The organism is Paenibacillus sp. IHBB 10380, from assembly GCF_000949425.1.
Classification (GTDB): Bacteria; Bacillota; Bacilli; order Paenibacillales; family Paenibacillaceae; genus Paenibacillus_AQ.
In genome coordinates, this window is the sequence record NZ_CP010976.1 from 2,537,541 (window position 1) to 2,652,883 (window position 115,343).

Here is a 115,343-nt window from a genome sequence, read left to right on the forward strand (position 1 = left end):
TCATTAGGGACAAGCATCCAATTGAAAGAAGTACCTATCCGTTGGAAAGGACATTTATATGTTACACCCGAGTCCCTCTCGCAATTGCTTCATACGGATGTTAAATGGAACCAAAGATATCACCAGATAGAAATTTCACCTCTTCATGATGTGGCCTCACCGAGTAAAATCCAACAGAAATCCTTAACGATTGCTAGCACATCAGGGGATATGAGTGAACTTATTGCATATGCCAAAACATTCTTGGGAGTCCCCTATGAATTTGGAGCGGAACCGTATGAACAATCCAAGACCTTTGATTGCTCCTCATTCACTCGACATGTATTCAAAAAATTCAATAAAGACTTGCCTAGACTGGCTAGAGACCAAGGAAAAGAAGGAACTTCAATCACACGGGACAACCTAAGCCCTGGGGATTTAATATTTTTCACCGTTCCTAACCGCTTCAAAAATAACAACATTCCAGGTCATGTGGGAATTTATATGGGAGAAGGGAAGTTTATTCATACATGGGGAGAACCAGGGGTACAGATCAGTGAATTGGATTCCGGCCACTGGAAAGAAGTGATTCTTTTTATGCGGCGTGTCACATAATGGTCCTAATATTTATGGCTGATGACCATTCAAGACTCATGAATTAGGCCATTGATGGAGATAGTATGAATAGTAAATATGAGGAGGCTAGAACCCATGGATAGTACACATGAATTCGTAAAGAAGTTACATGATACGCAGGCTAAAGAGGAACGTAATAAGGAACATCAAGGCAAAGGAACCCCAAGTGACAAATTATCCAACAAGAAGCACAGTACCAATAAATAGATAAACCATGACGGTATCGTTTCTTAATTATGGAGACGATGCCGTTGTTTAGTTTATGGTTCATAACATCCCTATAAGCTCTTTAGTTCGACTTGAATTTGTCATTTTATCGTTTTGATTGTTTATATATTCAATCTTTTCCTTTTGGAATTTCTTCATGTATACGTTTATTATTCGATCAAGTTGTACCGACTTTACCAAGATTCGCTGATCTCTAACACCATATATACTTGCTAGAGTATTTAATTCACTTCGCTTACTCTCTATCAATTTGTATATTGTGATTGGATTCAATAGTTTCCCCTCCTTTTTTCAACTAAATATTAATATAAGTTACCAAATTGTTACTTTTTCGTTTATAGATTTTTTTAATTATTGTACCACCCATACTATGCTGTTCTCCCTTCTATAACCGCATAAAAAGAGCCGTCGAAAGAATTCCGAACGGCTTTTTGGATATTTAATTATGTAACAGTAAGAAGTATTATAATCCGTGTCCAGCACCATGATCTAATACTTCAAACGTATGAGAGCCACTAGGTTGTACAGTATGAGTTCCTCCAAATTGTCCAATCGAAATAACGCCACTTAAACTAATTACTAGAATTAACGAAGCCACCAAAGTTTTCATAATTACATCCTCCTTTTATAATTCTGTTATACTCTTCTAGCTCTTCTTTAGAGGCTAACCTCCTGTAATTGTCAAACAATGACATAGAAGCTATTATTCCTCCTTTTTTATTTATATTAGCATAAATTGTAAAACTTTGTAAAGAACTTCTTATCCCTTCTCTGTATCTTTTATTACCAAATTGATATAGTGCAATTTGATAACAAAGATTTGCACATCGTATCCTATTAGATACATCAGTATAACCATTGCTTAAGTCTGAGAAAGGATCCTTCTCATACTCTTGAATAGCGTCGTTAAACTGCTCCAGAATATCGTCTACAGAGAAGCCATGTTGGTTCGCCGATTCCATAATGGTTAGAAGACCAGGCAGAACCTCTTGCGAATGATCCTGCAACAGTTGTGTATATTCCGGAAGAATACTAACATTACCCATAAGAATCTTTAACGTGTACGTGTTGGCTATCGCCCACACACGGAATTTCTCCACTAATAGTTGTCCTTGTTGATCTGATACTTCTACCCAACTTAAGTCCGCATATGCAGCCACATACTTCATGGCTTCCTCGTAGCGTCCTAGATGTTCTAACGCTGATCCCTTCATCAAATAACCGTAACCGTAATAACCCACCAACGGCTTTTCTGTATTTAACCTCTCATAGGGCCTCTTTCCTAAACGTCTACTTTTCTCACTCTGTAAAACGATGTTAGAGAGAACGATTAGTTCATCCGCATAATACTCGATTTTCTCCCATTTATTCATAGAGTAATAAATATTCAATATTTTATACAAAGCATCTAACTGGTAATTCTCGGGTAGTCTCTTACGATAAGCAATAAACTGAAGTGTGACCTCCATATTAAGCTCTGCATCAAGCCCAAGAGAAGCTCTAAATATGCGATATTGGCTAATCGCTAGCCTCTCAGAATGTTGATACTTCTCATGCTCCGAGACACATTTATAGAATATAATAGATTCTTGGGTCTTCCCACTAGTGTACAACTGCTCAGCGATAGAGAAAATTAACGTTACATAGGTAAGGTTCTCCATTAACCTAGATAATACATTAGCAATCGTGTCCTCTTTGCCAAGCTCCGCACAGCGAATTAGAAAAGAGCTAATCCTTCTACCATTCGGTTTCTCATTGACGAAACATTCTCCAACATACAAGTCATACAGAGCTCCCTCGGCATAACCAAGAGCCTTCGTAATTAGATCTATCTGCCGCACGGAGATGGGCTTCGGTGGATTATTGTTAAGAATTGCACTGATCACACCCTTATTAATCCCTGAAGCTAGTCCAAAACTACTGAATGTATGTCCAAAACTTGCTATATGATTTATAATTTCTGCTCGAATCGTGGTTGCAGGACTCATTCCATCACCCCTATAACAGAAAATTGATCTCAATAAATTGAGCCTAATTTAGTATTTTATTCTATATAATTACAATTATACGAATAAATTGATATACGGTCAATTAATACTCTACAAACAAAATATTATCGTATCAGTGTAGTCTATCATCTAAGATAGCCCTCTTTTTAAGTGTACAAAAAAACCACCAGAGGATCTTTCCTTGATGGTTGATGCTATCTTCTCAAGACTCTTTCATGACGATTTCTTCAGTCTTCACTTCGTCCACTATAACGTCAGGATCAGATTCATACAATTCCGACGATTCTTTGAACCATTGGAAGATGTTCATGACAAGTACTTTAAGTATCGCATAGCCGGGAACCGCTAATATGATTCCAACCAATCCAAAAATTTTACCAGAAACTAAGATCACAAAAATAATGGTAATCGGATGAATTTTCAATGTCTTCCCCATAATCTGCGGAGAGATAAACTTTCCTTCAATAAGCTGAACGATAGTCCACACAATAATCATCTTAACTAGCATAAATGGTGAAGTTACTAGTGCAACAATAATCGCAGGTGCAATAGCAATCGTAGGTCCCAAGTAAGGAACCATGCTAGTACAAGCTGCAATGATTGCAAGAACGACAGAATAATCAAGCCCAATTATAAGGTATCCAATATAGAGAAGTATTCCGATACAGAAGCTTACAATAATCTGTCCACGGATATATGAACTGATCTGATGGCTCATTTCGGTCATCACTTTATGGGTGCGCGAACGATATTTCACGGGAAGAAAGTGTAATATGAAATCAGGTAATTTCTTACCATCTTTCAGTAAATATACTAGAATAAACGGTGCAATAATAAAAGCAAGTACAAATTCTGTTACTGCTCCTACTACGTTACCAATTCCCTTAAATGTACTATTAAAGAATGTGGCTACTTTAGCTGAAATATCTTTAGTAAAATCTAGGATGTTAAAGCCGACATTTTGCTGTATTTGTGAGAATAAATCACTCCCAAACCAACTCTCGAATAAATCTTGTGCCTCTTTACTATACGAGGGAAAGTTCTCGATCAAGCCCATAATTTGCTCACGCACGATCGGAACAATCTCAACAACTAGAATCGTGACCAGACCCATGATAAGGACATAGACACATAGTATGGAATAACCTCTCTTCACCTTATAACGTTCCAATAAATCTACAATAGGATTCAGTAAATAATAGGCTACCGTAGCTATAATAATAGGCACGGATACCGTAGCTAATATAATTTTGAGTGGTTTAAATACAAATGAAACTTTGGTAAATACCAGAATAATTAAACCTATCATCAATAGCACAAATAAGAACGTAATGTGTTTCTGTTGAAGTAGCAACCTTGATCGCTTCTTCATCCCGTTAGGTGATTGATTCATCGACATTATCATATCCTTCTCAAGTTTATAGAATCAATTATAACTTATATGTTCCAATAGATTCCACTCCTTGGGTGTCACCAACGCTTTGGATAATTACCACTATACATTCGAAAGACAACGCTATGCGTATGACATCGTACAGAATATTAACGATTTCACCTACACCGGAGATCCGCTGAATAATGAAGTTATCACAACACCATTTACACAAGGAGAAATCTGACCAGCTAAGCGATTGTTTCTTATCTTCTTTCTTTGTAGATTACATATAAATTGAATTTTGAGGTAATCCTATAGATCACAGAAAGATAATGCTATAAGAATGAAGGTGATCCATGGATGGGCATTTCAATAGGAAAAATCAGTATTGTACAGACCATTATGATTCTGATGTTAAGTAACGGACTGATGACACACGTCATCATCAATCCTATGCTCCTCGATGCTTCAGGTAGAGATTCTTGGATTTCCATCGTGGTGTCCTTTATTATTTTCATACCTTGGTTCGTCTTACTAGTAGTGTTTATGAGAAAGTCAGGACAACAGAAACTGTTCCCATGGCTTATTTCGCGAACCAATCCAATCATCGCCTGGATACTCATCATTCCGATCTGTATACAACTTTATTTAATTGGTGGAACAACCGTATTTCATACAACAACATGGACTTTTACCAACTATCTACCCTCTACGCCAAAGCTGGTATTAGTAGTGGTCTTAGTTATTGTGTGCTTGTACTGTGCTAAGTTAGGCATTACCTCCATTGCAATAGTTTCTGGGATACTCCTTCCTTTTGTCGTTCTACTTGGTATTTTTGTGAGTATAGCGAATACGCCTCAGAAAGATTACGCACGATTGACACCCATGTTAGAACATGGATGGGGACCTGTATTTAACGGCTTAGTGTATATTGGGGGAGGTGTTACGGAGTTACTGCTTATTGTAGTCCTACAACACCATTTAAAATCCAAGATTCGCATGTGGCAACTCCTTTTAATTGGAACTATCTTAACTTTTATTTCATTAGGACCGATTATTGGAGCCATCACTGAATTCGGTCCAATAGAGGCATCTAAACAGTATCAATCCCCCTATGAACAATGGCGTCTTGTGAGACTCGGAGAATATATTGAACATATCGACTTTTTATCTGTGTTTCAATGGTTAGCCGGGGCAACGATTCGAATAAGTCTTGTACAGTATCTACTTGCGGATTTACTACCCTTTAAGAATCAAGTTATGAGGACTCGATTTCTTCTGCTCATTGCGACAAGTTACATTCTTTTGTCTTTGTTACCTATTAGTCAAAATGATTTCTATCTATGGGCGTACGAACTATATGTTCCTGCGACCTTATGTATAAGCGTGTTACTCACTTTATTTTTTCTGTATATTTCTATATTCACTAAACCGACAAAGGAGGGTTCCACTTGAACAATCATTCGGTCGAAGAAACGGAAGTACACTGGACTCCTCAAACACTAAAAGACATGTTCAAGCAATCAGACGATATACACATTTTCGTTCATCAATACGATGAGTCTCCATCTTCAACAGTGGTCCTAATATATAGTGATGGAACGATAGACTCTAGCCTAATAAGCCGTACCGTATTGCCTGAACTTCACGCATTGTATCGAGAGAATGAAGAATTCGTTCTTCATAATGGGTTAATGTTTGGATCTTTACAACTTGAACCTCTTCAGAATAAGGCTTCTGAAGAGACCCTCTATGAGGTCATATTTGAGGGTTCTCTTGTGCTTTTTTTTCCACAACTCAATACATTCTTAACCGTGAACATCAGTCAGATTCCCGGTAGAACGCCCGAAGAATCAAGCACGGAAATTTCTATTAAAGGTCCTAAGGATGGTTTTGTAGAGAGTATTGTTGTTAATGTTGCGCTCATTCGCAAACGAATTCGCAGTAAATCACTTTGTTATGATAAATTAATTCTAGGCAAAAGAACCAAAACGAAGGTAGGTTTACTCTATTTTCAAGATATCATTTCTCCTAAGATTCTGGCGGAAATTAAGCGAAGATTAGATAAGATTGATGTGGATGGCATCGCGGGTGTCGGTCATCTAGAGGAGATCCTAACCGATTCAAAGTACTCTCTTTTTCCATTACTTGATTTCACGGGTCGTCCGGACTTCGCGGTTAATTGTTTACTGAATGGAAGATTTGTCATCATTATTGATGGGAGTCCGATGGTACTGATTGGACCGGGAACATTCACTTTACTCTTGAAATCACCCGAGGATCTACATTTTAGTTATTATTATGTTTCATTTGTTCGACTCATTCGTGCGTTAAGTTTCTTATTATCTATTATACTTCCAGGACTATGGGTAGCATTAACTGCATATCACCCGGATCAGATTCCCTACTCTTTAATGGCGACTATTTCTAGTTCAAGGTTTGGACTTCCATTCTCATCACCAGTGGAAATGTTCTTACTTATCATTCTCCTTGAGATCTTTCGTGAAGCTGGGGTCCGATTACCGAGTTCAATTGGACAGACCTTAACGGTCATTGGTGGGCTAATCATAGGAGATGCTTCTATTCGTGCAGGTCTAGTATCTCCCTCTGTCGTCGTTGTTGGAGCGGTTACCGCTGTATGTGGGGTGACATTGGTTAATCAGACCCTAAGTTCAGTTGTTAGTATTGTGAGACTTGGATTATTTATGATGTCTTCTTTTCTGGGGATGTATGGTCTGGTCATGGGAGTGATCCTTCTCGTTATTTATATGTCAAGGTTGCAAACATTCGGAATCCCTTACCTATCCCCCCTTTCACCTCCTATTTTTAAAGATATAGCCAAGACTCTAATACGTTTGCCTTGGATCAAAATAATCCACAGACCACAAGATTTAAAAACCATAGACTCTGATCATCAAGGGGAAGATCCAACATGATATCACTAAGAAGGCTCTTCGGCATTGTTATTTCCCTGGCACTATTATCAGGTTGCTGGGATTCTAAAGAAATTCAGAACATAGCTTATGTCACTGCTCTGGGTTTTGACTATGTTGACGGAAAGTATAAAGCTTATGCACAGGTTCTCAATTTCTCCAATATTGCGAAGAACGATGCGCTGGAAATAGGGAAAGTTGTGCCTGCGTGGATTGGACAAGGGGAAGGTAAGACGGTTACTGAATCCATGAGTTCGCTCTATGCCACCTCGCAAGAAAGAGTGTTATGGGGCCACGTCAGAACCATTATCTATAGCGAAAATTTGTTGAAGCAAACTAAAATTCAAAATATCTATTCTGCAGTCAATCGCTATCGAGAAATAAGATATAACATTCTAATGTATGGTACGAAAGAGCCTATAACCAAAATATTTGCACAGAAATCCTTGCTAAATTACTCTCCGATCGAGTCCATTTTGAGCACACCGGAACAAGTTTACTCTCAGTTATCTTTTATTAAACCCGTCTATGGGTATGAAGTTATTGCGGATTCAAACGAAGGTGGTGGGTCTTGTATGCTGCCATCCCTTGCAATTGACAATGAAACGTGGCTAGAAGATGAGAAGAAGAAATCGATGCTCAAAATAAATGGGGCATATATGTTAAATAATCACAAATTAGCAGGATGGCTATCAGTTGAAGATCTGAAGGGTTCTCGCTGGCTGGACCGAGATCTAGAACGAACACTCACAAATGTTCCAGATACAGGTGATCCCGTGGCAACTGTGGTATTAATCAATCCCCACAATGCCATAACTCCGATAATCGAAGACGGAAAAGTACACTATGACGTTAAAATTACTGTACGAGCATATCTGGATGAATTGATTGAATCTATATCTGAGCCCAATTTAGAAAAGGAAACAGCTAAAGTTCTCGTCTCACAAATCAGAAATACCTTTACTAAGGGTCTGACTATTAAAAGTGACGTGTTAAATTTGGAGGACTCCCTTTATCGATCCAATCCTCATAGATGGCATGAACTACATCAAGGGAAGAAAGATGCATTCCTGTTAACAAAAGATTCTTTGCATGATGTCGAAGTTAAAGTCCATTTCATCCACAGTGGCAAATATAAATCAAAGATTTAACATTCACTCTTTCTTAATGCAGCCAGAAAAGGTGCTTATAGCTGAAGAATTCCTACTAGTGAATTCCCTAAATGTGGCACCTATCGCGAATAGTGATGTCACTTCCCCACCATGGAATCCTGCTCTAACGTAACTGATGTGAAGAGCAGCTTCCCAAGGAAAGCGAAAGGATGAACGCTGTCCTCGAAGGACTGCGTTATTTGTGTTACATTAAGTAATGTTTGCTCGATTTTTCTGATCATTTAAATTGAAAAATGAGGGGATATTTTTCTCGTTAATTCCGTAGGTAAGCCTATTCACTTATGAAAACCCCGGTTCACGGTACGTTTATCGTCTCTTTTCTTGCATAAGTAATTCGATGATTTTCGTCAAAATCCTTATGATAACAGGAAGTTATATCAAATAGCTTACGCTGATTTGATAAGTGCTAAGATACACTAATAATTAATCAGTATTGTTTTGATTATATAACATTAATAATAAAATGGCTCGCGCCTACAATATAAACAAAATGACAACAGTTCTTAATTAACGCATCCGTGACAGGCAAGGGGATAGTTAGATTATTTATCTAAGCATCGAGTGATTGAAGAGACTTACATCGGTCTTGTCCATAACCTCAAGATGATAAATGCTACTGTCCTTTATAGTATAAATAAACGCCAAGCCATGAATCATTACCGGCTTGGCGTTTATTTTCGTTGAAATGTTGCCGTCCTGATCGGTTGTTACACCATTAATCAGTTAGTTCATTTCCGGTATAGATTCTCGGAGGCTCTTAGGAAGATTTTTGACAACCATATCGTAAGAGTGGTCAATCAATACAAAGACATCCGACTCTGGCAAGGAACCATCCATTGTAATCGTATTCCAGTGTTTTTTGTTCATGTGGTACCCTGGTCGAATGTTCTCATGTTGCTCTCTCAAATTTTCCGCAATCACCGGGTCACATTTTAGGTTTAAGTAAGAATAATCCCCTTTGTTCTCAAAAATAAGCGCGAACATTTTACCTGCAATTTTGATCACCAATGGATCGGGTCCGAAGGGATAATTCTTAGTCGCTCCTTTCTTCTTTAAACAGTATTCAATTATACTATTCTTCAATTCAATACCTCGCCTTCTCCGATAACAACAAATTCCTTATGGCTTGTATATCATTATTATAACTGAATGTAGTCCAACCATTCCTGCCGCCGATGATGCTGGCAGCCTGTTCTCATTGCACTATCGTGTCCCGTCGTATTATGAGGTTAGCCAGTTTTTACTGGTTAACCTCATAATATTAAGTGGGTCTAATAACGGTAGCCGGGGTTGATCGATCGTATCCCTGGGATAACATCCCGTCGCTAAAACTGTTCGCCCCTTACTTGTAGAAACCATGTTTTGGCTGGTTGAGACCTAGATCTCGCATCACGTGCGATGCTGTGGAACTGCAATAGATGTCATAGGGGTTACCGGCAACCATACAATCAGAGAGGATGAGAATCATATGAATCCAGTTATTGGTCTGGATATCTCAAAAGGTAAAAGCGAAGAAATCTAGTCTACGTAAGGTGAAAACAGACGCAGTGGATGCCTACCAGCTCTGTGAACTGTATTACAAAGAAGAGTTCGAGGTTCACAAACAGAGCGGCATTCAACTCTTGAATCTTCGTCTTCTAACAAGGCAATTTGAGTCCATCACGGATATGTATGTTCAAGCAAAGTTGCAATTCCAAGCCGTCTTAGATCAAGTCTTTCCGGATTATAGAGGTATCTTTGGAGACCTCTATTCTAAAATTCCACTGCTTTCGCTAAAGAAATTTTCTACATCCGAGATTACTATAAAGGCCGGAGAAGCCAAACTTTTATGAACCCTCCTTAATAGGAAATATTTAACTAAGTAGTTCTTTAGACTTATTCCACAATCCAACATAAAATCCCTTTATCCTACAATACTTCTACATCATTATACACCTCACCACCTACACAAAGCTGTCAGCAAGCGTATGGTCTCGTGAAAAAATCTCCCGATTGGAGGTGAAGGAGTTATTTATTTTCATAACGTACTAAGCCGTAGTTCATAAAAATACTGCACAATTGGATGCTTTAACTTCATCTTCTCGGTCATGTTTAAAATTCGCTTTTTACCAACTCGTCTGTCCACCAAAGCTAGAATATTCAATAAAATATCATTGCTCTCTAAGCTTTCTTCTATCGAAATAGATAAAAACTTAGTAGCTACAACGATAAAATTGGATTTACTTAATGATGTCTGTGCTGACACAAGCTCCTTAGCATATTCTGATATTTTTCTACTTCTTGCAATAACTTTTAGACGATCCTCCGGAACTGTCCCCTTGGTATCTATTCTGACCGCTTCAATTTCTTCATTTGTGATAGGAATTTGGATATCTGAATCATTCTTAATTTCCATCTCCGTTTGATACCATCTGATTAAGGTAGTTATATCACTCATATTGAGTACGTTCTTTTTATCTACCGCAATATAACAAATTCCTGCTTTATCAGGTAAATAACGGTAGCTAGTTGCACGGTATTCGACCCTTCCATATAACGCTGGACAGAGAAAACTCTCTAGTTGTTGCTTCAATTTGCTCCAGGACATGTTTCCTCCTATGTTCTATATTAATAATATTGATTGATGTAGTCTTTCTTTTATCCATAATACATTAACCAACACATCAATCATACTAAATACAAACAACCTTTCGTTTCTTAATTTTCTTCTGAATAGATTAATTCACGTAGTAGATCATGATCGTTTATAAAAGAAAGGCCCGCTTTCTCAGCAGACCTTGTTGAAACATTTACCTTTCAATGTCCCTCGCGATATATTACTACCACGCACTCCACATGATTTAAGTGGTTGACTCACGCTATATAGCACCATCGATACTTACCTGGATAAGCCCAATCCATTCCCCTCTTTCCGACGATCTCTGGCAAGATCTGCTTTAAAAAATTGATCAAAGATTCGTTCCTGTTCTTCCTTGGATATGGAGATTCCGTTATCATAGAACAGAACCTGCATGACCTCTCTAACTGCAAAATAGCTGTAGATTAGACCTATGACTATAGGAATGCCGAACATTTGCGCTATTGCGGCACACGGTGGGGTTTCGGGCGATATAGTGGTGCGTACCACTCACCACTTCGCTCCCTCTGAGCGGAACGCCCCAGTTGGGTTCGATCTCCGCTAAGTCCCCAATAAATGAAAAAGCGCAGTCTATACTCTCTATTGACCACACAAACAAAACAACACAACCAATATCAGGTCGCGTTGTTTTGTTTACAAGGGTTATGCACTTACAGACGAACTGGATCCGAACTGGACTCGTTTGGCTTTTACTAAAGCGAAGAGCATTATCATAGCAATAAAAGCAAAAATCGCACACCATAGATAGACGTTACGGTACCCGAACGCATCTGATAGTAAACCAAATAGCAGGAAACCGAGCAAGGAGCCAATTTTGCCTGTATTGGAATAGAGAGTCATTGCGGTACCGGGCATATCCGGTATGAAGTCCTGGAAGTAGGTAATAGCAATGCCACTTGTAATAGAAATGTATGCCGCGCTAAGTACCTGAATCGGAAATATATGCCATATATCTGTGGCGAAGAAGATGGTGCCGAAGTATGCAAAAGCGAGCAATGATCCTAGACGAATCAGGTGGTCGCTCTTGACCCGCAACGCCAAAATGCCAAACCCAAGCATAAAAGGAACTTCGAACACAGGCGGAATACTGAAAATGATACCAACATCCTTCTCTTCACCGTTCAATACTTTCGTTACGAATTGGGCCATGTTCAGCGAGCTGATCGTGTTCGCTGTTGAAATCAGTGTAAAGGCGATCAAATTAACAAATATAAACGGTTGGAAGATGACTTGCCGCAGAGGGATCGATGCTTGTGGTGGTTTTGGCTGTGCTATTTCTTCCTTAGATGTCTTTTTAAGAGAGAGCAGAACGATACCTACAACGATGATATAGCAGGCTGCTGCTACCAGGAACATCCCTTTGAAACCGAAATATAGCAGAACATAAGCCGCGATGGCAGGACCTACGGTCCAAGATAGGGCAAAAAGAACACGCAGTATGTTCATATAAAACGGAATCTCTTTGGCAGGTACCTTAGCCTTCACTAATATCTCCCGTCCGTAAGCAAAAATTTGTGAAAAGGTGGAGGTAGATATACCTAAAAATGTGGCAGAGATCGCGAGAAGCACATAATAGTTACGGGAATATGCATACCCGATATATCCGATCGCTCCAGCGAGAGCACAAATAACAAGAATCATCTTACGGTCAGATACACGGTCAGACAACTTTCCGATATAGGTGCTAAAGCCGACGCCGAAGAGCGTGGAGACCATCATAAACACACCAAACTCCGTATTGCTCATGCCGATTTCATCAATCCCGAACATGGAGCTGAACGGTAGTACAAATGAGAAAGCGATCCCAAGAAAAACATTTACCAGCAAAATGACCGAAAAACCATCAATGCCCATTACGGATTGTGTTCGTTTTCTAACTGCAGCTAAAAAGTTACTCATCCTATTCCCACTCTTTCCCTCTATGTATCTCGTATATTTCAATTAGTATATTTTATAGTATTAAATAGTTAATCGTAAAGAAGTTTTTTCCCAAGTTGAGTTATTATTTACAATTCGCGGGATATTTGAAAGATCTGACCTCTTCGCTACCAGTAGAGCGATAAGGTTTTGTAGGTTGAGGAGATAATGGAGAGGACAACTCTTTTGAAATCATCAATGTACGAATGCTTTCGAAGTTTTATGGTACTGCAATATCCGTCACTAGCTTTTGCGATCTGTGCAGGTTGCTCCGCTGTTTTACGTTTCTTTACTTTTACTCGGCATTGCAATTGCTCTCGTTGCATAATTCTCTGAACCCGTTTGTGATTAATTTGCTGCTCTAAACGGAGTAGTGCTGTAATTTTCCGATATCCATATCTGAATTTATATTGATTGCATAGCTCAAGTATTCTCTTCACGATATTGTACTCATTCATGTCTTTGTTTCTAGCTTTCCAACGGTAGTATGTTGAACGTGGAACTCCTAGCCATGCACAAGCCTGTGTAATGCTCATTCACCTCGAAAGGACTCTATACAAGCTACTACGAGTTCTGCTTCCACCTCCTTTCCAACTCCTTGTACTTTTTTATCACGTCCAACTGCTGCTTAAGATAACGATTTTCTAGTTTCGGCTTCACTTATTCCGAAGTAATTTCAGTACCTTTACCGTTTAGTGCTGTCGGCATTCTGATGGGTACACCTGTGAAGCCGTTTTGCTTGCCGTTGTTCATGAACCTGCAGGACGGCGTGAAGACCATTTTCAGCTGGAGTGAGCCTGCTGAACGGCAGAATTCCCATGTCGTGCAGATGATTGAGCAAGGCTTCGCGGCAGCTAAGGTATTTGGAAAAGCATTGCTCTTGCTGGATCGCTATTTTCTCGCAATTCCTACACTGGTGCGCCGCCTGAAAGCGTTAAATGCATCCGAAGATGTCCTCATGCATATCGTGACGAAAGCCAAGCTTAACGCTGTAGCCTATGAAAAGCCTTCTTCAACGACTCAAGGAAGAGGCAGACCATATAAAAAAGGAGAAAACATCAAGTTAAAATCCCTGTTCCAAGAACGGAAGGGAGAGTTTCAGACCGCCCAAGTCCTATTGTATGGCAAGGAGGAGACGGTTAAGTTCCTCTGCCTCGATTTGTTATGGGGACAAGGGCTGTATCAGGAATTGCGCTTTGTGCTGATCGTGATTAACGGTCGGTTCTCCATCTTGGTGAGCACGGATCTCACGTTGAAAGCGACAGATATCATCAGCCTATATGGACACCGTTCCAAGATTGAAGGTACCTTCCGAACGATGAAGCAGGTCATAGGTGGTTTCAGTTATCATTTCTGGAGCAAGTCCATGCCGAAGCTGAATCGCTACCTAAAGAAAGATGCCTCTCAGCCCATTGAGCAAGTAAATGATGAGTTGGACAAGGAAAACATCCGCTTAACGGTCAAAGCCATTGAAGGGTACGTTATGTGCAGTTGTATCGCAATGGGTCTGCTGCAATTGATCTTTCACTAAGATCACGTGGTCTGAACAACATATCGCCGCTTGCAAACTCATCCTCCTGCTCACTCGAAGGAAGAGGCCGAAGTAATAATCGAGTGGATGATGCAAGGTGGTTACAGAGGAAGTCAGTCGTTCACGTGTTGCTGTTGCCATCGGCATATAAATCCCCCTCTCAAAATGAGTGCAAAAAAGCCGCCAAAGCTTTAGCTGCGAGATCGGTTTACTATTCTGATTTAATATCAAGAAATCCAAGCGGACAAGGTGGCAAATAAATAGCTTCGTTAATTAGTCAAGTGTTGTAATCGTCGAGTGGGTATTCAGATATTGTTGAGAAGTAGCAAACTAATGTTTGCGAGAAATGATCTACATAAAAGGAAAAATATTCTGGAAATAGTTCAGATCAGCCGTTATTTCGTGCAGCCAATGGGCGGCAACGCGATTATCCTTGAAAAAGCTACGTTGCATCAATATTTTGATAGCCTGAATATCGGCCTCGCAATCGTGCGAAGCCAATAAGCAAATACAGTCGTTGTGGTCCATGAGCTGCGCTTATTCTGGATGTATTGATCGTTGATAATATAAGTCCGAGTGGAAGTAGGGCTCTTCAGACCGAACTTTTCCCACTTCGCCGGATCATTCGAACCTCCGAGCCTTACAAGCATATTCGCCGACTCACTATTTATTTTAGCCGGAATTTGCTCGTATGCTTGGGTGATTTGCGCATGAAATTCGTCGATCGGATTGCGGCTAGCAAGGCTCTCCAAGTGGATGCCTTCGCGAATGTAAGAAACGTATGCCAGATGGTCAGCCCAGAACTCGTCGATATAAAAAAGCCGTACCCGCTGCTCCGAAGGGCTCATCGGCTTCTCGCCTTTCAAAATTCCGAGCCGCTCCTCGTATAGAATACGCCTCTGATCCTCCACCATATCCGAATAACAGTTCAGTTCCTGGCGGATATCGAAGTTTTGGCCCATAATAACACGCTGAATTTGCGCGATTTTGCTGCGGAGCACCGAATCTTCGAGAGCCTCATCCTGCCTAAGATTGCGAATCGCTTTATTGATGCCGAACCGAAGCATCAACTCGTCCTCCAAGCTTACGAAAAATACAGAAGCTCCCGGGTCGCCTTGGCGACCAGAACGCCCGCGCAGTTGGTCGTCGATCCGCACGCTTTCGTTCACATGCGTACCAATCACGTACAACCCGCCCAGCTTGGCGACAACTTCTGCTTGCGTGGGGTTGCCACCGCCGAGCCGAATGTCGACGCCGCGTCCCGCCATATTCGTAGACACCGTCACGGCGCCGATTTCTCCCGCTTTGGCGATGATCTCGGCTTCTTTTGCGTCGTTTTTCGCATTTAGAACATGGCAAGGTACGTCAGCAACCGCTAGCGCCTCCGCCAGTATGTTAGACTCTCCGACGCTTGACGTACCAATGAGAATCGGACGTCCCGTCGCATGGACGGATGAGATCTCTTGTACAAGCGCCTTAAGTTTGGCTTCTTTATGGGTATAAATCCGGTGCGGATGGTCAATCCGTATGTTTGTCCGGTTCGGTGGAATTTGCACGACCTGCAGCACATAAATATCTTCGAAATCCATTGCGGAAGTCTGCGCGGTAGCCGTCATTCCGCAAATCTTCGGATACAGGCTAATGAAGTGTTGAAGGGTGATAGTCCCGAGAATTTTCCCACCGGCTTTCGACTGCAGCCCTTCTTTGGCCGCAAGCGCAGCCTGCAGCCCGTCCGGCAAATGCCTGTTCTCCGCCACACGGCCGGTATATTCGTCGACCAGCTCGATATTACCGTCCCGGACGATGTAATCGACGTCTTTTTTCAATAACAATTCCGCATGCAGCGCGCAATTTAAAGACATTAACAAATGACTATGATGGCTTTCGTACAAATTGCCGCATCCCAGGAGCGATTCCGCTTTCGCAGAGCCCACTTCATTCAAGTAAACGTTCCGCTGGAACTCGTCGAAGTCGTAATGCTCTACTTGCTGTAGCTGCCGAGCCACTTCTGCGAAACGAATCCCGTCGTTGCCATCGTTGCCGAAAGAGCCCGATTCACCGGCAATGACTAGCGGCACCCGCGCTTCGTCGAGAAGCAGTGAATCCGCTTCGTCGACGATGACGAAGTGGAAAGGACGATGCACGGTATCGGCTTCGTTTAGTGCGATCGTGTCGCGCAAATAATCAAATCCCGCCTCTTTAACCGTAACATAGGTTATATCCTTGGCGTACGCTTCCCGTTTCTCGAACAGGCTCATGCCCGCTTGAACCGAGTTTACCGTTAACCCGAGGAAACGATAGATCGGGCCCATCCACTCCGCATCTCGATTTGCCAAATAATCGTTAAAAGTCAGCACATGAACGCCTTCGCCGGTCAGCGCATTTAGATAAGCAGGCATAACAGCAGAGAGCGTTTTTCCTTCACCGGTATGCTGCTCGATCAAAAATCTCTCGTGCAGAGCGATGGCAGCCATGATCTGGACATCGTAAGGCTGTAATCCGAGCTTTCTCTTCGCTGCCTCGCAGACTAACGCATAGGCATCGACAAGCAGCTCATCCAAAGGCGTACCCGACTTTGCTTCCTTTTTCAGCCGGAGAGATTCCGCTTGCAGCCGCTGATCGTCCCAAGCTTCCAAATTCCGTTTCCTGATGAGCTCCGCTTTGTCTCGATAGCCTTTCAGCTTATGCCGGGTATCGCGGTCTTTGAATTCTCGCATCAACTTGACGACTAAATTCATCGGAATTTGATCCCTCCTCGGTAGAAATACGCGATTCTATAGTAGCTAAAGTATAATTAAACTTTATAACAATGGCAATATTTAGAATAAAAATAAACTCCCTTTGCTTCATTAACAGCACCAGTTGCCGTTAACACTTGCGCTCTTAGCCGCTGACAACCTTCACTGTAACGCCATACGACATGCCGAACATCGGATAATCCACGTAAGGAATGGCTTGAATCGTAAGATCGTATTCGCCAAGTTGACCTAACAACACCGTATCTGGCAGCTCATATGGCTTTTTCGGCGGCAACCATTCCGTATATCCATCCGTAACGAGAAAGTCAACAATTCAAATCAGCTAATCAACCGTTCAACACAAAATCAACACTTTTAGTGATTAACCTCGAGCAAAAAAGCAGTTAAATCTCCAAGGTCTCGGACACGGGCTTATTCAATTGTTGTTGGGTAAACTGTCTAATAATCTAAGGCACGGAGACTAGTTAAGTTGTGATGGCTTGCAAACAACATACGACAACCTGCAAACAACAGAGTTCCGCTCCCCTTTACCCTTTGGGTTGCATCACTTTACTTCACTTGGCCTTTCCGTGGCGGTCCGTTCGGGCTTGACTTAGCCACAGGTGGATGACTCCTCTCGGCTCTGTTGGACGTGTTGGCAGCCGAATCTGATGAAGAAAATATCATGCTAGATGCCTCCACCGTACGTGTTCATCAACACGGCGCGGGGGCAAAAGGGGGCAGCAATTCCAGGCCGTCGGACGATTCCGCGGAGGCTTAACCAGCAAGATCCAGGCCGTTGTGGACGATCTTGGCAATCCCTCGCGCCTTGAAGTCACTGTGGGCAACATTAAAGTTGGAAGAGAAACAAGCTCGATCCGTCATTCCAAGTAAGAAGAATCGGACGACTCAACGGACAACCGACTGGTGGTTGTTTAAAGAACAGCATCTAGTTGAATGCCTCTTTAATAAGTTCAAACACAATCATCGACTGGCAATTGTTTCGACACATTCAATTGGATGGGCGGCAACATCAACGAGCGACGTATACTTCTCATTCAGCAGATAATACTTCTTGCCGTCGCGCTGCATCCATGCTTCTTTTGTCTTTGTCGGAAGATCTTGGGGCTGGAGCTTCTCGGCGTCGTACACTGACATAGCCAACTGCCCAAGACCCGGAAACGAAGCGTATCGACGAATCCATAAGTAGGTACGGCCGTTCTCCTCCGTCACGAAGCTGATCATCGTATTCACATCCGCACTCCGGAACACGCCGTCCGCCGAATACTCGTAGATCTGGGCCGGATTATCGGGCGACTGCTCCGAAGTGATGGACATGACGACACCTTCGTTAATATAATTGTTTATTATACTGGTGGCGCCATAGATTACCGAATACTGCAGCACAGAATTTGGCATATAGCCAGATACTTTTTTGTAAATTTACTCATCCTTTAACCGCCGTTGATACAAAACAACAGATACGATACTTAATACAACCGTCCATGCCAAAATAATGAGGAGAGGTTTTAATAAATCCACCGTCGTAAAACCTATTTTTGGTATGGCTAGCAAATGCACAAGTTGACTGCTTGGTGCGTAATCCAGCACTTTGAGAATCGGATAATCATCCACTAGAAATGCCCCCCATGGCGCCCCCATGAATATTAAAGACACAGGAAGTATGAATAATGAAGCATCAAGCACCGTCTTGGAGAATAAAGCGCATATCGTCCCGACTGCTATATATAGAATAATCGTAAGAAAGATTGCTGTCACAAACGCCCATATACTAGCTGGCTCATAGCCAATTAAATACGTTGCAATAGCCAGAGAAACAGCAGACATTACAAAGACTAAAGTACTTTTACCGATCAAAACATCTAAGGCCGTGGCCGGAGTCAGCATTAATGATCGTAAAGTGTTACGCTCCTTTTCTTCCGCAATCAAGCATGCTTGTACTAAACACGTTAATAACACAAACGAAGAATTAAGAACAAGACCGAAAGCGAAAGCTCCATTTAAAGAAGGGCCTGCACTTCGAAAAAGAAGTGCCAGTATAATTGGAAAAATCAAACTAATGGAGATCCCATAATTGCGTGAAAACTCTTTGTAATCCTTCACAAATATCGCTCGAGCACGTTTTAATGAGATACTCATAATAACTCACTTCCTGTCATCTTAATAAAGATATCACCCAGACTTGGCTCTTTCGTTTCTAAGCGATCGATCAACCCTCGTTTCATCCAATCCGTTATTTGATCAGCCGTTCCCTCATCGATCGGCAGCTCGTGTGTTTCCCCATTTATTAAGTCAACAGAAATTATGTTTTCTCGATGCTGTTTTTTAAGTTCCTTTGGTGCGCCGATGGTTTGGATTTGTCCTTGATACAAAATCGCTACACGATTACATATCAATTCTGCCTCAGCCATATCATGCGTAGTTAAAAAAATCGTTGTCCCATTCTCATTTAAGTAGCGTAAGCCTTTATAAATATGTGCTGAGTTTACTGGATCTAAAGCCGAAGTAGGTTCATCTAAAAATAATAATTCCGGCTCATGGATAATCGCGCATGCCAACAAGACACGCTGACGCATCCCTTTCGATAAGAGTTTGACTTTCTTTTTGCGCTCTCCTCTTAAGTTTACAAACTGCAACACCTTATCGATCGAAGATCTAGGAAGATCATATAATTGGCGATACAGCTCTAGATTTTCCTCAATCGATAATCTCTCATATAGACCACTGTTATCCGTCAAAATGCCAAAGCGCATCTTCTGTGCAGACTGATGCATCATCTCCGCTGGCTGGTTAAATACACTTGCCTGTCCACTTGTCGGATTTAATTGCGCCGTTAAAATCTTGATTAATGTTGTTTTTCCTGAACCACTCGGACCCAAAAAACCAAAGATTTCCCCTTTCGGAATTGAAAAAGACACATCTGCTAATGCGTCCTTATTTCCAAATCTCTTTCGAATACGTTCTACTTGGATAACTTCCATATACACCACTTCCTTAGAGTTGATGACTTAAATATATACAGATTGCATGCCTCCAGCCTTCAAAACCCGCCGAAATGTAGCTGTTATCGCCTGAATGGTACCATTGAATGCTTGATTGGTTCGACATTACCCCGGAAATTAAATGTTAAGAAGTGCTTTTAATTCATGCAATTTTGAACGAGATAACGGAACCACGGCATCTTTACCTATATTTAATCGTAAGCTATAGCTATTCTTCGTCCATGTAATAATCTCTCTTACTTTTTGCAGGTTAACGATGTAGGATCGATGACACCTGAAAAACCCGAAATTTAACAATCTCTGCTCGAGCTCGGTTAGCGTCAAAGCACAGTCATAATTTTCCCCACCCACATGAACAAGGTTCGAACCCTCTATACTTTCTATAAAATCGATTTCAGGCGGATTAAATAAAATCACTTTGTCATTTCTTTTTGTAGAGATCTTCTGCAAGGTTATATTGGCCTCATCTTGTTTCTGTACTTCCTGCTTATCCTCTTCTGAGTCCCGAATATCCAATTGATGAAATCCGAATTCGTTCAATCGATAAATTGCATCACAGGAAATAATGGCATCCTCTAAATTCGAAGTTAAAATTAATACTTGCTTTTCTTTCGAAAGGTCATCTAGTATCCGTTTAAATTGACGACGATCTTGCTCTTCTAAGTAAAAATAGGGTTCCTCCAGTACAAGTGTAGGCTGATGCGCAAAAAAGACGCGTAGCAATGTCACATACGTCCTTTTTGAAGAGCTTAGGTCCTTGATCCTTACCTTCCGTTCTTCTTTTAAAGCAAAATAATCTAGTAACAGAGCGACACGCTCATTCCTCTCCGTTACTTTGATTAGAAAAATGATTAGCTCTTCCACCGTTAAACGTATATACTCGTTTTGCCCAGCTTGAAATAAATAATATTCGGAATGATTCACTAATTGATTCATTAAAAGCTGCTTTCGCTTCAAGTCCGTTATAATGCCAATCGATTGGTTCGATGTCATATTTAATTCGATCTTCGGTAGAAATAATTTCCCCTCATAATACATTGGTTGAAATTGCATACCGTCCTCCTGGTCAGTGCCGCTATAGGATATATATAACAATTATAATGTTGGGATACTTTTTTGTCAGTTTCTATCGAAAAATATAACGGCATGTCTTCTCTAAGCCATATCAGCATATAAGAAGTCGTTTTATCATATACTTTAACATCCGATCCATCTGTCAGGCTATAGCTAAGAATAGGAAAAGTGCTGGTCGTTACCGAGTGACAGTAGGTTGGTTTATTCTATCTGGTAGAATGGCATCATTCAAAGTCATCCGGACATCCTGTTCGGCTTTGGACATTTTGTAGTTCATGGGATAGTACAGATTCATCAGCAATCCGCCGTCATAAGACGTCGTCTCAAGATTAACGATACCGTTTGTTTTTCGAATAGCCTCCTCGAATGGCTTCGTGAGATCATGTTTAACCTGATCAGCTTGATAGGACGATGCTCTCAGCGACACCATTAGCAGCTGAACCGCCAAAAGAAACGGATTGATTAGAACCTGTCGATGATAAAACGTATATCTCTCAAGAATGTATCCACCTTTGTGCATTTTTTTATGACACAATTTTTACTACACTAAAATATAAAAGACCGGTAAATCAGGCTTTTCAGCTTTAGTAAATGTAGACAATTTTGTGTCATTAGACAGGATTTCGCAAAAATAAGCCCCTTCCTCTGTTCCTTAAACCAACAATTATTTTGAACGATCAATTTGTCGGAACTCATTAAGCATCTGGTTTAAGACTTTCCCTGTTTTCAAGCGGATCACGACTTGCTCATGTTGACGTTGGGTGTTGGCCTCAATCCAAGACCACTCGCCATCTAATGCTGCCAACCTGCCTAAAAAATCGTCTTTATGAAGATGGACATATACAAGAAAAGAGTCTTTCTCTAACGAATCTTCAAATAACATAACGACCTCGAAAAATCTCCGCCGCGCATACTCTTGTTCGAAGCTATTCTCATCATATAAGAACTCATTTAATTTATAACGCAGACTATCCTTCGTAAAATACTTCTTAGCATAGTCAGGATTAGATTTATTCTCTCCGAAAGTGAAAAACTCCCATTCAGGAATAAGAGTACTATACTGAGCGCTGTCAAGAACTGCAACCTGTCAACCGTAAAGCTGCGTTCCAAAATATTTTTATATTCAACATTTGATACATTGTTGATAAATTTGTAATCGCGTAAGCATAGTACTCTACTCGTGACTCTCGTTTGTCCTCGTCATACTCCAACGCGATAGTAAATTCCGGATTGTAGATATTGTAGTAGGTATCTTCATCATGTTTCCATTCACTTTTGTTCTCAAGTCGCTTCATGATCTGCTCGAAAGGGGAGCGCGTCAAATACCGTTGACTCTGATTCTTTTACCTATTCGCTATTATAGATTTTCGACAAGATAATTCATAATACCTCCTAATGATCAATCACAAAGATTGCTTAGTTAAAAAACCGCCGCATACTGGCGGCTTTAGAATTCCACAAGATGTCTAGGCTCAACCTCAAAATTAGTGCTTGAATATTTAGTTCAACCCTTTTCGGTTACATTCAACTAATATTCCAGCCTTATAACGGTCACGATTTCGCGTGAAATAATGCCGACGTTGGTAGGCTTTAATTCGATTATGTCGACCTTCAACCGTCGCATTCGTCCAACGACAATGATGGTAATTAATGATCTCTTCTTGCCAATTGCTCATTGTGATTAATGCACTTTTTACAGCTTCATGATCAATTGATTTGCCTTGTTCACACCAGCGCTTGAAACCACGCAAAGCAACCTTATAGTCGGGTGAATAGTCATACCACTTCGTGAAAGATTCTTTCCATTCCCGCACTTTTCGCTATGTGGAGAGCAGTTTAATAATCCGTTAAGCATGCTCCTGCTTTCTTTGGAAAGCCATTCTTCTCGCGGGTTTAATAGTCAGTGATTTGCTTTGAAGTTGGCTTTCACTCTCGGCGCTAACTTACGTTGTATTTTTTTACGAACTTCCTGTAACGCTTGCTTCAATAATGTAGCCATGTACATGAAAACGATCCGCGATTCGAATAGCTTGTGGAAAGCATTCTTTGATCCATGTATGGTAGGATTTTGCTAAATCCATCACCACAGCTTTAGGGTTCAAATGAAGAAAACTGGAATGTTGCTTCGAATACACTCATAGATCTTCTAGTCTACGTCCAAAAAGCAGGTCGAGCATCATTTCTCCTCGTAGATCATGAATGCCTGTATTGTATTTATGACCTTTCTTGATAGCGAAATCGTCAACACCTAAAACCAAATTACCGTTCGCTTTAGCCTGTTTCCAGGCGCGATCATTAAATCGCTCGTTTTCCGCTGGGATCGCATCTTTATGGAATCGTTGCACCGTACTTTCAGGGGTACTTTTCATAAGTGCGCTATGTGCCGCAGTTGACAAGATTCTATGATGAAATTGATGGGCCATCTGGTTTACGGATTCATTACCGGTTTTACTTATCTGAAAATGGAAAAACAATAAGTTGAAACGAAGCCTGCAGTCAATGACAGCAGGCTTCACTCGTTAATATGAATCTTTCTCCCTTATAGGCATTATGCATGGTCAAAAGAATCCTCGCTGTGACAAGCCATAACCACCGGCATTATTATGACTAGTTAAGTCCACCTTAATTTAAATATTGAATTGAAACTGAGATTAGCGATAGACATCGCTTGTAAAAATAATCATAGTGTCTATTATCCTCAATATTTATTTTTGTTGTTTCATGGTGTCGAATTCTAAAGCTATTCCCAATTTGCGTAAGTTCAAGAAATTCCTTTTCAAAGAGTTCTTTATAATGTTTTTTTGACCGCTCATATCATCAATGATCCTACCTATAGATTTCTTCTTATCCAAAGTAGGAGAGTAATATATTTTGAGCTTTTCAACAGCATTTTTAAGATTACCTTCATCGTAATAGTTAGCTGCTTCTTGAAGCAAATCTTTGAGACCAGCCTCCTGAATCGGCACTAATAGTAGTAGCTTTTATTTGGCTATTGAATGTATTTTCAATTTTACCATTATTCAACTTCAAGGCAATATCATTCAGTTTTAATATTGCATTAACTTGTGCCTCGAAATCAGTATTCTGGTTATATTTCTCAAAAAACTCTGTTGCATCGATTACACAATAGGGCGAACTAGAACACACAAAATCTTGCAGGTTATCAGTTTCCATATTCTGTCTCTGTTTATTATAACATTTTGGTGTGTAAAATTGCCGAATATCATTAAAAACCTCATCACATGTCGTAACATTATAATTCCAACCAGTTTCATTGTTTTTTTGAAAAACATCATTGTGTTTTTCTAGAAGTTGATAAATTTGAATTACATTCTTTTCTGTTTCATGATCAAATAATTGAGTAACAGCGTGTATAATCCATCGCAACGTAAACCCGTAGTAGTCTTTTGAAATTTCATCCGCATCTTGTTCAATCGTCATTATTGAAGCGAGAGCATCTCCTCTTAACCAAGGACGACGCATATTATCCAGAGCCGTTTGCTTCGGTGCAGAATACATTAAGTTACGAGCTTTTTGATTACTCCAAATTGCTAGTTCACGAATAATATTATCTATCAATTCGATATAATCATGCTCATCAGCAGCACAGAACGTTAAGGAGGAATTCAGATGAAAATTAGTTGTTGATTGGAGTGATGACAAACGGCAAGAGTTCTGCACTCAAAAATGGCCCAGCTCTATAAAAGCTGGGCTTGGTATACGGATAAACTTTGCTTGATGACAGATTTGAATTTACTTGGATATTCATTCACCTTGAACGGATAAATTATGGCACAAGATGCAAGGCCATCTCCCCGGAAGAGACTAAGCACACCATGCAGGGAAGCCTCGCCCATATCATCATATCGCTGATCCCCGGTCTGCTTGGCATACTCCCGGTAGACTTTTCCTGATAAGCCACTCCAATAATGTGGGAACGTATCGCCCAGCATTCTTCTTTTGCCGAACCAGTAACCATCCCAATGACGGATTGCCACTTCATTAAGATGGTAGTCCGGCTGTCTGCCGTTGAACAATTCCAATATTCCCAAATGCTCACGGAAGGCGGTCAGATACTTTTCTTCCAGAGTAAGGCGATACATCTGAATCATTAGATTGGCAGCAGGAGCTACAATACTTTGCTCATAGTTCACTTCGCTGGGCGGGTGGGAGGTTCCATACTCAAAGATAGCCGCTGCATGCTGACTGAAATGAGTGAACAGAGAATCTGCTTCATCTGTCATCCCGTTCTCTCTCAAGAGACCTACCATGTCAGCCATAAGGAACTCAATCGGATAGAACCTGTAACCGCCGTCTCTGTAAAAGCCGTGCATGATTTTCGACATATTAAGCAGGTATTTAGAATGCTTATACAGATGGAATAGTTCCATATACAATATAGCCAGCCACGAATAGTTATATAGCCGCTGGATATCATTGTTACGAGCCACATCGTTATATACTGTCCCGGTTTCCTCGTCAAACAGCTCACGCTCAATATATGCGACATATTTCAGCAGGCTTGTCTCCAGCTCATCCGAAGCCTGGATTTGCAGATACCTGGCAATGAGCACCCCCATACCGAACCGTTCTCTTCCCCCGTTGTGATCATGGTAGTGGGAATAATATAAGCTCTCTTCTTCATTGTTATAGATGAGCTAAGCCCGTCCAGCCTACTGTCTTCACGGCTGCATTGCTGGCGCTCTGCAATAAAGTGGCATCTGGCCTTAACCAGCTACATTAACGGAGGAAGTACCAGAATGCTACAAAAGGTGCTGATTCCATTGATCTTATTGCATAGTTATACTCACCGGGCGTCTCGTAGACCGCTTCTACGATAATTAAGTCTCCTATGCTGGTATAATGTACATTCTGCTCATGACAGGGAATTTGAACTTCCGCCAGATCTGAGAAGCCCATTGTGTCCGTTGAAGTTAATATGATTGCATTGGTGAACCCCAATAGGTTGCATTCCTTATTTGTGAAGCAAAAGCGGTTGCATTGGAATACTAATATTTACATTAACCCAACGGGTTGTTCTCCTCTGCACATGCTGCCTTGAGAAAAGCCATCCTTACTTCCCCAACGTCAATCTTGTAGCTACAGCGAAGGGAGAAAATGAACCCGTCGGCGTACGTTGTTGCGATACAGTTAAACAGCGAATAGATCGGCAGCGGATTCGGCTGTTTCACGACGGTATCGTCGTAGCTTTCCCGCAAATTCCCCTTGGCGCTATTGCCCAAATAATTAAACATGAACAAATCGAGATGCTCATACTGTTCCCCAAACTGTACGAACCTCTTGGTTCTGGACCAGTCGTAACGACAAGCAGGATCGGTGAGCAGATGCATAAAATTAAGGTTTTTATCCTTCAAAAGATCCAGCCGGGCTCTGACGGAACGCATTGTTTTATCCGGATTCCACCCCGCATCGATGAAGAGAGGCACGAAATCAATAAATTCGCCGACCGTATTGTAGTATGACGCTTCTTCATATCTTCGTCCGTCGTATAAGAACAGCAAGGGAAAATGATCCGTCTCCAAATAAGCCTGCAGGCCCTTGGTATAAACGGAAAGCGCAAGCCCCAAGGAAGGTTCTTTGGCCGGAATAGAAACGTTGAACAAGAAGGCTTCATCACTCGTTCGATGCTCAAGCCGGCGTAAAATATCCTGCTTGCTCCGGTGAAATGCCTCCAGTTCAAAGGCCGAAATCAATTCTTGCTCGGCGATGCCTTGCGGGCCGCTTTGAATTTGCTTGACATACTCAAGAAAAGGCTTCACTTCGTCAGAAGGCGGAACTTGATTTAGCAGAAGACTTCTGTAGCAAGAGACCATCTGCCGCTCGATGACTTCGGTTGTCACCCGGTCGCAAAGAGCATGATGCAAAAGTCCGATCACATAATGCTCACGCAGATTTCGTTTTAACAGAATCATTTGATACAACATGCCCTCCCCGTCGTACCGGGTGTTGTGAATGAAATCCTGCAGCATGTCCATAAACGGACCGCAAGAATTGTAGCCTGATACGTCGATCAGATAAAGCTTCGGCGGACTGGAGGCAGGAAAGGCGTATTCTTTCCAGCGAAAGCATGGCTCTCCTTGGACGGAAACGCTTCTCAACAAACCTTGGCGCTGCACGAGTTGAGCGTAGGACTGGTCCAATAGCGTATAATCCACGTACTCGTCCAGCTTGAAGAAAACGACGCTAGGAGGCGTTTGGAACTTGATTTGCATCTGTTGTATCGCCCCAAACGGATATTCCTGCGTCACTTCCCCCGTTTTGATCCACCGATCCATTTGACAGTAATCATCTTTAATCCACACGCGAATGGCTGTTGCCTCATCCAGTTCTATTTCGTTTAATCCGAGACGCCGGCAGAAAACATCTTCATCAATCGTTTCGTTCGGATCCACTTCAATTCTTCGATGCAGAGGCACGATATAGTGTGGCAATAGATTTTTAGCGACCTTCCTGTTCATCGTTTGTACGAGGCTTTCGACGCGATTTTTTTCCACATCGTCGCTGTATAGAACGTTAATATTTTTCGTTTCTCCGAACACATCTCTAACTTGATACGAGACCAGTTCATACTCGCCCTCCGTTCCGCGGTGCAGCCAGGAAACGAGAACTTCTTTCGCTTCAATGAGGCCTTCCTGCTCCTTCGCCGATTGAAGGTAAGCGGCGAGCGCTCGGATCGATTTATAGTGATAAATATCCGTTAAGGTAACACGGCATCCTGCCTGTTCCATTTCCGACATCAACACCAGCGCTTTGAGAGAATGCCCGCCGAGGTCAAAGAAGCTGTCCAGGACCCCGATGCGCTCTAAACCGAGCACCTCTGACCAGATGTCCGCCAGCTTCGCCTCCATGTCGTTTCGCGGCGCGACGTATTCCACGCCCGTGTGTACCGCCCCTTCCGGTGCTGGCAGCGCCTTGCGGTCCACCTTCCCGTTTGGCGTTAGCGGCAATTGCTCCACACGTACGAAGTAAGACGGAATCATATACTCCGGCAAGCTTTCTCCCATGTGCTTGCGCCATGCCGACACCGACAGTTCCTCTTCCGTCACCACGTACGCGCACAAGTACGCTTGGCCTTCTTCCTTCCGGGCTATGACGACCGCGTCTTTCACTGCTTCATGCTTCATGAGCTGCTGGCGCACCTCGTCTGGTTCAATTCGGAAGCCACGGACCTTCACCTGCTCGTCAATCCGGCCCAAGTACTCCAGATTCCCGTCCGGCAGCCATCTGACCAAGTCCCCCGTTCGGTACATCCGCTCTCCTGCCACAAACGGGTTCTCCACAAACTTCTCCTCCGTCAGATCCGGTCGGTTCAAGTACCCTCGTGCCAACCCATCTCCGGCTATGCACAGCTCTCCCGCGATTCCAATAGGCTGCAACCGGTTCGCTCCACTCAGCACATACACTTGTGTATTCGGCAGCGCCTTTCCGATAGGGACGTGGACTCCCTCCTTCCTTCCCAGGGCATATTGCGTTGCATAGATGGTCGCTTCCGTCGGGCCGTACATATTTTCCACGCTGACGTCCGGCCATAATTCGTTCAGCTTGTTCGCCAAATCGCTAGGGAGCGCTTCTCCTGCTACAAATACGTACTCCAGCTTCCTAACCTTCTCTTGTTCTACACCGTCGTTCATCACCAATTGCAACATCGCTGGAACGAAGTTGATGTGCGTGATTGGATGGCGATCGATCACCTCTTCCAGTTTGGCCCAGTCCTTTTCCGCGCCTTGCTTGGCTATTACCAGTTGGCCGTTCCCTAGTATCCACCCGAACAACTCCGTGATCGATACATCAAACGTATAGGCAGTCTTTAATAGATAAGCTCCGATTGCTTGTAATGGATACCGTTGCTGCATCGCTGACAACATGTTGGTTAGACTCGCATGCTCCACCAATACCCCTTTCGGTTTCCCGGTGGACCCCGACGTATAAATCACGTACGCCAAACTAGCGGCCGTATGCTCGCGCACGATATTCCCGCGCTCTTCCTCTGCATATACGCCCGCCTCATCCAACGCCACGATGCTTCCGTCAAACACCACTCGGTCCGTCAGCCGCTTCTGCGTCAGCAGCACCTTCGTCCCGCTATCCTCCAGCATGTACGCAATCCGCTCTGACGGATAGTCCGGGTCAATCGGCAAATACGCTCCCCCTGCCTTCAGAATGCCCAAGATCCCGGCCATCATCTCCAGCGAACGTTCCACCATGATACCCACGATCGTTTCGGTCCCTACCCCATTCTTGCGCAGCATTCGCGCCACTTGGTTCGACCTGGCATTCAGCTCTTCGTACGTCCACTCCTGTCCTTCGTACACCACTGCTACTTGCCCAGGAGTTTTCTCCACCTGTTCCTCGAACAGTTCACTAATTGTCTTCTCCCTCGGGTATGGTGCCTCCGTCTTGTTAAACGACACCAATACCTGCTCCCGTTCCTCTTCTGTTACGATATCAAGCTCTTGAATCCGCAGCTCCGGATGCTTCACTACCTGCTGGATAATTCTCTCCACATGCTGCCCAATTCTCCGGATAAACTCCTGATCGTGCGCCTTTGCATTGTAATTCATTTTAAACGTCAGCTGTTTCCCCGGAATGACCGTGATGTTAAAGTCATAGTTCGTCTGCTCGAACGCTTCGACTCCCTCTATCTCAAAGCCTAACCCTTCCCCGTCCCCGTCCGTTTGATTCTTCAGCTCTTCACCTATAGGGAAATTTTGAAACACCATGATGTGATCCAGCAATCCTTGCTTCACCTGGCTCTTCGCCTGCACATCCGCTAACGATACGTAATCGTATTTCTCCGAGGCTAACGCTCTGTGCTGCATCCCTTGCACCAGGTCTGCAAATCGCTCCTCCGGCTCTGCGTACACTCGAATGGGAATCGTGTTCACGAATAACCCCACCATCTTCTCCACGCCTTCAATTTCCGCAGGTCTTCCCGAGACTACCGAACCGAACACCACGTCGCTCGCTTGGTTGTACCTTTGCAGCAAAATCCCCCAGATCGCCTGAATCATCGTATTGATCGTCACTTGGTACGTTTGGGCGATCCTGTTCAATTGACCGCTCTCCTTCTCCCCTACGGTGACGATCACTTCCTCTTGCCGATACTCCCCGTTTCCTTCGCCTTTCCGCTGCGCCGGTACGCTTGCCTGTTGCTCGTACCCTCTCAAATAGTTCTCCCAGTACTCCAGCGCCTCTTCTTGATCCTGCTCCCCCAGCCATTGGATGTAATCGCTGTACGGATACGCTTTTTCCAGCTCCACGCGATGACCGCTTTTCAATTGAACGTAATACTTGAACAAATCTCCCAGAACGATCCCCGTGCACCAGCCATCCATGATGATGTGATGGTAACTCCAGATCACTCTGTACGTTTCCTTTCCCGTCTGAATCACCGACAGCCTCATCAGCAGATCCTTGCTAAGATCGAATCCCTTTTCCCTATCTTTTTTCTGGAACTCTTTAATATATTGCCTTCTCTCATCCTCTTCAAGATCGGCTATGTTTTCATAATGAATCTGGGCTATTTTTTCTTTTGCTGTAATTCGTAAGGGTTTGCTAACTTCCTCAAATACAAATACTGATCTTAGGATATTATATTTTTGGATTACCAAATTAAAAGCTTGCTCGAATAATTCGATTTGAAAAATAGTATTGTTAATGTTAAATCCTACTTGAACCAAATATCCCCTAAAATTATGATCTACTATCGAGTGAAATAAAATTCCCTCCTGCATAGCAGAAAGGAACCCTATGTCTTCGATATGCTTAAGACCCAACATATGCTTCACCTCCGTTTTTAATTTTTTCCAAAGAGTTGAACTGCAATTTCAAAGTCCTTCCATTTCAACTCTTTCGCACTAAAATCGCTAGGAGTTCTCTCAGCATCCTCTTTTTGTACGCAATGCTCGATAATCCGGCACAGGTGGTCTCGGTAGCTCTTCAGCAATCCCTTGATCGTCTCTTCCCGGATACTGGATGCTCATCTGCAGCTTGCCTCCCACAATGGCGCCGCTCACGTCCAGCTTGTATGTTCGTTCCGAATCTCGATGAAATGCGCTTCCCATCGGCATCCCGGAGCCTTCAAATACACCGCTTCCCATCTCTGCGTACGTTCATAAGTACCAATCCGGGATTATCGCGCAGCACAAGATTGATTTGCGGTACGGATAGGGTTTCGCCCCCGACAAGCAGGGTTTGCAAGTCGCCAAACAGCCTTCTGTCCCGTTGCGACAATTGATTAAAGAGAGGTGTGGTAAGAAACATCGTTGTAATTCCGTAATACCGGATCGCTTCCTTCAATTTTTCCGCGTTCAAAATGACCTCGTTGTTCACGAGATAAAGCCGCCCGCCATTAGCGCTCCCCAAATTTCAAACGTGGAGGCGTCAAAAACGACTGCCTGTTTGCAAGATTCGCGTCGTTTCATTTAACGCAACATAGTTGCAATTTTTCACCAACCGAACCACGTTTCGCTGCTCGACCATAACGCCTTTCGGCATGCCGGTCGATCCCGACGTCAGATGATATAGGCCAAATCATACGGACCCGATCCGGGCTCTAGATTCGATCCGTCCCGTCGTAAACATGGCGGTCGTCCAGGGTCACCGTTTTCCCGCCAAAGGTCAGAGGCCCCAGTAAATGGTTTTTGGTTAGCAACATTTTCGCGCCTGAATCCTCAAGCATATATCGGATGCGTGTCTCAGGGTACCCGGGATCGATCGGCATGTAAGCACCCCCCGCTTTCAAGATGCCAAGGATGCCCACGATCATGTCCGGGGAACGCTCCGCCATAATGCCGACCGGTTGATCCGGCTGCACGCCTTCCGCCCGAAGGGTCCGCGACAGCCGGTTGGCACGCTCATTCAGCTCGCCATACGTCAACTGCGTTCCTCGAAAACGACTGCAATTTGGTCCTACGTACGTTCCACCTGCTCCTCGAACAGTTGGTAGATTGACTTCTCCCGCAGGTCTATACCCATGTTGCCGAACCAATTCGGCAAATGCGTCTTCCCCTCCATCGTGATTACTTCCAGTATAAAAGATCCGCCGTTTGGATGTCTTGCAGAGCGGGCAAAAACGATTTTTCGTTATCCACGTACAGCTCGGTATCAAGATAGTACAGCTTTTTATCATCCAGACACTGCTTGATGTAATCTTCGTGCACGATACTTTTGTCCTTGACATTGGCTGCAAACGCTTGAAGCTTGGGCAGCGCGGTTTGGCGATAGTCCAGCCACGAATGATGAAACCCAGCCGGTTCTTCCAGACAGTAGATGTCTTGATAGAGCCCTTCGGCAATTCCCTTCTTCCTTAGATAATCCCCCGAGAATGGCATGCTTCTGAAAAATCGTCCGGTCATCGCAAAGACGCGAAAGCTCCAATGAGGAGCGCCGTGATTGGAACGGCAGAATAGATTCAGAAAAAAGACGGAATAGTGCATTTTGACGGTAATGACTTGACGTTTTTTCACCTCCGAGACAATCCGGTCCGCCATCCGGCTATCGATGATCTCGTCGAAATCGGCCAGAATGATCACATCGTCATCCTCGACCCGCTCCCGCAAGATGTCAGAACACCGGCTTCTCTGATACGCTTCGTTATGAAATGCGCTGTTGTAGCTCAGCAAGCGCCAATACCAGCGGTCAAAGTTCGCCGCTTGGCAAGTCTCCGGGTTAAAATACAATTGGTGCCGCTCCGGCTTGCGAAACACGTTGTCGGCATGAAGCGAATGGTAAATCACCTTCGGACCGAGATAAGCCGGATCGAAGTTCCGGGGCTTGTCCGCATAGCTGAATGTCTTGTTGGCCTCGATCACGTGAAGCTCGTCGATCCAGCGGGCATCTTCTTTCAGTTTGATCTCCGCCACCCGGTTTTCGTTGAAAAACGGGCAAAATTGATAAATTTTCATAACCGGAAGCTCCCTTCTCCTGTCGTTGTGAGCGAGTTAACCTCGATACATTGGCGCAAATGTCTTGCAAACCGGTGCACCAGCCCGGCCACCGTTTGTTCTTCGTAGTGCAGCGTGCTGTAATAGCAGGCTAAGCTCAGCTTGTCCCGCTTCAAGCAAGCCGTCATGTTTAACCAATAAGCGGAAGGGTTGTCCGGCGCATTGGTATTTCCGTACGGAAGGGTCAACGGCTCGTAGAAGTCGTCGGCTCGCCAAGCCGTTTCCTCCGATTGATAATGGAACAGCATTCGGCTTTCATCGATAAGCGGCTCCGCCTCCAGATGAAGCTCCGGTACGATATGCCGCAAAGCAAAATAGTCCATACCTTCATTAGGAATATCTTGCAGCGTCCGCTTGACATGCTCCAGTAGCGTCTCAGTATCGCCAGCAAGTTCCTGCTTCCCGATGCGGATTCGTACGGGATACGCCCCGGCAAAAAATCCGACCGTGCGGTCAATCGCGATGCCCGGCAAAAAGGACTCGCGCTGGTAGGACATCAGATGCAGCAGCAGGTCCGGCTGCTTTTTTAGGTCGAAACAAGCCTGGGACAATGCCGTTAACAGAACGCCGAGCGGGGTGGTTTGCCGCTGCGCCGCCAATGCTTTCAACAAGCCGACCTGCGCGGTGCCTTCCAACAAATCATAGGTGATCGTCGCCATATGACGGTGAACGGGCCATTCCTGCGTTTCCCAATCGACCTGCAAGGACTTGCCGCCTCCGACAACGCCTCTCCAATAGGCTGCCGACTCGGCCGGAATGCCTCCGGGTGCGTATTGTGTCAGCGCCAGGCACCAATCGCGGTAGCTGCTTCCCGCTTCCCTATCGAGCTCTCCATCAGCCCCCATGAAGAGAAGCTGTCGGAAATCTTCCAAAAAGATGTTCATCGACATCCCGTCAAAAATCAGATGATGGAACAAAAGCAGCAGCACCTGCCGGCTTCCGCCGCCATAATAGTCAAACAATACGGCTTTCCACAAAGGACCTTCCCCGATATCGAATTCATGCTGAAGCTTCGAGCAGTACTCCGAGATAAAGGTGTCATGGGACGCCGTGGCCTCCCGCAGATCCACATACGTTAAAGCCCGGTCCATATCGATGTCCCGTTCATACTGGTACCATTCTCCGTGATCGAGCCGGGCAAAGGTCAGCTTCAACGCCGCATGCCGATCGACCAGAAGCTGCAGCACGCGGTTCATCTCTTGCTTCGTGATCCGCTGCTTGAGCAAAGCCAGATAAGGCACGTTGAACATGTTGCGTTTCTTCAAGTCGCGGTTGAAAAAACGTCTCTGCACCGCCGACAGCGGAAATCCGTCCTTCGGGTACGTGTGCTGTCCCAAGGCCTTTTCCGTATCCGGGCGGGCCGCCAAACCCGAGGCCGAAGCCGAAGCCGAAAGCGCTCCGTTCAAGGAGCGGGCCAAACGTTCGATCGTTTGCTCCCGAAAGATTTGGTTGACCGTCACCGGATAACCGTTCTTTTGCAGCAGACTGACGATGCGCAGCGCATGCAGCGAATGGCCTCCCAACGCGTGAAAATCTTCATCCTTGCGGATGTGATCTAGCTTCAGCACGGCGCGCCAGATCTGCTCCATCAGCTGCTCCAGCCCGGTTGCGGCACCGGGTTCGGACGCTTGGCCGGTACGCCACGCTTCCGGCAGAGGCAATCTTGCCCGGTCAATTTTCCCATTAACCGTTAACGGAAACGACTCCAGCCGAACGTACCGGAAAGGAAGCATATACGAAGGCAGACCGTCGGTCATAAAGGCTTGAAGCCGTTCTTCCCGAATGTCCTGTTCATCCATCTCCGATGTATAATAAGCAATCAGCCGCAGCTCCCCATGGAGCTCGCGGGCGATGACGAGACTTTGCTTGACGGCGGGACAGCAGCCAAGACGGTGCTCGATCTCTCCCGGTTCGATCCGGAAGCCGCGAAGCTTCAGTTGGCCGTCGCTCCGTCCCATGTATTCGATGTTACCGTCCGGAAGCCATCTCCCGAAATCTCCTGTCCGGTACAGTAGCAAATTTCTTCTTTTTTCGCGATCTTCGGCAGAAGCGTACGGATTCGGAACAAACGCCTTCCGCGTCAGCTCCTCCTGCTTCCAATAGCCGCGCGCGACGCCGTCTCCTCCCACGTAGATTTCTCCGACGGCTCCGACAGGCTGGACACGTCCCCTTTTGTCCAGAATATAGCAGGTCGTATTGCTGATCGGCTTACCGATGGGGATGTTGCGTTCAAAGGTCCGCTCGATCGGATAGCTCGTCGAAAAGGTGGTGTTCTCCGTCGGACCGTAGGCGTTGAGGATTGTAATCGCCGAATACCTCAGCCGCAGACGATTGATCGGCTTCGGCGATAACGCTTCGCCGCCTACAAGCAGCCAACGAAGTCCGGCGAACATCGTTTCGTTCGCCTGAATCCATTGATTGCATAATGCGGCGCTGAGCCATAACGCGTTGATGCCCCATGCTTTTATCCTCTGCTCCAGCAGGCGGACGTTCATCAGATCGTCTTTGGAAACGACGTACAGGCGGCCCCCATTCAGCAGCGTGCCCCAAATTTCAAACGTGGAAGCGTCAAATACCGGCGAACCGGTATAAAGCAGCTTGATATCTGGGGAAAACGGGAAATAGTTCGTATGCTTCACCAGACTGACGATGCTGCGGTGTTCGACCATAACCCCCTTTGGTTTGCCCGTCGAACCGGACGTATACATCAGATAAGCAAGATCGCAAGCGGCCGCGGGACGAGTCCCTTTTTCTTCCTGACCCACAAAGGTAATGGTGTCGAAATCATCGGCGCAGATCAGCTTTAAGCTCACACCCCTCCACGCTTCCGCAAGGCTATCCGCTTCGCTGCGCGAGGTGATGATCGTGTCCAGTCCGGCGTCCCGGATCATGTCGTGTATGCGTTCCGCTGGGAAATCGGGATCGATCGGCACGTAGGCGCAGCCCGCCTTCAAGATGCCTAGAATGGAAACGATAAATTCGAGCGAGCGCGGCAGACAGACGCCGATGAGCTTCCCGCGAAACGGCGCATCCTCCGTGAGCAAGCTCGCCACATGACGTGACAATTGGTCAAGCCGTTCGTAAGTCACGACCCAGTCGTATGCGATCACCGCCAGTTGAGAAGGCCGGAGCCGGACCTGTTCCCGGAACAGCTCGGGAACCGAGCTCTCCCTTGGGTACTCCGTGAACGTACGGTTCCAATCGTAGACAATTCGGTCGTAATCGTCTGTAGTCATTAAAGTAATGTCTCCGACAGCGCTATCCGGATGCTCCACCGCATAATGCAAAGCATGACGCAGATGCTCTGTCAACCGGCGAACCGTTTCTTGCTCCAGCCGGTCGGCATCGTAAATCAGCTTGATGACGATCCGGTCTCCGTCGCTCGCGATGGTAGTCGTCAGCAGGTAATTCGTTTTCTCTCGTTCCTCTATTGCCGACATGTTCAGTCCGCTTGCCGGCTGGCGATAGTCGTTCAAATAATTTTCGAAAGCAACGATGCTGTGGAACAACGTATGGCCTTGCACGGAGCTCCAGTCCTTCAATTCGTTCAGGCTGACGTGGCAGTAATCGTTCAGCTTTTGAATCGTGTGATGAAGCTCCTTCACATAGCTGGCGACGGACTGCTCCGTATTCCAATGCATCACCAAAGGAAGCGTATTAATCAGCAAGCCGGTGATACGGTCCGCTTTGGCAAGATCGGACCCACGGCCGGACACGACCATGCCGAATACGGTTATATCCGCATCATGAAGCACTTGCAGTACTTTTCCCCAAGCGAACTGCACCAAGGTATTGAGCGATATTTTCGTTTGCTGCACAAACGCTGTCATTCGCCCGGTAAAGCTTGAGTCCAATTCCAACATCTCGGTCTGCTGCCTGCGGATCGGTTGGTGCGCATCGAAGCGCATGTCGCTTTTCTCCATCGGCAGCGGGGTCGGTTCGGTAATGTCAGCCAAATAAGCCTTCCAAAAGGTTTCGGCTTCCGTCCGGTCCTTCGCCATCAGCCACCGCATATAATGTTCCAAAGGGAGCGATGGATTGCGGTAAGGCGTTATGCCCCGCAAGCTGCATTCATAAAGATCATGAACCCGATTAAGCAGCAGCGGAAGACTCCATCCGTCCAGCAAAATATGGTGGTAGCTCCAAACTACCATCCATTCCTCCGGACCGCTGCGAATCAACGCAAGGCGGTACGCGGGCCGTCGCAGATCGAAGCGGCGCTCGCGGTCCAGCGTCATCCACTGCTCGAAGTACTCTTGCTGTCGATCCGCAGGTTGTGAGGCGATATTCTCTACCGTCCAATCCGGTTCCACTGTTTGGACGACACACTGTACCGGCTCGTCCAGCGCTTCCCAGATGAAGCCTGTCCGTAAACAATCGTTTTCGGCAATGACACGCTGCCACGCTTCCCGATAACGGGTAACATCGAGCCTGCCTTCGTATTTCCAGCTTGTCTGCACGAAATATTGGTCGGAGGACGGATGATCCAAATAATGAAAAAAAAGTCCTTTCTGCAGCGGACTAAGCGGCATGATTTTATCCAAACCGTATTGCGCATGGTACGTATTTACGATCTGGTCCAGTGAAAGCTGATCAAGCAAAACCAGTGGAAAATCGCTCGGCGTAAACTCTTCGCTCTCTTTCTCCTCACAGTGTTCAATAATGGAAAGCAGATAAGAGATGAAGGATTCGGTCAACCCGGTAATCGTCGCTTCCTCGTAATGACGTCTGCTGTATTTCATAAACAAATGCAGCTGGCCATAAACGATGGAGCAGTTAAGCTCCAACAGACTTGTTCCGTGGTTCCGCGGCGAACTATAATCCTGTGCGGCATCGCGCGTGAAGCTTAACCATTCGTTCGCTTCCCCGGCTTCGGCCTGATCGAACTGGCCCAAATAATTGAACAGCGCCTGCGGATCGGAAGCGGTCAAGGTCGTTCGAACCGCCTCGTCCGGATGGCAGTACCGCAGCGCCCCGTACGAGATGCCCCGGTCAGGGATGCGGCGCAGCTGCTCCTTGACGGATTTGATCGTTTCTCCCAAAGAAGCGTCAGCCGACAACCGGATGCATACGGGAAACATCGATGTGAACCAGCCGATCGTTCGGGTCAAGTTCATGTCGGATACGGAGTGCTCCCGTCCATGACCCTCCAGCCGGAAGGCGACCGTCCCCTGTCCGGTCCAGGCGGACAGCATCAGCGACCAGGCGGTAAGCAGCAGATCGTTGATCTGCGTATGGTAAGCGTGAGCGCACCGGTGCAGCAGCCGCTGCGTATCGCTTGGCGGCAGCGTTGCAATTAGTTCCGCGGATTCGGCGATGCTTCTGTTATCCGCGTAACGGTCTACGGGTAACTGGAATGCGGCGGAACCGGCCAGCACGTCGGTCCAATCGCTGATATCGTCACGTAGGTCCTCTTTTTGCGCATAGTCCGTGATCGCAGCCTGCCATTTTTTAGACGGGCTTGGAACCGGAGGCAGCTCAGCGCCGTGATACAACTGATACAGCTCTTGAAGCAAAATCCTCCAGGAAACCCCATCGATGACCAGATGATGAACGGTAAGGAACAGACGAATTTTATCGTCAGGGTGGCCTTTGATCAACCCGGCACGAAGCATCGTTCCCGTCTCGTAGTTCAGTTGACCATGCCACTTCACGCAGACGGCGGCAATTTCCGAATCGGGGCGCTCTGTCTCCCGAATGGTGTGGGAAGCGAGCCGCACGACAGCGTCCGTTCGGTAGCGCTGCACATACGTATGCCCCCGCTTTACGAATTGTGCCGCCAGCTCCAGATGCAACCGGACCAGCCAGTTGATGGCATCCTCCAGCCTCGCAGGGTCGCAATGGTTGAGCAGCAGCATATGCGACTGATTGAAATAGTTCGGCTCTTCGAACTGCTGCTCGAAAAACCAGTGTTGAATCGGCGTCAGCCCGAATTCGCCCGCCAAATCGAGAGCCTGCTCCTTTTGCTTCCCACCGACCACCCAAGCGGCCACGGCCGCCAAATCCTTCACGGTCGCATGCTCCGCCACTTGTCTGGGCGTCACGACAATTCCGTGATCCCTGGCCATGGATACCATCTGAATGGCGAGGATGGAATCCCCCCCAACGGCATAGAAATGATCGTTGACCCCGATATTTTTCCGTTTAAGCAGGTGCCGCCAAATGTGAAGCAGCCGCGTTTCCATTTCGTCTTCGCCCGTTTCCGACGCCTTTTCGGAAGAGTGTTCCCACACCGTATTCGGATGAGGAAGCGCCGACCGGTCCACTTTGCCATTTGTATTCAAAGGAAACGATTCCAGTCGGCAAAAGTAAGACGGAACCATGTAGGACGGTAACACCGAGGACAGGTACTGCGCCAATTCAGCCTCTTCCAGCTCTTGGGAAGAGGTATAGTAAGCCGCCAGCTTCTGATAATGCCCGTCGTGCCAAGCCCGGACCATGCATTGACGAATGCCCGGATACTGACGAAGCTGATGCTCGATTTCCCCAAGCTCGATGCGGTAGCCTCTAATCTTGACCTGATCGTCACTGCGGCCGATAAATAATAGTTCCCCGCCCGGCGTCCATTTGACGATATCCCCGGTTTTATATAACCGCTCGATTTGCGGAGTATGCCCGTCGCCCATCACAAGCTCTTTGTGAACGAACCGTTCCTTGGTTAGCTCTTCGCGGTTCAGGTAGCCTCTGGCCAGCCCGACGCCGCCCACCCACAGCTCGCCGGGAACGCCGAACGGAACCGGCTGGCCGAACGGATTCAGAACAAAGAGCCGTTTGTTATAAACAGGCCGCCCGATCGTCACTTTTTCACCCGGTCGGCAGATCCCCACGGAACAAATAATGGTCACTTCCGTCGGACCGTAGGCGTTCAGGAATACCCGCTCTTTTCCCCAATCCTCCACAATATCCGGCGTACAAGCCTCCCCAGCTGACACGATCGTCTGCAAATCGGGCAAGTCACGCTTTTTCATCGTTTTTAATACGGATGGAGGCAGCATAGCAATATGAATACTTTTTTGTTCGAGTACTTCCGAAATATCGGCATATGGAGGCAATTCCTCTTCCGACAAAACAACGAGCGTCCCACCGACCGTTAATGTTCCGACCCATTCGTAAACCGATGCGTCAAAGCTGATGGAAGCGAACTGTAGCACTCGCGTATCCGAAGTCAGCCCAAACCTGTCGATAAGATAAGGAATCAAAGCAACTAGTCCGGCGTGTTCGATAAGCGCGCCCTTCGGGTTTCCGGTGGAGCCGGACGTATAGATGACGTATGCCAGATCGTCGGGCTTGACCTCAACGTTCAAATTGTCAACGGAATCGCAGGGCTGCGCAAGCCAGTCGTCGATACAAATAACCGCCGCCTCCTTCATACCGGCTTGAGAAATCACCGACTTCAGCTTAACGACCAATTGGCTCGTTGTCATGATGATTTTTGCTTGAGCGTCTTGCAAAATAAACCGAATGCGTTCCTCCGGATATTGGGGATCGATCGGAAGGTAAGCCCCTCCCGTCTTTATCACTCCCAGCATGGCCGGGAGCACATCCGCGCTTCGCTCCATCATGATAGGAATCAGCGTCCCTCGCGGTAGATCGCCTTGCTCGTTCCTCAGATATGCATCCACAATGACGCGGGCGATTCGGTTAGCCCGGCGGTTTAAATCGGAGTAGGTCAGCTTCTGCTGACGAAACTCCAAGGCGACCGCCTCCGGCGTCTTGGCCGCCTGTTCCTCTACCAATTGATGAACGGTTTTATACACAGGATACGTCCTGTCCGTATCGTTCCATCGGATGAACTGATTCCCTTCCTTCCAGGTCAGGAAAGGGTGGAAAAGCACGGGCTTCTCCGGGTCATTCAATGTGTTGGTCAGTAGTACCCCGAAATGTCCTGCAAGCCTGGAGATCTGCGTTTTGCTGAAGCGACTGCTATCGTATTGAACCGCACATTCGAGTTTGTTGAGTCTGTATCGATATAAGAGTGCGATCGTCGGGTGATCCATTTCGTGCAAAGAAACAGACGCCTTCATGCTGTCAAGCGGGTTCATTTCCTGTGTCTCTACAATGCCGAAATCGAGAAATTTCCCGGGTTCCAGCGCCGCGGAACCTCCTTCGGCTTGCTTCGTCAACGTTTCGCTCCATACACCGCCGCTTCTTTTATCTAATTGCATCTCGACCTTATGAACCAAATCAACAAGGCGGTCTTCTTTTCGTATGTCTATGAGAAGTGGATAGCACTGGCTGCAGTCGTCTCCGGCTTCATCGCGCATGATGGAATATAAAACGGGCACCTCGTATTGATCAGCGTAATGGGATAGTAAAACGGACCATATTGCCGTTAAACAAGAAGACATACAAAGATGATGCCTGCGGACAAATTCCGCCAGTGTCCGTACTTGTCTATCCTCTAAACGGATCTTCTGAAAATCGTGATCACTCACAGGTCCGTCTTTCGCCTTATTATTTGAAAATACCTGCATTCTCTTTTCAGGTGTCATCGCTATATCAGCCCCTCTTGTTTGTTTTTATTCTACATGCCCCCTTATGAAAAGCGGCTACGAGTTTCCTTGGTCGAGAAACTGCATTTTTACACCTCAAGTCGCTATTGCTTCAGCATCTTGCCTTGATCTTATGCACTTTCGAAATTCAGGATGATATCTTCGTAAATAACGTCTCTCTCCAAAATGCCCCCCCCTAAATGGAAACCGCCAGTTTTTTCATTAAAACTTTGCGGACATATGTCGGAACTTCCCGCTGATTGTCATTCACGATGAAAAAATGGTCTCCTTCGAATCCCTTGAACTCCGTCCGGCCATGCGTGTATCGATTCCACGAATGGATTCTATCAGACATCGTGTTGTCATGGAATCCGTACAGAACAGACATATCGCATGCAAGTTTGCGGTCGGCAACGTTGCGTTTCGATTCCAAATAGGTCTCCACCACTTGAGTATCGGCACGCAGAATGGGCAAAAAGGTATTGCGTATGACTTCATGTTGCATCGCTTCTATCGGAGTTCCGCCCAATTCGCATATTTCGTGCATGAACTCGCGATCCGACATCCGATGATATACTTTTTTCCTCGGGAGATGAAGGGGATCGAATCCCGATAGAAAGGTATGGACAAGCGAATAGGGAGAGTCGGTCCCTATTCGCATTCCAATTCGATAAGCCAGCAAACTTCCCATGCTGTGACCGAACAAGGCCACACGGTCATTCTCTTGTATGTGATTTCGGACAATATCTTGAAACAGGTTTTCTTCCAGTTCCTCCAAAGAATATAAGAGCGGTTCCTCCATTCTGGATCCTCTGCCAGGCAGTTCTATGGGGATGAGTTGAATGGGGCTTAGCCACTTGGTCCATTGGCGATAAATCGAAAAGGACGAACCTCCCGCATAAGGAAAGCACAGCAATTTTAGAGTATTTTCCACCTGTTATAATCTCCTTTTATTCTTCGACTTCCTTAGCTTTTGCCGCTATCACTGCAGCATTCACGCTGCTCTCCATTTCGGTCAATACGTCGTCCACTGATTTCGTGCCCATGATGAGCTCGATTAAGGATGGGTTTGCCGATTGAATGGCTACCCATTCGTACTTGCTTGGTTTATCTAATACGGGAGCATCCATTTCATACAGCGCTTTTAATTTTTTTTCTTGGAGCTGTGCAATGCCCTTTCCGAAATAAGTGTTTTCGACAATATTCAACTATAAATTTCAGTTGACTCTAGTTGCCATGTTATGGGGAGAAATGCACAAGGGTACATTTTAGGTTAAATTATACATTATTTTGTAGTTTTTTGGAATAATCGTACAATGTTATTCATAGCGGTTAAACACCCTTATTATGGACACTGCACCTCTTATTCGATATCAATCGTAGAATTGCTTTAAATTGCTTCATTTTTCATTTGTGCCGACGCTTAAACCTTAATCTGCTTCGGCTTAACAGTGCCTTGCTTTACCGCTTCCATATAATCATACGGGGAAAAATCGTAGATACTGCCGTGGATACGCACGCGATTATAATCTTGGATAAACTGGCTTACGATTTCATAAGCTTGTGGATAAGACTCAAACTCATGACGCTGAAAGCATTCGGTTTCGATGATCGAATGATAGGATTCAATATGGAACTAGACCAGTTCGAAGACACCTGGGGAGCGAAATATCCGCTGCTGGTAAAGTCCTGGCGGCAGAACTGGGAGGAGATGTCCACTTTTTCATTGCGACTCTTTTGTACCAACCTTTTTTGGTCGCCAAGGAACATGAGTAAAATTGTTTATTAACCTGGATACCTCTCCTCACTACTCCTGCACATCTGCACTTAGAAAACACTTTATTATCTGTCTAGTGGTTCATTTTCTTTTTACAAATAGACCACTCTTACCGGTAGCACTGCTTTCTGCAAATGATATCTGGTAGTTGTATTTTGTATGCTACCAAGTATTCCTTCGAGCATTCTTTAGCTCAATAATGTCCATAATCTCTCCCTGGTCACGGGCAGACAACATTCTAAACTTAATGATTAAGTAATTCTCCGACTATCTCATCTATGCAGTCTTCATTTCCTTCATCTCCAAATAAGAGCCATGTTGATTTAACGTTTAACGTTAAACACTTTGATTATAGTGAGAACAGTCTCACCGAAGGATTGTACTTGTTCTGTTCAAGCTCACTCAAAGTTCCCTGAGACACACCAACATGGTTTGAAAATTCAATTTGGTTCATCTGATTGTTCTTTCTAATTTCTCTAATTCGCTCCCCTAATACTGGCTACACCCCCTTCTCAATAAAAAAGTCCCGATGACCTAACAAAGCATCATCGGGACAATTCTAGGAGTTCCATACTTTTTTTACTGGTTCCACACTTTTTTATCATCAGACAGAAAGGCAGTGTTTCGTGTTTCAACTGAATGTGTATCAAAGAGGTTAGAAAAGTTAAAACGAGGTGAAATCTAATGTACTACTCAGTCATTCAAAATAACAAATATATAGTCATCCTTGCAGATGGTGTCGCGGAAAAAGAGATTATTGAGCTGCCAACTGAAGAACTGGCCGATCAAGTAGCTTATCATTTACAACTTGCATGGAATGAAGGGGAACTATGGGGTCAGGAGTCGCTTAGAAGAGAACTTGATCCTGAGGGTAACAGGAAGAGGATATATGACTCGATCATGAAAATGAGATCGTTCAATAACAGGAGAGAACTAAGGAATTATTACGGATTAATAAACTAATGGAAGAGAAACAAAAGCAAATTATGGAGCAAGTCTTATCTTGGAAGTCACGGGGAATGGAATAGAATTTCTCAAACCATTCGTTCTACTCAGTCACCCCCTACGAAATTTAAATTGTATAACTCCATTACCTACTTAAAGTCATTTTTCAGCTTTCTTTTTCGATCAAAGATGACTAAACAAAATCCAATGGCAAATTACAAGAATCATTATTACAACAGGGAGATTAAAAACAGATGGCTGACCCCTAACGAATACAACCTATTGCTTCATTAATTGTCGTAATAATAAATTAGAAGAATACGCTATGTGTCTCCTCTTGATGACAACTGGTATACGAAATTCCGAATTACGCGCTTTGCGATATCGTCATATTGATTTCGAACATTCCACCATACATATCGAAGAAGGCCAGAAAACAAATATCGGCACGGTTTTTATGCCCGATGTTTTGAAGTTGACTCTAAAGAACTACACTTCTAAATCAGCCTTTCAACAACGATTACGAAGTTGCAATGACTATCTGTTTACTCTAAATTGCAAAAACCAACTTAACATTGATGCTCTAAAGAAACGAATAGTTGAACTGACACGAGAATCCGGAATTCAAAGAAAAGTAACACCTCATACGTTTAGGTACACTACGGCAAAATTAATGCAAATTAGCGGATCTTAGCAGCATTCAAAGACAACTTAGACATGAACATGCCTATACAACAATGCGATATTTGGGGTGTTCCGAAAGGGAAATTCAACTCATGGAGGAAAATACAGGATCATTCAATCCTGAAATGGACTAAAGAGAGGAATGAAGTCCATCGATACTTTATTTGGGGAAGTATCGTCATTAGACTCAATGTGAGTCATTCAGGCGTTCTGTAGGAAACAGTACGCAAAATTGAGATACAAACGCTTGATTTAGACCTAGAATTAACTCAATTCGTATTCAAACGAAAATAATAATAACCAGTCGCCGATACAATATCGACGACTGGCTGCTTAAACTTGAAAGGTGTTTTGATCCTTGTCTCACAAACGGGGGTCAGTCCCCATATCATAACCTCATTTTTATATTAGTTAATTATGCGTATTTACCATTTGGTAATAAGACATTGTACTTATCGAGCATTTTAGATTTATACAACGGAGAGATTGTCGCTTACAATATTTCAGATAAGCAAGATACATCATTTGTGTTAGATACACTAAATCAGCTTCCAGATCAGCAAGGTATGGTGTTACATAGCGATCAGGGCAGTGTGTACACGTCTCAAGCTTATCAAGAAGCTGTAAAAGGAAAAGGCATTACCATGAGCATGTCCTGCAAGGGAACGCCTGCTGATAATGCCCCTATCGAATCATTTCATTCCACGCTAAAGTCTGAAACGTTCTATCTCGAAGGGCTAGCAAATCTATAAAACGTACTGATTTTTTCTTCATGGTTACCATTCAACACATTGCCTATGCTGGTGTCGTAAATAAATTCAACTTCTTTCATTTTAACTATTAACTCTTTAGGATAGTTCATAAAAGAAAAGCCTGCTTTCTCAGCAGACCTTGTTGAAACATTTACCTTTCAATGTCCCTCGCGATATAGCACTACCACGCACTCCACATGTACCGTATGCGGGAATATAGGCTATTTGGTTCCCGTCTGCCCCGGCCCTCCAATGCCAGGTGGTTTCTCGAATGGCGCTCAGGTGAGCATCCAGACATCCCTGTTATTAAGCCCATTCTCTGTACCTTCTAGCCATCCGAAATACAGACTGGACAAGCCATACTGGCACTCTATGGTTCATTATTTGTCTCTTTGTTGTTCAAATTATGTATTTGTAATTCACAAAAAATTCCACAACAATCCTCTGCTTCTTATGACGGTGATTACTACATATGCCATCGCTGGGTTACTCTATAATCTACTATTCACTCCACTTTTATGGAATCTAGATGCCGCAATGATCGTATTACCCTTCTTCGGATTAGGTCATCTATTTAAACAGTATCAACATAAACTTACCGCATACTTAAATTATAAGTTTCTCGCCCTCTTTTTCAATCTAAATCTACTGACAGGCATGTTGAATGCAAAGATTGATATTTTCTCTGGGGCCTACGGAAACTAGGTAAGCCCATTAGAATGGGGCAGCGACATAAACCGATGCATGAAAATCCCTCCAAATCCTTAATGCTTAAACATGAAACAACACATCATCCCGGATTATTTATATAACCCGGGATTTGATGTGTTGTGTAGCGTGAATGTTCTGATCGATTCGATATCCTTTAACCACTCTTTTCTTTAATAGTGTATCTGTCCGCACATAAGAATACTGCTTGGGCTTAAGCTCTTGCAGAACTATTCGTACCCCCTCCAACATTTGCCTTGGCGCATCTTCATCAGCACCTGCCGTATCGCCACTATCATGTAGTAGTACGATAGAGCCGGGTTTGATCTTACGTAACAGTCGGTCTATTAACTTCTGGGAATTCTCTTGACGCTTCCAATCCCAACCCATCACGGACCAAAGCACAATGTAGTATGATTTGCGAAGCAAAAATAAATCACCCAGATTCAATACTCCCCACGGCGGACGATAACTAGAAGGCCGCTCCCCGATAATCCCCTCAATAATATCAGCCGTGCGATTGATATGCTGACGCTTTATTTTCCACGGAAATATAATTAAGTTACATTTATGAATGTAGTTGTGAATTCCTACTTGATGCCCCTCATCATGTATTCTTCGTATCAAATGCGGATACTGTTCAGCTTTACTACCAAGTACAAAGAACGTCGCCAACACATCATATTGCTTCAGCAAATCCAGTAGTTCAGGTGTATAGCGTGGATCAGGGCCGTCATCGAAAGTAAAGGCGACCTCAGCCTGTTGTGCTTGTCTTCCTCTCTTATATACACCTAGACCAAAGACTCGTGACATTATTACTGGAATCATCATGTACACAAAAGAACCGATTAAAAACAGGCCAGGTAGCCATTGATTCATGATTGCACTTCTTTCCGAAAACGATGTATCAACGATTGTCTAGACATCATCAACATCATTGGAACCAGCTTTGAAGAGCTCTGCTTCACCCGTTGTCTACCTACGGGATGTAGCACCCGTAGTAGAAATCTCAGGTAGAATGTCATCCATACTCTAATCCACTTTGATTGAATCGGATGTTGTTCAAAACCTAATCCGTGAATGATCCCTCTGTGAAGTAGCGTGATGCCTGTTAAAGCTTTTACATTCCTAAGTTCAGGATTATGTTCCATCGCATAACTGATCTGTTCAAGTGATTTGCGCAGCATCCGTGCCGTCATTAATGCTGTACGATCCGCGCCATTCGTGCGCGACAGCTCCAACATCTTCCGATTATCTAAATGCAGTTCTCCCACACAATCTCCTGCATGTATATAGTATCCATCATCACAAGCTATGCTCTTCCCCAGATGCTTTCTAACGACTAGCTTACATATGCCATACTGTGTCACAGATACGCTACGTATCTTTGTGATTTGATCAAATAAACCTTCCCATGCCATCCATGCCGACTGCATCCCTGTTCTTGAAGCTGTACTAACAATATTCAAAATAGTCATTCAGCACTCTCCCTGTGACAAACCATATTTGCTGTTCTCTCTCTGATTTATATTGTATAGAATAAGTCTCTCTTTTCTCTTACTCAGACCTTACGAATTTCTTAAGCCCATATTTAACTCCATCTCGACAAAATAAATGTACTTAAGTTAATTTAGTTACAAGTTAATAATAAGAGAGGACACCGCTCCATGAACTACACGCAATTCATTCCCTCTGCGTGAACTCAAAAAAGCCAAGACTAAAATAGCCTTGTACCAAGCCAGCATGTCATTGATTGGAGATCATATGTTCCGGGACGTGAAGCTCGATGATATTTGCCGGCAAGCGAAAGTGTCACGTGTGACATTCTTTAATTTTTTCCGTAAAAAGGAAGATTTGCCTGTGTATATGATGCGTTTCTTGTTAACCACTTGGAGCATCGAAATAGAAGAACGATCCCTACGCGGGTTTGAAGGCGTGCGCTATGTATTAAGTCAAGTTGCTGAAATACCATTCTTAACATTGGCATGCGAGTAAATCGTCTTTGGGCTGTTCACACATGGTTGCCTGTATTCATGGCGATGCCACGTATGATCAAGGAACTGTATATGAACCGTGAGTTGGGATTTTTGGACGGGAGTTTTCATTTATCCGGGGGGCTGTTAGTTCAATATTGGAGATCCTTTGAGGAGCTAGAGCGATATGCACGACAGGGAGAGCATCATCTTAAAGCTTGGCGTGATTTTAACCGAAGCATTGGAACGGATGGCACAGTGGGTATTTTCCATGAGACCTATCTGGTTCCGAAGGGTCAATATGAGGCGTTATACAACAACATGCATGTCCCAGCAATAGAAAAAGAAAGAGACGGCAGGCCACAGACTCGGTCTTGACCGAGAACCTGCTGTACCATCGCCGCCTAATCCTCAATAATGATAACGTATTTGTTTCATGACCTAAACGATATCTGTCCGATCTACATTTCGAAAGGAAATGTAATCAACCAGGAGACCGATAATTCCGAGGGAAATCGAAACACTTAGAAACGAGCTAAGTGAGAAATCCTTATTGGACGAGCTAATTAAAGACATAATTAGAATCGAAGACACAATCGTTGCAGATACTAATTTCTTACGCATTCCATTTTTTCAACTGTCGTGTAATCTGTTCGACAGGGACAAACAAACCTCATCAGAATTTAAACCGAGCGTGTCCCGTAGCAGAGTAATCGTGATACCCCTCCAATTGAAGAAGTGCTTCTTTCATCTCCAAGCCGCCGCTGTAACCGGTCAATGTGCCGTTCTTTCCAATAACGCGGTGGCAAGGAATGACAATCGGAATGGGATTAGCCCCGTTGGCAGTTCCCACTGCGCGGACAGCACGGGGATTATCTATCATTGTAGCAATATCTAAATAGCTGCGGATTTGCCCGTATGGGATCCTCATCAACGCTTGCCAGACGGAAACCTGAAAGATTGTACCCTGCAAATCAAGGGGAAGTTCAAATGACATGCTTCTTCGCTCACAATAAGCCTGCAACTGTTCCAGGTAAGGAGAAAGCCGTTCCTTATCTTCAATTAGAACCGCATTAGGAAATTTCTTACCTACCCATTGCTTCATGTTCATATGTGTATCATCCTGCAATGAAATTAAGCATAAGCCTCGATCGGACGCTGCGACATGAAGCAGCCGATCATTGAGTCCCGAGTGAACCAATGTTGTCCAGAAAATCTCGGTTACGGTTGATTTATACATAGGCTACCATTTGGTGTATAGCGGATTAGGTCCGGCATGCGATGGGAAGAGCGGCAGCACTTCCTCTGCCAACTCTTGAATCACTTCGGCAGGAGGTCTGCTGGCAAATTGAATGCCGAGCGCAGCATGATTGACGCCAACTGCTTGCCATTCTTCCAATAGCTGAATCAGTCCTTTACGACCCGTACGCAAAATGTATCCTCCGCGGAGCGGTGTTCTCGGATAATCGGCATCTTCCACAAGATCAATCCATTCGTTGGTCATGTGCGGCTTGAATATCCCGCCTGGTATTTTTTCACGCCAGGCACTTATTTTTTCCGAGAGCCTCCGGGGACCAGACGCATCTGCTGTCGCTTCTGGATAAGTGAGCCAACCGTCGCTATGTTCCGCGATCCAGTCGAGGGATTGTCGGCTTGATCCTGTCACAACGAGCGGAATATCGCCGGTTGCAGGCTTGGGAAGCATTTCCACCCCCTCAACTTGTCCAAGGGACGATAGAATCGATGGCTTCCGAAGTCGAATGAGGTTACGGAAAAACTCAACCGTCTCCCGAAACCGAACATCACGTTGGTCGGCATCGATTCCGTAAGCCGGAAATTCTATGGCTCGGTCGCCTGAGGCAATCCCAAGTACAAGACGACCGCCAGACAGCACATCAATGGATGACGCCAATTTGGCCAAATCGAGGGGATGGCGTAATGTGAAGATTGCACTGCCCGTTGCTAAAGATACATGCTTTGTCCTCGCAGCAAGATATGCCAAATAGGTAAAAGGATCGAAGACCTGTCCAGCATCCCCAAAGCTAGGATCAAACAGCGGCACATCCCGCACCCAAACCGCAGCGAAGTTCCGTTGATCGATCATTTCCACGATATCGGCTTGGCCCTTTAAGTTGTCCATGTGACCTGCATAGAACTTAAGCGGCAGGAAAATACCAATCGTGAGTTTATTGGGGGCGAACATACGGCTGAAGCCGGGATGCTCGGTGAACATTCCCTGTGTCGAAGATGTCTGCTGTCGCTTACGAAGTAATTCATTATCATTTGATTTTATTTCCAATTCATTCGCCTCCTAAACAATAGGTGATCCAATCATCTCTTGGAGCGCCATGAAACCAGTTCGTGACCGCTACAGATGCAGCCGCGCTGGATGCGCCGCCGAAGCCTACCGATAAAAGGATCCCAAAAAACAAAAAAATACCATATTAACGTAACAAGAAAAGTGATAAATGTGCTGATTCCAACGATTAAGGCACTATAGGACTAAAGGCTCCAAAAGAGGAACGCACGTCTTGAACAGTCATCAGTAATGTCAAAAAGGATAACTTTAAAATAATCCAGCCGTAATAAGGTCTCTTTCTCATTCCTACCTTTCCTTTACTATATGGGAGTAAATTATAGTCGCATATTCGACTGGAAGTGATATAATTGTAATCGTTAACTGACCCCAATGATAGTGACAACTCTAAACATTATTATAGGGTCAGATTAGATTATGGGGAGGGCTAGCATGATCGATATGACACTATTACTGGAGGAAAAGTCCGGAGAACCGTTATATTTTCAGCTATATCAACACATCAAAAAAGATATTATAAGAGGCAAGCTGGTTGCTAAGACACGATTGCCTTCCATCCGTGCGCTTTCATCCCATCTCCATATTAGCCGCAATACGGTAGAATTGGCCTATCACCAATTGATAGCCGAAGGCTATGTTCAAAGTAGGCCGAGAAGCGGCTTATATGTAATTGAATTGGAACTGGAGAAGTTGCCTGCGCCGTATTCAAGAAGAAGAAAGCCGTTTGAAGCAAGCAAGCAGGACAGTGCTGCGGTTCAATATGATTTTCGATATGGCGATGTGGATGTCGCACACTTTCCGTTAGCCACCTGGCGCAAACTATCCAATCAATGCTTGCAACCGGAACAAGTGGAGCTATTCTCTTATGGCGATCCTCAGGGGGAACCTGGACTCCGTGTAGAAATTGCTAAATATCTGTACGATTCGAGGGGAGTAAATTGCTCGCCTGATCAAATTATTATTGGGGCGGGCATTCAGTATTTGCTTAGCTTGTTATCCGGGTTGATGAGAACTGCTAACAACAGCATTGCGATGGAAGAACCAGGCTACGATGGGGTTCGGACGATTTTCCAACATAATGGATTCAACACCCATCCCATTCCGCTGGATAAGGATGGGCTTAACATTCACAAGTTATATGAGAGTAAATCCAGGATCGTCTATATTACCCCATCTCACCAGTTTCCATATGGGATGGTCATGCCGTTCTCCAAGAGAATGCAATTGCTGAAATGGGCGGCAGACCAAGATGGCATCATTATCGAGGATGATTACGATAGCGAGTTCAGATATGTCGGCAAACCAATCCCTTCCCTTCAGGGCTTGGATACGAATCACAGTACTGTCTATCTGGGAACCTTCTCCAAATGCCTTCTTCCCTCTCTGCGCATCGCTTATATGGTGCTGCCTCCTGCCTTACTGGAGCTTCATAATAAACAAGGCTACCAATTGTATGATCAAACAGTATCCTGGTTTCATCAGAAGACACTGGAGCTATTCATGAGCAACGGGCATTGGGAAGCCCACATTCGTAAAATGCGGAATGTATATCATAGAAAGCAATCCACGCTGATTGAGGCGATTCGGGAGTTGATGGGTGAACAGGCTACGGTGATCGGACAGGATGCTGGGCTACACATTTTATTACGTGTACATAACGGGATGGATGAGTCGGAGCTAATTAAAGCTGCAGAGCAGGAAGGAGTCAAGGTTTACGCAGTATCCCCCTTTTGGGCGCAACGCACCAAGGCTGAGGCGTCGATGGTTCAAATCGGTTTTGGCGGGTTGAGCAATGAAGATATCGTTATGGGGGTCCATTTACTGCACCGCGCTTGGTTATATCCCGTCAATACCAGCCCTTAATCTCGTTGAGTACTCTTTCGGATTTAAGTAATATTGCTGTCCTTGCTACTGAATACTTAATCTCGGCTGACAAAATCTTAAAATTGCTGTTGTGGTTGCACAAGACCGTAATGGCAATATGATTGCTCGTAAAGCAGGAACAGGGCGTGTAAAAGCCGAAGAAATCGACGCTGTGATAGGTGAGTATATTCACCCATCTGCTTTGTTACGCACAGATACAGCAACCAACTACAAGAAATTTTCCAAAATCAAGAGATTGCAACACGAAACTGTAAATGAACAAAAAAAAACGTATGAAGAAAGAGATTTACCACATCCAACACGTTAATAACTCTCATAACCGTTTGAAAGACTGGATGGAACGTTTTCAAGGCGTGGCAACTAAATATTTGGACAACTGTCCCTACTGGTTTCATTGGTTATAACTTGGTAAAAACGTAGCATTTGAAAATCGAGTTTAACAAATGCTTATTTCAGCGTGCCAAAAATCTAATCATATAACAGTTGAAATGCTTCGGATTGCATAAAAACAAGTCTTTAAGAAAGTCAATGCCTTGTTCTAAACTATCAATCCCATATCTTAGGGCGGTCAATTCCCATTGTTCTCATATAGTCTAACAACTGACCTGTGTGAACAGCCTCGTGATAAGGAATGCGTAATAACATATCCCCAAGCGTTCTAATGAAACCACCTGCTTCATAGAGGTCTATCTCTATAATTGCAAAGTCGGATAAACAAAATCTACTACACGTGATTCCAAAATTACACTTAGTTCAATACCCTTCACTCGTTATTTCAACATGCTACCCCTTACTGATAGTATCCAGCCTTTCTGTCGTTAAAAATTTAATAGTTGACGTCGAGGAATTGTCCAAAACCATTGTAGGAGAGGAATAATTCAAAAGCTCTCTCTTTTCAGTTAATTTAGGCATGTCTTGTTCTAATTTAACATGTGTAAAAATTTCCCCGATAATATTTTTATCTATTTCTTTCATGCTGTTAAACGACATCACATCTGCAATTTTTTGCAATTGTTTTTGTGATGAATTCATTTTAAATAGTATCATCGGAAGAAGTATTTTATGTATCATTTTCATCTTTGAGCCTAGCTGCAATCCAGACGGTGCCACCAAAACAGAGCACGCAATTTTCTCTGGCATAAAAGTTGCTATTCTCAGTATTATACCCCCGCCATAAGATGGACCAATAAAAGCACTTTTCTCAACTTTAAAGTGTTCCATTAAATCAGAAATCCTTAAAGCAAAACTTTCATCCTTAGCAGAAATTTTTGTGGTTTGCGCTGATTTCATATAACGTAATTGCATTCTTGAGCCCCCAATACCTTAAGGGAATGAAGTGTAGGGTGTCCAAAAAGCATCAATGTAACTGAAGCTTTTTCCACTTACGAATCTTAGAACGAAAATTCTTGAAAGGTGCAACTGAATTGATGTGAATCCATCTGACCATCGCCCATCCCGGATTATTACCTGTCCAATGTCGAACACCTTGCGTAAAAAGTTCTTCTTCGCTCAATGAATCAATCCAATTCTGCCATTGCTGTTCTGTTTCTTTAAATAAAGATCTCAATTCGCCTAAAGAGTAGGGAGCATATGTATGATAAAACGATTGATACAGTCCGCCAAGTTGATTCCATTTATAGTTCGGAGCAGGCATAGTAACGGTTTCACCTACTTTTTCATTCCTGTCCCATTCCATAACAAGATTCATCCAGCCAAGTTGATAGGCAATGATTTCTGCAGGCGTGCGATCCACCTCTTGAATACGGATGTCTTTTTGACAATCATCAATTCCATCAAATTCAATATCTAGAGACAGATAGCCAACATGGATGGCGCTTTTCAATGCATCTTTAGATTCATAGTCATAACTAGGCACAATAACTCCCCTTTTTATTTCTAGAATATCATAATAATATGACGAAAACTTACTTTTAGGGCATCCTTTTATCTACGAAAAAGTGCCTTTTATAAATAGCTTACACTTCGTTTTTAATTATTGAATGCATCTTTACGTCCTGGTGCTCACTTTTGGTATATAACTGTTTGCGTAATATCCCTTCAAAGGCCATATCGACACTTCCTTGAATTATTAACCAATGCTTTAATTAATACAATTCTTTAACTAAATAAATTAGAAGATCATCATCAACCATCACTGGTTGACCAGGTTGTACTTGGTTATTCTTATATGTCATTCCTCTTCCGTCCATCACATATCCACGCTTAGTATACATTCTTTGAGCGTTACCATAATCTTGGTATAACCCAACACCCAAACCTATATATCTAGATGTTTTTGAAGCAATCATCTCTAGCTCATCAAATACTCTACTAGCTATCTTCTTTCTTCTATATTCAGGGAATACATTCAAATCATTAATCTCTGGTATATTATCATTGCGGAAGTATGGATATTGTGAATTGTAAAGTATATGACAGCATCCTGCTAACGCATCCTCGTAAAACACCATTAAAGTTATTCGTTTACCTTCAAGGTTTTCTTCTAGGCATTTATGATAATAATCACTTTGACAATACCATCTATATCGTTGTGAGAATTCATGATCTAATATATCAGCTTCCGCTATATTTGATAGCTGCTTTAATGTTATTATGTTCTTCATCTTTTACCTCTTTCTGTCGATTTTATCTAACCTTGTGTATCCACGAAGCCGAGACCTTAAGGCAACTTGGTGCCAGCCGCGACGCGGTAGGTTTGCAGGCTTGTATGCCTTAAACCGTTTCATCGAAATACCTCTGACAGACCAAGGGAGCGTCAGCAACCGTAGCGTGAATACGGTGTTATCAGATGATAAACTAGAAGCATATTTGCTAATAATCTTATGTTTCTCAGATATTTGTTCTTCTTTATAGTGCATGGGTACATCACTAAATGTCATATGGTGTGCTCCTTGAACTTTAACGAAAGATTTATAGCCTGACAAAAGAGTATAGAGTCTTTCAAATTGATAGACAGGAGTTACTTCATCAATTTCGTTCTTAAACCTTGTATATATCTCATTTTTTTGCCTTTGTTCTAATTCAATATTATAAACCCAAGATTCAATTGTATCTATATTTTACCTTTTAATCAAAATACGTACAAGTGTTCTATATTATACTTATATTGTGTTTTTAAGGTTAGTTATGATCAGTTGCAATCAGTTGTAATAGATATGCATCCCTTTTATATAACGTTGTCGTATTCGTGACCATTCCTGTGTCGTGTCTTCATCATAGTTGACATAAAACAGACGTTTTGTTCTTCTTTGTCTTCGTTTCGGCCATCTGGAGAAAGAATAGCCCACCTAGTGCTCGGTTATCATTGATTTGACGCCGTTCATATTCCATCGTTAAATAACGACTGAATACAATCGTTCAATCGTTGTGTGGCTATCAGTTGGTCAAATGAACGGCCCTGGAATATTGCACAAACAGCGGTCAAGCTCTGATTAAAACAAAAAGATCCGTCTCCGAAGAGACCGACCTTTTGGCACTATATATATAGGATATAATTCATAAAGTAAGGAACAACACCATGCAAAATGAATTAAAAAAATGCTTAGTGAGTGGTTCTTACACACCTTACTTCTGCTACCCTTCCAGCTTCGGTTCTACCATCATTTTTTTGGACAGGTATATTGCAACAAAAATAGCCGTAATTCCGCCAACTAGTTTTCCGACAATCATTGGAAAAATCATGTCTTTGGCTACCCCAGCCGTAAAACCAAGGTGATCCCCGAACACAAATGCGGCAGATACGGCAAAGGCCACGTTGATGACTTTACCACGAGCATCCATGTCTTTCATCATACCGAACATCGGGATGACGTTGGCCAGCGTGGCCACTAAGCCTGCTGCCGCGATCTCATTCATGCCTAGCATTTTACCCAGCTTCATCAATGGCTTATTGAACACTTTCGTAATGACAAATACCATCGCGAAGGCGCCTGCCAACACAATCGAAATATCCCCGACGATCTTGATTCCTTCATCAATCGGAGCAAGGCCAGGAATGATCGTGATGTCTGTAAGCTGTTGCACAATGCTAGCCGCGAGTCCCAGCGTCGCCACGATGACAATGAACTTTCCGAAGATGGTGAAGCCCTTGATCATTCCTTGCGGGAACCTCCATAAGCCGAGCACGATCAGAGCCGCAAACAGAATGATCGGTACCAGATTGGACAAAATCATGGAGATAGAATAACCAGCAACCAATCCCCCCGTCAAGCAACCAATCGGAATCGTCACAATGCCGGCAAGCACACCGGTCGCCATATATTTATGATCTTCTTTTTTGATAATGCCGAGCGCAACCGGAATGATAAATACGATAGTCGGACCCAGCATTGCACCTAGAATAACTCCAGCAAACATGCCTGCATCCGGATTATTTGCCAATTCAAGTGCTAGTGAAAATCCACCCATGTCGTTGGCTAACAACGTCGTCGCAAACATAGCCGGGTCTGCTCCTAACGCGGTATACAAGGGTACTACAATAGGACTTAACAGCTTGGCCAATACGGGTGATAACGAAATAATCCCTACCATCGCCAGTGTTAACGACCCCATGGCCATAATCCCTTCATCAAATTGATGACCTAATCCAAATTTGTACCCAATGCATTTGTCGACGGCACCCAAAACCATGAAAATAACCATGATGTAGATGATAATCTCATTGATTTCCATATGCGATGCTCCTCCATTCTCATTTGAAATGGTTTTTTATTTCTTCAGCTGGGGATGGTATCACGGAATAATGAACAATCCGTTTTTCATCCATAGAGGATAGAATGACCTTCATCCCTTGCTCCACATCGCTGACACTTCCTGTAAACACGGCGAGGAACTTACCGCCAATCGCCATGCCGAGGTTCATTCTTTTGACATGGATATCGCTCTGCTTCAAGGCGTTGTTCAACGCAAAAATACCGGAAGATACCGTAGACGTTTCCATAATTCCGATCGCGTCTACAGGCTGGGGGGAATAGCGCTTTTTTAAGCCCTCTACGATCTCAGGATGAACCCCATGCAGCACAAAATCGCTGATTCTGAAATCGTTAGCTTCCACCTTTGCGAAGTCCATCGCTTCTTGGACATCTGCAGTATCGCCGCTGATGATAATCAGAAACTTACCCGGACAAATGGGCTTGAGATGATGTACATGCACAGAAGATGTTTTCAGCATGCGGTCGGCGGTCTCATAACCTTTGCTAATGCTGCGCAGTTCGACGACACCGATGGCGCTACTCATGAGGCAACTCGAGGGAGTCGACGATACCTACGATGACGGCGTCAACGGGCGCGTCTGCACTCGCTATGGATATTCTGGCAGCGCTTCCCTTCGTCACGAGAACGGTGTCACCAATGCCTGCTCCCGCATTGTCCGCGGCAACAAAGTATTCGTGCTGAACCTGTTTGTCATACGAGAACGGTTTCACTACCAGGAAGGTAAGACCGTTTAGCTTCTTATCTTTACGGGTAGCCCACAAGCTACCCACAACTTCTCCTACGATCATAGACTCACCTCCCTATCTTCTGTGTATGTTCATCTGCTGCATTCTTAAATAATCCTGCGCAAGCGGGGTAATAATGCTATTTCGATCGACCACAATCTCTCTGATGTTGCGGAGGTGGTATTTTTTCAGCTCGGCTTCGGTAATAACTTTCCTAGACAGAACTTCCAGCCCAGAGGGCGTAGCCTCAAGTTCCGTATGAACATCTGCCACCTCTGCATTTTCCAGACAAGCAGACAGCAGCTCCATGGTTGGGACAAACCGAATGCCGAAGCTGCAGAGTTTATCCGCCTGTCCTTCATACAGCTTGTATAGCAGGACAGGCGCTGTCGGCTTATATTTCCTGTAAGCTAGTCCTTCTTCCAAAGCGACAACCTTTTTCCCTTTTAAAAGCATGGTCAAAAGAAATCGTTCACGGTTGCCCGCGCTTATGCCGTTGGCGAGGTTGGACAGCAGCTGAATGCAAATCTTGGGAATGATAACCAGCTCGCAGTCTCTGATGCTCTCATCATAATACTGCACGTCATAATGCTCGTTCAGCATATTCTCCAGCTCAGATGCGGGCTCAGCAGACAGAAGAACCGCTTTCTGTTTGACGGTCGGCATCGTTTGTGCTGCCTGACGCTGCTGCACTCGCTTATAGACTTCCTCCGTTACCGTCTGAATGAGCGCTTCCCTATCCAGAGCTTCTATATTCATTATTTCACACTCCTAGATCTAGATGCTCTTTTTCAAAATTTTCCCTTTGGTGCCTTTCGCAAAGCCGCATGCATTGGCTTCGTCATAATCGATATGCATGTACGTTTCATAGTTAGAACTGACCCGTACCAGCACGTCGTCAAAGATGAGCGGACGCTGACCAAGTACCTTAACTTGTACGATTTCTGCGTTTTTCAAACCATATTTTTCAGCATCTTCCGTCTTTACGTGGATATGGCGCTGGGCCGCGATCAACCCTTTATCCAGTCGAATCATATTGGTGCCAGAAGCGATTACGATACCCGGAGTTCCTTCCAATTTGCCGCTTTCTCTCACCGGTACTGGCACTCCCAGTACGACGGCATCCGAGTGCGAAATTTCCACCTGCGATTCCTTGCGTTCCGGTCCGAGTATTACAACATTATGCAATGCTCCTTTGGGCCCGATCAGCGTGACGCGCTCCTTGCAGGCGTATTGTCCAGGCTGGGAAAGATCGCGCGCTTTCGTCAATTGATAACCTGTTCCAAACAGGGCGTCAATCGCTTCCCGGTTCAAGTGAACATGCTTGCCCGACGCTTCGATGTCAATATACGTCTCTTCCTGCACGCGTTTTAACACTTCATTCACGATGTTCTCTAGCAGTTGATTATTCAATATCCTCACCTCATGAGTTGTAGTGTCCTACACGAATTCGAAACATGATGATCCAGAATAACGAAGAGAGTCGGTTGAGCGTCCGGATGATATCTTCACGCTCTGCGCTCCCATGTTCCTTTTTAAAGGCCTGGTATGCAAATAGCTCCGTTTCTCTCGTCCATGTGCGTAACGCATTTATGACAACAACCGCTTCGCCCATATCATAGCTGGGTTGAAAATGTTCCAATCCAAAATACTTCTTGGGAAAATGGGATTGTTCACGCAATTCCTTAGGTGTCATCCCAAGCAATTGAAAATCGTCTATGCTTTCATTCAGCACTTCACACCGCACGATTTTTCTAATAAACAGCAGTATCTCTTCCAAATCATCGACCAGCTTGGTCATGTTCAGCTTAGAGCAGCTAATCTGCGCCTCCAAAATTTTCGTTTCCAGCGAATCCAGCTTGCCACGAAATATAATCCGGGGATGATCTTTAAACACGAGCATGTTGCCATATAAATGGGTCATGTGCTCTGGCTTGGTCTCCAAAAAACCGCCGTACATGGTGCGAAAACGTTTTTTTCCTTCTATTGGTTCCTGCTCACTGTCCACATTTTTGGTGATTTGAAGCTTAACTTCCTTTTGGGGTGTCGGAGCATCGGGTGCTCCCACATAACGAAGCTCAATCTTATTCTCGATCAAGAAGCTCTTGGCCGACGGAGTCAGAATTACTCCTTTAGGAACTTCGTATACCTCGATATCTTTCAGCTTCTGATTTCTGAACTGTTTGCGCAATTCATTTTCGGTTATAACAGCCATGTTTTCACATCCTTTTACTCTCGGGAATGATCCGAGCCGCTATCGCGACAGGCAGTGAGATGGATGCAGCACACGCTGCATCCATCTTGGTCGTTATACCTGCCTTGAATCTGTTATTATTCCGCTAGCTTCGTCTTAGGAAGAATTGCATCCACTTCCGAATGCGGTCTTGGGATGACATGCACAGATAGCAATTCACCTACACGCTCTGCCGCTGCCGCACCTGCGTCCGTTGCCGCTTTAACAGCGCCAACGTCGCCGCGAACCATAACCGTTACGAGACCGGCACCAATTTGCTCCTTACCGATCAACGTTACGTTTGCCGCTTTCACCATTGCGTCCGCCGCTTCGATTGCTCCTACCAAACCTTTTGTTTCAATCATTCCCAATGCGTTTGCGTTTGCCATTGTAAAATTCCTCCTAGATATATGTTAGTTTTTTTGGGGTAACCATTCCTTACATTCCTTACAATTCTGACAAAATTCTTTTGACAATCATGTTGATCAATTGCTCTTTATCGGCAAGGTTGATGACTGCCTCTTCGATTTGTGGCGCTTGCTCCGCCAAATCTTCCAGTTCCTTCACACCATAAGCCACTCTTCTGATATTCATCAGATTGAGAGGGCTGATGTTATCGGATGTCGATCCGCCACCTACCGCACCGCAACCGAGCGTGAGTGCGGGAGCGAGAGCCGTAGTCGCGCCGATGCCACCCAATGTACCAGGCGTATTCACCAACAGGCGGGATACCGGCTTCTTCAGGGCAAACTGACGCACGATCTCTTCATTGTCAGAGTGAATGACCATCGTATGCCCTGCGCCTTCACCATTCAAAATCTCGATGCACCGTTCGCACGCCGCTTCCCAGCTATCTTCTGTATAGAAAGCCAAGATAGGGGCCAACTTCTCGCGGGAATAAGGAACGTTGTGGCCGACGCGGGTCTCTTCGGCCAGCAGTACGCGCGTGCCCGCTGGAATTTGGAGATTAGCCAGCTTGGCAATGTGCTCCACGCTTTTTCCCACGATTTGAGGATTCATACTGCCGTTTGCCCGCATGATGAACTTGCCCAGCTGTGCAGCTTCTTCTGTGGGCAGGAAATATCCGCCTTGCTTTTTGAATTCGGCCACAACCGCATCCTTGCTGCACGTTTCTACAACAACGGATTGTTCAGAAGCGCAGATGGTGCCATTGTCGAATGTTTTAGATTCCAAGATGTGTTTGACTGCCAATGGAATGTTGGCGCTCTTCTCAATGAAGGCCGGACCGTTTCCGGGTCCTACACCAATGGCCGGTGTGCCGGATGAATAGGCGGCTTTAACCATTGGCGTTCCGCCGGTGGCCAGAATCAAATCCATATCTTTATGCTTCATTAATTGGTCGGTTCCCTGAATGGTCGGAACTGTCATGGAAGCAATAGCTCCGTCCGGGCATCCTGCCTGTTTTGCTGCTTCATTGATGATATTCACCGTCTCCAAGATGCTATTTAACGCATTCGGATGCGGGGAGAATACGATGCTATTCCCTGCCTTGAGCGAAATCAATGCTTTATAGATAACTGTCGATGTCGGGTTCGTGGACGGAATCAATCCAGCAACCACACCGACCGGAACAGCCACTTCCATGATCTTGTTCGCTTTGTCTTCCTTCAGGACGCCTACGGTTTTCATATCCTTGATCGACTCATACACATGCTTGGAAGCAAATGCATTCTTGACGATTTTATCTTGCCAGCGGCCAAAGCCCGTTTCTTCATAGGCCATCTTCGCCAGCTTTTCGCGGTGTTCGTAGCCCGCATCTGCGATCGCTTTGACAATCGCATCGATTTGTTCCTGCGACATAACAGCCAATTTGGCTTGTGCCTCTTTGGCGTTCTTGATCAGGTTGCGGACTTCTTGAATGGATCTTAGGTCTTTATCCAATGTTTCCATCAATACTCCTTCTCTCCACTACGTTTTTTACAAACGAGATTTTGTCGTTTTCGTGGTTCGACTCGTTTCTTTTACAACAGGTTTCCTACTTTTCATGACAGGTGAAGCCCCCGTTGATCCTGCCTGTTCTTTTGCCGGCTCCTTCGGCAAATCGATGACGATGATTGGGCTTGGACGTTTGTTCATTGCTTGCACAGACAATTCGGATTTGTCAGCCGCAGACTCAGTCACACTGATTCGTCCGAAATCCAGCTTATCTGCGTCGGGTTCCGTGCTTACTGCATCAGCTTTCTCTTCCACGGCATCGGCTACCACATCTGCTTCCTCTGCATCCGTACTTGGTGTGTCAAGTTCAGCAGTGTCTGTACTATCCTGAGCCGCATTCTCGTCGTATGTGTCCTTCACTGCCGATTGTTCTTCTGCTTGTTCGATGTCCGTCATCATAACGATGGCGGCCGTCTCCTCATGTAATCTGGCAATTACGTGACGGGTCAGGAGCACATTCAATTGTGTCGCCTTGTCCGCTCCCGCTTCCACGGCGGCCTGTACCGCTCCAACGTCACCTGTGATTTTGACCGTAACTAACCCGCCATTGATGATTTCCAGGCCGATACATGTGACGCTTGCTGCCTTCAAGGCAGCATCCGCCGCGGCAATTGCCCCCAGATACCCTCTTACTTCAACAAGGCCTAACGCAATATTTTTCATAGCCATCTACCTTAGTAACTCGTCGGGTTGTCTGCGACGAATTGCACCGCATCGGCAAATGCGTCACATGCTGCCTGACAAGCAGACTGGCTGCCCGTTAGCAGGGCGCCGGCAAAGTTAGTTTCAGAAGGCGGGCCAAAGAATGTGGAAATAGTGACATCGGCGGCCTTCAGCGCCGCATCCAGCGCATACATCGCTTCAAGCGGCGGGGCAATGAGATAGGCCAGCGCTTCTCCTTCTCTGATGCCCGCAGTCTGAGACAAATAACTACCTGTGCGAGAGACACAATGGGCAAAATAGGTAATGCTATTATCCTCATTGGCACTTACAAAATGCGCTCCGCTCTCGATATAATCAACGGCCGCATTCACTCCGCTGCGCACTTCCGCGGGGCTTGGCCCAGCCAAAATTCCGATAACTTCACCCGCCAGCTTCGTGGAAGCATTGCCTGAACCGGCATACATGCTTCTTGCGTACACAACATCCACTTCTACCATTTTGGTCGCTTCGTCCAGCGCCGTATAGGTGACATCGTCACAGTCGGCGGTAATGATCCCCAAACTTTTATGGTGTGGTTTCAGATTCAGCTTTTCCGCCATATCCGGACTTACGTTGGAGATGAGCTTTATGCCCAATACTTTTGCATGAATCGGTTCGTTTCTCATACGGACCTCCTTCAAGTTTCCTATAGTTTCAAATCAATCCCCGAAGCTTGTCGTTCAATCATCGTCTTAATCAGCTCAGCGATGTGTGCTCCTGCTTCAACCGCAGGTGTTCCGCCGGAGTGAATATTGGAGATGACCGTCCGTCTCGCTTCCGGCATGCCAACGGTCGGTTTGTAGGCGATATAGGCGCTCATCGATTCTGCTGTTACAAGACCCGGCCGTTCTCCTACTAGGAGACAGACCACGTCTGCTTCAGTGGCTTCTCCGACCATATCCATGGATGGAACGCGGCAATGCTTGACGAACAAAATATTCCCCACCTCGATGCCATACATCTTTAGTCCTTGCTCAATGGCCGGCACGATGTCGCGCAGGTTGGCTTCAATAGCCGCGGAGCTTAATCCGTCTCCGACCATCATCTGTACCTTGGCTTGCTTAGTGGTATGCTTCTTCATATATTCGATTGTATCAGTCGAAAACTGACGGCCCAGATCAGGACGTGTAATGTATTCATCCTTGTCCCGGCACATGGTTTCTACCGCCACCAAGTTCATTTCTTTCACGAACTCCTCGGACACGTAGGAGAACACGGCATCCTGCGCAGCGGCATGGTCAGCACGGAAACGCAGCGAAGTAAATGTTTTATAACGCGGTCCTGCACGCCAAACCCCAAGACGAGCCGGCGTCTTTGCCTTCATTTTCATGTAACCTTCGCGATCCGCGGGGTCGGGAACCAGCAACAGCTTGCGAAGATCAACCTCCGTAATGTCATCCAGATATTCGCCGCTGTCCGTTTCCTCTTCCGCAGGCTGAGTCGTCTGCGCAAGTTCGGCAAGAACCGGCTCGGCAACCGCCGTCTGCTGTACAGGCGCCTCCGTGCGGGCAGGCTCGGCTGCTTCCACCGGTTTGTTTCCTACCATCTCCATGAGAATGGATTCAATCATCGATTTCAGATCTTTCTCTTCCATAAGAGCTTCCTCCCTTCTTTACTTAAGAAACACAGATGCGTCCCCGGCTTTTTTGGTCAGCTTGCCATTTTCTATGAAACCCATCTTCTCCATCCATAGTTCAAACTCCCGAATCGGACGTAGACCGAGCAATTCACGCAGCGTTGCGGTCTCGTGATAACCGGTTGTTTGATAGTTCAGCATGACATCGTCGCCATGCGGAATACCCATGAAGAAGTTGTTGCCTGCTGCGGACAGTAGGACCGCCAAATTTTCCAGATCGTTCTGATCCGCCTTCATATGATTGGTGTAGCAAGCGTCGCAGCCCATGGAAATTCCTGATAATTTACCCATGAAATGATCTTCTAATCCGGCGCGAATAACCTGCTTCGCATCATACAGATACTCAGGACCGATGAAACCGACCACGGTATTCACGAGGAACGGGTTATATTTCTTGGCAAATCCGTAGCAACGTGCTTCCATCGTTACTTGGTCGATCCCGTGATGAGCTTCCGATGACAATTCCGATCCTTGGCCCGTCTCGAAATACATGACATTCGGACCTGCTACCTGTCCGTGATTCAGCACGAGCTGCTGCGCTTCCGCGATCGTGGCAGCATCGAATCCGAAGGCTGCATTGCCCTTCTGCGAGCCTGCGATCGATTGGAAGATCAGGCCTGTCGGCGCGCCTCGCTTGACGGCTTCCATCTGAGTAGTGACATGGGCCAGAACGCATGTTTGCGTAGGAATCTCCCACTTTTGTCTGAACTCTTCGAAGCGGTTCAAGATACGTGTGACGCTTTCCACAGAGTCATCCACTGGGTTGAGCCCCAGTACCGCATCCCCGATACCGAAGGTCAAGCCTTCCATCAGGGAAGCCATGATTCCATCGGGATCATCGGTCGGGTGATTCGGCTGCAGACGGGCCGATAAGGTGCCCGACCGGCCAATCGTCGTGTTGGCGTGGGCCGTAATTCTAATCTTCTTCGCCCCGTACATCAAATCGAGGTTGGACATAAGCTTAGCTACTGCGGCAACCATTTCTGCGGTAAGTCCGCGCGACACACGCTTGATGTCGGATTCGGTCGTGTTTTCATCCAGAATCCACTCGCGCAGCTCTTCTACGGTCCAATTTTTAATCTCGCTATAGATAAGTTCATTAACCTGATCCTGAATAATGCGGGTAACCTCGTCCTCTTCATAAGGAACCGCAGGATTGTCGCGTAAGTCCGACATTTTAATCTGAGACAGAACCACTTTGGCCGCTACGCGCTCTTCTGACGAATCAGCTGCCAGACCGGCAAGCTTGTCCCCCGATTTTTCTTCATTTGCTTTTGCCATGACTTCCATCAGCGTTTTAAATTGGTAGGCTCGACCAAACAATTTGGTTTTTAAAATCACAAAAGCTCCTCCTTCCAAGTACAACTCTATTAGTTAAACACGAGAGTTTTAATGACGACGGGCAATACCTTGCCTCCCGCAATCGGCTTGCCGATGTCAATATAGTCTCCGTTGTCAACTTGCACACTATCGATGCAGACGACATCCTTCTTGTAGCCAAGCAGAGCATATAGCGTCTGTCCGAGCACCTTAGCTATATCATGATGAACAATCACGATGAGCGGATACTCTTTTTCCAGCATCTCTGCCATTCCTTTGTGTAATCCATGGGCATACTTCTGCACCTCCAGGAAGCTTGGACTCTTCTTCCCTTCCAGCGCAATCGCCACTTTCTGCAAATCATTATTCAGCTTGAACCAGTTCAATTTGTCGGAAATGGCTTTTGCCAGCACCTCATCGCTTCCCGATTCATCCGCCCATGCGAGCTTCAGAATTGGAATATTCTTAATCGGAAAACTCTCTTCCGTATAGGTGATAGTACTCCCGCTGATCTCTGTCGTATGGGAACCAGCCCCCACGACGGTTGCTCGGATGGTTTCGGCCGCTCTTGCCACCGTCATTTGCTGTGTCAATGAGGAGGTAGCAATCGCTCTTCCCAACAAAATCCCGATGTCTCCAAACTTGAATACATCGTCCGCCGCTTCTTGGTAAATGTAGTCGGCCACCCCTCCAGAGAAGGAAATGCACGGAATGGTTCGATCCAGCTTCAACCCTTTGTTCGTGACGATGATGTCGAAGAAATCGCCTGGCGGCCGGAGGCCGACGCTTTCTTCGAGCAGCTTGACCATTTCCTGAATGATCGGCTCAAGTTCGGTCGGCGTTACCCGCTGCCCGAGTGCCAACTGAATTCCTCTTCGCGCTATAAGCTGTTTGATTTTGGGCGCGATATAGGTAATCTCTCGTGTCACCTGGTCTACCTTGATCAGACGACCTCCAATGTCCAGACATCCCGTATCCAGCAGCTCGCCGCTGGAGAACAGCGCCAAATTGCTGGTGCCGCCCCCAATGTCGATGTTGACAATGGAAGTGGAATGTTCCTTGGAGTACGTATGGGCTCCGGCGCCTTTGGCAGCAATGATGCTTTCCAGGTCCGGCCCGGCCGTGGCGACCACAAAGTCCCCGGCAAATCCGCTTAACGATAGCAACACTTCATTGGCGTTTTCTTTTCTAGCCGTCTCGCCAGTAATAATGACGGCGCCTGTTTGAATCTCTTCTTTGCGAATGCCGGCTTTTCGGTACTGCTCTTGTACGAATGTCTGGATTTCTCCAACATCAATCCGGTTATCCTCAAGCACAGGTGTGAAGCAAATATCGCTTCGATAGACCACTTCTTTGTCCGTAATGACCAGACGGGGTACAGAAAAGGCAGATCCTAGATTCTGGATATACAACTTGGACAGCACGAGCTGGGTCGTGGATGTTCCCATATCAATACCTACACTTAACAGTTCTTCGTTCATTTCTCTCACCTCTATGAATACATAAATTTCTTATATGCAAACAAAAAGGCCTAAAGTTATAATAAACTCCTGATTCGCAGGAATTTATAACCTTAAGCCTCATTGCTTGCAAGACTACACCATTGTAGTCCGAATATTTATTTTTTGAAGGTAAACGTAACCGTTGTACCCTTTGGATTGGACGTAATCGCAAGCTTCCCTTTCAACTTGTCCTTCACATAGCTGCGGACAATGGATAACCCCAAGCTTTTGCGCGAACATTCTTTGACGGGAAATCCCATTCCGTCATCCGTCACTTCTACAGTGACCAATCCGCCTTCAAGAAGCGCATGTACCGTAATATTACCATCTGAGCAGTCACCGAAGGCATGCTCATAACCATTTTGTAAGAGTTCGTTAACAATCAGCGCAATCGCAACAGTGCGATCGCTATCGAGACAAATGCTTTGTGCTGCTTTCATTTCTATATTAATATTTTTACAATCGACAAAACATCGTTGAATATTAGAAGCAATCAATCGAATGACATCCAGCAAATCCACATGTGCTTCGATCTCCGTCGACAGCAACTCATGGGTGGCCGCGATGGCCAGCACCCGACTCACACTTTCGTTCAAACATTTTTTGGCTTCCGGGCTTTCACTTTGCCGCCCCTGGATACGAAGCAGTGACGCCACCGTCTGCAAATTGTTTTTCACCCTGTGGTGGATTTCGCGAATAGCCACCGACTTGGAGACAATCTCCGCTTCCTTGTCCTTGATTTCCGTCACATCATGCAAGATGACGCCTACGCGAAAATCCCGTTCTGTAATAAACAACCGTTTCACCTGATAATAGTAGCCGGCTACCTTCACATCTGTCGTCAATGAACAGGAAGGGGACGAAGAGTACTCCTTTATCACGCCGGAGAAGGTCGTCTGATCCAGCGACAGGTTGTCATAGTGCAGCCCCTGGATATCCTCCAAATAACCTAGCTGCCGGTAGTACACGTCTGCCTTCTTGTTCTTCAGCTTTACGAGTCCATACTTGTCGAAAATAAGGACGGCATCCTCCAACTGATTGATGATGGTATCATTGAACCGCAGCATAGCGGTCAACGTAGAAGATATTTCGCCGTCTTCATATTGTGTGCCGGTCACATCGAAATGGGCTTGAATATTGTCGCTCACATCTTTTTCATAGATGATAACCGCAATGACACCCTCTTGATTTTTGATCGGATACACGGTTTGCCTGACCAGATGGTTTTCTTGCGTATTGGCGACGAGTCCCTGTGACATGATTCCCGTCTCCAACGTTCTTAGCACGCCGGGTTCGTTCTCGCGCAGCGCCCTCTCCCCCGAGACTGACCGCCGATAAAGCGACTTGCCCGAGCTCGGACGATAGTGGTACACCACAATCGCCTCATTGGCCACACTGGATAGAACATCGATGAACACATCATCCTGCCCGTTAGACATTTCAAATGACTCGGCAATTTCGGTAAGTCGCACGATATCCGCATCAGCCAACCCCGTATGCAGGTTGCACAAACGCGCAATCCGTTCTTTGAAATCAATCATAGGACATGACGATTGTTGTTGCGATTTCCATCATCGGACATCGTCGATCCATGCTAAGTTTGCGCAGGGTTTGATAGGCCTCCTCTTCGGTACAGCCGTTCTCCTTCATCAAAATCCCTTTCGCTTTCTCAACCGCTTTTCGCTCTTCCATCTTTTGAGATAGCTTCGATAAATCTTGTTCCAACTTGCGTATTTCCTTGCCTTTGGCAATCGTCACTTCCATCATAGGTATCAACGATTTTTCGTCGAGCGGTTTCACCAGATAACCAATCGCACCGATAGAGGATGCTTTTTCAATTGTCTGTTTGTCACTGAAGGCGGTTAAGAGAATAACTCCGCCGGCCAGTTGCTCTGAAATGATTCGTTTGCCCGCCTTTAGCCCATCCAAAATAGGCATTTGAATATCCATAATAACCAGGTCGGGCAGATGCTTCTTACATAACTCGATGGCCTCAAAACCATCAGAAGCTTCCCCTACTACTTTGTAGTCCGCTTCTTCAAGCATCTCACGAATATCCATTCTTGTAATAGGTTCGTCGTCGACTACTACAATTTTTCCATTCATGTGTCATGCACCTCATTGTCTGCCGATATTTGCTTGTATCTTGTGAAAACTCAACCAAATGGCGTGTTCGTCTATCCTTCCAAATATCCCTGTAGCTCTGCCAGTCCCACATTTTCCATGGAGGAAACCTCAAAAATGCGTTCTACGCCAGCTGCTTGCAGATATTCTCTCGCTTGCGCGATGTCCTCATCCACTTGGGCCAGCTCAACCTTGGTTATTATTCCGATAACCGGTTTGGCGAACATCGTCGCAAAAGCCGGCGGAAAATAACTCTCTTCCTTTGTGCAATCTTGCACAAGCCCGATGACATCTGCTTCAACGCTAGTGACCATCAGCATCTTGTATAAATAACGGTTCTCGATGCATTCGCCAGGTGTATCAATGGCTTGATCAAAAGTCTCGATGGCTTGCGTCTTCTTGTAGGCAATCTCCTGACCGTGCAGCCTTTGGCACAGCGTAGTCTTGCCCGAGCCAGTGCTTCCGGCAAATATTATTTTTTTCATAGCATCTTCCCCTATGTTCTCGTAATCTTCGCAGCTGAAAATCCGAGAATGTTCTGCAAGCCAAGCAGCACTTCACTAATGGCGGCTTCCACGGATGATACATCCCCCGTAACAACGAGGGAGCCGCTGAAGCGATCGACAAAGCCGATCTGTACGCCGGCCGCCTTAGTCGCGATATCTGCCCCAATAATGGAGGCTTCGCTTGGCGTTATGGTCATAATGCCAATGGCATCTTTTGCATCGGATCCCAGTCCCAGCTTCTTGTAAATATCCTGGTTGGGGTTCGCAATAATATGAGCTAGCGTTACCTGTTTCCCAGGTACATACTCTTGAATGACGCGTTGTTTTTCGTTTTGTTGGTCCATACCATCATCCCATCTCTTTGAAAGAAACACGTAAAATAGCTAAAAAAAATATATAAAGGCCCCTTAAAATTTCACGTGGAATTTTTAAGAAGCCTCTTCGCTTTAACTATTAATTAACACGTCGTTGTGTTGTTTTCATTATATTTATAGATGCAAGCGTTGTCAATACGGTTAGCCTAATTGAAACATTTTGTTCAATATTTCGATGACATCCGCTTCTGTCGGAACACGCGGATTGGTAGCCGTACAACCATCATGCAGAGCACCCTCGGCAATTGCCTCTCTCATCTCTTCTAAAGTGTTCTGATCTACACCACAGTCCCGAAGCGTTTGCGGCATGTGTAATTGTTTCTGAAGCTGCTTGATTACCTGTACTAGACTTCGCACGCCGCTGCGCGCATTGGAAGTCGGTAGCCCCAGGTTCTTGGCAATTTCGGCATATCTTGCAGCCGTCGCATTACTTGCCTCTTTACCGTATCCCGGCTTGTAGTCCGCATTGAATTCTATCACATGTGGCAATAGCAGCGAGTTCATGCGCCCGTGGGCAATCTTGAATTTGGCTCCAGCCACATGCGCAATGCCATGGTTAAGTCCGAGCGAAGTGATGTTGAACGCCATTCCTGCCATGCACGAAGCACTATGCATTTTTTCACGCGCTTCAAGGTCGCCCCCATCCTTGTAGGCTCTTGGCAAATAAGCGAACACCAATTTGATCGCCTTCTCCGCCAAGGCGTCGGAGATATCGTTCGCTTTGGTCGACACATACGCTTCAAGCGCGTGGGTTAACACGTCCATTCCCGTATCGGCGGTAATGAAATCCGGGACGCTCTTGACCAGTTCAGGGTCTAGAATCGCTTCCTCCGGAAGCATGTCATCGGATACAAGCGGGTATTTGATGTTTTTCTTCTTGTCGCTGATGACGGAAAAAGACGTCACTTCCGAGCCGGTTCCGCTGGTTGTCGGAATCGCCACGAACGGAATATCGCGCTGATCCAAGATTTTTTTAGCGAAAATTTTCATCGCCTTGGCCGCATCGATCGCGGAGCCTCCGCCAATAGCAATGATCAGGTCGGCCCGAAACGTCCCAAGCGCCTCCACCCCCTCTGTCACGACTTCTACTGGAGGATCGGGTACAATGTTACTGAAAATGTACTGTTCATTGCTTTCATGCAGCCTTTCGAATAACAGGTTGATCATCCCCGATTTCACCATGAACGGATCCGTGACGATGAAGATCCGCTTGTTCCGCCATTCTGCTAAGCGATTCAGCGCTCCTTGTCCCATATAAATGTCGGTTTTAAAAGAAATTTTGTCCATGTGGGCACCTCCAAGAAATAGTTGGCAACAAAAAAAGAGACCTTTAAAAGAACGAATTCCTTTAAAAGCCTCTTTGCTCGTTATATGTACACGCCATTGTGTAACTAGTAATCATACAGTTGTCTACCACCACTGTACACCTTAATCCTGATAATCGTCAACCGCATTTTGTATAAAAAAGATACACATCGTTGTGTATCATATTCTTCGACATTGAAGAACCTACCCGTTACCTAATGTACATCCTTGTACTTGTTTGGCACCATCGCCAGGCCCTCCCGACATCAGCGTCGGTACCACCTTTATCCATACAAAAAAAGCCTAGAAGGCGAAAATCGTCACACTAGACTTGTAAACCAGCCACTTTCGCCTCGAAATGGTTGGTTTTTCAAAGTTTCCAGGAAAATGACCTGACTTAAGACTGAACATCCAGTCTATCACAGTGGCGGGACCGCGTTGGATTTGCACCAAACTTCCATTACCTGAAACTTTTGTATTGTGGTATGACGTGAATGGGTACCATTCGAAATCATTATAGCATATAGAAATGGGATGGCAATATATAAATTTTGTAACGTTCGTGTCCCCCCTTAAATTAGCTAGTGTACGCCAGCAGTTATGCTAGTTTCGAAGATAACAAAATAGACCGATTTCGAAGGAGATCTATCTATATAGGGCATACGCGAGAAGCTCAGTTATGGCTTATTATGAAGGGCAACAGTTTATGCTACAAGAAAGGAGCTACCCTCATCTTCGCCATTGGCAGCAATAACTTTGTCAGCCACTTCCTTGATCGTCTATCCTTTTCGGATGAATAATCTCTGTTTCACCACTTGGTACAGCAGCCATATAAATAGTGATAGACTTACAATCAATAAATATGTATTAAAATTGAAGTATTGATTATTTATATGAATTGACAGTCCCGTTGTAATTGAATTAATGTATTGCCAATCTATATAACCAAATTTCTCTTCGTATACTTGAGCCAAAAAAATTCGGTATTTCTGATAGCTAGTTAATTGATAGTATACCCCTACAATGTAATGACTCACGATCACTAAAAATATGATAACTATTGTTTTAAAAAGTATCTTCTTGTCCTTAAACATATAGACCCACTGAAATACCAGTATTACAAATAAAATGATCAATGGAACAAACAATAAAATTGCAGGATTTCCATTACCAGAACTACTTCCAGGCGTTGTCGTCATTGAGTTCCCAAAAGTAAATAGCAGTAAGATCACTGCTAGATTAATAAATAAACTTAATTTTGTTTTCATATCTCCTCCTCGATTTAATTAAAGAACATAATGCAGTTGTCTTAGCTAACCTTTTTATTCACGAATCCCCACCATCTTAGATAGCTTATCTTAGTGGATGCGGTTGTCTGCTGATTCATCTTCTCCGAAATTCCCCGGCAGACCAGGAGCTTTAGATGCGTGAATATAGTGTTGTCTACTGTCGATTAGTATTGTTACTATATTAAGAACTATAGGGAAGTTTTTCAATATTTACCAAACTATTAAAATTATTATTAATGGGAGTATGTTTAAAGCACTTACTACTATGTAAATCCAATCTCATTGAGAAAAGAAAGTCTTATAGTTTAAAATTTCGAAGTGGCTTTCCATATTTCACTAAAACATGCCACAATAGTTTTAATTCCTGAAGTACTTCCTTATAGCATCCACGATCACTCCAAGAAATTGGATCGCGTTTCAAGTCCATTGCAGCAGATCCAATCATGCTCACATCGATAAAATCATTTCTTGCAATGCGTTTGGCCAAGGAAGGCATCGATGGACCTCTAAAATCCGCAGGAACCTCGTCTACCCAAAGCGCAAAGCCCATGTGCCAATAGAGATCTATTGAATACTTTAGACATATTTTCTCTAAGGTCCTGCCTATATGAGTGTCCTTGAATGAAGGATCTGCAACAAGCACTTTGACGTCTTCTTTAAGAGAAATATCACCATGAACCTGAGCTTCAATATAGTGGTTAAGATTGCGGTTTGGATCTTTGTTTGTAGGATCCGAGAATGGTCTCTCTAGATTAACCAGGACATGATCGATTAATTTTCGTAGCGTCATATTTTTTTCACCGATAGCGAAATTTCTAAAGAATGCCTCCTTCATGAGGGCCGCCAAAATGATATTGAACTCCTCATAAGTACCCTTTTCCTTCGGATCTTGATGCGAATCCAAATAAGTGTATGTGCTACGATATGAGACCTCCGGGGATAGAATGAAATAGCATGATCCAAAGCGTGGAGCTGGTCCATCTGGATGTAACATCAAATCTAGTGCGCCATACTTGGGTCGTTGGCTATTGGTTGAGTCCTTTAGGTGATATGCTCCTCCAAAAATCTTCTTCTCCCAAAGGTCTCGTTCACCGCCAGGGTAAGCCGATACGCTGCCATTAGATAATAATGTCTCAAACTGACTTTTATAAATTCCCTGCTCAAGCAGTGCTTCAGCAACGCTTTTCATATTCGTCGGATCTGGTCTATCTGGATGAAAATGTAGGGCAATCTTTGCGTGCGCCTTTAACTTAACGACGGCGTCTTCAAATGTTTTATACGCGATATTAGAAATTTGAAGGATTTCCTTAATTACTCGCTCATCTTCATTTTTTTGGCTTCTTGCGTACTTTGTAAGATGCTCTAAAGCCAATAATTGTGACCTTGATAATTTCATGGGCAGATGGGTCTCTCCTTTTGTACCGAAATTCGAATTTGCACCCTCTTTTGTTTTTACCTTAGAAATGATAGTTGAAGACAAAAGGGAATTTATAAAAAAACATTATCCTAATCGGAAACGATAGTTGAATTTCTTGAAATTATTTTTTCAATCTATCTTCTATTCTGGTTCATCCATCCTAAGGCGTAATCGATCATTTTTTTCTGTGGTATTAAGTAACTCACGACCTCTCCCACCAGTCCCTCTTTAACCAAATTAGTTTTGGATTTGAAATCATAAAAAATCTTGTCAAAATCATCAGATTCATTATTAATATCATCATATGTAGCCCATTGTTCTTTTCCATCCAGCATTTTTACTTCCCATGCTTTAGGTTTAATGAAAGTGTTCTGTTCTCCTGTCTGTACTCAGCCAGATGTAATGAACTATTAGTATTAGTTGGAGCTCCAAGTAATAGAATAAATCCCTCTAATTCATAGATCTTTCCCAAGGGAGAATCCTCACTTAATGCATAATCTAGTCTATGATTTTCAGTTATTCTTATAGCATCTTTACCCCACGCAGCAAATGAAGCATGCGGGTGTGAACTTCTAAACACACCATTTTGTTTTCTGAATGTTTCAGGAATGAATCCCATATACGAAGTTGGTGTTACATCAGGGTAATATATAGGCATATTCTCTCTTATTATTTTTATTTCTTCTCCGGTCAGGCCATCATTATATTCTGTCGGTTCACAAAGATGTTCAGATTGAGTCGGCATAACGATATTTCCAGTAATCCCAACTGCCTCTTCCAATGCTAATATTACAGTAACAGGCCCCCCTACAACTTTTCCTAGAGATTTCAAAGAGGAATGGACGATCAAAGTCATTCCTTCTTTTACACCCAGTCGTTGTAAATCCTCAACAATTGTCTTTCTCGTTTGTAAAGTACTGGATATCCCCATTTTTATCACCTGATACAATTTATTTGTTAAATGTAATGCGAGGATTTCTGATAATGTTGCGGATTCCTGACGTCCGAACGGCTTAAAGACCGTAGGTGTCCGGGTGGCTCTGCCCCTAGCCGATTGGATGTGTCGCCTGAATTCACTTCTTAGAGATTCCTCTTGGTGACTGAGGAGCGTCAGCGACAATGTAGGAATGTAATGTTAGATGATGGACATGCCTTCTCTAAAATGCAGAATATTCACTTAATTCTCTTATGTAAAAATATTAATCTTTCTATTTCATCAAATCCGTTTTTCTTGTAAAATTCCTCAGCTGGAATCTTCCTATTAGTCAAAAGTGTTATATTCTCGATCCCTGCGCGTATTAAATCACCTTCTAAGTAGTTAATCAGCTTTGTTCCGATTCCACTTCGTTGTTCATCAACTTGGACACACATTTCATTAACAAAGAATTCATCGCCTTCCCACCATCTCTTGCGAAACCCAAAAATAAAACCTCTTATTTCACTCCCTTCTTCAGCAATGAAACCTCTAAACCCAGGTGTCTGTATGTAGTCAACCAAGTATTGTTTAGCACCTTCTATCGACCAATTATCATTCCATGGTTCTTGATTAAACACATTAACTAAGAGAGTAGTACATTTCATAAGATCATTACTCTCGAAAGGCCTTATAATCATTAATTTCAACTCTTCCATTTGTTTTTTGGTATTAATATTATTTGTACGTCTTTCATCTAACGTTTTATGTATTCACGAACCCGAGATTACTTTCAACTCGATCTTAATTTACTTCAATTTGTTTACTTAGAACTCAATATAAAATGGCTGCATTTCAGGTCTCAAACAATAAGCTATTCGATCTCTAAAGTTCTTCCAAGTTACTTTGTTTAATGCCTCTTCTATTGAATAATATCCGAGTTCTAATGCTTCTTCCGTTACTGTTAATTCTCCTCCAATTGGTCTTGCCAGAAACAAAGTATTACATATGCTTCCGTTTACATTCTGAAATACTCCACAGAATTTAATTATTTCAATATCAATTCCCGATTCCTCTTTAGTTTCTCTAATAGCCGCTTGTGAAAGAGATTCGCCTAGTTCTACCTGTCCTCCAGGCATTTCCCAGCCCCTTCTAGGGCCCTTTATCAGCAGTATTTCATTTCTACTATTTACAACAACCGCAGCTGCGGAAAGAATATGTTTAGGCGGGATCAATCTCAAAACCTCCATCTAACGTATTTATATTCCTGACGCCTTACCAACTTAAAGCCCGTTAGGGCTGGCCGCAATGCGGTTGTCGGTGCAGGTGTGTCTTCTGAATACACTTCCTTAAAATTCCTCTTGCAGACCAAAGGGCGTATGCCCCGCTGCAGGAACATTGTGTTAGCTGAAGTTCCTGGCTTCTTCGAGTTTACTGAATACATCCCACTCCATAAAGAGTCTTCTTAGTCCCAATGCAGTTGTATTAATAAATCCTTCTAGCTTATACATTGTTAAGATACTTGAGTCACTTAAAGGTTCATTTTCAAGGTTCTTTATGAATCGAATCTTCTCTTCTCTATATTGGTAAACCTCTTGTTCCAATAATCCGCCTAACTCAAATGCCTTACCTGCTTCAAGCTTACTAAGTAACTCTCTAGTCTCTGGCTTATTACGTAATATCAAAAATTCAAATTTAGTTACATCTTGCGTATAAATACTCCTACCATTTGGATGTAATTCATACTCTGGATAAATATCAAATGTCCACTCTCTATCCGCATAAACATGGGCGATGTACCCACACAGATATTGCATAAATCTCGAATTACTAAATGCCAAATGCTTGTTGTATTCAAAGAAACTCTTAAGATCTTCGTCTGTTGCGAACTTGCCTTCCTCAAGCATTAAATGTGTTTTTGCCTTTTCTATTCTCTCATTAGTCCTTACATGAATTGAATCGGGAGCAAGGCTCCCTAGTAAGAACTCTGAGGAAGGATTAGATAGCAATCGGGTTGCAACTGAAAAATGAACCATTGGCCAAGGCATCAATGTCACTCCGTTCTTTATTATCTTTCAGGAATTTCAGCTAACGTACCCGCATTCCTGACTTCCTAGCGGCTTAAGTGACCAAAGGAAACGACTTAGCCGGTTGAATATGTCGCCTAAATACACTTCTCCAATATCCCTCTTGGCGACCAAGGAGCGTCAGCGACGATGTAGGAATGTAATGTTAACTGATGTTCATGACTTCGAAGCATTACTCTCAAATTACGTATTTAGAATTTTGCTATATATTCTTGTGAATTCTCCGTTCGTTTTGGGAGACAACTCATAGAATATCCATCCAAACTTCTCGTAAAATCCTTTATGATCGGTATAAATATAAGTCCTTGTATTCTAATCTCTTTGCTTCCTCAATTACATGGTTCTGTAGTAATGTTCCAATTTCCTTGTTCCGCATTTTTTCTATAACAAACAAACTTGCCATTAGGGAAATCAATGTGTCGCCTGAATCCTCTTCCTCGAAACGCCTCTCGCGACCAAGGGGCGAATGCCCCGCCGTAGGAATGTGATTTTGCTGTCATCATGAAGAATCTTTCAACTATGTATTTTTGTATTCTAAAACATCTCTTAATAATGGAGTTATAAAGAAACAATCTTCTAACTCTTCATCCACTAATGCCCAATAAAAAATAGTATTTTGATGTATTGTAAAGTCTTTTATAAGATAGTGTTTTATTTTATTCCATACTTCATCTGATGCATTCCCCTTTGAAAGAGAGTCATCATATGAAGAAACAATTAAAGCCATTAGTCCAAACTTTTCATCTTTATTGAGTAATTGTATTTCGTAATATGTAATGAATTCTAGTAGTTTTGATGAATCAGCACTCTCATGTTCCCAATCTTGTGAATATGCACCTAAAACAGGTAAATTTAATTCTTTAGTAAGTCTCTTTATTGCTTTCTTTGTTAGATACTTGGGGCTTGTATCTTCCATTTTACAGATTTCCCCTCTCCTTTAAGTATCTTAATATTAAACGATAACTACTTTCTTGATCTCAGCAATTTCAGATAACGTTGCGCATTCCTGACGTCCAATCGGCTTAACGCACGGAGTGCCTGGTCGTCAGGCTTAGCCGATTGAATGTGTCGCCTGATTCCACTTCTCCAAAAATCCTCTTGGCGACCAAGGAGCCTTAGCGACGCAGCAGGAATGTTCTGTCAGATGATGCCAGTACCTTCTTCGAATCGCCTTCAAAGTGATCTTAAATTTGTTGTTTAGACTTTAGATAATCTTGGATTTGTTCCTTATGGTATTGGTCATGAGATATAAAAAATTCTGTTAAATAAGACTTTTTAGTGAATCCCCGATCTCCCGAATAAACAACCAAAAATTTATTATCTTCCAACTCACTTACCTTAGAAACCATTATCTGACGATTTCTTACTGCTTCTGCAATAATTTCTTTCTTGGTTTTTCCCTTTCCATAGCTAATAGATTGTTCATTAAATCCTAAATAATCAGGATGTTCCATTAATTCAGGAAATTTACTCTGGGACAGTGTTGGGAATGTGACGTTATTAAAATAATCATCCCATTTCATGATATGTACAACAATATCATGAATCCTCCATTTCCCTTCACTTATAGGAGAAAACCATACTTCATCCTTTAAGTATTCTAAAGATCCTACGAATGTTAGAAACTCATTCAAATCAGAAATTAATTGTTGTTTCATGTTCTTCCCCCTGGAGAATTAGTCAGGGAAATTATATCACAACACTAGGAATGTATGTTCCATTCCATATACTTGTTCTTATACATTTACTTGCACTGGTTTCATCTAACGTATGTGCATTCACGAAATGCCCCAGCCTTAGATAGCTCTTATCTTAGACCGGATCGTGTGTTGTCTGAACCATCTTCCTCGATTATACATCTGACAACCAAGTGGCGTAAGCCCAGCAGTGTGAATACGTTGTTATGTGACGTTATCGCTTCCTCGAATAGGCTGCCAAACATTCTTTCCTATTTCCTTCTCCAAACACCACCCGAGCAAGGGGTAACCCACATTTCTCATAAAATTCATTATGTTTGTCTTGAAATATTACTGTTATTATGGATATTCCCTGTTTTTCAGCTTCTTGCATCAAGATCTTAACCAATTCCTTTCCTATTTCTTTTCCTTGATAATGCGAATGAATAATTACATCTTCTAAATATCCATGTTCAATACCAGGTCCCGTTATGTAACCGAAAGCAATTAATTTCCCATCTTCATTCCTTAAACTTCCCCAGAACAAACATCTTTCAAATTGTAAGGGATAGTCACCATTTCTTCTATCCTAGCCGATTGACTCTCGTAAATTTGGTACTTCGTGTTCCAAAATTTTATTATTGATCTCAATGTCAAGTATGGGCTTCATTGAATTCCTGCTTTCATATAAGGTTTTCGGTAATTCCACATAACGTTTGGCATTACCGACGTCCAGACGGCATAAGGACCGTAGGTCCGGGTGACTCTGCTACTTAGCCGGTTGGATGTGTTACCTGAATCGACTTCAACGAAACTTCCTCTTGGTGACCCAAGCGAGCGTAGCGACCGCTGTGGTAATGCAATGTTATGTGATGTCATTGCCATCTTGAATTACCTTCAAATTATCTTGTACATGTTTTATTACATCTCTTGAAGTTTTCATCTCGAATCTCTTATAAGAATATTCATTTGTGATATCCAATACTTCTTTCAGATTGTATCCGTAGTTCCATTTAATCAACATCTTTATTAAATTATTGAAAGACTGCTTGTAATTCCACTGCTCTATTCCTGTTCTTGACCTAATAAATCTCCTAATAATTCTGTAATCCCTTATATAAACATTAGGATTTAAAATATAAATAATATCTGCCTTTATAAAACTTTCGTTCGTCCAATTGTATTGAACTCCCTCAATAATCCATGATTCTGATCTAACTATTCTATTGAATTCTGCATCTCTTATAGCCTCAGGAAATCTTAAATTTTCTATACTTCTGTCCCAAATCATATTATCAAGTTCATAATTGGTTATCCCTAACATTTTAGAAATTTCCTTACCTAGATATGATTTTCCACTCCCACAGGAACCAATAATACGTATCTTAATTTTCTTCATCTCCTTGAGATGGCTTTCATTATCTTTTTATATTGCAATGATTTCAGATAACGTTTGGCATTCTTGACGTTCAAGCGGCTTAAGGACCGTAGGCCTGGGTCGTCAGACTTAGCCGATTAGATGTGTCGCCTGACTTCACTTCTTAGAATATCCCCTTGGCGACCAAGGCGCATCAGTGACGCAGAAAGAATGCATTGTTATATGATGTCATAGCCTTCTCCGAAAATACTCCATTTTTTAATATCTCCTTCAATCTAGCTACAGATCGTCCTTTACAATTATAATTGATTCTCCTAAATGTTTCTAATAATCTACATCCTCCTTACGAGGGGGTATATTTCCTTACCAGATATTATCATATCTCCTCTTAAAAATATGAGTTCTTTAAGATCTTCAAAGATCATAATTTCTTTACCATAATATTGAGCTGATTCCTCAATTGTCATCACAGCCCTACAATAGGGACTTGAAATAAATGTATCTATCTCTTCAGCCTTCAATAGTTCAGTTATTCTGTGGGAATTAAGCTTTCCCTCATCTGTTAATCCTCGCGTTCTTTCATTGCCTTCTGTTTTAGGTGATTCACCATGCCTAACCAAGTATATATATATGTATTCATTATTACCTCCCCGAAAAGCTTACACATAATTTCTTATTGCTGTGATTTTATATAACGTATTTATGTTCTTGACGCCTTACTAACTTAAAGCCCGTTAGGGCTGGCCGAGATGCGGTTAGTCGGTACAGGTGTGTCTGCTGAATTCACTTCCTTGAAATCCCTCCTGCAGACCAAGAGGCGTGAGCCTCGCAGCAGGAACATGGTGTTATCGGATGCCCTGCCTTCTTCGAATTTACTTATAAAAATTATAGCTACAATACCTAGGTTTATTTGTTTCAAGCCTTCTATTCTGTCTCCTCTATTAATTACTTCTTCTAATAGCTTTTTAGCAATTCCTTTGCCTTAGTATTCCGGGGATACATAAACTTCCCAAATCATTCCTTTATGGTTAATTTTAATTCCTTGTTCTCTTCTAAATGTTGAGTGATAAAAAAGTTGGGAGCCAGTAAAGAAAGTCTGGAACCGCTAAAGTCAGTCCCGATGATGTTTATGATATCAACGGCACTTTTTCTATATATAGGGGGTCGCTATGTCAACTATTGGAGATAGAATTAAAAAGGTTAGAAAAAGTCATGTTTTGAGTCAGGTCGAGTTCTCAAATATGATTGGTGTGTCCCAAGGAATCAGGATGGTCTTGCAGCATTAACTGAAGGTTCTGGAGGTAGTTTGGCAAATGAACTTGCAAAACGCTTTGTTGGAAATAACATTGATTTAGGTATTGAGGAGATAACTATTTCAAGAAACTCATTTCTCGAACCTTATGAATTGAATTGGGACTTTTCTAAGGTACAGTTAAACGAAGTGGATTTCCACCGCTGGATAGTTGCATTGACCACAAAGCCAGTGGATTCTAAGGTTAAGAAAGATAGTGAATGGAAACTGGAGCTTCTTGTTGAAGGGAAGGAACCAGTGACTAAGAGGAAAAAGTCTTATAACGTTTCTGAGGGTCAGATGGTATTTAATTTCTAATCTCGGGTACAAAATGATTATATAAGTCATGTTGAAAAGAGAAAGCACCGGGAATAGTGAGCTAGGTGATTTGTATGAGGGTGTTTTTGCGCGGTTAAAGAAGACGGATCTCCTGATCGAGCAATGTCGTGGGGATTACTACGTCAATCTATGGCGGTATCAAAAATACCTTTGAACAAACGTTACTAACGGATAGAAAAAGTGTAAAGCTGACATTGGATTTTGAAACATCATCTTCTCAAGAGAAAGTCTATACCTTGCTGAAATATGAACTTTCTGAAGATGATCGTAACATACAGCGTCCATTCCTCCTTTCAGAGATAGAGGTCCACTGTCTTTTTATTGAATCTTTCATCGTACGTTTTTCTCATTTCGCCCATAAAAAAATCCCCTCCATAGTAGATAGATTAATCGGCTTGCTTTTTTCTGTCTACTATAGGGGATCATATCAATAGGTGCGCTATACTCTTTTTTTGATAAGGCGACTCTGTCTGTATATTTTATTGTCTATATGAAGTGAACTGGAAGAAATTTTTATTTGCTACCCAATTGTAATATTTGGAATTGGTGTAATCACTACTAGGGTCCTTAACGCCAAGCTGGAAGACACCATTGCTTGTTCTGTATCCATTGCCTGTCTGCCAATGCCATGTCACGCTTGGGTCAAGCCAGGGGAAGATTCCCAATGTATCCCACATCACCAGCGGAGGTCTTGAACTGACGATACGATCCTGAAATTTATCCATAGCTCCGGAGTCATCAGCGTTGATATTTGTTGCCGTCCAGCCGCTCATGTGCATATTCAGCAACTGAGGCGTCAAATACGACATATTTCCTGCTGAAGTACCAAAAATACCTGTGCCCAGAAAATTATACATTCCATTAATCATTTCACTTTGTGAATTATTAAAGTAAGTTTGCATATCATGAACCGGCAATCCCAAACTATGTAGATATTGGACTGCCATCGACAGTGAAGTAGGGCCACAGGCGCTCTTGGGATGATTAACTCCGGTTTGATACTGATTCATGGAAGGGACGGCCAAATAGTAGGCAGCCGGGTAGGCCATTAAAGAAACAGCATCCGATGCCAGATTCTCTTGCCACAATTGGGGAGAGTTGGGGTCCCCGTTCAGATTCAAATCTTTAAGCACATTTGATAAAGTCAGTGTTGAATCATCCGATATGTTCTTTTGCTGCTGTACTTTTTCATTAAATGTATTTACGCCCAATTCAATTTGAGCTATGAGTTCATTGGCATTGGCTGCTGTGGCTTGATTCTCACCTCCAAAATAATAAAACTTCTTGCCTGCTTCCGGTGACTCCAAGGATTCTTTGGCGGGTGCACTGCTATACTCCAATATGGGGGTTATATCATATCTTGCTCCGGAAATATAATATCCAACACTCAGTCCGTCATCCAGAAGATGGAAGTAGTAACCCATAATATTGTCATGAATATCATACAAGTCTGCACGATGAACAACCTGTACATGATCCCATAGACCATAGAATTCGTGCTCAGGAGTTAAGGATTTGATATCGCTTTCAATAACTTGTATGACAGTATCAACAGGGATGATTTCACTGTTGGCACTTGCCGGGGGTGGGATCAACACAGCAGAACCAAATAAAACGAATACGAGAAACATGAATATCGCCTTTTTAACAAACATTCTATCATCTCCTTAATTTTGGTTAAATGATCTTATTAGTCTAGTTTCCTCCTTTAATTACATATTATATAATAAAGTTGAGAACAGGGCGGTGACCATTTTAACTAATTATGGGATTTTAATAAGAAAAAGCAAGGAATCATCTGAATGAGGATGATTCCTTGCTTTTTCTAAATAATATGAGTGAAGCTACTTTCTCCCGGCATTACGTCTCTCAACTTCATATTTATAAAGATCATGAATTTTCTTGTTTTCAATATCTTGACCTACATAAAAATACAGGGTGGGATCACTCACTGGGTATGCATGAGAATTGTAAGTGCGGTGAATAAAATCAAACTCCATCTTGTTCAGCTTGAAATCGATTTGATATTTATCTTCTAAATAGACTTCAAATTGCTTTTTTAAAGCCATGGACTTCCACGGAAGCCCAAAGAATATAAAGTATATTCCCATAAGGAGTATCAAAAAAATTAAAAAAAAGAGCGATTTTTTGCTGAGAATGGTATGTTTCATTATTCATAACCCTCCTTGTGATTTAGTTGTAAACCTTTACTTTTTAGAATTATACATTCTATATATATATGACAAATGATTTCTAATTAGGCAAAATCGGTTGAAGTAGCCGGTAATTTCTATTCCTTCATGTCATTTTGAACACTTGTTGTCTTACATTGTTCATCTCCAAATCGAATAAGCAGTCTTTTTTCCCGCTTATAGTATTTCAGTCCAGCGGATGTAGGGAACAGGAGAACCTGAAACAGTGTAAGAGATGAGGACGATCAAAAATTATCCGTATAATTTTCTTATATAATGCAGTTCAGATAATCTTCAACTTATTTTGTAACTCCAAATCATTAAATTCCATAGAGTAATTCTAATAACAATCATCCGTCCTCTAGACAAATGTGTTGTTATACGCATTTCAACGCCCATAGCTTAGAAGATTCCAAAAAAAGTGGCTCTTAAATCACCAAAACTTCCACCATGGTTTCTTTTTCATCTGATATTCAAAGAAACCATTCATATTGAAAATTAATCGCCCAGTACCATCATCAACTGCAACTACACTATGTCCTATACAGCTAATTAACTTTCTTATTGAATCAATTCCTCCAAATGGATACGCAAAGGGGTTAAATTCTAATCTATATGTTGAATTACTTATTTTTCTTATTCCAATTAGCTCATATTCACCATCTTTTATTGCCTCGAACATAGAATATATATCCCAATCTTCTTGCTTATTATCATTGATAGAAACAACTTTTATATAGACATTTCCTAGATTTTTTCTGGTCTCCTCGTATTCCTGTTCATTGGGCCACCAAAACTCATCCAACTCTGTATCAGAGAATAATTTAATCCATTTTCCATCAGTATCCTGTACTTCGTTATTTTTGTCTTCCTTAATTACTTCAAAAATAAGTTTTAATCTATTTAACTTCTCCTCATTTTTTACTTTAAACTCAACATAACAATATTCCATTTTACCACCTCAAAGTAAATATTCATGAAAATAACGTCATTTGAAGAGGGATACATTTAATTCCGAACAAGAACGTGCTATTTATTTGCAATCTATTTGAGATCATTAAATTTAGTACATTGTTTGCCTTGAAAGTACCCTATCTTGTTAAATCTATTCTTAGGTCATTGCGTATAACGTTTCGGCATTACCGACGTCCAAGCTGCTTAAGGACCGTAGGTCTGGGTGGCTCTGCCACTTAGCCGGTTGGATGTGTCACCTGAATTAACTTCTTCGAAACTTCCTTCTGGTGACCAAGGGAGCGTAGCGACCGCTGTGGTAATGCAATGTTAGGGGATGTATTCGTCTCCCTCGAATTATCCTTCTTAAAATCCCTGAATCTATAGGTTCTTATATACGAATTCTCAGTACTTGATGTATCCATTCTTCTCGTAAAAATTCTTAGCAATACCATTGTTAGACCAATAATCTAATGACCTATTGGTATTACTTTCTCCATATGTTTTCATTGATTTCATTAGAGGCATTGAACTTAAATGATATGAAAAATGAAATCCAATAGTGTATAAGACCAGCTAACGAGGTTAATGAAATTGTTGCTATTCTAATATTGATGCTCCAGATATCTTTGAAAACAAAATACAAAGCCAAAAATGTTAAACAATATAATGTGATACCGACTACAAATCTATAAACAGTCTTGTTTATCAGCAGTTTATTGATCAGAAGTGTCAATAAAGAGAAGAATAATATAAAAAATGAAGGAAGAAATATTAGAACCATCACAACATCAGAAAACAACGGGAATTCATTATCAACATAATTAGGCCAAAAATTAATTACACCTATTAACGGAAATATAAGAGATATTACAATCCATATTCTGTATAAAGTCGTCAAATTATTAATCACCCTCAAAAATATTTAGGTTACATTGTGGCATGAATATTCTGTACTTCTTGATTGAGTTAATTTTTAAGTTCGTGATCTTTAGTTTGTTTTATTTGCATACCACTGCCCCTGTCAGCCGGCTATGATTGTTTATATATAATGTTTCTTACGAATATTTCACCTAACGTTTCCGTATCTATGACGCGACCCAGCCTTAAATAGCTCTTATCTTAGGCTGGGTCGTTTGTTGTCTGAGCTTCCTCCATGATTATACATCTGACAACCGAAGGGCGTAAGCCCTGATGCCGTGTTGTCAGATGTCAATGCCTTCTATGTAAATTCTATCAAATACTCTTAGAGATTTTTTGTCAGTATTACTTCAAGAGGTTGAGTCTCCAATAGTAAACATCCAGCATCACGATATCCAATCTTCCTATAAAAATGTTGTGCTTCTTCATTAGATTGCGTTGACGTCATTATTAGTTTAAATCCTCTTTGACGCATAATTTCTTCCCAATACAGTACAATTTTCTTACCGATTCCTTGTCCTCTATATTCTTCATCAATCCATATCATGTTCATAAAAGGAATGTTATCCCAAAAATATCCATATCTCATCCAACCAATTTCTTTCTCTGAATCTTTAAGCATAAAGATCTCCTTTTCTTTAATCTTCGTTCTTACAAGTGTCTCAGGAATATGTCTATCTCTTTCAACAATGTACTTATAATCTTTTTCTGTTGCAAATTCTATCTTCATTGCAAATCCCCCAATATACTCTACTTCGTAGATTTTTCGTCGTATATACTCCGCACTGATTTCTGATAACGTTTGTGCATTCACGACGTTCAAGCGGCTTAAGGACCGTAGGTCTAGGTGGCTCTACCACTTAGCTGGTTGAATGTGTCCGGTGATTCTGCTCCATCGAAATGCCTCTTCCGGACCAAAGGCCGGGCTAGCCCGGCCTGCAGCGTTGAATGCGATGTTAACTGATGCTTCTGCCTTCCCCGAACTCCCCGTCAAAATCTTTAATCGACATATAAAACATTTCTAAATCAACTTTATCTGGTAGACCAGATACTTGACCATCTCCAACTTCTATTACACACCACTTATCATGTTCAGTCTTAGCAATATCCATTGTAAAAAAGGTACTATTGATCCCTCTTGCTAGATCAATAAACTCATCAAGATTTGGTTGATCTTCAGTATCATAGATTGCTTCATCCCAGTATTCAAAGTTATGCAAAAGCTTATTGTGTAAGAAAAATATTCGATATTCCTTAGCTAATGGCATTCCACTAATCGGATGAACAGCAATCTTCTTTAGTGGGATAAACTCTCGAAATACTAATCCACCACTTAAGTCTTCCCCTTGTCTATTTATGAAATTTTCAATTATTCTTTTTGCATTAGTTTTATTTGAGACATCAGGGATATAACATGCATCTTCCCACTCATGCTTACGGGATTTCACATAATCTTTAATAATTATTGCCTTATCTTCAAAATCATTTAGAATATTTAGGATTTCGCTTTCTCGAACATTATTAATATCCAGCCAAAAACTCCTCGGGGTGTGATTTTTAATGATCTTATATGAATTTGGAAAGTAATGACAAGCAACATATTCCTCGGGAGAATTAATTAACTTTATATTCTTTTCAAGTAGCCCCTTGTATAACAACTCATAATATGGAGGCTTCATCATCCATCCTCTATATAGTGCAACTTCTAAACTACCTATTGATTCGACAAGTCTTATAGCTTTTCTGACATTGCCAGAAAACAAATCTTCTAAGGATATAAGTGCGACGGAAAAACCCAGTTTCTTAGCAGTAAGATACTCATTTTCATAATCAATATCAACAGCTTTTTCATTAAGTGGATCATTACAAAAAAGAATGATCATTGGTTGGTTTCACTCCTTATTTAATATCTTGCAGAAGTTTCAACTAACGTTTCCATGTTCACGACGTCTCATCACCCTAAGGACCTTTAGGTCCTGCCGCGATGCGGTTGGATGGTGCGGATGTGTCGCCTGATACACCTCTTTGAAATTCCCCTGGCGACCGAGGGGCGAATGCTCCGATGCGTGAACATATTGTTATACGCTGTTACTCGACTTCCTTGAAATACTTACTAACCTCTCTGAAATCCACCTTCTGAGTGGATAATTTGTCCATTTATCCACTCAGCTTCGTCACTTACCAGAAAAGTAATTAATCGTGCTGCATCGTGAGGCAGTCCAATTCTACCCATTGGGGATTTAGTCAAAATGTAATCTTTTACGCCATCATCCATCCATCCCGTATCAGTTGGTCCTGGATTCACCGCATTTACTGTAATTCCTTTCGAGGCTACTTCAGCCGATAAGGTTATAGTGAATGTATCAATGGCACCTTTAGTAGTAGCATACGCTATATTACCAGCCATCGGTCCTAGCGATTGACCAGAAGTTAAATTAATAATTCTCCCACCTCTTGAATTGCTAAACCGACTTGCAAACTCTGCACTTAATAACATTGTTCCACGAATATTTACCTGGTAATGTTTATCAAGTACTTCAGCAGTTAATGTATCGTATCCTACATCAACGGAATAGGTCGCATTGTTGATTAAAATTGATGGCGTTCCTAATTTTTCTTCCACTGCATCTAATAACTTAGCAGGTGCTAATGTATCAGATATATCTAATTCCAGTTTCTCACAACGCACACCATATTCTATGATTTTATCTTGTAACAATTGAGGTTCATTTGAATGAATTCCCCAAGGCATTTCTTTATCATAGGTAGTCCAATATGTAAAGAATACATCAACTCCTTTACTCGCCAGTGCTGTACATATTGCTGCCCCAATGCCGTTAAGGCGAGAAGCACCAGTAACTATGGCTATTCTTCTATTTAAAGATAAATCTCTCTCCTGCATGATTTATTTCTCCTTTTTATGGGTTCGAGTAATTGCGTATAACGTTGCATATTTCTGACGTCCAAACAGCTTAAGGACCGTAGGTCCCGGTGGCTCTGCCACTTAGCCGGTTGGATGTGTCGCCTGATTCCACTACTCAGAAAATTCCTCTTAGCGACCAAGGAGCGTCAGCGACGATGCTGAAAAAAATTGTTATACGCTACCCCTTCCCCTCCGATTCCACATCCACATGTCTTGTGTATTTTATGTATTTAATATGTCTTTATCTTTATGTATTTTGGTACTATCAAATTCGTTTCCGTATAGGAAAGTCACCCCTTCTACTATTCATTTTTCCCCTTCTTTTCAACTCATCTTCGTAAATGCAACCATATCCATTAAAATGATTTATTCTTTTTTCTTCCTGTCATTAATCATTTGTCTAATTTATCTTTCACTTTCATTTATAATTTATTGGTCTTATTAGTTTGACTATGATAAATTTTAATGTTAATTTTTGAATTTTATAAGAAACATCTTTAGTTCTAATAGTATAATCAAGTCTATTTATTGATGAAATAAACACAAATGTAATAAACAACCCAGAAAAATAATGGGATGCCCATAATAAGGTAACGTGTCTCATCAGGAAGAATAAAAAAACAGATAACTGCAATCAATACGAATGGTATAAGTAATCCAAAATACAATTTTTTATGAATTGGAGTAAACATTTCATTCCTCCTTCTAAAATCTTTTTGTCTAAACATTTATCTTATAACTAAATTCAAGAACAAATGTCCATAAAATTCAAATATCAACAATGAATATTAACATATTCATTAGTTTAATAATTCTCAAAGTGGTTGCGTATAACGTTGCGCATTACCGACGTCCAAACAGCTTAACGACCGTAGGTCCCGGTGGCTGCTCTGCCACTTAGCTGGTTGGATATGTCACCTGACTCACTTCAACGAAACTTCCGCTTGGTGAGCAAGGGAGCGTAGCGACCGCTGTGGTAATGCAATGTTATCAGATGTCATTGCCTTCTTCGAAATACCTGAAAAACTCCTTCTATCTTTATCCCCAGAATATTCCTAGATCATCGTTATCAACGGTTTTCAATTGTTTTTCAAAGTCTTTCTCCGGTGTAATGTCTTCAACAAAATGCCATTTATTCTTACTGTCTCTCCAATATACTTTCCATTTGTTTTGTTCTAATCGGAATTGAGCAACGGGCAATTGTACCCATTGATCACTCTTAAATGCAATTCTTTCTTCAATTAGAGTGACGCTATCACCTCTGAACTTAAAATTTAGTTTCACTTGGTTTCTTATGTGTTTTGGCACGTTCTCTTCAATGTAATCAGACATTATCTTATCAATTCTCTTTTTAGTGAATTCATCCAGCATATGTACACCTCGATGGTTTTATGGTTTTAACATTCTGCAATGATTTCCGATAACGTTTGGTATTCATGAACCCGAGAGACTTAAGGAGCTTCAGCTCCGGGTCCATATACTTCGCCTTGCAGGGTTGTCTGCCTAATCGGCCTCCTTGAAATATTTCACACAGACTAAGGACGTCAGTCCGAAACATGAATACCGTGTTATAGGATGTCAGCGGCTTCAATGAGTAACTCACAAATTTATTCATACTTTATTCTGTTTGTCTCCATTCCCGTTCAAGGACTGAGTAAATTGATTCATTACACCATTTATTATTACAATATCTAACCTCTCTGAGTATGCCGTCCTTTATCATTCCAGCTCTAATCATCAATTTTTCGGACAATTCATTTTCAGTGTTTGCGTATGCAACAACTCGATGTGCATTGAGATCGCTGAATGCATATCCTATCATAAGTTCAGCTGCCTCTGTTGCATAACCTTTTTTCCAAAAATTCGAATGTAATGCCCAACCGATCTCCCATTCTCTAATTTCAGACCAATTTAATTTAATACTTATACGACCAATAGGTTTCCTATCATCCTTCAAGCATATTGCGAGTTTGTACTTTTCACGTGGATTGTTATTTGAATCTGAAAGCACTGTTTGAAAATCATTTTGTATTTCAATTGTATCTGGTGCACTACTTTCATACTTATGTGTTATTGGATTTTGCTCCAATTCATTGTAAAAAGAGAAATCTCCTTCTATAAAATTTCTCAATAAAATTCGTTTCCCTATGATATTCATTCCTTATCTCTCCTCGGTTATAAATGATCTGATTACTTCTGATTTTTGATCTTTTGTGTTTTTGCACTGATTTCCTATAACGTTTGGCATTCCTGACCACTTAGCGGGTTGGATTTGTCGCCTGAAATCACTTCTCCGAAAACCCTCTTGGCGATCGAGGAGCGAATGCGACGATGTAGGAATCATTTGTTAGCTGATGCCATTACCTTCTTCGAGTGAGCTTCCCCATAATCTTATGGTACTTATTAATCTTTTCTCTTCAAATCTTAGTTTATAAATGTCTGGCATCGATGTGGACTCCCAAAAATCAAATCCATATTGTTTATCAAAGTGATTCATCATTAACGTCATAATATCTCCATGAGTTCCAATTACGATCTTCTTACCTTCGTATGTTTCTAATATGTCTTCCATAACTTTCACAGATCTTTTCTGTGCTTTTAAGTTAGATTCCCCTTGTGGAAATGCATAATGAATGTCTTCATATACTTGGCACTTAGCTTCTTTGAAAGATATTGACGAGAATTCACCAATGTTTCTTTCTCTTAAATCTTCTTCAATTTTGATATCTTTCAAATACTCAATTGCCATTGGACGAATGGTTTCTATTGATCTTTCATAAGGACTTGATATGAAATAATCAATTTCTTCTGTTTTTAATATGTCCTTGATGGCTAATGCATCAGCCATTCCTTTTTCTGATAAGCTTCTACTTCTTTCCGTACCTTCAACATAAATAGACTCAGCATGCCTTACAAAGTAAATAAAGGTTGTCACCTCTATATCACCGCTTTCTTATTTCATTACTGCAATGGTTTCAGCTAACGTTCGCGCGGCTTAAGGTGCGTAGCACCGGGTCGTCAGACTTAGCCGGTTGAATGTTCGCCTGAATCCGCTTCTCAGATATCGCTCTTGCGACCAAGGAGCGTCAGCGACGCCGTAGAAATACAATGTTATATGCTGTCAGGTTCTTCTTTGAAATACTATTCTCACTTCTTCCTGCCATGCTTACTAATAAATCATGATTCCTTCAATTTCTCGGATCCTTAAAATTTCCTTTCGATCTATTGTCTTAATATATCCTTGATTTTCATGTGCTATGGATACTAACCATTCTTCTTTATTTTTGAAGAAGCACAAATCTTCTAATAATTTAGGCTGCATCCATTGATATAATCGGTCTGCTTTACTTATTAATAACTTCTTTTGTTCTTGCTTACAATCAAAATAATAAACATCTGCGAAAATCGTGTTCCTGGCCATTCATCTTGTTTTTTGATCTCTTTTAACTAATATGAACTCATCACATATGTTAAATGCCAATGATATTAATTGCTTGTACGTATTCCCTATTGGTTCTTCTAGTATTTTTATCATTGGTTCTCCTTTGAAATGGCGTTTTTATGATCTTACATCTCTAGCCTGATTGCATATAACGTTCCCGCATTACCGACGTCCAAACGACTTAAGGACCATAGGTCCGGGTGGCTCTGCCACTTAGCCGGTTGAATGTATCACCTGATTTAACTTCTTCGAAACTTCCTACTGGTGACCAAGGGAGCGTAGCGACCGCTGTGGTATTGCAATGTTATCCGATGTTGGTGGCTTCTCTGTATCAACCCATCCAAGTCTCTTTATGCTTCTTATTTACTTTGGATTATTAGTCTTTGTATTATTTTTTGCACTTTATAATTCCTGCGTTCTATTTATTACTCTTTGGAAATCCGTAAGCTAATAAAAGAAATCCTAAGAAAAAAAAGAACCAAACAAAAAAATTATCAAAAAATCCTGAATAATAAGATGTTCTATCGGTACCTGTTCCTTGAGATGCATAGCCTGCTGCAACTATTGAAGCCGATAATTCCTCCATGATTCTTTCAGTAGTATATAATACCCCGCTGACTATCATAAATATGGTCCCTAAAATCTTATACAGGTTGTTTCCCAAGAAAAAAACTCCCTCCGCTTGTTAATCATGTTTTAGTATTTCAATATGTCTTTACACCAATTTCGGATAACGTTCCCGTGTTCACGACGTCCATTCACCTTAAGCTGCCACGAAGCTATTTCGCAAATATCAGCAGTAGCATTAACAGTACCCATGTAAAAATGCCTTAGAAATGTAAAAGACATACCCGTTTTCTTTAATAATTAGATGATATAGTTAATGAATAATATATTTTTATAACATTGAAAGGGATCTTTCAAACATGACAAAAAAAGTAAAACGGCAGTTGAATGATGGTCCTAAAATTCGAAGAGAACAAGAACTTGTTTCAAAAATGATTCGTATATATTGTAAGAAAAAACATCATCAAAAAGTGTTCTGCGAGGAATGTCAGGACTTAAATGATTATGCTAGAAATAGACTATCCCTCTGTCAATTCGGTGAAAAGAAAACGGCTTGTGCAAAGTGCCCTATCCATTGTTACAAACGGGATTATCGTCAAAAAATTAAGGGTATTATGCGTTTCTCAGGTCCATGGATGCTACTATATCATCCAATTGAGTCCATTAGGCATATCCCATTACCAGATAAGTTAAGAAAATAACCATTTTTAAAAAAGTGGATTCCCTTTCCTACATATGGTTCATCCTCAAATCTAGGAATAACATGTTGGTGTAAATGAAAAATATGCTGATCTGCTAACTGACTCATAATTCCAGTCAAATTATAACCATTCAGTTTATTATTTGATACTGTTTCCCTATGGCTTCTTAGGTTTTAGTAAGTTTTGCGAATATTTCGTATAACGTTCTGGTATTCACGAACCCTCACTGGCTTAAGGCAGCGTAGCTGCATTATTATATGACGCGGTCCTTCTTCGAATATACCCTCGTCGTTTAATAGTCTTTAATTATCAGGTGTATATTCAATTATATCTGATAGTTTACACTCAAATGTATCGCACAGTTTAAATAATGTTTCTAATTTTGTCGTCTCAATATTTATTTCTTTATACAGTTTGTTAATCTAATTTCTACTCAGTCCTGATCTGGTCATTAACTCTGTTACATCATCTATTCGGTGCTCAGCCATTAGAACTCTAATTATACTCACAATCAGACCTTGAACAATTTTCTTCTGAATGTCAGCAGTATCTAAAACTAATTCGAGAATCGCTTCCCGATAACCTTCAACACCCTATTTCTCTATGAAGACGCCCAAATTTCATTACAACCAGTTTTGAAAAGTATAATATACTGACCCTGTCGTATAACGTTTTCGCATCAGCGAAAAGCTGTGGGTACGCATACTTCTTGATAATCCCGCATAGCCCTTCTTCATGCTCTTTCCATCCGTGCCCCTTGCGCTAGATGCATTGTTATGTAAAGTCGCGTCTTTGTAGCTCAGAGGCGGATAGGACGTCCCGCTCCTTAAACTATAAGTTTCTTAAATAGTCTGTAGTCCCTGTTAATTCTGACCATCTAGCTGAAAGAAATTTCGCATAGTTCAAAGGACTGATTCCATAAGTTCCTAGAGAATGACCATCGTTTATCTCTACCAACTTCATATTTCCTTCTTGATCAATTCCAAAATCCATACCATATGCAACTGGCGCATCAATAAAATCCCTAACAGCACTTTTTATAATACTTAAATCTAATTTTGAATCCCAAGCACCTTTATAATACCTGATATCAAGTATTTGTCCGTATCGTATAAAACAACGCCATTCTGTTGTAAAATCAACAATTTCTGAACACCAAATATTCGTATCCTCATTTTCTTCACTTAATCCTATAAAATCTTTATATTCTTTAACAATTTTTCCAACAAACTTTTTTGTTATGTCTTTGGGTTTTATAAAAACATTCCAATTCTGTTTATTTTCAAAAAGTTCTTGAATAGTTGTAGTCCATATTTTTCTTCCAAAATAATTAGATAAGGAAGTTGGATAATCTATTTCTCCTTGACTTCTTTCTAGTCCCAATATTTCAAGACGCTTTCTCACGTTACCAATTCCGCCAACTACTAAATCTTCTGGATTATTTTCTTTAATTTCTTTTATGTCATAAAACTTAATTGTCTCCCACCCTAATGAAGTGAAACCTTCATTAGCAATAAATGCATTTACATTGTAGAAGTCTCCATTCTTATCTGCCTGTATATATGCTTTCATCAATTATACCTCTCCTTTTCTCCATAAAACTAATTTAATCAATCTTACAAGACCCTACCCTAAAACCCGACACAGGACGTGTCGGTCTGCGTGCGATGCGATTTTATATAACGTTTTTGTATTCACGACGTCCTAACGACTTAAGGCTTCGTCAGAAGACGGCTGCCGCTCGCAGCAGTTAGGCGGTGGGTTGTGTCTGCCTGATTCACTCCCCTGCAATGCCTCGGGCAGACCAAGGAACGAAATCGACGCAGCGCAGATACGTTGTTATCCGATGTCTCTGCCTTCTTGGTATACAAACAAGTCCATATTACCAGACAGAGAGTCTAGTTCTCATGTCGTTTTCATCTGTAATATACTCTAGATTTATGTATCCTTGGTTATATGCATTCAAGTATAGTTCTTCTAGTTTCTCTTTACTCTTGCAATAGACTGTAATATACGAACTATCAACAACTAAAAGTACAAGTTGACAATCACTGCCCATAAATTCTTCATATGTCCTTACATCTATTGTATTCTTCCCTTTTGGATAAGCCTTTAGATCTTGAAAAATTAAATAATATTCACTATCTTCTATAATACTTTTAAGAGTTTCTCCATCCATACAATTAATTTGTTCTGGAAAAAGGGAACTGTCTAGTTTATTGTTATTTATTAAATATGACTCTTCACCGCCAACACGCCAATTGTACTGATTTGTATCAAAAGGCATTAGTATGTCACCAAGAAATCTTCCGTTTTCATTTGGAATCTCAAATATAATTCCTCTCTTCATTTACGATCTACCTTTCTAACTTCTATAATTAAATACTGCAGAGATTTCGGATAACGTTATTGTATTCACGAAACCGAGAGGCTTAAGGCGACGGAGCCGCCGGGTGGCTATGCCACTTAGCCTCGCAGGGTTGTCTGCTGATCCGCTTCTCCGAAAAACCTCCTGCAGACCAAGGGACCGTCAGGTCTCGCAGCGTGAATACGTTCTGTGCCATCCCTGAAAATGCCATCAAAGAATAAGTCTATAAAGTCTTTTCAAAAATGTATAGGTCATCTTCTTCTCTAACTTTGGTGAATCCGCACTTTGTATAGAAGTGATGATTCTTGACACTCCAGCCAGGAGTATCAAGCCACCATTTATTGCTATCCGGAAAAATCCTTTCAATTTCTTTCATTACTTTCATACCGATTCCATGATTCTGAAAGTTCGGATCAATAAAAATTCTTCCTAGATTATGTACTTGACTGCTTTCTATAAATATCAAAGCCCCCCCTATTATTTCTCCATTAAAGAGTACCTTGAAATATTTACAATTTTGCATCATCTCTTCTTGCCAACTTATGGAATCATATCCTAGTGGAACACCCATTTCGTTATTATTGAAATGTTTTGATTCTTCATCAAAGCTGGCCTTTTGTATTTCAGCAAGTTTTTGAGCATCATTTGTTATTGCTCGTTCTAGTTTCAACATTAGATACACCTCCATTAATGTGAATAATATTAAATTATCTTTTTTTATTATTGATTATTATATCTTGCACAGGCTTCGTCTAACGTTACGTATTTCCGACGTCTAACCGGCTTAAAGACCCTAGGTGTGGGTGGCTTCGCCACTTAGCCGGTTGGATGTGTCGTCTGATTCCACTTCTCCGAAAACCAGAATAGAGTAAATAAATGATAATAATCCAACCATAATACACGTCCCAAAAATAATCTGTAATTTTAATTGGGAGCAACTTATTACCAGCATACAAAAAAATATCATTAAAACGATTAAACCTAGTATTGACTTAATTGCAGATTTAATCGCAAATACTCTATTATTTTTCATCTTCTCCTGCAAAGTCACGAACAACTTTCCTTTGAATTAAATCTTTGCGAATGTTTCAGATAACGTTGTGCATTCCTGACGTTCAAACAGCTTAAGGACCGTAGTCCGGGTCTTCAGACTTAGCTGGTTGAATGTATCGCCTGAATAATCCCCTTTGGAAATCCTTCTTAGCAATCAAGGGCGAATGCCCGCAGTAGGAATGCCGTGTTATCTGATAGATTGGCCCCACTTCTTCGAATAGAGACAAGACGTCGACCCACACTATTTCTTTAATCTTATTTGTAATTTATCTTTAATCTCTTGCCTGTATTCGCCTTGCATCTCATCAATTCGTGCTGCTAAAGTTGGTATCATCCATCGTTCAAGGAATCCGTCATTCATATCAGTCAGCTTAATATACTCAGTTAAATATTCCTTGTTAAAAAACTCTCGAAATTCTCTGTGAATTAACCAACTTGGAGCATTAGGCGGTAGCGAATCTGATTGAATCATCATTGAAGTTCTAGTTACATCAGCTTCTCGGTTACCTACTAATAGATTCAACCAATCAATTATTATTGGACCATTAGGTGAAATAATAATATTATCTGGATGAAAATCATAATGACATATCATATTTCCATCAGGTAATGAATTCAACATATCTATAATAATTTGCTTCTCATGATTTGATATCTCTTGTTAATCATTAACTTTATTAGTTATTTCTGGTTTAAGATTTGGAAGCATCTTATTCTCAACATTGTGAATCTCATATTGCAGATTTGCCATCAGCTTTGCGTTATAAGATATGCTCCGTTCTGTTGGTTCGATATGCCACAACATCGTGGGGCCATCAATTTTCTCATAAACGATACCAATCTTGCCTTCATATTCTACTGGTCCAGAATAATTAGGTGATCTCAACTTTAAGTTATTTATTATTTCTGCATTTTTCGCTTCATTCATCGCAGAACTTTGATCATAAAATATCTTTATTACTTCAGTCTTTCCCCATCGATAAACTCCTGCAGTGTTGCCAATACCAATTAATTCACCAATTTTCATAGTTTGTTCCTCTCTTCAAGCAACTGGACGTTGCGGATGGGCTACTCATAAGTGTGTTTGGGAATCTTTCAGATAACGTTCTGTATTCACGAACCCGAGAGCCCTAAGTGAGTGCAGCGAACGGGTCGAAGACTTGGGCTCGCAGAGGTTGATCACCTGATTCCGCTTCCTGGCTTCTTACCTTCTGGCGATTCAAGGGCCGAATGGCCCGATGCTGAATATGTTGTTAGCTGATGTTTCCTACTTCATTGAGTTTACTCAAGATCCAAATTATAGATTTCATTGTTTAAAAGCCATGATATAGGATAATCTAAGTCAAGTTCTTCAAAAAACAAGTTAGTAAGATTAATAGATGAATTTATACCCCATTTAATAAAATCATAACTTAAACACTTATCCGGAAAAAATGGATCTGCTGAATTAGCAAATGGGTTTAAACTAAATTTATTTTTTAGTTTCTTCTGTAATGCCTGCTCGGTTATTTTTTCTGGAAATTCAGAATCAGTTGTAACCCATTCTGGTTCATAGTGAGTAATTGCATTTCTAACTTGAATCAATAAATAGATATCTTGATAAGGGCTAACTCCCTTTTTAAATAAGTTTTTATCAGCTAATGTAAGAGCAATTTGATATTTATCCAAAATACTATATTTAGCTGTTCTTGGTATTCCCAGTTCCCACATAGAGTTAATTAATTCTCTCTTCTTTGGTTTTAAGCTCTTAGCATTTTTATAATTTTCATCTTTTATGTTTGAGAAAAGTTCATTAATTGTAGCTTCTAAAAAACCTACTGTACATAATAATGCACCAGTGATATAAGATTCATATTGAATTCGAGCTACTATATAATTATCGTTATCTTTATTCTTCTCTACTTGTAAAGCATTCCTTGCAAAAAGTACTGCAGCTTGAATATGGTTAAAAGAAAAATTCGTTTTTAGAGTAATTTCATAATTATCAATCATTGTTTTCTCCTTGTTAAAAAATATTCTTTAATGATATTTAGGCAATTTCAGCTAACGTTCGTGCATTCCTGACGTTCAAGCGGCTTATGTAACCAAAAGGAACGAGTCGTCAGACTTAGCCGGTTGAATGTGTCGCCTGAATCCACTTCTCCGATATCCCTCTTGGCGACCAAGGAGCGTCAGCGACGACGTAGGAATGTAATGTTATCTGAAGGATTGGCCTACTCTGAGAAACTCACAAATATTACGATTCTAATATGCTTTTTATAAAGTCAGTTTTTGCCACTGTATAAGCTTCTCTGTTTTCTTCCGCTAACTGTCTTTTTAGTTCGCGTATTGCTCAGCCAAATTAGACTGTTCACGAAGTTTATCTCTGAATTTAATTTGTTTTTCCCAATGTTCTTCATCCTCTAACATCAAATGAAGGTGACAATCTCTTCTATCATTCTTAACTTTGACAAAGAATCTTCTCCACTCATGTCCATCCAACTCAGGCGGAACATAATTCCAATTATCAGTTTTCAAACTTTCAATGATCTCTTCTAAATCATTGAAGGTCTTTATTTTTTCCATTATATCAATAATTAGTTTGGCTGGGAGATTGGAATCGACGTACTACCAACATGTTCTATCTCACTTACTCCGAAAGGAGAAAGATTTTCTCTTAAACTATTAACTTCTTGTGTCCCCTTCTCTAACAAGCAGGATCAGGAATCTTAATCTCAACTGGTTCTGTGGCCCAAACCGGCCAGTTATTTTTATGATTTCCTCCCATTTAAAACCCTCCTAAATATAAATGCCAATCTTTCAGATAACGTTGTTGTATTCACGAACCCTCACTGCCTTAAACGACCGAAGGGAGTGACCGCGACGCGGTTAGGCAGTGCAGGGTTGTCCGGCTGACTTTGCTTCCCTGTTACTGAATCATCTTCTTCAAAACTACTTCTTACAACTTCGGCCGGACCAAGGAGCGATAGCGACGCAGCGCGAATACGGTGTTATAAGATGTCGGGGGCTTCCTGAATTCACTTTCAAAATATGCTCTTCTATATGTTCTAATTTTAATTATTCATTGCACTATATATCTGTTAAAAACTAATGCTTTTCAGTTTAGAATTCTTCTAAGAAAAGAAAATTAAGATGCCTCCAAATAATAAAATACAAATAAATACTACAATAAATGCAACTATAAAGTTTAACCATGCTGGACGTTCGCCAATCAGCTCTTTATTCAATTGAGTAATTTTGATTTCAATATTTTCTAGTCTTTCATTGATCTTTTTTAATTCATTTTCAATCTCCATTGAAAATCCTCCAAATAATATCAAGTATAGTCTTTCCCCGATTTCTTATAACGTTCCTGTATTCATGAACCCCGTCAGGGGTTGTCTGCTGAAATTCCTCTTCGAAATCCATTCCGCAGACCCAGGCTCCGATAGGAGCCTCAGCTTGAATATTATGTTATACGACGGAGTTATTTCTTGAGTTTACTCACACTATTGATCTTCTCCTGGTAAATATTCAATTAGATCAGATAACTTACAATAATTGAATGTATCACATAATTCAAATAAGGTTCCCAATTTTGTCGTTCTTATTTTACCTATTTAAGGCATAGAACTTGCGATGTAACATCAGAGTGATTTCGATAGAGGGCCTCTTATACTTTGCTTGCAAAGGATTCGTCATCTAGTTTTATGGCTTCTGTTATGCCATTAATCCGTCTTTGCTTATCAACTGTATTTATGTATTTCTCAACATCGATTTTTACAGTTTTATTAAAAACTTCATTTGTCTTCCCATTTAACTTTTCAACAATTATTATATCAATAGTTTCACTTTCGTATTCTGAATCAATCTTATGATTTGCTAAATATAATTCAATTTCATAAAAGCCATCTTTTAATTTTGGAGTTATTTTATAATTTTTATATTGAAAGAATTCACTATTATTAATGCTATTTATCATTTCTGATTTAAATGGGGAATAGTACAGCTTGTTATTATAGATTCTGATGCTTTTTTGCATGTTGAGAAATCCATAAGGAAGATTGTATTTGTTAATATATTTATAATAATATCCCTCAGCTTTAATAAACGTACTGATCATGGATGAGAATGTGTTTTCAGAAAAATCAATACCAGTAATACTTCTGATTTCATTATAAAGTACAACCGGATAATACTTAATTAATGTAACAATTTCATTACGCTTATTCTTACTTCTATGCTTTGAACTTCCACCAAATTTCGACGGATTGCCCAGAGGGCATTCGTCATATGCTTCTTGACTATACTCAGCTAAATTAGTAACGCTATACTTGCAATGCTTTGCATGTATAGGCATTTTATTCTTATTCTCATCTAAGGTTTTATCAACATAAAGATTAACAATAATAATAGGGTTCTTACAAGCAGGACAAACTGCATAATACTTCATTTCTTTATTTACTTCGACATAAAAAGGATTCGTCTTTCTAGTATTGTATTCATAATTTTTTACAGTGAGTTCTATTGGTCTGTCGTCCTGCTGATTTATTTGAAATAAGTCCATTATTTGGGCTCCTCTCAAAAAACATAGTATATTTAAGTTTGTCATGTATTACTTCGAAAATTCCGTGTACGTTAATGTATTCATTCCCCCTAGGGTGGCTCCTGACATGCCTCAACAAAATCCATCATGCAGACCCAGGCTCCGTTAGGAGCCGCAACTTGAATATTATGTTATATGACGGAGTCGCTTCTTTAATCTGCCCTCACTATTGATTTTCTCCAGATGTATATTCAATTAAATCAGATAATTTGCAGTTGAATGTATCACAAAGCTTGAATAAGGTTTCAAGCTTTGTTGTTTCTATATTCGTTTCCCTATACAGCTTATTGATTGAATTCCGACTCAATCCCGATTTCAACATCAATTCAGTTATATCATCTATTCGATGTTCTGCCATGAGTTCTCTTATATTGCACTTGATTACAGTCATATCTTCGCCTCCATGATACTATCTTATCTCTCATATCGAGAATCATCAACGAAAAGCGAACAATTAACTCTACAAAGTCAAATATCCACTTTACAATCAACCTTTAAAGGTTATATAATAACTCCATAGGGTTAATAGAGGGAGGAATAACATATGGTTAATACACTGGAATCATTGGCGGATCCACTTATTCGTATACGCTTAGAGTTACTCTACAGCGAACTTTTAGAAAAGCACACGGAATATAGTCAGCTTTCTTCAGAGACAGACCAATATTTCAAATCGCTCCGCGAAGCTCTGCCAGATCAACTTCAACATACGGTGTTTCTGTATGAGGATGCTCAAATTTCTCTTCAGACCATCTTAGAAAGAAGTATTTACATACAAGGTTTCAAAGACGCTCTTCAACTTTTCAGTGAATTGCATTACTCAAGCATTTAGAGGGTCATATGATCCTCTTTTTTTGTTACTTAGCGATTCAGTACAGAAGAACGTTGAAATCGTATAAATCAAATACATAGCTTATCAAAAAACATAACCGCCCTTAAATTACCGAAGGGCGGTTAATGTTTTCGCGCTTTTAATTCTTACAACCATTTTTATTGCAAGTAACACTGGAGCTAGTGTTTACCCAATGATCAGAATGTTCATTGGTGTTAGTCCCACAACCAGTTGTCCCACCTTTACTTCCATTGTGCACGATATTTGTTGGAATATGTTTAATCGCCATGAAAACTCACCTCCATAGTATGTGACAATTTGATTTCAAATATATTCTAACACCCAGCACAAAATAGAACAAGCGTTCTTTTGGGGGTTATTCATTTTTTGACTCTGTCGTATAACGTTGCGTATTTCTGACGTCCAAACGACTTAAGGATCGAAGGTCCGGGTGGCTATGCCACTAGTCTGTTGAATGTGTCGCCTGATTCTACTTTTCCGAAAATCCCTCTTGGCGACCAAGGAGCGTCAGCGCGATGCTGAAATACATTGTTACCTTCTGACTCCTCCGAGTTGACTTTCAAATTCCTTATATCATTTAATATTATTTGATTTCTTTCATATCTTTCATGTTCTTCATGCCTTAGATGTCCTTGATGTCACTTGGCTTTGATTTATTTCTTCTTTATGTATTTCTATTTCTTCTTCAAAATGCCTCTATGCTTCTTTTAAATCTGTTTTCCTTATGTCTTTGACTTCTGTTCAATAGCTTTACCTTTTTTTCATTATACTTCTTGAATTTCACTATCACTGATTCTGTAATGCCCTACATGTTCTTATCCCAGATATTTCAGGTAACGTTGTGCATTTACGACGAGACGTGACCCGACCTTAGATAGCGCTGATCTTAGGTCGGGTCATGTGTTGTCTGACTATACTTCTATGAAGATACTTCGGACTATCAAGGGGCGAATGCCAGTAGCATAGATGCATTGTTATCCCAGATGGGTCAATTCTCTATAAAGTCATTAAGTAGCATTATATTATCTCATAATTGATTCATACATTTAATTAATACAACAGCTGTTTCTATGATGTTTTTTCCTCGAGTTCTTCATTTAGATATCTTTTTTTTATAAATCCATCGACCATTGTATCAGATAGTTTATCCATACATACTATTACTGTATCACTTAACTCGAGGACCAATTCATCATCTACGCTCAAACTATTTTCTCCATGCGCTATATCATTTCTATACTTCAATAATTTATTTAATCGATATTCAAATTCACTTTTAGGGAATCTATCTAAATTAAATCGTTCAAGTATACTATTGATTGTGTTAAATTTTACATTGGATTTTGTTGGGATTTTCCCAGAAATAATTATATTAGTTGTAAAGTAATTCTTTAATTCCAGTGTAAATTGAATTTGTTTATTTCCATTTACTCTCCCGTCTTTTAAACCCTGCTTAATATCTAAGTCATGTGTGAGAATACTTGGATGTATTTGATTAATATTTAAATTTAATTCATTCAGCTTTTTTGTATACAATTCAAAACTCTTTACAACAAAACCTTCCCAGAGTGCATAAAGCGCAGGAATTAAATATTTCTTTAAAACTTGCCTATGTTCCCCAGTCATTCTATACAAGTGGGGAATTGTCTTAATCATAGATATTTCATCAATTCTCCATTGTTCTTCTAACGTCAATTCTTGTAAAAGTTCAGATTCTAAAATATCCATGTCTAATACTCCGAAAATAAATCTTTTGCTCTATCCATTCGCTTAATAACTCGGCTCTTACTACTTGCCGCTGATCCAGTATAACTCCTGAAAATTGAGTCTTCCTTTAAAGATTCTATTTTGCTCATTAGATCTACACTATCAACACTTTCATAATGTTCAATATTCATCGCAATACCTATAAATATTGCATCAACTAAACTTGTTGATAATTGATTATTACTAAATCTAAATATTCCAGAACCTAAAGGATGTAGCACATCAATTGTTTTATATACTAGTTTTTCAAAATCATTATCGAATCCTTCTGTTACAGCCTCTTCCATAAATTTTGTCATAAATTTGGACATGTTTTTAGTACTAACATTATTCCAGTCATAATTAAATAATGAAGTTATTCTAAGAACAAGTTCTTGTAAATAACCCTCTGATTCTTTTTGTCCACTTGCGTTTATAAGTTCAACAAATTTTGGATATTTAGATACCCGATCCAAATAATCGTTGAACTCGCTTGAAATCCCTCTAAATATACAGTTTCTAATTTCTTGTTCTGTTAATGAAGCACCACCTGTATTTAATCTATTAAATAATTCATATCTCATATCTAATTTACTATCCCATTTTAATATTTCAACCCTACAGTATGTTCTTTTAATATTCCTTTGGAATTTTAGTGGTAATTCTTTATATGTAAATCCTTCAAAATTCTTAATTAAACTACCTTCATCTAATATCCAATTATTTTTATCTATATCTTTTTTTAGTTCACCAAAAAAAGATAGTATTGTAGATATTCTTTGGAGGCCATCAACTAACTCCCATCTTCCTTCAGTATCCTCAGCAACAAATATTGGAGGGGTTGGAATACCTAATAATATTGATTCGACAAACCTAGTCTTTTGAAAATCAGACCAACGAAAAAGCCTCTGAAACTCAGGACTTATAATGATTTCACCTCTTTCATACATACTCATAATTTCTCCATATGACATGTCAAGTCTATCAGTTGTTAGATTGTTTCTAGCGTCTGTTATTTCATCTTCTAATGATAATTGCTTTAACTCTAATTCTCTTACTTTCATATTCCTTCTCCTATCTTTGATTTAATACGATGTATTAATTATAACTCATTAAAAATTGCTCGGTACTCTTTTTGTTCATTATTTCTTCCTGAATTTCACTATCATTGATTCTCTGATGCCCTTCATATGTCACTATCCCAGATATTTCTTCTAACGTTTCCGCATTTCTGACGTTCAAGCGGCTTAAGTGACCATAGGGAACGGATTGTCAGATTTATCCGGTTGAATGTGTCGCCTGATTCTACTTTTCCGAAAATCCCTCTTGGCGACCAAGGAGCGTCAACGACGATGCAGAAATGTAATGTTATAAGATGTCCCCGCCTGCTTCGATAATCTATACAAGAGTCCTTGCAATAAATCCATATTCCTTTGTTTTCAGGTTAATTATCCTTGTTCTTAAATCGTTCTTAGCAATGAAAATTGGCTCTCCAACTCTATCAATACAATAAGCTATTGGTATTGAAATACCGCAGTTTCTATATGAGCCATCTGCATGACTTGTACCCAGTATCATCGTATTATATTTAACTGCGATTCTCTTGGCCTCAGAAATCCACTCATCAAATTGTTCTTCACTGAACATTCCTACACCTATCGGATGTGCAATATAAGTTAAACTTGTATCATATTCTTCTAATCCAAGTAATCCTTGCAATAATTCTACACATAACAAATAGCCGATCTTAGATCCATTAACCTCAACTGCAGAAGGAGTATATAAACGAACATTCATGGGTGACTTTGCACGTTCTAAAATGATCTCGCCATACTGATTAATTATTAATGCTCTATCCTTGTTGTTATCTCTATAGCCTGTAATTATCATTTTCTTATATTTATTTGCTAACGCACATGCTCTAACTACATTATCTTTATCTGTGATGTAACCCTCAGGAAATAACACTGTATCAAAATTATAATCTAAAGCTAGTTCAGTTTGGAGTTGTTCAAGATTTCCTTCATGGTTTGGCTGAGAGATAAGGATCTTCATAAATTGTTCCCTCTTTCCAATAAATTTTTGCGGGGATTTCTTATAACGTTTGGCATTCCTGACGTTCAAGCAGCTTATCTGACCAAAGGGAACGGGTCGTCAGGCTTAGTTGATTGAGTGTATCGCCTGAATAACCCCATGAAAATCCTTCTTGGCGATCAAGGGCAATGCCCGCAGTAGGAATGTGGTGTTAAGCGAAGTTCTTGGCTTCATGAAATACATAACAATAATGTTTCACGATATTCTTTTACATTTTATTATTACAATTTCTTTTGAGTTTTTCTGTTAATAATCCTTCTAGTCAAATAAAATGAAAGTCCTATTGATATCAAAAGTGTTAGCAGGCTCTTTAAATAGACATCTGAAATCATTGATGAAATTACCGCGCTAACAAACACTTGAATAATAATTAATAAAACAATAAAAACCGCTACAGGATAGAGAATTTTCTTGATGTTCAACATACTAATTTTTCCTCCTCAAAAAATCCCTCAAATTGATTAGATTTAAAATAATTCTTTAATAATTAAGCATTAATAAATAATGTCCTTAGAGATGATCCATTGTACTTTCAAGAATTTCGCTTAACGTTTCCGCATTCACGACGTTCAAGCGGCTTAAGGCACGTAGTGCCGGGTGGCTCTGCCACTTAGCCGGTTGAATGTGTCCGATGAACCTGCCTCCCCGAAATGCCTCTTCCGGCCAAGGGCCGAGTTGGTCCCGACCTTCTTTGAATTACTTATAAATAGCATTAGCTCATTAACTTCCATTATTACAAAGTATACAACCATGACATGACAAGTAAATATCATGTTTCTCGCATTTGGGGTATCCTATTGGTATTGTTGACCTATCATCATCTTCTTCGATTTCCGACCATTCTAAGTAAATATTTAAGTCAATACTTTCTTTATCAAAGGCATTTATCATTAACCGAAATTGATTTAAACATTCAATTATTCGTTCTTTATGTGGTTCATAGCTTAATCGTTCCCATCCTAAGCCATCCATTGCTCCAGAAATAGTTCTCATCATAAATTTTCTTTCTCTATCAAAAGTATCTAATGTCCATGGCATATCATCTATTTGGAAACCAACTGTTCCTATGCCTACTACAGATTGATCCCGTTGTGCTAACCATATTATTATTTCTTTTTCTCGATTTGTATTAGCTAAAATTGATCCACTCATAGCTAGGACTTCAATAAAAACCGAAGTTAACCCATTAGACATGTGTAATGCTTCAACTAAATGATCTGAATCATTTGGCATTGAAATCTGGTTTCCCATATTTTTGTTCCTTTCATTTTTGTATAATCGGTAATTTCCTCTAACGTTGTCGTGTTCACAACGCCTCACCACCTTAAGGCACGTAGGGATGGCCGCGATGCGGTTAGGTCGTAAAGGTGTGTCCCGGCGATCACTTCCTCGAATCTACTTCCGGGACTGAGGGGGCTTGTCCCCCGAGCCAGTCGGGTATTCTCAGTTCATACCCGACTGGCTCGGGGATGGACTTTTTCTTTATACTGGAGAAAACACTGGGCTGAAAAACGCATGCATTGTTGGGACCTAGATTCCGTCGCATAAAGTGTTATATGCCCTCGCCTTTTGTTCATACCCCGATTCAGCTGGTTGGGTCTCTGAACCCGTATCACGGTGCCAACCTGTGGAGATCAAAATATAAAACTCACTCTCATGGGTTAGTTTATTTGAGTGCGTCTATCTTTTTCCTATTAAAATATTATTATTGATGGGATTGACTTTGATTAGCTGGTTTATGTGATGCCATTGCCATCTTGAATTACCTTCAAATTATCTTGTATATGATTTATTACATCTCTTGAAGTTTTCATTTCCAATCTCTTATAAGTATACTCATTTGTGATGTCCAATACCTCTTTCTGATTGTATCCGTGGTTCCATTTAATCAACATCTTTATTAAATTCTTGAAAGACTGCTTGTAATTCCACTGCTCTATGCCTATTCTTGACTTAATAAATCTCCTAATAATTCTGTAATCCCTTATATATACATTAGGATTTAAAATATATATGAAATCTGCCTTTATAAAACTTTCGTTTGTCCATTTGTATTGAACTCCCTCAATAATCCATGACTCAGAGTTAACTATTCTATTAAATTCTACATCTCTTATAGCCTCAGGAAATCTTAGATTTTCTATAGTTCTGTCCCAAATCATATTATCAAGTTCATAATATGGTATCCCAAACATCTTAGAAATTTCCTTACCTAAATATGACTTTCCACTTCCACAGGAACCAATAATACGTATCTTAATATTCTTCATCTCCCTGAGATGGGTTTCATTATCTTTTTTATCTTGCAATGATTTCACATAACGTTCGCACACTCCTGACGTTCAAGCGGCTTAAGTGACCACAGGGAACGAGTCGTCAAACTTAGCCGGTTGGATGTGTCGCCTAATTCCACTTCTCTGAATTCCGTCTTTGGCGACCAAGGGCGAATGCCCGATGCAGGAATGTAATGTTAGAAGATGTCGTCGACTTCCTGAGTTACTTTCAAATATGTCTCTTCTCTTCTAGTCTTTCTATTAATTCATTTACCTGTTTTCTTGTTTTTACAATAATTACTTGTTGATGTTCTTTTATCTGATCAAGTTTCTTTATTGTGTTCATTCGACTTCTTCTTCTATAATTCCAAACCCATTTAATAAATTCCCAATCTAATTTTTCTGGACATTCTTCATTCATATCAGGTCTAGTTTTCTTATGATACATAATTCGCCGTTTAATAATTCGATAAATACACAGAAATCTTGGCATGTCCAAAAAAATGATTAAATCCGCTTTCTTAATCCTGATATCCATAGTCCTTGAATAGTTACCATCAATTATCCAATGATCTTCGTTAGTAAATTGTTCAACGATCTTATCCCACTCTTCATTTGTTTTAGGAACCCAATTGGGATTCCAAAAATAAGTATCCAAATGTATGACTGGAATATCTAGTATGTTACTAAGCCTTTGAGATAAGGTAGATTTGCCCGATCCACCTGACCCAATAACCAATATTCGCTTCATATTTTTTCCTTTCATTATGTTCTACGACGATTTCACCTAACGTTGTCGTATTCGCGACGTCCATTCCCCCTAGATAGCTCTTATCTTAGGGGAATGGATGTGTCTGCCCGATGAATCCTCTTTGAAATGCTCCTGGCAGACCAAGGGCAGAATGACCCGCAGCACGAATATTGTGTTATGTAAAGTTATTGGCCCTCTATAAATTTCTTACAAATCCTGTTTAGTTCTAACGTTTTGTCGCCTTAACCATGCTTTTAACGTATTTCTATGAGTCTCTTTTTCTTTGCCTTTGAAATCAAATCTTATTATTCGTTGAGACCAGCGTTTCTTATTGGTTTCAACGAATAATAAGATTTATTTATTTTAGTGGATTTTATTTCATTAACATCGAGAGGTAAACCATCAATTAACAAATTATTTTCTCCGATAATTATTATACGTTTCTTCCTTATTTCTTTAATCATAAATATTCCAACTGCAATGATTATTACTATAACGAAATACACTTCTTTCGTCCTAAATCATTAATCAATATTGAAAGAATCATCATCAAACTAAAAAATGACGAGTATTTGGCACCCAAATACGGTAGGCTAATTTGATATTCATTGTCACTTATATTTTCTTCCATATTCTTCCTCCCTCAATAATTTCACATAACGTTGTTGGATTCACGAACCCAAGGGTTGTCTACCAGCTCTCGCTTCCTCGCTTTAGCGTCTGGTAGACTCAGGAGCGTTAGGACGCTGCGTGAATCCGGTGTTATGCGAGGGAACTTGACTTCTGCTTAAACGATCAAAGTTCATTTAGAATTTTAATCACTTGATTTAACGTTTCGTCCCATAGTTTTTCCCCTAGTTCTTTAGATGCCTTTGTCGGATCTCCAATAACACCAGTCTTGGAGTAACCTGTAAAATCCAATAAAGGATCATTCCAATCCGGTTCGCTACTCATTGGATTAGAGATCAATTCAGGTTTTATACTGTCTGGTCTTTTATATAATCCAATCGAAGTAGTAAAGCTATCCGCATGTCCGCCGGGAAATTCAGGATCCTCAAACTTACACCACACGTTATAAAAGGGATGTCCCGGATTAAAAATCTGAATAGAACTATTAGAAGTTTCGTTCATTTCAGTAATCAGGTGATCCATATTGTGACCCCCGCAGCCTCTCCAAATCACAAATTTTTTAAATCCCTGTTCGATCATAGAATTTAAAATGGACTTAATCACTCCTTCAAAAATGTTTTGTGGTAGATTTATGTATCCTGCTCCATAATTCTTATGTTCCGGCGTGGGCCCGAAGGGTAAGGTAGGAAGCACCAATGCTTTAAAATTAGATAGACGATATGCCTCTTGCGCTGCTTCAACCATTAATGTTTCAGCAAACCATGTATCAAAATCAACAGTTGTATGCGGTCCTTGCTGTTCTGTGCATCCCGTTGGTATGATAATCGTATATTCTTGTTCTGCCTTTTCTTTGATTTCCAGGTAGGTTAAATGACCATAACGAACTTCCATCATCTCTTTAATACACTCCTTTTAATTGATATACGTCTTAAGTTCTTTCTCATAACGTTTCCGTGTTCACGACCTCCCACCGACTTAAGGCTCCGTTAAGAGCCGGCCGCGGATGTAGTTAGTCGGTGCGGATGTGTCCGCTGAATCTTCTTCTCTGCCAATTACTTCTCGCGGACAGAGGGCCGTAAGGCCCGAAGCGTGAATATGATGTTATATGATGGATGTGTCCTCGTCGAATTACAGTAATCTTTCTTAATCCTTTACATTAAAAAACGTGTCATTAGTTATTTTAATTAATTTATCCGTAGCCTCCTTACTTGTTGGATCCTGAACTAGAACAAAAAATATTTCTCTCAACTCATCTATTCGTGATAAGACTTTGTCTTTCGATCTCTCTTCTCTCAAAGAAATATATAGATTGTTTAAAGTAATATCTAAATTATCGTTATTATCTTCAAAAGAAGTTAGCTCAGATAAAGAAGCTACATTGGATACACTTGCTAATATTGATCTATAGGTATAATCGTTTACTTTCATACTTAAGCTGCTGAGAACATTACTTAATTGATACTTGAATGTATTATCTATATTATCCTGTAAATTCTGTGTCGCTCTATTGGACTCATAAGATTTGTAACCAGTTATTAATAGAAGCAGAATTAGTAGTAGTGTCAAATACTTGCTTATACTTATCTTCATTTTTTGACTCCCTATTTGTTGTTTACACATCTTTCATATAAGGTTTGGCATTCCTGACGTTCAAACAGCTTAAGTGACCAGGAACGGGTCGTCAGACTTAGCTGGTTGAATGTATCGCCTGAATTCACTTCTCTGATATCCCTCCCGATCAGGGCGAATGCCCGCAGTAGGAATGCTGTGTTATATGATGTATCTGCCTTCTTGAACTGCTGTCATAATGTCTATATACTGTTATAATAAATGTTTTTTATGTATTTTTGATTCCCATAACGGATCTCTTTTGGATAATCTTCGCTGCTGATCTCCGACTTCAGTAAATCATCATAACTCTCTTTTGTTTTACTTTTAATCTCTGCCCTAGAGTGAATATTATATAGTATATTCCTTATCTGCTTATCATATTTAATTTCACAACGGACTCCTAATTTCACCATGTTATGCTGATCGGTAAAGTCGTTAAACAAATCTATTAATATAAAACTATCCTTATCATCTTTCTTAAAAAATACAAAAACATCTCCCTTTCCTGCTCTAAATGGTCCTTCGGCATATGATAAATATTGGTTATATAATTCCATCATATTAAAACTTATATTTAGTTGTCTCATTAATTCTTCTAAATTCAATACCTCGTCCGAATCATCTATCAAATCAAAAAACGGTAGATAAAAAGAAAACTCAATATATCTCTTCATTCTTAATTCCTTTCATTATTACATAAAGTCAATTATTGCAGATATGTCATATAACGTTTCCGCATTCCTGACGTTCAAGCGGCAAAGGGAACGGGTCGTTAGACTTAGCCGGTTGAATGTGTCGCCTGAATTTACTTCTTCGATATCCCTCTTGGCGACCAAGGAGCGCCAGCGACGATGTAGGAATGTAATGTTATAGGATGTCAGTTCCTTCTTTAAGTATCTTACAAACTCATGAATCCTTTATTTTATTTGTACCCATTCCCGTTCAAGCACTGAGTAGATTGATTCATTACACCATTTATTATTGCAATATCTAACCTCTCTGAGTATACCGTCCTTTATCATTCCAGCTCTTATCATTAATTTTTCCGATAAAACATTTTCAGTATTTGCGTATGCAACAACCCTATGTGCATTGAGTTCGCTGAATGCATATCCTATCATAAGTTTAGTAGCTTCGGTTTCATATCCTTTTCCCCAAAAATTAGGATGTAATGCCCAACCAATTTCCCATTCTCTAATTTCAGACCAATTCAACTTGATACTTAATCGACCAAATGGTTTCCTATCCTGCTTCAAGCAAATTGCGAGTTGGTACTTTTCACGTGGATTGTTCTTTGAATCTGAAAGCACTGTTTGAAAATCATTTTGTATTTCAATAGTATCTGGTGCACTACTTTCAAACTTGTGTGTTATTGGGTTTTCTTCCAATTCATTATAAAAAGAGAAATCACCTTCTATAAAATTTCTCAATATAATTCGTTCCCCTATGATATTCACTCCTTATCTCCTCGGTTATAATTTGGTCTGAGTACTTCTAACTTTTGACCTTTTGTATTTTTCGCTGATTTCCTATAACGTTCGCGCATTACCGACGTCCTGACGGCCTAAGGACCGAAGGTCCGGGTGGCTCTGCCACTTAGCCGGTTGGATGTGTCACCTGAATTAACTTCTACGAAACTTCTTCCTGGTGACCAAGGGAGCGTAGCGACCGCTGTGGTAATGCAATGTTAGGCGATGTATCTGCCTTCTTCGATTAGACTGTCATTACAATTACTCCTTCTTGATAATCTTCTATCTTATCAATGTTTAACCATAGAGTTTCTTCATCCCTTAATCTATGAAACCGTACGATTGTATCATCATCATGAAAAGTTAAAATTACATTGAATTTATAATGAGGAAAATCAAGTTTAAGTTTAGTTGCCCACATCTCCATTAACTTCTTAGCAAATCGTAGTCCTTCTAACGGGTACTTTCTAAAAGTCTTCGAAATATCAATCATATGTACATGACTTTCACTTGCTTCAAAACCAGTTTGATCCCCAAATTGTTTAATAATATGATCAAATTTGATCTCAGTATTTTTTTCTGAATTCTTTTTGAATTAGAATACACTCTTCTACTTCAACAAATTTAGGCCAAAAAACATCAATTAATTCAGATTGATCATGATACTTATTAACATATTTGTTTTCGATTGTTTCAAACATCTTCTTGTTTCTAATCTCCATTGAATCAGCCCCTGATGTCTTTTTATTCCTTGCAGATATTTCACCTAACGTTTCAGCATTCACGAACCCTCACTGGCTTCAGCGCGTAGCGCGGGTCGTCAGACTTAGCCGGTGCAGGGTTGTCCGCTTGAATCCGCTTCCTACGAAATTGCCTCTTGCGGCCCGAGGGCGTCAGTCCGATGCATGAATGCGGTGTTATAGGATGTCAGCGCCTTCTTCGAAATACTTACACTATTCAACTCCCTCGTCACCCATTAGTTAATGATTTTTCCTGCTTTATTTCACCTATCATGAAGTCAACGAAATCTGATAGCTGGTGGGGATCCAATTCGCTTTTATCTATATCACCGTTGTATTCTTTTAAACATTCATTTACTAGTCCCTGGTATTTTAGAGGTAATTCCTTTGCTCCCCACTCTCCACCCTCGCGCTTAGAAGATACAATTCCCTCTTTTATAAAGTACAGGACTCTGCAAAGATTTAAGGTAAGGTACATGGGTGTAAGGTACACTGGGGGATTGATTTTTATATCACGCGAAGCTCCTTCTACATCATTTAGAATTGAAGCAAGGTAAAATTGTTTATCGATTGGTTCACAAATTTCACTTAATGGCTTTCCATACAACGTTATCCCACGCTGATAGGCAACAACCATTTGTGAAGCTAAATCTTCATCTTCAAATCCTCCACAAAGATAATTCTCATCTGCACGATATTTATCCCGATGATAATCCGAATAATGAAATTCAAAGGGTGTGGGATAAACAAAAGGGGTCAGATAAGTTTCAAGTATGATGCTGAACTCTACTCCACGATCATTAGGCATTTCATCATGCAAAGATAGAGCGATATTTGCAATTCGATTATTATTTACTGGTGTCAGCTTTTCTCTTACTATAACTAAAAAGTCGATATCACTTCTTTTGGGATTAAAGCATCCCATCGCTAAAGACCCATGTAAATAAATACCTAACAAATTTTCCTTAAGTTCTTCTTTAAATGATGTAACGATTTTGTCTAAGTACACCTGAGTATTCAAATTTTTTAAACCACCTTTCCACTTCCCGTTAGTTTAAACTACTAAGAATGAATTGCCTTTGATTTTCCGTTTTACGCTGAATTCCTATAACGGTTGGGTAGTTTTTTTGGTACATAATATAAGAACCATAATAATTTCATTTTCGAACACGTGACTTTCTGGAATAAGTCGCTTAAACTATATGTGCTTTATCC

The 115,343-nt window shown here is 41.7% G+C and carries 111 protein-coding genes, 14 pseudogenes and 1 riboswitch (2 of these 126 cut by a window edge); of the genes and pseudogenes, 19 read left to right on the forward strand and 106 right to left on the reverse strand.

The features are described 5' to 3' along the window. Positions 1-594 carry the 3' portion of a C40 family peptidase gene (locus UB51_RS10940; protein WP_044877326.1) on the forward strand. The gene continues 300 nt to the left of window position 1, outside the view, so 594 of the gene's 894 nt are visible here — the last part of the coding sequence; its start codon lies beyond the left edge, outside the window; its stop codon occupies positions 592-594. A 96-nt stretch (positions 595-690) separates the two neighbouring features. Further along, positions 691-822 (forward strand): DUF4023 domain-containing protein, encoded by a 132-nt coding sequence (locus tag UB51_RS27110; RefSeq protein WP_082063108.1) that lies wholly within the window; start codon positions 691-693, stop codon positions 820-822. A 60-nt stretch (positions 823-882) separates the two neighbouring features. Here the strand turns inward: UB51_RS27110 and UB51_RS10945 are convergent, their stop codons facing one another. The 4 genes from UB51_RS10945 to UB51_RS10955 all read right to left on the reverse strand — a co-directional run bounded on the left by UB51_RS10945 (position 883) and on the right by UB51_RS10955 (position 4,245). Beyond that, positions 883-1,116 (reverse strand): aspartyl-phosphate phosphatase Spo0E family protein, encoded by a 234-nt coding sequence (locus UB51_RS10945; RefSeq protein WP_044877327.1) that lies wholly within the window; start codon positions 1,114-1,116, stop codon positions 883-885. A 190-nt stretch (positions 1,117-1,306) separates the two neighbouring features. Continuing rightward, positions 1,307-1,453, reverse strand: coding sequence for a hypothetical protein (locus tag UB51_RS28240; RefSeq protein WP_160297256.1), 147 nt, complete (start codon positions 1,451-1,453; stop codon positions 1,307-1,309). Further along, a complete protein-coding gene (locus UB51_RS10950; protein ID WP_044877328.1) occupies positions 1,416-2,831 on the reverse strand; it encodes a hypothetical protein in 1,416 nt (471 codons plus the stop codon). Before UB51_RS10950 ends, UB51_RS28240 begins: the two co-directional genes overlap by 38 nt. A 223-nt stretch (positions 2,832-3,054) precedes the next feature. Then, a complete protein-coding gene (locus UB51_RS10955; protein WP_445322376.1) occupies positions 3,055-4,245 on the reverse strand; it encodes an AI-2E family transporter in 1,191 nt (396 codons plus the stop codon). An 88-nt stretch (positions 4,246-4,333) separates the two neighbouring features. Between UB51_RS10955 and UB51_RS28245 the strand changes: the two genes are divergently transcribed. From UB51_RS28245 to UB51_RS10970, 4 genes are all read left to right on the forward strand, one after another. Further along, a complete protein-coding gene (locus UB51_RS28245) occupies positions 4,334-4,471 on the forward strand; it encodes a hypothetical protein (RefSeq protein ID WP_160297257.1) in 138 nt (45 codons plus the stop codon). A gap of 116 nt (positions 4,472-4,587) precedes the next feature. Then, on the forward strand, positions 4,588-5,682 hold the full coding sequence (locus tag UB51_RS10960) for an endospore germination permease (RefSeq protein WP_044877330.1): 1,095 nt from the start codon (positions 4,588-4,590) through the stop codon (positions 5,680-5,682). Continuing rightward, positions 5,679-7,163: a spore germination protein gene (locus tag UB51_RS10965; protein WP_234405606.1), complete on the forward strand. Its 1,485-nt coding sequence runs from the start codon at positions 5,679-5,681 to the stop codon at positions 7,161-7,163. The genes UB51_RS10960 and UB51_RS10965 overlap by 4 nt, the downstream gene beginning before the upstream one ends. After that, positions 7,160-8,311, forward strand: a complete 1,152-nt coding sequence (locus tag UB51_RS10970; RefSeq protein WP_044877331.1) for a Ger(x)C family spore germination protein — start codon at positions 7,160-7,162, stop codon at positions 8,309-8,311. The genes UB51_RS10965 and UB51_RS10970 overlap by 4 nt, the downstream gene beginning before the upstream one ends. A gap of 744 nt (positions 8,312-9,055) precedes the next feature. Here UB51_RS10970 and UB51_RS10975 read toward each other — a convergent pair. After that, positions 9,056-9,415, reverse strand: coding sequence for an MmcQ/YjbR family DNA-binding protein (locus tag UB51_RS10975; protein ID WP_044877332.1), 360 nt, complete (start codon positions 9,413-9,415; stop codon positions 9,056-9,058). Positions 9,416-9,837: 422 nt separating this feature from the next. Between UB51_RS10975 and UB51_RS10980 the strand changes: the two are divergent. Beyond that, positions 9,838-10,128 (forward strand): annotated as a pseudogene (locus tag UB51_RS10980) (IS110 family transposase); the annotation flags it as partial. Positions 10,129-10,349: 221 nt separating this feature from the next. Here the strand turns inward: UB51_RS10980 and UB51_RS10985 are convergent. The 4 genes from UB51_RS10985 to UB51_RS11000 all read right to left on the reverse strand — a co-directional run bounded on the left by UB51_RS10985 (position 10,350) and on the right by UB51_RS11000 (position 13,423). Then, on the reverse strand, positions 10,350-10,919 hold the full coding sequence (locus UB51_RS10985; RefSeq protein WP_044877334.1) for an SF0329 family protein: 570 nt from the start codon (positions 10,917-10,919) through the stop codon (positions 10,350-10,352). A 291-nt stretch (positions 10,920-11,210) separates the two neighbouring features. After that, complete coding sequence (locus UB51_RS29695; protein WP_044877335.1) at positions 11,211-11,459, reverse strand: ATP-binding protein; 249 nt, start codon at positions 11,457-11,459, stop codon at positions 11,211-11,213. A 153-nt stretch (positions 11,460-11,612) separates the two neighbouring features. Continuing rightward, positions 11,613-12,869, reverse strand: a complete 1,257-nt coding sequence (locus UB51_RS10995; RefSeq protein ID WP_044877336.1) for a sugar efflux transporter — start codon at positions 12,867-12,869, stop codon at positions 11,613-11,615. Positions 12,870-13,015: 146 nt separating this feature from the next. Next, positions 13,016-13,423, reverse strand: coding sequence for an IS3 family transposase (locus UB51_RS11000; RefSeq protein ID WP_052675863.1), 408 nt, complete (start codon positions 13,421-13,423; stop codon positions 13,016-13,018). A 176-nt stretch (positions 13,424-13,599) separates the two neighbouring features. Between UB51_RS11000 and UB51_RS11005 the strand changes: the two genes are divergently transcribed. Then, positions 13,600-14,418: a hypothetical protein gene (locus UB51_RS11005; RefSeq protein WP_144406999.1), complete on the forward strand. Its 819-nt coding sequence runs from the start codon at positions 13,600-13,602 to the stop codon at positions 14,416-14,418. 452 nt (positions 14,419-14,870) lie between these two features. Here UB51_RS11005 and UB51_RS11010 read toward each other — a convergent pair whose 3' ends face one another. Further along, entirely contained in the window at positions 14,871-17,156 is a 2,286-nt protein-coding gene (locus UB51_RS11010; protein WP_044877337.1) for a preprotein translocase subunit SecA, read from the reverse strand. A 145-nt stretch (positions 17,157-17,301) separates the two neighbouring features. Next, positions 17,302-17,451 (reverse strand): hypothetical protein, encoded by a 150-nt coding sequence (locus tag UB51_RS28250; RefSeq protein WP_160297258.1) that lies wholly within the window; start codon positions 17,449-17,451, stop codon positions 17,302-17,304. A gap of 360 nt (positions 17,452-17,811) precedes the next feature. On the opposite strand from UB51_RS28250, the pseudogene UB51_RS29700 reads away from it, so the two are divergent. Beyond that, positions 17,812-17,982, forward strand: a pseudogene (locus tag UB51_RS29700) (IS5/IS1182 family transposase); the annotation flags it as partial. Positions 17,983-18,140: 158 nt separating this feature from the next. Here the strand turns inward: UB51_RS29700 and UB51_RS11015 are convergent. From UB51_RS11015 to UB51_RS29725, 20 genes and pseudogenes are all read right to left on the reverse strand, one after another. Then, the gene (locus UB51_RS11015) at positions 18,141-18,494 is read right to left on the reverse strand and encodes a hypothetical protein (RefSeq protein ID WP_044877338.1); all 354 of its coding nucleotides are present in this window, start codon (positions 18,492-18,494) and stop codon (positions 18,141-18,143) included. A 105-nt stretch (positions 18,495-18,599) separates the two neighbouring features. Then, positions 18,600-19,316 carry an ABC transporter permease gene (locus UB51_RS11020; protein ID WP_044877339.1) on the reverse strand — a complete coding sequence of 239 codons (717 nt, stop codon included), beginning with the start codon at positions 19,314-19,316 and terminating at the stop codon, positions 18,600-18,602. Further along, positions 19,313-20,158: an ABC transporter ATP-binding protein gene (locus UB51_RS11025; protein ID WP_044877340.1), complete on the reverse strand. Its 846-nt coding sequence runs from the start codon at positions 20,156-20,158 to the stop codon at positions 19,313-19,315. Before UB51_RS11025 ends, UB51_RS11020 begins: the two co-directional genes overlap by 4 nt. A gap of 138 nt (positions 20,159-20,296) precedes the next feature. Further along, positions 20,297-21,232 carry a LytTR family transcriptional regulator DNA-binding domain-containing protein gene (locus UB51_RS11030; RefSeq protein WP_044877341.1) on the reverse strand — a complete coding sequence of 312 codons (936 nt, stop codon included), beginning with the start codon at positions 21,230-21,232 and terminating at the stop codon, positions 20,297-20,299. 199 nt (positions 21,233-21,431) lie between these two features. Further along, a complete protein-coding gene (locus tag UB51_RS11035) occupies positions 21,432-21,773 on the reverse strand; it encodes an efflux RND transporter permease subunit (RefSeq protein ID WP_044877342.1) in 342 nt (113 codons plus the stop codon). Positions 21,774-21,917: 144 nt separating this feature from the next. Then, the gene (locus UB51_RS11040) at positions 21,918-22,136 is read right to left on the reverse strand and encodes a hypothetical protein (protein ID WP_044877343.1); all 219 of its coding nucleotides are present in this window, start codon (positions 22,134-22,136) and stop codon (positions 21,918-21,920) included. Positions 22,137-22,323: 187 nt separating this feature from the next. Continuing rightward, positions 22,324-22,575, reverse strand: a complete 252-nt coding sequence (locus tag UB51_RS27790; RefSeq protein ID WP_144407000.1) for a hypothetical protein — start codon at positions 22,573-22,575, stop codon at positions 22,324-22,326. A gap of 177 nt (positions 22,576-22,752) precedes the next feature. Then, a pseudogene (locus UB51_RS29705) lies at positions 22,753-23,673 on the reverse strand (ISL3 family transposase); the annotation flags it as partial. A 202-nt stretch (positions 23,674-23,875) separates the two neighbouring features. After that, positions 23,876-24,577 (reverse strand): annotated as a pseudogene (locus UB51_RS29710) (hypothetical protein); the annotation flags it as partial. 374 nt (positions 24,578-24,951) lie between these two features. After that, positions 24,952-25,833, reverse strand: coding sequence for a hypothetical protein (locus UB51_RS11055; protein ID WP_052675869.1), 882 nt, complete (start codon positions 25,831-25,833; stop codon positions 24,952-24,954). 160 nt (positions 25,834-25,993) lie between these two features. Continuing rightward, entirely contained in the window at positions 25,994-26,215 is a 222-nt protein-coding gene (locus tag UB51_RS11060) for a hypothetical protein (protein WP_044877344.1), read from the reverse strand. Positions 26,216-26,274: 59 nt separating this feature from the next. Then, entirely contained in the window at positions 26,275-31,053 is a 4,779-nt protein-coding gene (locus tag UB51_RS11065) for a non-ribosomal peptide synthetase (RefSeq protein WP_082063112.1), read from the reverse strand. 99 nt (positions 31,054-31,152) lie between these two features. Beyond that, positions 31,153-31,344: a hypothetical protein gene (locus tag UB51_RS11070; RefSeq protein ID WP_044877345.1), complete on the reverse strand. Its 192-nt coding sequence runs from the start codon at positions 31,342-31,344 to the stop codon at positions 31,153-31,155. A gap of 40 nt (positions 31,345-31,384) precedes the next feature. Next, positions 31,385-32,236 (reverse strand): annotated as a pseudogene (locus tag UB51_RS29715) (AMP-binding protein); the annotation flags it as partial. A 59-nt stretch (positions 32,237-32,295) separates the two neighbouring features. After that, positions 32,296-33,180 (reverse strand): glycosyltransferase family 17 protein, encoded by an 885-nt coding sequence (locus UB51_RS11085; protein ID WP_044877348.1) that lies wholly within the window; start codon positions 33,178-33,180, stop codon positions 32,296-32,298. Then, complete coding sequence (locus UB51_RS11090; RefSeq protein WP_082063114.1) at positions 33,177-41,711, reverse strand: non-ribosomal peptide synthetase; 8,535 nt, start codon at positions 41,709-41,711, stop codon at positions 33,177-33,179. Before UB51_RS11090 ends, UB51_RS11085 begins: the two co-directional genes overlap by 4 nt. A 196-nt stretch (positions 41,712-41,907) precedes the next feature. After that, a complete protein-coding gene (locus tag UB51_RS11095; RefSeq protein ID WP_044877349.1) occupies positions 41,908-42,645 on the reverse strand; it encodes a thioesterase II family protein in 738 nt (245 codons plus the stop codon). Between the two features lie 16 nt (positions 42,646-42,661). Further along, positions 42,662-42,919 (reverse strand): hypothetical protein, encoded by a 258-nt coding sequence (locus UB51_RS11100; protein ID WP_044877350.1) that lies wholly within the window; start codon positions 42,917-42,919, stop codon positions 42,662-42,664. Between the two features lie 215 nt (positions 42,920-43,134). Next, positions 43,135-43,341, reverse strand: a complete 207-nt coding sequence (locus UB51_RS29720) for an integrase core domain-containing protein (protein WP_082063115.1) — start codon at positions 43,339-43,341, stop codon at positions 43,135-43,137. A 496-nt stretch (positions 43,342-43,837) separates the two neighbouring features. Beyond that, positions 43,838-43,969, reverse strand: a complete 132-nt coding sequence (locus UB51_RS29725) for a helix-turn-helix transcriptional regulator (RefSeq protein ID WP_445322377.1) — start codon at positions 43,967-43,969, stop codon at positions 43,838-43,840. A gap of 203 nt (positions 43,970-44,172) precedes the next feature. On the opposite strand from UB51_RS29725, the gene UB51_RS11110 reads away from it, so the two are divergent. From UB51_RS11110 to UB51_RS27805, 3 genes and pseudogenes are all read left to right on the forward strand, one after another. Then, positions 44,173-44,451 carry a hypothetical protein gene (locus UB51_RS11110; protein WP_044877352.1) on the forward strand — a complete coding sequence of 93 codons (279 nt, stop codon included), beginning with the start codon at positions 44,173-44,175 and terminating at the stop codon, positions 44,449-44,451. 271 nt (positions 44,452-44,722) lie between these two features. Next, positions 44,723-45,127: a tyrosine-type recombinase/integrase gene (locus UB51_RS29730; RefSeq protein WP_445322378.1), complete on the forward strand. Its 405-nt coding sequence runs from the start codon at positions 44,723-44,725 to the stop codon at positions 45,125-45,127. Positions 45,128-45,536: 409 nt separating this feature from the next. Beyond that, a pseudogene (locus UB51_RS27805) lies at positions 45,537-45,848 on the forward strand (transposase); the annotation flags it as partial. Positions 45,849-46,673: 825 nt separating this feature from the next. On the opposite strand, the gene UB51_RS11130 reads toward UB51_RS27805, so the two are convergent. Then, positions 46,674-47,456: a polysaccharide deacetylase family protein gene (locus tag UB51_RS11130; RefSeq protein WP_044877355.1), complete on the reverse strand. Its 783-nt coding sequence runs from the start codon at positions 47,454-47,456 to the stop codon at positions 46,674-46,676. Beyond that, positions 47,453-48,055 (reverse strand): YkoP family protein, encoded by a 603-nt coding sequence (locus tag UB51_RS11135; RefSeq protein ID WP_044877356.1) that lies wholly within the window; start codon positions 48,053-48,055, stop codon positions 47,453-47,455. The genes UB51_RS11130 and UB51_RS11135 overlap by 4 nt, the downstream gene beginning before the upstream one ends. Before the next feature lie 265 nt (positions 48,056-48,320). On the opposite strand from UB51_RS11135, the gene UB51_RS11140 reads away from it, so the two are divergent. Then, complete coding sequence (locus UB51_RS11140) at positions 48,321-48,572, forward strand: TetR/AcrR family transcriptional regulator (RefSeq protein WP_267884759.1); 252 nt, start codon at positions 48,321-48,323, stop codon at positions 48,570-48,572. Beyond that, a pseudogene (locus UB51_RS11145) lies at positions 48,548-48,968 on the forward strand (DUF4188 domain-containing protein). The gene UB51_RS11140 and the pseudogene UB51_RS11145 overlap by 25 nt, the downstream one beginning before the upstream one ends. A 23-nt stretch (positions 48,969-48,991) precedes the next feature. Here the strand turns inward: UB51_RS11145 and UB51_RS27810 are convergent. The 3 genes from UB51_RS27810 to UB51_RS11155 are packed head-to-tail and all read right to left on the reverse strand — an operon-like array spanning position 48,992 to position 50,849. Next, complete coding sequence (locus tag UB51_RS27810) at positions 48,992-49,174, reverse strand: hypothetical protein (protein WP_144407004.1); 183 nt, start codon at positions 49,172-49,174, stop codon at positions 48,992-48,994. Positions 49,175-49,226: 52 nt separating this feature from the next. Next, complete coding sequence (locus tag UB51_RS11150) at positions 49,227-49,790, reverse strand: methylated-DNA--[protein]-cysteine S-methyltransferase (protein ID WP_044877357.1); 564 nt, start codon at positions 49,788-49,790, stop codon at positions 49,227-49,229. Between the two features lie 3 nt (positions 49,791-49,793). After that, positions 49,794-50,849: an LLM class oxidoreductase gene (locus UB51_RS11155; protein WP_234405608.1), complete on the reverse strand. Its 1,056-nt coding sequence runs from the start codon at positions 50,847-50,849 to the stop codon at positions 49,794-49,796. A 450-nt stretch (positions 50,850-51,299) separates the two neighbouring features. Here UB51_RS11155 and pdxR point away from each other — a divergent pair, with 450 nt between their 5' ends. Continuing rightward, the gene (pdxR, locus tag UB51_RS11160) at positions 51,300-52,730 is read left to right on the forward strand and encodes a MocR-like pyridoxine biosynthesis transcription factor PdxR (protein ID WP_044877358.1); all 1,431 of its coding nucleotides are present in this window, start codon (positions 51,300-51,302) and stop codon (positions 52,728-52,730) included. A gap of 73 nt (positions 52,731-52,803) precedes the next feature. Then, positions 52,804-53,257, forward strand: a pseudogene (locus tag UB51_RS11165) (IS1595 family transposase); the annotation flags it as partial. 40 nt (positions 53,258-53,297) lie between these two features. Here UB51_RS11165 and UB51_RS28970 read toward each other — a convergent pair. The 35 genes and pseudogenes from UB51_RS28970 to UB51_RS11330 form a co-directional block, all read right to left on the reverse strand. Next, positions 53,298-53,420: pseudogene (locus tag UB51_RS28970) on the reverse strand (DinB family protein); the annotation flags it as partial. Between the two features lie 114 nt (positions 53,421-53,534). Beyond that, complete coding sequence (locus tag UB51_RS11170; protein WP_052675873.1) at positions 53,535-54,056, reverse strand: alpha/beta hydrolase; 522 nt, start codon at positions 54,054-54,056, stop codon at positions 53,535-53,537. Positions 54,057-54,108: 52 nt separating this feature from the next. Next, positions 54,109-54,627, reverse strand: a complete 519-nt coding sequence (locus UB51_RS11175) for a ClbS/DfsB family four-helix bundle protein (protein ID WP_044877359.1) — start codon at positions 54,625-54,627, stop codon at positions 54,109-54,111. A 229-nt stretch (positions 54,628-54,856) separates the two neighbouring features. After that, complete coding sequence (locus UB51_RS11180) at positions 54,857-55,375, reverse strand: GNAT family N-acetyltransferase (RefSeq protein WP_052675874.1); 519 nt, start codon at positions 55,373-55,375, stop codon at positions 54,857-54,859. Between the two features lie 3 nt (positions 55,376-55,378). Further along, positions 55,379-55,651 carry a hypothetical protein gene (locus UB51_RS11185; RefSeq protein ID WP_044877360.1) on the reverse strand — a complete coding sequence of 91 codons (273 nt, stop codon included), beginning with the start codon at positions 55,649-55,651 and terminating at the stop codon, positions 55,379-55,381. A gap of 337 nt (positions 55,652-55,988) precedes the next feature. Continuing rightward, positions 55,989-56,175: pseudogene (locus tag UB51_RS29735) on the reverse strand (IS4 family transposase); the annotation flags it as partial. 170 nt (positions 56,176-56,345) lie between these two features. Continuing rightward, positions 56,346-57,443, reverse strand: a complete 1,098-nt coding sequence (gene eutH / locus UB51_RS11190; RefSeq protein WP_044877361.1) for an ethanolamine utilization protein EutH — start codon at positions 57,441-57,443, stop codon at positions 56,346-56,348. Positions 57,444-57,462: 19 nt separating this feature from the next. Then, positions 57,463-58,008: a BMC domain-containing protein gene (locus UB51_RS11195; protein WP_044877362.1), complete on the reverse strand. Its 546-nt coding sequence runs from the start codon at positions 58,006-58,008 to the stop codon at positions 57,463-57,465. Continuing rightward, positions 58,001-58,273: a EutN/CcmL family microcompartment protein gene (locus UB51_RS11200; protein WP_044877363.1), complete on the reverse strand. Its 273-nt coding sequence runs from the start codon at positions 58,271-58,273 to the stop codon at positions 58,001-58,003. Before UB51_RS11200 ends, UB51_RS11195 begins: the two co-directional genes overlap by 8 nt. Positions 58,274-58,285: 12 nt before the next feature. Further along, positions 58,286-58,969: a TIGR02536 family ethanolamine utilization protein gene (locus UB51_RS11205; protein WP_199925004.1), complete on the reverse strand. Its 684-nt coding sequence runs from the start codon at positions 58,967-58,969 to the stop codon at positions 58,286-58,288. A gap of 18 nt (positions 58,970-58,987) precedes the next feature. Next, positions 58,988-59,623, reverse strand: a complete 636-nt coding sequence (gene eutD / locus UB51_RS11210; RefSeq protein ID WP_044877364.1) for an ethanolamine utilization phosphate acetyltransferase EutD — start codon at positions 59,621-59,623, stop codon at positions 58,988-58,990. Positions 59,624-59,633: 10 nt separating this feature from the next. After that, the gene (locus UB51_RS11215) at positions 59,634-60,425 is read right to left on the reverse strand and encodes an ethanolamine utilization cobalamin adenosyltransferase (RefSeq protein WP_044877365.1); all 792 of its coding nucleotides are present in this window, start codon (positions 60,423-60,425) and stop codon (positions 59,634-59,636) included. A 116-nt stretch (positions 60,426-60,541) separates the two neighbouring features. Continuing rightward, positions 60,542-60,832 carry a BMC domain-containing protein gene (locus UB51_RS11220; RefSeq protein WP_044877366.1) on the reverse strand — a complete coding sequence of 97 codons (291 nt, stop codon included), beginning with the start codon at positions 60,830-60,832 and terminating at the stop codon, positions 60,542-60,544. A gap of 58 nt (positions 60,833-60,890) precedes the next feature. After that, positions 60,891-62,354, reverse strand: coding sequence for an acetaldehyde dehydrogenase (acetylating) (locus tag UB51_RS11225; RefSeq protein ID WP_052675875.1), 1,464 nt, complete (start codon positions 62,352-62,354; stop codon positions 60,891-60,893). A 27-nt stretch (positions 62,355-62,381) separates the two neighbouring features. Next, positions 62,382-63,068, reverse strand: coding sequence for a BMC domain-containing protein (locus UB51_RS29440; RefSeq protein WP_082063119.1), 687 nt, complete (start codon positions 63,066-63,068; stop codon positions 62,382-62,384). A gap of 5 nt (positions 63,069-63,073) precedes the next feature. Continuing rightward, the gene (gene eutL / locus UB51_RS11235) at positions 63,074-63,727 is read right to left on the reverse strand and encodes an ethanolamine utilization microcompartment protein EutL (protein WP_044877367.1); all 654 of its coding nucleotides are present in this window, start codon (positions 63,725-63,727) and stop codon (positions 63,074-63,076) included. 20 nt (positions 63,728-63,747) lie between these two features. Beyond that, a complete protein-coding gene (gene eutC, locus UB51_RS11240; RefSeq protein WP_044877368.1) occupies positions 63,748-64,695 on the reverse strand; it encodes an ethanolamine ammonia-lyase subunit EutC in 948 nt (315 codons plus the stop codon). 18 nt (positions 64,696-64,713) lie between these two features. Then, positions 64,714-66,078 (reverse strand): ethanolamine ammonia-lyase subunit EutB, encoded by a 1,365-nt coding sequence (locus UB51_RS11245; protein WP_044877369.1) that lies wholly within the window; start codon positions 66,076-66,078, stop codon positions 64,714-64,716. A 29-nt stretch (positions 66,079-66,107) separates the two neighbouring features. Beyond that, the gene (gene eutA / locus UB51_RS11250; RefSeq protein WP_044877370.1) at positions 66,108-67,538 is read right to left on the reverse strand and encodes an ethanolamine ammonia-lyase reactivating factor EutA; all 1,431 of its coding nucleotides are present in this window, start codon (positions 67,536-67,538) and stop codon (positions 66,108-66,110) included. 137 nt (positions 67,539-67,675) lie between these two features. Beyond that, positions 67,676-69,100: a sensor histidine kinase gene (locus UB51_RS11255; RefSeq protein ID WP_044877371.1), complete on the reverse strand. Its 1,425-nt coding sequence runs from the start codon at positions 69,098-69,100 to the stop codon at positions 67,676-67,678. After that, positions 69,093-69,665, reverse strand: a complete 573-nt coding sequence (locus tag UB51_RS11260) for an ANTAR domain-containing response regulator (protein WP_044877372.1) — start codon at positions 69,663-69,665, stop codon at positions 69,093-69,095. The genes UB51_RS11255 and UB51_RS11260 overlap by 8 nt, the downstream gene beginning before the upstream one ends. Before the next feature lie 71 nt (positions 69,666-69,736). Continuing rightward, positions 69,737-70,168 (reverse strand): EutP/PduV family microcompartment system protein, encoded by a 432-nt coding sequence (locus UB51_RS11265; RefSeq protein ID WP_044877373.1) that lies wholly within the window; start codon positions 70,166-70,168, stop codon positions 69,737-69,739. Positions 70,169-70,179: 11 nt separating this feature from the next. Further along, positions 70,180-70,533 (reverse strand): BMC domain-containing protein, encoded by a 354-nt coding sequence (locus UB51_RS11270; protein WP_044877374.1) that lies wholly within the window; start codon positions 70,531-70,533, stop codon positions 70,180-70,182. Between the two features lie 171 nt (positions 70,534-70,704). Next, positions 70,705-71,850, reverse strand: a complete 1,146-nt coding sequence (locus UB51_RS11275; RefSeq protein WP_044877375.1) for a 1-propanol dehydrogenase PduQ — start codon at positions 71,848-71,850, stop codon at positions 70,705-70,707. A 350-nt stretch (positions 71,851-72,200) separates the two neighbouring features. Continuing rightward, a riboswitch (adenosylcobalamin (AdoCbl) riboswitch) is annotated at positions 72,201-72,353 on the reverse strand. Between the two features lie 1,102 nt (positions 72,354-73,455). After that, positions 73,456-74,553 carry a DUF3626 domain-containing protein gene (locus UB51_RS11285; protein ID WP_044877377.1) on the reverse strand — a complete coding sequence of 366 codons (1,098 nt, stop codon included), beginning with the start codon at positions 74,551-74,553 and terminating at the stop codon, positions 73,456-73,458. A 155-nt stretch (positions 74,554-74,708) separates the two neighbouring features. Continuing rightward, positions 74,709-74,909 carry an AAC(3) family N-acetyltransferase gene (locus UB51_RS29290; protein WP_052675877.1) on the reverse strand — a complete coding sequence of 67 codons (201 nt, stop codon included), beginning with the start codon at positions 74,907-74,909 and terminating at the stop codon, positions 74,709-74,711. A gap of 2 nt (positions 74,910-74,911) precedes the next feature. Next, positions 74,912-75,505, reverse strand: coding sequence for an AAC(3) family N-acetyltransferase (locus tag UB51_RS11290; protein WP_052675878.1), 594 nt, complete (start codon positions 75,503-75,505; stop codon positions 74,912-74,914). 242 nt (positions 75,506-75,747) lie between these two features. Next, a complete protein-coding gene (locus UB51_RS11295; RefSeq protein ID WP_234405609.1) occupies positions 75,748-76,155 on the reverse strand; it encodes a GNAT family N-acetyltransferase in 408 nt (135 codons plus the stop codon). 159 nt (positions 76,156-76,314) lie between these two features. Continuing rightward, positions 76,315-76,737, reverse strand: a complete 423-nt coding sequence (locus tag UB51_RS11300) for an NUDIX hydrolase (protein WP_199925005.1) — start codon at positions 76,735-76,737, stop codon at positions 76,315-76,317. A gap of 153 nt (positions 76,738-76,890) precedes the next feature. Further along, positions 76,891-77,535, reverse strand: coding sequence for a hypothetical protein (locus UB51_RS11305; RefSeq protein WP_044877380.1), 645 nt, complete (start codon positions 77,533-77,535; stop codon positions 76,891-76,893). Positions 77,536-78,091: 556 nt separating this feature from the next. Further along, the gene (locus UB51_RS11310) at positions 78,092-78,490 is read right to left on the reverse strand and encodes a hypothetical protein (RefSeq protein WP_052675879.1); all 399 of its coding nucleotides are present in this window, start codon (positions 78,488-78,490) and stop codon (positions 78,092-78,094) included. A gap of 268 nt (positions 78,491-78,758) precedes the next feature. Then, positions 78,759-79,232, reverse strand: a complete 474-nt coding sequence (locus UB51_RS11315; RefSeq protein WP_044877381.1) for a DinB family protein — start codon at positions 79,230-79,232, stop codon at positions 78,759-78,761. Positions 79,233-79,485: 253 nt separating this feature from the next. Next, positions 79,486-79,797 carry a GNAT family N-acetyltransferase gene (locus tag UB51_RS11320; RefSeq protein ID WP_324607765.1) on the reverse strand — a complete coding sequence of 104 codons (312 nt, stop codon included), beginning with the start codon at positions 79,795-79,797 and terminating at the stop codon, positions 79,486-79,488. Between the two features lie 318 nt (positions 79,798-80,115). Beyond that, positions 80,116-80,649, reverse strand: coding sequence for a P-loop NTPase family protein (locus UB51_RS11325; RefSeq protein ID WP_044877382.1), 534 nt, complete (start codon positions 80,647-80,649; stop codon positions 80,116-80,118). A 314-nt stretch (positions 80,650-80,963) separates the two neighbouring features. Then, a pseudogene (locus UB51_RS11330) lies at positions 80,964-81,260 on the reverse strand (histidine phosphatase family protein); the annotation flags it as partial. Between the two features lie 674 nt (positions 81,261-81,934). On the opposite strand from UB51_RS11330, the gene UB51_RS11335 reads away from it, so the two are divergent. Next, positions 81,935-82,237: a hypothetical protein gene (locus UB51_RS11335; protein WP_044877383.1), complete on the forward strand. Its 303-nt coding sequence runs from the start codon at positions 81,935-81,937 to the stop codon at positions 82,235-82,237. Positions 82,238-82,737: 500 nt separating this feature from the next. Here UB51_RS11335 and UB51_RS11340 read toward each other — a convergent pair whose 3' ends face one another. The 10 genes from UB51_RS11340 to UB51_RS11395 form a co-directional block, all read right to left on the reverse strand. Beyond that, on the reverse strand, positions 82,738-83,913 hold the full coding sequence (locus UB51_RS11340) for a hypothetical protein (RefSeq protein WP_044877384.1): 1,176 nt from the start codon (positions 83,911-83,913) through the stop codon (positions 82,738-82,740). Positions 83,914-84,102: 189 nt separating this feature from the next. Continuing rightward, a complete protein-coding gene (locus tag UB51_RS11345) occupies positions 84,103-84,429 on the reverse strand; it encodes a hypothetical protein (RefSeq protein WP_044877385.1) in 327 nt (108 codons plus the stop codon). Positions 84,430-84,883: 454 nt separating this feature from the next. Continuing rightward, positions 84,884-85,402, reverse strand: a complete 519-nt coding sequence (locus UB51_RS28500) for a hypothetical protein (protein ID WP_052675881.1) — start codon at positions 85,400-85,402, stop codon at positions 84,884-84,886. A 1,245-nt stretch (positions 85,403-86,647) separates the two neighbouring features. After that, complete coding sequence (locus UB51_RS11360; RefSeq protein WP_044877386.1) at positions 86,648-87,052, reverse strand: GNAT family N-acetyltransferase; 405 nt, start codon at positions 87,050-87,052, stop codon at positions 86,648-86,650. 226 nt (positions 87,053-87,278) lie between these two features. Continuing rightward, positions 87,279-88,205 carry an ATP-grasp domain-containing protein gene (locus tag UB51_RS11365; protein ID WP_044877387.1) on the reverse strand — a complete coding sequence of 309 codons (927 nt, stop codon included), beginning with the start codon at positions 88,203-88,205 and terminating at the stop codon, positions 87,279-87,281. Between the two features lie 230 nt (positions 88,206-88,435). Then, the gene (locus UB51_RS11370; RefSeq protein WP_044877388.1) at positions 88,436-89,224 is read right to left on the reverse strand and encodes an SDR family oxidoreductase; all 789 of its coding nucleotides are present in this window, start codon (positions 89,222-89,224) and stop codon (positions 88,436-88,438) included. Positions 89,225-90,283: 1,059 nt separating this feature from the next. After that, positions 90,284-90,616, reverse strand: coding sequence for a DUF3024 domain-containing protein (locus UB51_RS11375; protein WP_044877389.1), 333 nt, complete (start codon positions 90,614-90,616; stop codon positions 90,284-90,286). Between the two features lie 247 nt (positions 90,617-90,863). Continuing rightward, entirely contained in the window at positions 90,864-91,403 is a 540-nt protein-coding gene (locus UB51_RS11380; RefSeq protein ID WP_044877390.1) for a GNAT family N-acetyltransferase, read from the reverse strand. Between the two features lie 189 nt (positions 91,404-91,592). Continuing rightward, on the reverse strand, positions 91,593-92,180 hold the full coding sequence (locus tag UB51_RS11385; protein ID WP_044877391.1) for a histidine phosphatase family protein: 588 nt from the start codon (positions 92,178-92,180) through the stop codon (positions 91,593-91,595). A gap of 925 nt (positions 92,181-93,105) precedes the next feature. After that, positions 93,106-93,351, reverse strand: a complete 246-nt coding sequence (locus UB51_RS11395; protein WP_044877392.1) for a hypothetical protein — start codon at positions 93,349-93,351, stop codon at positions 93,106-93,108. Positions 93,352-93,613: 262 nt separating this feature from the next. Here UB51_RS11395 and UB51_RS11400 point away from each other — a divergent pair, with 262 nt between their 5' ends. After that, positions 93,614-93,955 (forward strand): nitrous oxide-stimulated promoter family protein, encoded by a 342-nt coding sequence (locus UB51_RS11400; RefSeq protein WP_044877393.1) that lies wholly within the window; start codon positions 93,614-93,616, stop codon positions 93,953-93,955. 302 nt (positions 93,956-94,257) lie between these two features. On the opposite strand, the pseudogene UB51_RS27135 reads toward UB51_RS11400, so the two are convergent. The 12 genes and pseudogenes from UB51_RS27135 to UB51_RS11450 all read right to left on the reverse strand — a co-directional run bounded on the left by UB51_RS27135 (position 94,258) and on the right by UB51_RS11450 (position 102,352). Further along, positions 94,258-94,443: pseudogene (locus tag UB51_RS27135) on the reverse strand (helix-turn-helix domain-containing protein). A 343-nt stretch (positions 94,444-94,786) separates the two neighbouring features. Beyond that, on the reverse strand, positions 94,787-95,527 hold the full coding sequence (locus tag UB51_RS11405) for an ATP-grasp domain-containing protein (protein WP_044877394.1): 741 nt from the start codon (positions 95,525-95,527) through the stop codon (positions 94,787-94,789). 310 nt (positions 95,528-95,837) lie between these two features. Beyond that, positions 95,838-96,305, reverse strand: coding sequence for a DUF2691 family protein (locus tag UB51_RS11410; protein WP_044877395.1), 468 nt, complete (start codon positions 96,303-96,305; stop codon positions 95,838-95,840). A 241-nt stretch (positions 96,306-96,546) separates the two neighbouring features. Then, positions 96,547-96,996, reverse strand: a complete 450-nt coding sequence (locus UB51_RS11415; RefSeq protein ID WP_044877396.1) for a GNAT family N-acetyltransferase — start codon at positions 96,994-96,996, stop codon at positions 96,547-96,549. 621 nt (positions 96,997-97,617) lie between these two features. Continuing rightward, complete coding sequence (locus UB51_RS28985; RefSeq protein ID WP_324607779.1) at positions 97,618-98,031, reverse strand: phosphotransferase; 414 nt, start codon at positions 98,029-98,031, stop codon at positions 97,618-97,620. A gap of 6 nt (positions 98,032-98,037) precedes the next feature. Then, a complete protein-coding gene (locus tag UB51_RS28990) occupies positions 98,038-98,403 on the reverse strand; it encodes a hypothetical protein (protein WP_234405611.1) in 366 nt (121 codons plus the stop codon). A gap of 254 nt (positions 98,404-98,657) precedes the next feature. After that, complete coding sequence (locus tag UB51_RS11430; protein WP_044877398.1) at positions 98,658-99,368, reverse strand: hypothetical protein; 711 nt, start codon at positions 99,366-99,368, stop codon at positions 98,658-98,660. 244 nt (positions 99,369-99,612) lie between these two features. Then, positions 99,613-100,143: pseudogene (locus UB51_RS26435) on the reverse strand (GrpB family protein). Between the two features lie 346 nt (positions 100,144-100,489). Further along, positions 100,490-100,672, reverse strand: coding sequence for a hypothetical protein (locus tag UB51_RS11440; protein ID WP_044877399.1), 183 nt, complete (start codon positions 100,670-100,672; stop codon positions 100,490-100,492). A gap of 192 nt (positions 100,673-100,864) precedes the next feature. Beyond that, a pseudogene (locus UB51_RS28995) lies at positions 100,865-100,966 on the reverse strand (helix-turn-helix domain-containing protein); the annotation flags it as partial. 62 nt (positions 100,967-101,028) lie between these two features. Continuing rightward, positions 101,029-101,922 (reverse strand): hypothetical protein, encoded by an 894-nt coding sequence (locus UB51_RS11445; RefSeq protein WP_044877400.1) that lies wholly within the window; start codon positions 101,920-101,922, stop codon positions 101,029-101,031. Positions 101,923-102,127: 205 nt separating this feature from the next. Further along, positions 102,128-102,352: a helix-turn-helix domain-containing protein gene (locus UB51_RS11450; protein WP_044877401.1), complete on the reverse strand. Its 225-nt coding sequence runs from the start codon at positions 102,350-102,352 to the stop codon at positions 102,128-102,130. Positions 102,353-102,505: 153 nt separating this feature from the next. Here UB51_RS11450 and UB51_RS11455 point away from each other — a divergent pair, with 153 nt between their 5' ends. Further along, a complete protein-coding gene (locus tag UB51_RS11455) occupies positions 102,506-102,793 on the forward strand; it encodes a DUF6809 family protein (protein ID WP_044877402.1) in 288 nt (95 codons plus the stop codon). A gap of 1,089 nt (positions 102,794-103,882) precedes the next feature. On the opposite strand, the gene UB51_RS11460 is transcribed toward UB51_RS11455, so the two are convergent. The 13 genes from UB51_RS11460 to UB51_RS11535 form a co-directional block, all read right to left on the reverse strand. Then, positions 103,883-104,542 (reverse strand): MAE_28990/MAE_18760 family HEPN-like nuclease, encoded by a 660-nt coding sequence (locus tag UB51_RS11460; protein ID WP_044877403.1) that lies wholly within the window; start codon positions 104,540-104,542, stop codon positions 103,883-103,885. A 2-nt stretch (positions 104,543-104,544) separates the two neighbouring features. Beyond that, on the reverse strand, positions 104,545-105,624 hold the full coding sequence (locus tag UB51_RS11465; RefSeq protein WP_044877404.1) for a DUF262 domain-containing protein: 1,080 nt from the start codon (positions 105,622-105,624) through the stop codon (positions 104,545-104,547). A gap of 334 nt (positions 105,625-105,958) precedes the next feature. Continuing rightward, on the reverse strand, positions 105,959-106,615 hold the full coding sequence (locus UB51_RS11470) for a hypothetical protein (protein ID WP_044877405.1): 657 nt from the start codon (positions 106,613-106,615) through the stop codon (positions 105,959-105,961). Between the two features lie 759 nt (positions 106,616-107,374). Beyond that, positions 107,375-107,905, reverse strand: coding sequence for a hypothetical protein (locus tag UB51_RS11480; RefSeq protein ID WP_044877407.1), 531 nt, complete (start codon positions 107,903-107,905; stop codon positions 107,375-107,377). Between the two features lie 485 nt (positions 107,906-108,390). After that, positions 108,391-108,972, reverse strand: coding sequence for a P-loop NTPase family protein (locus UB51_RS11485; RefSeq protein ID WP_234405612.1), 582 nt, complete (start codon positions 108,970-108,972; stop codon positions 108,391-108,393). Positions 108,973-109,156: 184 nt separating this feature from the next. Continuing rightward, positions 109,157-109,678 carry a DNA topology modulation protein gene (locus tag UB51_RS11490; RefSeq protein WP_044880075.1) on the reverse strand — a complete coding sequence of 174 codons (522 nt, stop codon included), beginning with the start codon at positions 109,676-109,678 and terminating at the stop codon, positions 109,157-109,159. A 795-nt stretch (positions 109,679-110,473) separates the two neighbouring features. Continuing rightward, complete coding sequence (locus UB51_RS11500) at positions 110,474-111,202, reverse strand: creatininase family protein (protein WP_199925006.1); 729 nt, start codon at positions 111,200-111,202, stop codon at positions 110,474-110,476. A gap of 249 nt (positions 111,203-111,451) precedes the next feature. Beyond that, positions 111,452-111,898, reverse strand: a complete 447-nt coding sequence (locus tag UB51_RS11505) for a hypothetical protein (RefSeq protein ID WP_044877409.1) — start codon at positions 111,896-111,898, stop codon at positions 111,452-111,454. 221 nt (positions 111,899-112,119) lie between these two features. After that, positions 112,120-112,593 carry a hypothetical protein gene (locus UB51_RS11510; RefSeq protein WP_044877410.1) on the reverse strand — a complete coding sequence of 158 codons (474 nt, stop codon included), beginning with the start codon at positions 112,591-112,593 and terminating at the stop codon, positions 112,120-112,122. 243 nt (positions 112,594-112,836) lie between these two features. Then, positions 112,837-113,376, reverse strand: a complete 540-nt coding sequence (locus UB51_RS11515; protein WP_044877411.1) for a GNAT family N-acetyltransferase — start codon at positions 113,374-113,376, stop codon at positions 112,837-112,839. Between the two features lie 578 nt (positions 113,377-113,954). Beyond that, positions 113,955-114,173, reverse strand: coding sequence for a hypothetical protein (locus tag UB51_RS11525; RefSeq protein ID WP_044877413.1), 219 nt, complete (start codon positions 114,171-114,173; stop codon positions 113,955-113,957). A gap of 184 nt (positions 114,174-114,357) precedes the next feature. Continuing rightward, on the reverse strand, positions 114,358-115,149 hold the full coding sequence (locus tag UB51_RS11530) for an aminoglycoside adenylyltransferase domain-containing protein (RefSeq protein WP_044877414.1): 792 nt from the start codon (positions 115,147-115,149) through the stop codon (positions 114,358-114,360). Positions 115,150-115,337: 188 nt separating this feature from the next. Further along, a protein-coding gene (locus UB51_RS11535) for an acylphosphatase (RefSeq protein WP_052675885.1) crosses the window boundary here: on the reverse strand, positions 115,338-115,343 show its final stretch. Its footprint extends 348 nt past the window's final position; only the last 6 of its 354 coding nucleotides appear in the window; its start codon lies off the right edge, out of view; its stop codon occupies positions 115,338-115,340.

Bases quoted from the DNA above. Each gene is read 5' to 3' on its own strand.
- UB51_RS27110 (WP_082063108.1), top strand. From the start codon at position 691: ATGGATAGTACACATGAATTCGTAAAGAAGTTACATGATACGCAGGCT.
- UB51_RS28240 (WP_160297256.1), bottom strand. From the start codon at position 1,453: ATGAAAACTTTGGTGGCTTCGTTAATTCTAGTAATTAGTTTAAGTGGC.
- UB51_RS10950 (WP_044877328.1), bottom strand. From the start codon at position 2,831: ATGAGTCCTGCAACCACGATTCGAGCAGAAATTATAAATCATATAGCA.
- UB51_RS10955 (WP_445322376.1), bottom strand. From the start codon at position 4,245: ATGAATCAATCACCTAACGGGATGAAGAAGCGATCAAGGTTGCTACTT.
- UB51_RS10960 (WP_044877330.1), top strand. From the start codon at position 4,588: ATGGGCATTTCAATAGGAAAAATCAGTATTGTACAGACCATTATGATT.
- UB51_RS10970 (WP_044877331.1), top strand. From the start codon at position 7,160: ATGATATCACTAAGAAGGCTCTTCGGCATTGTTATTTCCCTGGCACTA.
- UB51_RS10985 (WP_044877334.1), bottom strand. From the start codon at position 10,919: ATGTCCTGGAGCAAATTGAAGCAACAACTAGAGAGTTTTCTCTGTCCA.
- UB51_RS10995 (WP_044877336.1), bottom strand. From the start codon at position 12,869: ATGAGTAACTTTTTAGCTGCAGTTAGAAAACGAACACAATCCGTAATG.
- UB51_RS11000 (WP_052675863.1), bottom strand. From the start codon at position 13,423: ATGAGCATTACACAGGCTTGTGCATGGCTAGGAGTTCCACGTTCAACA.
- UB51_RS11005 (WP_144406999.1), top strand. From the start codon at position 13,600: ATGGGTACACCTGTGAAGCCGTTTTGCTTGCCGTTGTTCATGAACCTG.
- UB51_RS11010 (WP_044877337.1), bottom strand. From the start codon at position 17,156: ATGAATTTAGTCGTCAAGTTGATGCGAGAATTCAAAGACCGCGATACC.
- UB51_RS11015 (WP_044877338.1), bottom strand. From the start codon at position 18,494: ATGTCCATCACTTCGGAGCAGTCGCCCGATAATCCGGCCCAGATCTAC.
- UB51_RS11020 (WP_044877339.1), bottom strand. From the start codon at position 19,316: ATGAGTATCTCATTAAAACGTGCTCGAGCGATATTTGTGAAGGATTAC.
- UB51_RS11025 (WP_044877340.1), bottom strand. From the start codon at position 20,158: ATGGAAGTTATCCAAGTAGAACGTATTCGAAAGAGATTTGGAAATAAG.
- UB51_RS11030 (WP_044877341.1), bottom strand. From the start codon at position 21,232: ATGCAATTTCAACCAATGTATTATGAGGGGAAATTATTTCTACCGAAG.
- UB51_RS11035 (WP_044877342.1), bottom strand. From the start codon at position 21,773: ATGCACAAAGGTGGATACATTCTTGAGAGATATACGTTTTATCATCGA.
- UB51_RS11040 (WP_044877343.1), bottom strand. From the start codon at position 22,136: ATGTTATTTGAAGATTCGTTAGAGAAAGACTCTTTTCTTGTATATGTC.
- UB51_RS11055 (WP_052675869.1), bottom strand. From the start codon at position 25,833: ATGGGGGTGCTCATTGCCAGGTATCTGCAAATCCAGGCTTCGGATGAG.
- UB51_RS11065 (WP_082063112.1), bottom strand. From the start codon at position 31,053: ATGTTGGGTCTTAAGCATATCGAAGACATAGGGTTCCTTTCTGCTATG.
- UB51_RS11070 (WP_044877345.1), bottom strand. From the start codon at position 31,344: ATGCCGATGGGAAGCGCATTTCATCGAGATTCGGAACGAACATACAAG.
- UB51_RS11085 (WP_044877348.1), bottom strand. From the start codon at position 33,180: ATGAAAATTTATCAATTTTGCCCGTTTTTCAACGAAAACCGGGTGGCG.
- UB51_RS11090 (WP_082063114.1), bottom strand. From the start codon at position 41,711: ATGACACCTGAAAAGAGAATGCAGGTATTTTCAAATAATAAGGCGAAA.
- UB51_RS11110 (WP_044877352.1), top strand. From the start codon at position 44,173: ATGTACTACTCAGTCATTCAAAATAACAAATATATAGTCATCCTTGCA.
- UB51_RS11130 (WP_044877355.1), bottom strand. From the start codon at position 47,456: ATGAATCAATGGCTACCTGGCCTGTTTTTAATCGGTTCTTTTGTGTAC.
- UB51_RS11135 (WP_044877356.1), bottom strand. From the start codon at position 48,055: ATGACTATTTTGAATATTGTTAGTACAGCTTCAAGAACAGGGATGCAG.
- UB51_RS11140 (WP_267884759.1), top strand. From the start codon at position 48,321: ATGTCATTGATTGGAGATCATATGTTCCGGGACGTGAAGCTCGATGAT.
- UB51_RS27810 (WP_144407004.1), bottom strand. From the start codon at position 49,174: ATGCGTAAGAAATTAGTATCTGCAACGATTGTGTCTTCGATTCTAATT.
- UB51_RS11150 (WP_044877357.1), bottom strand. From the start codon at position 49,790: ATGTATAAATCAACCGTAACCGAGATTTTCTGGACAACATTGGTTCAC.
- pdxR (WP_044877358.1), top strand. From the start codon at position 51,300: ATGATCGATATGACACTATTACTGGAGGAAAAGTCCGGAGAACCGTTA.
- UB51_RS11170 (WP_052675873.1), bottom strand. From the start codon at position 54,056: ATGCAATTACGTTATATGAAATCAGCGCAAACCACAAAAATTTCTGCT.
- UB51_RS11180 (WP_052675874.1), bottom strand. From the start codon at position 55,375: ATGAAGAACATAATAACATTAAAGCAGCTATCAAATATAGCGGAAGCT.
- UB51_RS11185 (WP_044877360.1), bottom strand. From the start codon at position 55,651: ATGACATTTAGTGATGTACCCATGCACTATAAAGAAGAACAAATATCT.
- eutH (WP_044877361.1), bottom strand. From the start codon at position 57,443: ATGGAAATCAATGAGATTATCATCTACATCATGGTTATTTTCATGGTT.
- UB51_RS11195 (WP_044877362.1), bottom strand. From the start codon at position 58,008: ATGAGTAGCGCCATCGGTGTCGTCGAACTGCGCAGCATTAGCAAAGGT.
- UB51_RS11200 (WP_044877363.1), bottom strand. From the start codon at position 58,273: ATGATCGTAGGAGAAGTTGTGGGTAGCTTGTGGGCTACCCGTAAAGAT.
- UB51_RS11205 (WP_199925004.1), bottom strand. From the start codon at position 58,969: ATGAATATAGAAGCTCTGGATAGGGAAGCGCTCATTCAGACGGTAACG.
- UB51_RS11215 (WP_044877365.1), bottom strand. From the start codon at position 60,425: ATGGCTGTTATAACCGAAAATGAATTGCGCAAACAGTTCAGAAATCAG.
- UB51_RS11220 (WP_044877366.1), bottom strand. From the start codon at position 60,832: ATGGCAAACGCAAACGCATTGGGAATGATTGAAACAAAAGGTTTGGTA.
- UB51_RS11225 (WP_052675875.1), bottom strand. From the start codon at position 62,354: ATGGAAACATTGGATAAAGACCTAAGATCCATTCAAGAAGTCCGCAAC.
- UB51_RS29440 (WP_082063119.1), bottom strand. From the start codon at position 63,068: ATGGCTATGAAAAATATTGCGTTAGGCCTTGTTGAAGTAAGAGGGTAT.
- eutL (WP_044877367.1), bottom strand. From the start codon at position 63,727: ATGAGAAACGAACCGATTCATGCAAAAGTATTGGGCATAAAGCTCATC.
- eutC (WP_044877368.1), bottom strand. From the start codon at position 64,695: ATGGAAGAGAAAGATCTGAAATCGATGATTGAATCCATTCTCATGGAG.
- eutA (WP_044877370.1), bottom strand. From the start codon at position 67,538: ATGAACGAAGAACTGTTAAGTGTAGGTATTGATATGGGAACATCCACG.
- UB51_RS11255 (WP_044877371.1), bottom strand. From the start codon at position 69,100: ATGATTGATTTCAAAGAACGGATTGCGCGTTTGTGCAACCTGCATACG.
- UB51_RS11260 (WP_044877372.1), bottom strand. From the start codon at position 69,665: ATGAATGGAAAAATTGTAGTAGTCGACGACGAACCTATTACAAGAATG.
- UB51_RS11265 (WP_044877373.1), bottom strand. From the start codon at position 70,168: ATGAAAAAAATAATATTTGCCGGAAGCACTGGCTCGGGCAAGACTACG.
- UB51_RS11270 (WP_044877374.1), bottom strand. From the start codon at position 70,533: ATGGACCAACAAAACGAAAAACAACGCGTCATTCAAGAGTATGTACCT.
- UB51_RS11275 (WP_044877375.1), bottom strand. From the start codon at position 71,850: ATGGACAAAATTTCTTTTAAAACCGACATTTATATGGGACAAGGAGCG.
- UB51_RS11285 (WP_044877377.1), bottom strand. From the start codon at position 74,553: ATGAAATTATCAAGGTCACAATTATTGGCTTTAGAGCATCTTACAAAG.
- UB51_RS29290 (WP_052675877.1), bottom strand. From the start codon at position 74,909: ATGCTGGATGGAAAAGAACAATGGGCTACATATGATGATATTAATAAT.
- UB51_RS11290 (WP_052675878.1), bottom strand. From the start codon at position 75,505: ATGGGGATATCCAGTACTTTACAAACGAGAAAGACAATTGTTGAGGAT.
- UB51_RS11295 (WP_234405609.1), bottom strand. From the start codon at position 76,155: ATGAAATGTACTACTCTCTTAGTTAATGTGTTTAATCAAGAACCATGG.
- UB51_RS11300 (WP_199925005.1), bottom strand. From the start codon at position 76,737: ATGGAGGTTTTGAGATTGATCCCGCCTAAACATATTCTTTCCGCAGCT.
- UB51_RS11305 (WP_044877380.1), bottom strand. From the start codon at position 77,535: ATGCCTTGGCCAATGGTTCATTTTTCAGTTGCAACCCGATTGCTATCT.
- UB51_RS11310 (WP_052675879.1), bottom strand. From the start codon at position 78,490: ATGGAAGATACAAGCCCCAAGTATCTAACAAAGAAAGCAATAAAGAGA.
- UB51_RS11315 (WP_044877381.1), bottom strand. From the start codon at position 79,232: ATGAAACAACAATTAATTTCTGATTTGAATGAGTTTCTAACATTCGTA.
- UB51_RS11325 (WP_044877382.1), bottom strand. From the start codon at position 80,649: ATGAAGAAAATTAAGATACGTATTATTGGTTCCTGTGGGAGTGGAAAA.
- UB51_RS11340 (WP_044877384.1), bottom strand. From the start codon at position 83,913: ATGTTTGTTAAAAAGGCGATATTCATGTTTCTCGTATTCGTTTTATTT.
- UB51_RS11345 (WP_044877385.1), bottom strand. From the start codon at position 84,429: ATGAAACATACCATTCTCAGCAAAAAATCGCTCTTTTTTTTAATTTTT.
- UB51_RS28500 (WP_052675881.1), bottom strand. From the start codon at position 85,402: ATGGAATATTGTTATGTTGAGTTTAAAGTAAAAAATGAGGAGAAGTTA.
- UB51_RS11360 (WP_044877386.1), bottom strand. From the start codon at position 87,052: ATGAAGATAGAATTTGCAACAGAAAAAGATTATAAGTACATTGTTGAA.
- UB51_RS11365 (WP_044877387.1), bottom strand. From the start codon at position 88,205: ATGATCATTCTTTTTTGTAATGATCCACTTAATGAAAAAGCTGTTGAT.
- UB51_RS11370 (WP_044877388.1), bottom strand. From the start codon at position 89,224: ATGCAGGAGAGAGATTTATCTTTAAATAGAAGAATAGCCATAGTTACT.
- UB51_RS11375 (WP_044877389.1), bottom strand. From the start codon at position 90,616: ATGCTGGATGAATTCACTAAAAAGAGAATTGATAAGATAATGTCTGAT.
- UB51_RS11380 (WP_044877390.1), bottom strand. From the start codon at position 91,403: ATGAATATCATAGGGAAACGAATTTTATTGAGAAATTTTATAGAAGGA.
- UB51_RS11400 (WP_044877393.1), top strand. From the start codon at position 93,614: ATGACAAAAAAAGTAAAACGGCAGTTGAATGATGGTCCTAAAATTCGA.
- UB51_RS11405 (WP_044877394.1), bottom strand. From the start codon at position 95,527: ATGAAAGCATATATACAGGCAGATAAGAATGGAGACTTCTACAATGTA.
- UB51_RS11410 (WP_044877395.1), bottom strand. From the start codon at position 96,305: ATGAAGAGAGGAATTATATTTGAGATTCCAAATGAAAACGGAAGATTT.
- UB51_RS11415 (WP_044877396.1), bottom strand. From the start codon at position 96,996: ATGTTGAAACTAGAACGAGCAATAACAAATGATGCTCAAAAACTTGCT.
- UB51_RS28990 (WP_234405611.1), bottom strand. From the start codon at position 98,403: ATGAAAATTGGTGAATTAATTGGTATTGGCAACACTGCAGGAGTTTAT.
- UB51_RS11430 (WP_044877398.1), bottom strand. From the start codon at position 99,368: ATGATTGATAATTATGAAATTACTCTAAAAACGAATTTTTCTTTTAAC.
- UB51_RS11440 (WP_044877399.1), bottom strand. From the start codon at position 100,672: ATGGAGATTGAAAATGAATTAAAAAAGATCAATGAAAGACTAGAAAAT.
- UB51_RS11445 (WP_044877400.1), bottom strand. From the start codon at position 101,922: ATGGACTTATTTCAAATAAATCAGCAGGACGACAGACCAATAGAACTC.
- UB51_RS11450 (WP_044877401.1), bottom strand. From the start codon at position 102,352: ATGACTGTAATCAAGTGCAATATAAGAGAACTCATGGCAGAACATCGA.
- UB51_RS11455 (WP_044877402.1), top strand. From the start codon at position 102,506: ATGGTTAATACACTGGAATCATTGGCGGATCCACTTATTCGTATACGC.
- UB51_RS11460 (WP_044877403.1), bottom strand. From the start codon at position 104,542: ATGGATATTTTAGAATCTGAACTTTTACAAGAATTGACGTTAGAAGAA.
- UB51_RS11465 (WP_044877404.1), bottom strand. From the start codon at position 105,624: ATGAAAGTAAGAGAATTAGAGTTAAAGCAATTATCATTAGAAGATGAA.
- UB51_RS11470 (WP_044877405.1), bottom strand. From the start codon at position 106,615: ATGAAGATCCTTATCTCTCAGCCAAACCATGAAGGAAATCTTGAACAA.
- UB51_RS11480 (WP_044877407.1), bottom strand. From the start codon at position 107,905: ATGGGAAACCAGATTTCAATGCCAAATGATTCAGATCATTTAGTTGAA.
- UB51_RS11490 (WP_044880075.1), bottom strand. From the start codon at position 109,678: ATGAAGCGAATATTGGTTATTGGGTCAGGTGGATCGGGCAAATCTACC.
- UB51_RS11500 (WP_199925006.1), bottom strand. From the start codon at position 111,202: ATGATGGAAGTTCGTTATGGTCATTTAACCTACCTGGAAATCAAAGAA.
- UB51_RS11505 (WP_044877409.1), bottom strand. From the start codon at position 111,898: ATGAAGATAAGTATAAGCAAGTATTTGACACTACTACTAATTCTGCTT.
- UB51_RS11510 (WP_044877410.1), bottom strand. From the start codon at position 112,593: ATGAAGAGATATATTGAGTTTTCTTTTTATCTACCGTTTTTTGATTTG.